Source organism: Streptomyces aureoversilis (assembly GCF_042657885.1).
Taxonomy (GTDB): Bacteria; Actinomycetota; Actinomycetes; order Streptomycetales; family Streptomycetaceae; genus Streptomyces; species Streptomyces aureoversilis.
Window position 1 is genome coordinate 1 of record NZ_JBHSKJ010000015.1, and the last position, 115343, is coordinate 115343.

Sequence of the window (115343 nt, forward strand, 5' to 3'; positions counted from 1 at the left end):
CCATCTCCGACGGCTCCTCCCTGGCCGTGCTGGCGCACCCCGAGTGCGACATCGGCCTCGTCGGCTACGAGATGGCCCTCCTCGTCGACCGCGCGGGCAACGTCCTCACCCCGGACCTCCGCGCCGAACTGCAGGGGAGCCTTCTCAACTAGCAAAGAGGCAGTGCGTTTCGCGCCACCGCGCCATAGGGTGCGGTGGCGCGACCAGCAGCAGACAGGCACGTTGAGGAGGAGACGTGGCAACGCCCCCCGGCGGTTACCCGTACGGCAATGATCAGCAGGCTCAGCCTCCGCTGAACCGCTTCAATTTCCCCTCCGCACCAAGCCAGCGTGCGCAGGGGGAGCCGGCACGGCCCCCGCAAGTACCACAGACGTCGCAGCACCGCAGGGCGTCCTCGTCCCCTTCCGGCGGCAAGCGGAACAACCCGCTGGTCCGCCCCTACGCAATGACCGGCGGCCGGACCCGGCCGCGCTACCAGCTCGCCATCGAGGCGCTGGTGCACACCACGGCCCAGCCGGCCCAGCTCCAAGGGCAGTTGCCGGAACACCAGCGCATCTGCCACCTGTGCCGCGAGATCAAGTCGGTCGCCGAGATCTCGGCACTTCTCACCATTCCCCTCGGCGTCGCCCGAATCCTCGTCGCCGACTTGGCGGAGGCCGGGCTCGTCGCCATCCATCAGCCCGGCGGCGACGAGTCCGCCGGCGGCCAGCCTGACGTGACACTGCTCGAAAGGGTGCTCAGTGGACTTCGGAACCTCTAGCGGCGAGGCAGCCCGCTCCACCACCTCCGCGAAGATCGTGGTGGCGGGCGGTTTCGGCGTGGGCAAGACCACGTTCGTCGGCGCGGTCTCGGAGATCAACCCGCTGCGGACCGAAGCCGTCATGACGTCCGCCTCGGCGGGCATCGACGACCTCACCCACGCGCCGGACAAGACCACGACGACCGTGGCGATGGACTTCGGCCGCATCACCCTGGACCAGGACCTGATCCTGTACCTGTTCGGCACCCCCGGCCAGGACCGCTTCTGGTTCATGTGGGACGACCTGGTCCGCGGCGCCATCGGCGCCGTCGTCCTCGTCGACACCCGCCGCCTCGCCGACTGCTTCCCCGCGGTCGACTACTTCGAGAACAGCGGCCTGCCCTTCGTCATCGCCCTCAACGGCTTCGACGGGCACCAGCCCTACACGCCGGACGAGGTCCGCGAGGCGCTGCAGATCGGCCCCGACGCGCCGATCATCACCACCGACGCCCGCCACCGCAACGAGGCGAAGAGCGCCCTGATCACCCTGGTCGAGCACGCCCTGATGGCGCGCCTTCGGTGAGGCGTCGGTCGCACCGACGCGAAAAGGCCCCCGCGCCACGCTCCTCACGGAGTGTGTGCGGGGGCCTTCTGCGTCGATGAGGCGGCGGGTACTAGCCCTGCCAGCTGTGCGGCGCGCGGAAGCCCGGCGTGCGCTCCAGGCGGCGCCAGACGGCCGTGGAACGGCGCGGGCGGGGCGGCGCCGCGTGGTTCGTGGTGGCGGCGGCGCGGGCGAGGAGGACGGCGGTGACGGCCGCGAGCTCCTCGGCGTCCGCCGTGCCCTTCTCCACGCGTACCAGCGTGTCGTTCATGCGTTTCTCCCTTACTGGGGCGGGTTGCCGTGCTTGCGGGAGGGCAGGTCGGCGTGCTTCGTGGCCAGCATGGCCAGCGAGCGGATCAGCACCTGCCGGGTCTCGACGGGGTCGATCACGTCGTCGATCAGTCCGCGCTCGGCGGCGTAGTACGGGTGCATCAGCTCGGCCTTGTACTCCTTGACCATGCGCGCCCGCATCGCCTCGGGGTCGTCCGCCTCGGCGATCTGCTTGCGGAAGATCACGTTGGCGGCGCCCTCCGCGCCCATCACCGCGATCTCGTTGGTCGGCCAGGCGTAGGTCAGGTCCGCGCCGATGGACTGCGAGTCCATGACGATGTACGCGCCGCCGTAGGCCTTGCGCAGGATGACCGAGATGCGCGGCACCGTGGCGTTGCAGTAGGCGTACAGCAGCTTGGCGCCGTGGCGGATGATTCCACCGTGCTCCTGGTCGACGCCGGGGAGGAAGCCGGGGACGTCCAGAAGAGTGATGATCGGAATATTGAAGGCGTCGCACATCTGGATGAAGCGCGCGGCCTTCTCGCTGGCCTCGATGTCGAGGACGCCGGCCAGCGACTGGGGCTGGTTGGCGACGATGCCGACGACCTGGCCGTCCAGCCGGGCCAGGGCGCAGATGATGTTGGTGGCCCAGCGCTCGTGGACCTCCAGGTACTCGCCCTCGTCGACGATCTCCTCGATGACCTTGCGCATGTCGTACGGGCGGTTGCCGTCGGCGGGCACCAGGTCCAGCAGGGCCTCGCCCAGCCGGTCGGCGGGGTCCTCGCTCGCCACGCGCGGCGGGTTCTCGCGGTTGTTCTGCGGCAGCAGCGAGAGGAGGTAGCGGACCTCCTCCAGGCAGGTCTCCTCGTCGTCGTACGCGAAGTGCGCGACGCCCGAGGTCTCGGCGTGCACGTCCGCGCCGCCGAGGCCGTTCTGTGTGATCTCCTCACCGGTGACGGCGCGGACGACGTCGGGGCCGGTGATGAACATCTGCGAGGTCTCGCGGACCATGAACACGAAGTCGGTCAGGGCCGGCGAGTAGGCCGCGCCGCCCGCGCAGGGGCCGAGCATCACGGAGATCTGCGGGATGACGCCGGAGGCCTTGGTGTTGCGCTGGAAGATGCCGCCGTAGCCGGCCAGGGCGGAGACGCCCTCCTGGATACGGGCACCGGCACCGTCGTTCAGCGACACCAGGGGCGCGCCGGCGGCGATGGCCATGTCCATGATCTTGTGGATCTTGGTGGCGTGGGCCTCGCCCAGCGCGCCGCCGAAGATCCGGAAGTCGTGCGCGTAGACGAACACGGTGCGGCCGTGCACCGTGCCCCAGCCGGTGATCACACCGTCGGTGTAGGGCTTCTTGCTCTCCAGTCCGAACCCCGAGGCGCGGTGCCGGCGCAGCGGCTCCACCTCCGAGAAGGACCCTTCGTCCAGCAGGAGGTCGATACGCTCCCGGGCAGTCAGCTTCCCCTTGGCCTTCTGGGCCTGGGTCGCCCGCTCGCTCGGACCACGCCGAACCTGCTCGCGAATGGCGTGCAGCTCGGCGACGCGCCCACGGACGTCACTCGCCTCTACGGGCGCACCTTCGAGATTGCTCATGCATAGACGGTACGTGGCGATGACGCCCGGGACTCATGTCGTTTCCATACAACGTCATGTGCCTTTTGGTGGGCAGGCGGCACAGAGCCGCGCAGCCGCCGGGTGTAGGGGTCCCCCCTATAGGGGGGTGAGGTTGTAGACGTTCAACAAAACTCTTGCCTCTGACCCGTAGGCTGGCGAACTTGACGCGCCCGGGGCCCCGGACGGTGTCACACCGGGTCATTCCAGGGTCACGGTGCAGCGGTGGGGGGCGCAGGCGGTGCCGGGGGTGACGCGCAGCCGGAGGCTGTCGCCTGTCGACAGGACGCGCACCGTGGCGTCGTGCGCCGTCACGCGGCGCACGGGGCGGTCCCAGGCGACTTCGAAGGGCGTTCCCGTCCGGAGCGGTTCGGCCATATGGAGGGTAGCGGTCCGGCCGCGGTCGCGGAGGAGTACGGCGGAGGGGGCCGTGACGGCGAGGGGGCCGGCGGCGCCGGGGGCCCAGAAGGCGGCGGCGGTGAGGCCGAGCGCGGGCAGGTGCGCGGCCTGGCAGGCGGCGGTGTTGGCGAGGAGGGCGAGCCAGGCGTCGTCCTCGGCGCGGGCGGCCACGGCGCGGGGCCCCGCCCCGGGCATCAGGAGGTAGGCGTAGGCGGCGCCGGCGGGGTCGATGCCGTGCGGGTGCCAGAGGGTGAGGTAGCGCCTGGTGATGGGGTCGGGGGCACCGCCGGCGTTGATGTCGCGCCAGGCACCGGTGCGGGCCTCGCGCAGGGCGTGGAGCGGGGCGCCGCCGGGGAGGACGTAGCCGCCGTGGCCTTCGAGGTGGACCCAGCGGGCGGCTTCGTAGCGGGCGCTCCAGCCGTCGGTGACGGGCTGGGGCGCGCCGTCGACGAGGAGGGCGGGGGCCCCGTGCGCGCCGAGGCCGCGGTGCTCGACCGTGGTGCCGACCGGGGTACCGTCGCGCGCGGTGATGCCCGCGCCGAGGCAGACGACGGCGTCCGCGGCGAAGATCCACGTCTTGCGGGCCTCCAGGGTGGAGGAGAGCCCCTTGAGGTGCTGGCCGGCGACGGCGAACTCGCCGTCCGTCACTCCCCCGACCCAGCGCACGTCGGGCCGGGGCTCGCCCCATGCGCCGCCCTCGTTGCCGGCGAGCCGCTTGGCGGAGGCGGTGGTGCCGGGCATCCGGTAGGGGTCGGCGGTGGGCCAGAAGGCGTCCGTGTACGGGGCCCCGTCGCCCGCGCGCCACCAGTAGAGCATTCCGGCGCCGGTGTGCCAGCCGCGCGGGTGCTCGCCGTTGCCGTTCTCGTAGTGGGCGATGCGGTCGGAGGCCATGGCGAGGTTGGCCGTCCAGCCGGGGCGGCGGTGCACGGCGCGGTCCATGGCCGGGAAGAGGCGGTGCCCCACGGGGGCGGGCGCGGGGGGCACGGGGGCGGCGCAGGCGGCGGCGAGGCGGGCGAGGTCGGCGACGCCGAGGGCGGGGTCGGTGAGCAGCGGGAGGGTGGTGTCGCGGGCGGCCCAGCCCTTGATCATCGCGTGCCAGCGGGTGCGTTCGGCGGGGCTCGCGCTGCCGGCGAGAAGGGCGATGGCGGCGATGAGGGCGTGGCCGCGCTGGTGGTCGCTCTGCTGCCGTCCGGGGTCGGCGCTCTGCAGGCCGCGGCTGACGGCGCGGCCGGAGACGCTGTCCATGACGAGCCCGTCGTGGATGAGAGGTGCGTAGGCCTTCTCGACGCTGTCGTGGACCGTCCGCCGGGCGGGGTCGGTGATCTCCCAGGGGGAGCCGCGGAGCAGGGCGAGGAGCCGGCCGAGTCCGTCGAGCAGCACCTGGCCGTAGGTGCCGGAGTAGGCGACGCGGGTGTGCTGGACGAAGGAGCCGTCGGCGTAGAGGCCGTCGCCGCGGGTCACATAGGGGAAGACGGGCGAGAGGGCGTCGCGGGCGAGGGCGGTCTTGGCGGCGGAGGCGCCGAGGATGCCGCGGAGGGCGACGACGCGGCACAGGTCGACGCGGTTGGCGCCGGTGCTGGTGCCGGTGTAGTCGCCGAGCATCGCGTCGGGGACGAAGTGGTCGACGGCGGCGAGGAAGGCGGTGCGCCGTGCGGCGCCGGCCTCGTCGTACAGGAGGGTGAGGCTGTCGAGGAGGAGCCTGGGGCTGCCGATCTGCCACTCCCACCAGTTGCCGTAGCGGGTGGTGGCGGGGTGGTAGACGCGGGCGTGGACGTGGTCGAGCCCGGCGAGGGTGTCGGCGGCCAGGGCGGGGTCGCCGGTCAGCCCCGTGCCGGGCTGGGCGTGGGCCTGGGCCATGGTGTGCAGGCGGGCGTAGCTGCGGGTGATGCCGGAGGGCGGGTCGAAGGGGGCGTCGGGCCAGAGCGAGCCGGGGCCCGGGGCGAGGCCGGCGCGGTAGGTGCGGGCGAGCTCTCCGGTGCGGCGCAGGGCGGAGGCGTAAGGCTCCGCGGCGGGGTCGAAGCCGGTGCCGAGCATGAGGCCGCGCCAGCGCGCGCGGAGGGCGGCGAAGGCGGCCTCGTCTTCGGCGGTGGCGGCGGTGGCGGTGGCGGTGGCGGTGAGGCCGAGGGTGCCGGCGACGGAGGCGGCGAGGAATCCTCTGCGGGTCCAGGCGGGCGGCAGGGGTGCGGCGGAACCGGACAGCACGGCGGGTCCTCCCCGGGGCGCGTGGTGCGGGACGGTGCGGACGGTGCCGGAGGCACACCGTGGCACGGGGCCGGGGGCCTGGCAATGCCCCCGGGGCGGCGTCGGCCGGAATTCACCCTCGCGGAGATGTTGAATATTCAACCAGAGCGCGCTACGGTTCTTTCACGGTCAAGTTGAACATTCAACGAACTCGGCCGGAGCGAAACGAACTCAGCCAAGGAGCACACCATGGGCCTCTTCAGCCGCAAGCAGAGCGCGACCCCCGCCGTCCCCGCCCCGCGCACCGTCGACCCCGCGCTGGCCGCCCTGACCGGCGACTACACCATCGACCCCGCCCACAGCAGCATCGGCTTCACCGTCCGCCACGCCATGGTCACCAACGTCAAGGGCGCCTTCACCGAGCACGAGGGCACCCTCGGCCTCGACGGCACCGACCCGTCCCGCTCCACGGCCGCCATCGACGTGCGGATCGCGAGCGTCGACACCGGCATGAAGGACCGCGACGCCCACCTGCGCGGCGACGACTTCTTCGACGCCGAGCGCTTCCCGCTGATGAGCTTCCGCTCCACCGCCGCCGAGCAGCTCGGCGGGGACCGCTACCGCATCACCGGCGACCTCACCATCAAGGACGTCACCCGCCCGCTCTCCATCGACCTGGAGTTCAACGGCTCGGCCACCGACGTCTACGGCAACGAGCGCGTCGGCTTCGAGGGCGGCGCCGAGATCCTGCGCTCCGACTGGGGCCTGACCTGGAACGCCGCCCTGGAGACCGGCGGGGTGATGGTCAGCGACAAGGTGAAGCTGACCTTCGACATCTCCGCGGTCAAGGCCGCCCCGCAGGCCTGACCCCGTGCGGTGTCACCGGCCGAGGCGCAGCAGACGGTCGACGACCTCGGCGCCTCGGTCCGCACCCGCGCTCAGCGCGATGTGGTTGTCGGGCCGTACGAGCACGAGCCCGTCGCCCTCCACCCCGTACGCCCTGCGGGCGTGCCCGCCGACGTCGTCCCCGTCCTCGACGAGGTGCGTGCGCAGCAGGCCCGCGCACTTCTCCCCCGCCTCCGCGAGGGCCGCCGCGCTCCCCCGGCCGAAGCCGAGCAGGGTGAAGTGCGGCCCGGCGAAGACGTCGAAGAGCCGGCCGTTCCGGCAGGGCGCGTCGGGCGCCCGCCCGCCGGCCTTCGCACCGCCCCATGCCAGCGAGCTCCAGCCGTAGCCGACGCCCAGTGTGGTGACGTCGTCCGTGATCACCACCTCCGTGCCGACGCCGGCCTCCTTCACGCCCTCGGTCACCGCGCGCAGCCGCTCGTTCGTGAGGTCGAGCGTCCAGGCGGCGACGGGCAGCCGCTCCTCCTCGTACGTGTCCAGCAGCCCCGGCGCGGCGCGGCCGAGCACCACGTGCGCGAGCTTCCAGCCGAGGTTGAAGGCGTCCTGGATGCCGGTGTTCATGCCCAGGCCGCCCGCGATGGAGTGGACGTGGGCCGCGTCCCCGGCGAGGAAGACCCGGCCGACGCGGAAGCGGTCGGCCATCCGGACGTTGATGCGGTAGGCGGAGAACCAGGTGGGGTCGGACAGCCGGATGCCGGCGTCCCGGGAGCAGCGGTCGACGAGCCGCTGGAACGACTCCAGCGTCGGTGCGGCCGGCCGGCCGTCGGCGCCGCGCTCGGGGCTGCCCTGCAGCTGCCAGTGGGCGCTGCCGCGGAAGGGGCAGAGGAGGACCGCCGCGTCCTCGTCGAACCACTGGTGCCAGTAGGCGGGGTCGAGTCCGTCCACGCGGACGTCGCCGACCACCATGCACTCCTCGGCGTCGGTCGCCCCCTCGAAGCCCACGCCCAGGGCCTTGCGCACCGGGCTGTGGCCGCCGTCGCAGCCGACCAGGTAGGCGGCCTCGATGCGCCGCCCGTCGGCGAGCGTCGCGACGACGCCGTCCGCGCTCTGGGTGAATCCGGCCAGCTCGCACCCGAGTTCGGGCGCCACGCCGTACTCCGCCAGCTTGTCGCGCAGGATCTCCTCGGTGCGCCACTGCGGCATGAGCAGCCCGCCGGCGTACGGGATGTCAGGCGTGGGCGTGCGGTCCCCGAAGGGGACGGTGTCGGCGACCGCGACGCCGCCGCGGTACTTGCGCAGGGTGATGTGCTCGACGCCCGAGGCGGTGGCCTCGGCGCCGGCGCCGAGGTCGTCGAAGAGCTCGCGGCTGCGCTGGTTGAGGCCCTTGCCGCGCGAGGCGCGGTGGAACTCCCGGGACTTGTCGATGATCCGTACGGCCGCTCCGGCGCGGGCGAGGGTGCAGGCGAGGGTGAGTCCGGTGGGTCCGGCGCCCACGATCAGGACGTCGGTTGCGTCGGTTACGGCGGTAGCGGTCGTCGCGTCGGCGGCGTTGGTCGTCGTCATGCCCTCATGAAAGACCGCCCGGCCAGAAAACGCAACCGAGTAACAAAAGATTCCGGGTAACGCTCGCCCTGCTAGGGTGGAACCCGTGAACGAGGAGACAGGGCTGCGGGAGCGCAAGAAGCAGCGCACGCGGCAGACGCTGTCCGAGACCGCCATCGCCCTCTTCCTGGAGCGCGGCTTCGACAAGGTGTCGGTGGCCGAGGTGGCGGCGGCCGCGGAGGTGTCGAAGCCGACGCTGTTCCGCTACTTCCCCGCCAAGGAGGACCTGGCCCTCCACCGCATCGCCGACCACCAGGGGGAGGCGGCGCGCGTCGTGCGCGAGCGGGATTCCGGGACGGCGCCGCTGGCCGCCCTGCGCGCCCACTTCCACGCGCGGCTCGACGCCCACGACCCGGTCACGGGCCTGTGCGACGTCCCCGCCGTGCTGGCCTTCCGCGACATGCTCTACTCGACGCCCAGCCTGCAGGCCCGCCTCATGCGCTACGCCGCCGAGGACGAACGGGCGCTGGCCGAAGCCCTGGCGGAGGCGGGGGCGGACGAGGTGACGGCGGGGCTGGCGGCGGCGCAGATCATCGCCGTCCACCACGTCCTGGCCCGGGACAACTGGCGGCGCCTGGCGTCCGGCCGCAGCACCGTCGCCGTGCTGGGCGCGGCCCACGCCGACGCCGAGCGGGCGTACGACCTGCTCGGCGCCGGGCTGGCGGGCCAGGGCCTGTGACGGCCGGGCGCGGGGCTCAGGACCCGTGCCCCGCGCCGTGCTCCGCCCCGCACCCCGCCCCGTGACCGGGACCGCGCCCCGGTCCGCGACCCCGCCCGCGGCTCACTCCAGCGGCTCGACGCCCGCCCGCAGCAGCCCGTACGCGTAGGCGTCGTCGAGCGCCTGCCACGAGGCGGCGATGACGTTCTCGGCGACGCCGACCGTCGACCACTCGCCGCGCTCGTCGCTCGTGGAGACCAGGACGCGGGTGATCGACCCCGTGCCGCGGCCGCCCTCCAGGATGCGCACCTTGTAGTCGGTCAGCTTGAGCGCGGCCAGCTGCGGATAGATGCGCTCCAGGGCGACGCGCAGCGCCCGGTCCAGGGCGTCGACCGGGCCGTTGCCCTCGGCCGTGGCGACGATGCGCTCGCCCTTGGCCCACAGCTTCACGGTGGCCTCGTTGGCGTGGATGCCGTCCGGCCGGTCCTCGGCGATGGCCCGCCAGGACTCCACGCGGTAGTAGCGCCGGGCGCGCCCCTCGGCCTCCTCGCGCAGCAGCAGCTCGAACGAGGCGTCGGCCGCCTCGTAGGTGTAGCCCGCCAGTTCGCGCTCCTTGACCCGCTCCACGACGCGGCCGATCAGCTCCCGGTCGCCGCCGAGGTCGACCCCGAGCTCCTTGCCCTTGAGCTCGATGGAGGCGCGGCCGGCCATGTCGGAGACCAGCATGCGCATGGTGTTGCCGACCCGCTCGGGGTCGATGTGCTGGTACAGGTCCGGGTCGACCTTGATGGCGGAGGCGTGCAGGCCGGCCTTGTGCGCGAACGCCGAGACGCCCACGTAGGGCTGGTGCGTGGACGGCGTGAGGTTGACGACCTCGGCGATGGCGTGCGAGATGCGCGTCATCTCGGCGAGCGACCCCGCGGGCAGCACCCGGCGGCCGTACTTGAGCTCCAGGGCGGCGACGACGGGGAAGAGGTTGGCGTTGCCGACGCGCTCGCCGTAGCCGTTGGCGGTGCACTGCACGTGCGTGGCGCCGGCGTCCACGGCGGCGAGGGTGTTGGCGACCGCGCAGCCGGTGTCGTCCTGCGCGTGGATGCCGAGGCGCGCCCCGGTCGCCTCGATGACCTCCCGCACCGTCGCGCCGACCTGGGCGGGGAGCATGCCGCCGTTGGTGTCGCACAGCACCACGACGTCGGCGCCCGCCTCGTGCGCGGTGCGGACGACCTGCAGGGCGTACTCCGGGTTGGCCCGGTGGCCGTCGAAGAAGTGCTCGCAGTCGACGAAGACGCGGCGGCCGTGCCCGCGCAGGTACGAGACGGTGTCCCGCACCATGGCGAGGTTCTCGTCGAGAGTGGTGCGCAGGGCGAGTTCGACGTGCCGGTCGTGGGACTTGGCCACGAGGGTGATCACCGGGGCGCCGGAGTCGAGCAGCGCGGCGACCTGCCGGTCGTCCTCGGCCCGCACGCCCGCCTTGCGCGTCGCGCCGAAGGCGACGAGCTGCGCGTGGCGGAAGCCGATCTCCTCCCGGGCGCGCTGGAAGAACTCGGTGTCCCGGGGGTTGGCGCCCGGCCAGCCGCCCTCGATGAAGCCGACGCCGAAGTCGTCCAGGTGCCGGGCGATGGTCAGCTTGTCCGCGACGGTGAGGTTGATCCCCTCGCGCTGCGCGCCGTCGCGCAGGGTGGTGTCGAAGACGTGAAAGCGATCGTCGGGGCCGTCGGTTGCGTCCGTCATGCTGCTCTGACTCCTGTGAGGATGTCGGTCTACCGGAATTACCCGTTCCACCGTCCCCATGCTCACCCTCGCCCTGCGTCCTCCGGCGTGGGGTGGTCCGGAAAACGCAAAAACCTCTCGCGGGTGCGAGAGGTCTGCGCGCGGGTCTGGGACGACGGTGTCCGCTCCGTACGGGGTGGTACGGGGCGGTCACTGCGGACCGGCGCGCCTGCTGCCAATAATCATGGCGAACGGGAGCATAGGTGCATCCTGACACACGCCGGGCCCGCGGTGCGGGCGGGTCTCAGGATGCGGGCACCTTGCCCGCGTCCTTGCCCGCGTCCGCCTCCGGAAGGGCCTGGGGAGCGCGCCCCACCCGCTTGAGGTCGATGTCGCGCGTCTCCCGCATCGTCAGGTAGACGATCAGCGACACCGCGGCGCAGCCCGCCACGTACCAGTAGAAGCCCGACTCGATGCCGCCCTTCTTGAACCACAGGGCCACGTACTCGGCCGTGCCGCCGAAGAGCGCGTTGGCGATCGCGTACGGCAGGGCGACGCCCAGCGAGCGGATGCCCGTCGGGAACAGCTCGGCCTTCACGCAGGCGTTGATCGAGGTGTAGCCGGTGATGACGACCAGGGCGAGCAGGGACAGGCCGAGGGCCGGCCAGAACGACCCGGCGTGCTTGAGCAGCGTCATGATCGGCACGGTGAGGAAGGTCGAGCCCACCGCGAAGGTGATCAGCAGGGGGCGGCGCCCGATGCGGTCGGAGAGGGCGCCCGCGAGCGGCTGCAGACAGGCGAAGACGATCAGCGCGCAGAAGCTGACCAGGCTCGCGGTCTGCTTGGGCAGGCCCGCGCTGTTGGACAGGTACTTCGTCAGGTAGGTGGTGTACGTGTAGTACGCGACGGTGCCGCCCATGGTGAGGGCGATGACGAGGAAGGCCTCGCGCTTGTGCCGCATGAGGGCGCGGATGGTGCCGCGCTCCGCCGCCTGCGCGGCGCTCTCCCCGGCGCCTTCCCCCGCGGTCTCCGCCGTGGCCTCCGTGTACGCCTCCGTCTCCAGCATGTTGCGCCGGAGGTAGAAGATGACGGCCGCCCCGAGCGCGCCCACGATGAAGGGGATGCGCCAGCCCCAGCTGTGCAGCTCGCTGCTGGAGAGCGTGTGCTGCAGCACGATCTGCAGCCCCAGGCCGAGGATCTGCCCCGCCGTCATGGAGACGTACTGGAAGCTGGAGGCGAAGCCGCGGCGGCCCGGCGCGGAGGCCTCCGTCAGGTACGTGGCGCTGGCCGCGTACTCCCCTCCCACCGACAGGCCCTGCAGCAGCCGGGCGACGAGGAGGACGGCGACGCCGCCGTAGCCCGCGACCGCGTAGGTCGGGGCGACCGCGATGAGCACGGCGGAGGCGGACATCAGGGTGACGGTCGTCGTGAGCGCCGCCTTGCGGCCCTTGCGGTCGCCGATCCGGCCGAGCAGCCAGCCGCCCACGGGGCGCATGAAGAAGCCGACGGCGAAGATGCCGGCGGTGTTCATCAGCTTCGCGGTGTCGTTGCCCGCGGGGAAGAAGGCGCCCGCGAAGTACGTCGCGAACGACGCGTAGACGAACCAGTCGAACCACTCGACCATGTTGCCGGCCGAACCGACCCAGATCTTCTTCCAGTGCTGTCCCATGGTCGATCACGGTGACGGAACGCACGGGGCCGGACAAGGGTCCGGGCGGCAACGATCATGCGTACTTGCGTGCGTTGCGTTCACGGTGCCGCCGCCGCGACGCGCGCGGCTTTTCGTCCCCGGCCCCGTACGGGCGTGCGTACGGGGCCGGGGGCGGACGGCGGGCGGGCCTCAGCCCAGGGGGTGCATCCAGCCGTGGGTGTCCTCGGCGGCGCCGGTCTGGATGTCGAGGAGCGCCTTGCGGAGCTTCATCGTCACCTCGCCCGGCCGGCCGTCGGCGACCGTCCAGCCGTCACGGGCCGACTTCACGGTGCCGACCGGGGTGATGACGGCGGCGGTGCCGCAGGCGAAGACCTCGGTGAGGGTGCCGTCGGCGCAGCCGTTCTTCCAGTCGTCCACGGAGATGCGGCCCTCGGCGACCTCGTGGCCGAGGTCGGCGGCGATCGTCATCAGCGAGGCGCGGGTGATGCCGGGGAGGAGCGAGCCGGTGAGCTCGGGGGTGACGATCTTGTCCCCGTACACGAAGTACAGGTTCATGCCGCCCATTTCCTCGATCCAGCGGCGCTCGATGGCGTCCAGCCAGACGACCTGGTCGCAGCCGTGCTCCATGGCCTGGGCCTGGGCGACGAGGGAGGCCGCGTAGTTGCCGCCGGCCTTGGCGGCACCGGTGCCGCCGGGGCACGCGCGCACGTACTCCTCGCTCAGCCACACCGAGACCGGCTTCACACCGCCGGGGAAGTAGGCGCCGGCGGGCGAGGCGATGACCACGAACATGTACTCGTTGGCCGGGCGGACGCCCAGGCCCACCTCGGTCGCGAACAGGAACGGGCGCAGGTACAGCGAGGCCTCGCCGGAGCCGGGCACCCAGGCGTTGTCCTGCTTCACCAGGGCGTCGCACGCCTCGATGAAGGTCTCGACGGGCAGTTCGGGCATGGCCAGGCGGCGGGCGGAGGCCTGCAGGCGGCGGGCGTTCTCCTCCGGCCGGAAGATGGCCACGGAGCCGTCGGGCTGGCGGTACGCCTTGGCGCCCTCGAAGATCGTCTGCGCGTAGTGCAGCGTCATGTTCGCCGGGTCGATCGACAGCGGCGCGTACGGAACGAGCTGGCCGTCGTGCCAGCCCCGGCCTTCCGTCCACTTGATCGTGACCATGTGGTCGGTGAAGTGGCGGCCGAAGCCGGGGTTGGCCAGGATCTGCTCCCGCTCCGCGTCCGACAGCGGGTGCGAAGAGGGCTTGAGCTCGATCGTGGGCGTCGTCATGAGTGCGTGTCCTTCACCTTTGTGTGTGGCGGACCGCGAGCTCGCCCCGTCCCTGACGGTGTCAGGGCATCCGAGCTTCCCCTCATGCCGCGGCCCCACGTTCGATTATCGCTCGTGGGGCCGTGGACGGAAAACGTGCGCGCGGCCCGGGTCGATGGTCGCACCCCAGCGCGCGCCGAGTCAGCGGCTGGGGGCTAGCCGGCTACGCGCCGGGCGAGGGCGTCCCCGGTCTCGTCCGTCGAGCGCGGCGCGGCGCCGTCGCGCTCGGCCAGGTCCTCGGCGACCGCCGTCTCGATGCGGGCGGCCTCGGCCTCGTGGCCGAGGTGGCGCAGCAGCAGCGCGACGGAGAGCACCGTGGCCGTCGGGTCGGCCTTGCCGGTGCCCGCGATGTCGGGCGCGGAGCCGTGGACGGGCTCGAACATGGACGGGAACGCGCCGTCGGGGTTGATGTTGCCCGAGGCGGCGAGGCCGATGCCGCCGGTCACGGCCGCGGCGAGGTCGGTGAGGATGTCGCCGAAGAGGTTGTCGGTGACGATCACGTCGAACCGCTCGGGCTGCGTGACCATGAAGATGGTCGCCGCGTCCACGTGCAGGTAGTCGGTGGTGACCTCGGGGTACTCCCGGCCCACCCGGTCGAAGGTGCTCTTCCACAGCTGTCCGGCGTAGACGAGGACGTTGTTCTTGTGGACGAGGGTCAGCTTCTTGCGGGAGCGGGCCTGGGCCCGCTCGTAGGCGTCGCGCACCACGCGCTCCACGCCCAGGGCGGTGTTGACGCTGACCTCGGTGGCGACCTCTGCGGGGGTGCCGGTGCGCAGGGAGCCGCCGTTGCCGGTGTACGGGCCCTCGGTGCCCTCGCGGACGACGACGAAGTCGATGTCGGGGCGGCCGGCCAGCGGGGTGGCCGTGTGCGGGAAGAGCTTCGAGGGCCGCAGGTTGACGTAGTGGTCGAAGGCGAACCGCAGCTTGAGCAGCAGGCCGCGCTCCAGGACGCCGGCGGGCACGGAGGGGTCGCCGATCGCCCCGAGCAGGATCGCGTCGTGGCCCTTGAGGGACTCGAGCGTGGCGTCGGGCAGGACCTCGCCGGTCGCGTGGTAGCGCCGGGCACCGAGGTCGTACTCCTCGGTCTCCAGCTTCACGTCGGAGGGGAGGACCGCCGAGAGCACCTTGAGGCCCTGGGCCACGACTTCCCGGCCGATTCCGTCACCGGGGATCACTGCGAGGCGAATGCTGCGAGACATACCGGGACCGTACTCTCCCGTCCCGCTGTATGACACACACCGTCCACCATGCGGACGGATTGCGCTCCGGTCAGGTCACGTTCACCCAAAGTCCGCAACGAAGTTGCCGCTTCCTGGCACGTTGCCGTCATGGACACACCACGCGTAGGGATCCCCCGCCACCTCGCGGACCGCATGACGATGGCCGAGCAGCACGCCTACCTGCGGGCCCGGCTCTCCCGGCCCCTCACCCGGCGCGGCGTGCTGCGCGCCGGCGCGGCGACGGCCGGGGCCGCGGCGGGCACGGGCGTCCTGGGCGGCGCCGTGCGGGCGTACGCCGGCCCGGCCCCCTCCCCGGCCCTGCTGGACGCCCCCGCCACGTCGCGGGTCGACGGCCGGCACGTCGCGCCCTTCGGCCGGCACCTGGCGTTCGGCGCCGACCCGCGGACGCAGATGCGCGTCTCCTGGCAGGTGCCGTTCGCGGTGAAGCGGCCCTACGTGCGGGTGGGCCTCGCGCCGTGGGACCTCGGCGTCAAGCTGGACGCCGAGGTGCGCACCCTGCACACCCCGCCGCTGTCGAAGAAGCTCCCCGCCGTCGACCAGGTGTACCTGCACGCGGCGCTGGACAACCTCAGGCCCGGCCGGACGTACTACTACGGCGTCGGGCACGACGGCCACGACCCCGCCGACCCGCGCCACTTCGCCCGCATCGGCACCTTCCGCACCGCGCCGGAGCGGCCGGAGAAGGGCGGCAAGGCGGAGCGGTTCACCTTCACCGCCTTCGGCGACCAGGGCGTCGGCTACCAGGCCCTGGCCAACGACCAGCTGATCCTCGGCCAGAACCCCGCCTTCCACCTGCACGCGGGCGACATCTGCTACGCCGACGACAGCGGGGCGGGCAAGCCCACCGACGTCTACGACGCGCGCGTGTGGGACCAGTTCCTCGCCCAGACGGAGTCGGTGGCCGCCTCCGTGCCCTGGATGGTGACCACCGGCAACCACGACATGGAGGCCTGGTACTCGCCCGACGGCTACGGCGGCCAGCTCGCCCGCTGGTCCCTCCCGCGGAACGGCTTCGACCCCGTGGGCGCCCCGGGCGTCTACTCCTTCGTCTACGGAAACGTGGGAATCGTCGCCCTGGACGCCAACGACATCTCCTACGAGATCACCGCCAACACCGGCTACAGCGACGGCCGGCAGACCGCCTGGCTCGACCGCCGGCTGGGCGAACTGCGCCGCACGCGCGGCCTCGACTTCCTCGTCGTCTTCTTCCACCACTGCGCCTTCTCCACGACGAAGGCGCACGCCTCGGACGGGGCGGTGCGGGAGGAGTGGCTGCCGCTCTTCGAGAAGCACGGGGTCGATCTCGTCATCAACGGCCACAACCACATCTACGAGCGCACCGACGCGCTCCGCGGCACGCGCGTGGGGCGGGAGGTGCCCATCGGCGGCACCGCCGACTCCACGCGCGACGGCATCGTCTACGTGACCGCCGGCGGGGCCGGGAAGTCGCTCTACGACTTCCCGGTGCCGGACAGCTACGAGGGTCACGTCAGGGACCTGGAGGGCGTGGAGAGCTACTTCTGGGAGGAGGGGCGGGTGAAGCACCCGGAGACGGTGGAGTGGTCGCGCGTGCGCTACACCGGCTTCTCGTTCCTCGCGGTCGAGGCCGGGCCGGCCGTACGGGGCGGGCGCCCGCGGCTGCGGGTGACCGCACTGGCGGAGAACGGCGCGCGCATCGACCACTTCGACGTCGTCCGCCCCGCGCGGTGGGGCTGACGGCGCACCTGCCCGGTCCTCAGTGGCCGGTCACGCCGCCGTTGTCCCGGCGGTCCAGCGCCCGCTGGAGTGCGGCGGCGGCGTTCATCCGGTCGATGGTGCGGTCGGTGCGGTCGGCCGTACGGGCGATGCGGCGGGTCCTGCGGACGGCGGTTTCGGCCATGGGAGTCACGTCTCCTCTGCTGCGTCTGCGGGAAGGGGCACCGGCTGCAAGGGCCCCTGGAACGGTGGGAAGAGCGCCGGGGAAAGGGCGGGGGCCGGGGTGCCGCAGGGATCGCCTGCGCTCGCGCACGGGGCCGCAACCGCTTGTCGCTCGATGGAGCGCACGTTCGGCTTCCTCCACGCTAGGACAGCTGTACCGCGCTGTCTGCACAATTACTCGGGCTTCCTACTATCTGAGACGGCGGGGTGCCCGGGGCGCCCCGCAGGACCGCCCGGCTCGTACCGGGTCAGGATCACCCGGCTCGTACTGAGTAGCGGCTGAGTAGGGGTTTGAGTACCCCCGCCGATCCACGGCCCCGCCCCCTGCGGCGAAAGTGGGCCCATGAACGGCCTGTACGCACTCAAGCCCTGGTACGCGGCCCGCCTCGGCGGGCTGCGCGCCGCGCTCGCCCGGCGCGGCGTGTCACCGGACACCCTCACCGCCGCCGGCGTGCTCTGCGCGGCCGGTGCGGGGGCGGCGCTCGCGCTGATGCCCGCACCGGCGGCCGCCGCGCCCGTCGCCCTGCTGCTGGCGGCCCGGCTCGCCTTCGCCAACCTCGACGGCGCGCTCGCCCGCGACACGGGGCGCACCACGCGCAGGGGCTCCGTCCTCAACGAACTCGGCGACCGCGCCGCCGATCTGCTCGTCCTCGCCGGCTTCCTGACGCTCGCCCCGCTGTGGCTCGTGGCGACGGCCGCGCTCGCCGCGACGCTGCCCTCGTGGGTGTCCCTCGCGGGCGCGGCGGCGGGGGCCGAGCGGCTCAACGGCGGGCCGGTCGGCAAGACGGAGCGGTGCCTGCTGGCCGTCGTTGCCGCCGCCACGGGCTGGGCCGTGCCCGTGCTGGCCGTCGTGGCGGCGGGCTCGGTGCTGACGGCGGCCTTCCGGCTGGGCCGGCTGTGGCGGGTGCTGGGCAAGGCGGGTGCGGCCCGGTGAGCACGCTGTTCACGAACGACGTCCTGCCCCGTGTCATACCCGTGGTCGCCGGGGTGCTCGGCGCGGGCGGCCTGGCGGTGGCCTGCCTCCCCGCGCGCGTGGCGATGCGCCGCGAGCTGCGGCGCCGCTGGCTGACCTGGGCCGTGGCGGCCCCTCTCTTCCTCGGGGCGATGTTCCTGCACGAGCTGGGGGCGACGGCGCTGGTCTGGCTGCTGGGGCTGATCGCGGTCGGCGAGTACGCCCGGCTGACCCGCCTGGGGCGGGGCGAGCGGGCGGTGCTGCGCGCCGCGGTGATCCTCCTGCCGCTGCCGGCCCTGCTGGAGCGCTGGCACCTCGCGGACGCCCTGGATCTGGAGACCTTCGCCCTGCTCACCGTCGTCGGCGTGCTGCCCGCGGTGCTGTCGGGCGACACCGCACGGGGCGGCGAGCGCGCGGCCCGTACGGTCTTCGGCCTGCTGTGGATTCCCGTCGCGCTGACGGGACTTGTGGTACTGGACGGCACGGCGATCGCCGTCGCCGTGGCGGTCGCGTTCGGCGACGTGGGCGCGTGGTGCGGCGGCATGCTCCTGCGCCCCCTCGGCGGCGCGCTCGCCCGCCCGCTGTCCCCCCACTCCCCCGCCAAGACCTGGGCGGGCGTCCTCGGCGCGGGCATGGCCGTGGCCGCGGGGCTGGAGGTCGCGGGCGCCTTCACCGTCACGCTGTGGGCCGCGGTCCTGGCCGGCAGCGTCCTCGGCGACCTGCTCGAATCCATGCTCAAGCGGGAGGCGGGCGTCAAGGACGCCGGCACCTGGCTGCCGGGCTTCGGCGGCCTCCTCGACCGCATCGACTCCCTGCTCCTCGCCCTGCTCCTGACCATGGTGGTGACGCTGTGACGACGACCTCTCCCTCCGGATCCCTGCGCACGGAGCGGCTGCGCCGCGGCCCGGCCACGCGGGCCGCACGGCGCGCACGAGGCGGGGCGTACGAGCGCCCCGGCACGGGGCGGGGGCACCGGCGCGGCCTCGCCCGCCCGTGGCCGCCCCGCGCGGAAACCGGCAGGGCAACCGGGCCGTCGCTGTCGAACACCGCCGCGGGCCCGCGCGACGGCGGCGCGCGGCACCGGGCAGCCCACGGCGCGCTGCACCGCCGCCCGGTGGGCGACCCGGCCGGGGCGCACGGCAGGCGGCGCTTCCGGGTTCGCGCGTGGGGCGGGCCGAGCGTCCGTTCCGTCTCTGCATCCGGCCCCGCCGGGACGCCCGCGGGGCGGGATCCCCGGGCGCCCCTGGCGCCCCGGACTCCCCGGCGGGCCGTTCTCGCCGCCTGGCTGCGCCGTGCGCTGTGGCTGGTGGCGCTCACGCTCACCGGTGGGGTCTCCCGGCGCGGCCGGCTCCCGCGGGGCGGCTGTGTCGTCGTCGCCAACCACTCCTCGCACGCCGACACCGCGGCGCTGCTCGCCGCGCTCGACGCGCGCCACGCGCCGCTGATCGGGGCCGCGGCCGACTACTGGTTCGCCCGCCCGGGGCGGCGCCGGGTGTGCCGGTGGCTGGCCGCGGGGTTCCCCGTGCGGCGCACCGGCGGCGGGCTCGGGGACCTGCTGGGGACGGCCGGCGAGCTGCGCGCGGGGCGCGCCGTGGTGCTGTTCCCGGAGGGCACGCGGGGGAAGGACGGCGGGCTCGGCGGGTTCCACCGGGGCGCGCTGCTGCTCGCCGAGGAGGCGGGGGTGCCCGTGGTGCCGGTGGGGCTGGCGGGCACGGACCGGCTGCTGCCCAAGCACGGGCGGCTCCGCCCGGCCCTGGTGCGGGTCCGCATCGGCGGGCCGCTGCACGGCCCCGTCTCTCCCGAGCGCGCCCGCGCCGCCGTCGCGGAGCTCGCCGGCGAGGCGTCCGCGCACCCGGAACGGGACTCCGCGCTGCGGCGCCGCACCGCCGCCGTCGTGGCGTCCCGCCGGGGGCTGCCGCTCGCGTTCGCCTGGGCGTTCGCGGAGGCCCTGAGCTGGCCGCTGATGCCGGAGCTGTTCCTGGCTGTCGCCTGTGCGGCGGCGCCCCGTGCGGCGCTGCGGCTGTCGTTCGCCGCGCTCGCGGGGACGCTCGTGGGCGGGCTGCTCGCCCTGCAGGTGGCCGCGTCCGGCGTACGGCTGCCGGCGCCGCTGACGACGCCGCGGATGCACGCGGAGGCCGTCCGGGAGCTCTCCGGGGAGGGGGCCGCGGCCGTGGCGCACCAGCCGTGGAACGGCGTGCCGTTCAAGGTGTACGCGGCTGCCGCGGGGCGGGCGCACGTGGCGCCCGGCGACTTCGCCGTGGAGGCGGGGGCGGCGCGCTCCGTGCGGACGGTGGGCGTGGGGCTCGCCTTCGCGGCGCTGGGTGCCCTGGGGCGGCGCCTGCGGCAGCTGTACGGGCTGTATCTGGTGCTGCTGGGAGGCGGGTTCGCGGCCGGGCTGTCGCTGATCGTGGCGGGGTGGGGCTAAAGCGTCCTCCGCTGGACGGAGCGCCCTCGGGAGAGCTGGACGGAGCGCCCGCCGAACAGCATTCCGCCCCCGTCCGGCCTGCAGGCCGGACGGGGGCGGAATTCAGCTACGGGGCGGGTCAGCCCATGTGCGGGTAGCGGTAGTCGGTCGGCGCGACCAGCGTCTCCTTGATGGAGCGGGTCGAGACCCACCGCGTCAGGTTGGACGCGGCGCCGGCCTTGTCGTTCGTGCCGGAGGCGCGGCCGCCGCCGAAGGGCTGCTGGCCGACCACGGCACCGGTCGACTTGTCGTTGATGTAGAAGTTGCCGGCGGCGAAGCGCAGCTTGGCCATGGCGTCGGCGGCCGCGGCGCGGTCGTTCGCGATGACGGCACCGGTCAGCGCGTACGCCGAGACGGACTCCATCTGGGCGAGCATCGCGTCGAAGTCGGCGTCCTCGTAGACGTGGACGGCCAGGACCGGGCCGAAGTACTCGGTCGTGAAGACCTCGTTCTCCGGGTCGGTGCACTCGATGACGGTCGGGCGGACGAAGTAGCCCACCGAGTCGTCGTAGGTGCCGCCGGCGACGATCGTGCAGGCCGGGTCGGCCTTGGCGCGGTCGATCGCGGCCTTGTTCTTGGCGAACGCGCGGTCGTCGATGACGGCGCCGATGAAGTTCGACAGGTCGGTGACGTCACCCATGGTGATGCCGTCGACCTCGGCCGCGAACTCCTCCTTGAAGCCGTCCTCCCAGATGGAGCGGGGGACGTAGGCGCGGGAGGAGGCCGAGCACTTCTGGCCCTGGAACTCGAAGGAGCCGCGGGTCAGGGCGGTCTTGAGGACCGCGCGGTCGGCGCTCGGGTGGGCGACGACGAAGTCCTTGCCGCCGGTCTCGCCGACCAGGCGCGGGTAGGACTTGTACTTCTCGATGTTGTTGCCGACCGTCTTCCACAGGTGCTGGAAGGTCTTGGTCGAGCCGGTGAAGTGGATGCCGGCCAGCTCGGGGTGGTTGAGGGCCACCTCGGAGACGGCGATGCCGTCGCCGGTCACCAGGTTGATGACGCCCTTGGGCAGGCCCGCCTCCTCCAGGAGCTGCATCAGCAGCACGGCGGAGTGGGTCTGGGTGGGGGACGGCTTCCAGACGACCACGTTGCCCATGAGGGCCGGGGCGGTCGGCAGGTTGCCGGCGATGGCGGTGAAGTTGAAGGGCGTGATCGCGTAGACGAAGCCCTCCAGCGGCCGGTGGTCGCTGCGGTTCCACACGCCGGTGGAGTTGGCGACCGGCTGCTCGGCGAGGATCTGGCGCGCGAAGTGCACGTTGAAGCGCCAGAAGTCGACGAGCTCGCAGGGGGTGTCGATCTCGGCCTGCTGGGCGGTCTTGGACTGGCCCAGCATGGTGGAGGCGGCCAGCGTCTCGCGCCAGGGGCCGGACAGCAGCTCGGCGGCGCGCAGGATGATCGCGGCGCGGTCGTCGAAGGACATCGCGCGCCAGGCCGGGGCGGCGGCGAGGGCGGCGTCGATCGCGTCCTGGGCGTCGGCCTGCGTGGCGTGGTTGAAGGTGCCGAGGACGGCGGCGTGGTTGTGCGGCTGGACGACCTTGAACGGCTCGCCGCCGCCCATGCGCTTCTCGCCGCCGATGGTCATCGGCAGGTCGATCGGGTTGGCCGCCAGTTCCTTGAGCTTGGCCTCGAGGCGGGCGCGCTCGGGGCTGCCGGGGGCGTAGCCGTGGACCGGCTCGTTGACCGGGGCGGGGACCTGGGTCACAGCGTCCATGGGTTCCGTTTCTCCTTCGGGGCTCTGCGGGGGGATGTCGGGGGTCAGCCCTTGGTGAGGATGGACCGGGCGAAGAACAGCAGGTTCGCGGGCTTCTCGGCGAGCCGGCGCATGAAGTAGCCGTACCAGTCGGTGCCGTACGCCGTGTAGACGCGCATCCGGTGGCCCTCGGCGGCCAGGCGGACGTGCTCCTCGCTGCGGATTCCGTACAGCATCTGGAACTCGTACTCGTCCAGCTTGCGGCCCGCCTGCCGGGCCAGCTCCTGTGTGATGGCGATCAGACGCGGGTCGTGCGAGCCGATCATCGGATAGCCCTCGCCCGCCATGAGGATCTTGATGGTCCGGACGAACGCCTTGTCGATCTCTGCCTTGTCCTGGTACGCGACGGAGGCGGGCTCCTTGTACGCCCCCTTCACGATACGCACACGGCTGCCGGCGGCGGCCAGGCGGCGGGCGTCGTCCTCGGTGCGGAAGAGGTACGCCTGGATGACGCAGCCGGTCTGCGGGAAGTCCTTCCGCAGCTCCTCGTGGATGGCGAACATCGAGTCGAGGGTCGTGTGGTCCTCCGCGTCCAGCGTAACCGTGGTGCCGATGGCGGCGGCGGCCTCGACGACGGGGCGGACGTTGGCGAGGGCGAGCTCGTGGCCGCCCTCCAGGGCCTGGCCGAACATGGACAGCTTGACCGACATCTCGGCCCGGGTGCCCAGGCCGAGCTCCTCGAGCCGGCCGATCAGCTGCAGGTAGGCGTCGCGGGCGGCGTGGGACTGCTCGACGGTGGTGATGTCCTCGCCCACCACGTCCAGGGTGACCTCGAGGCCCTTGGCCGCGGCGTCCTTGACGATCGGGATGACCTGGTCGACGGTCTCGCCCGCGATGAAGCGGTCGACGACCTGCTTGGTGCCCGGCGCAGCCGACACGAAACGGCGCATCTTGTCGCTGCGCGACGCAGCGAGGATCACGGGACCCAGCACGGGCACCTCCACGATGACGGCCGTCCCCACCTGGGGGGACGGCATAAGGAACTCATCGTGAAAACTAGAGATCACCCCGATCCTGGACCATCGACAGCTGTCACGCATCCGTGGCCCGGATCTCAGACAGATGTATGACAATGGTGACCTGTACATAGAACCTTGGGTTGATTCCGGGCCGAAATGACCTGCCGACGGCGGCCGGGCAGCCCGCACGAATCGGGGGAAGGAGCGTGGCGGGGCCATGCGCGGCGACTATCAGCACCTCGTCGACGAGATATCGGCGGCGCTCGGCGCCCCCGCGACGCTCGAGGACCGCGACTTCGTACTGATCGCGTTCGGCGCCCACGGCGGCGAGGACGACCTCGACGTGATGATGGACCCGGTGCGGACCCGCTCGATCCTGCAGCGGCGGTCCACCGCGGCCGTACGGGCGTGGTTCGAGGCGTTCGGCATCGCGCGGGCCCAGGCGCCGCTGAGGATCCCGCCGGACCCGGCGGCGGGGGTCTTCAAGGGCCGCATCTGCCTGCCGGTGCGCCACCGCGGCGTGGTGCACGGCTACGTGTGGCTGCTGGACGACGAGCACCTGGCCGGCCTGGACCTGAGCGTCCCGCACGCCGATCCGCGGCTCGCGCAGGCCATGGAGACGGCCGCCCGGATCGGCGAGCTGCTGGCCGCCGAGGCGCGGGCGGGCGCGGAGCTGGGCGAGCTGCTGCGCGAGGTGCTGGCGGGGCGGCCCGCGGGGCGCGACGCGGCGGCCGCTGCGCTGCGGGAGGCGATGGGCCAGGCGGCTGACGGGCCGCTCGGGCTGGTGGCCGTGGCGCCCTGGGCGCTGGGCGAGGGCGAGCACGGCGAGGGCGACCCGTCCGCGCCCGACGGCGTGGGGTCGGCGCTGGCGGGGCAGTCGGGCGTGGCCGCCCTGTGCACCGCGCCGGATCCCCTGCCCGACGGTTCGGCGGCGCTGGCCGCCCTGGTGCGGCTGCGCACCACGACCACGATCGCCCCGGCCCGCACGGCCGCCGAGCGGCTGCTGCGCTCCCCGCGTGCGGGGGCGGGCCCCGCGCGGCGCGGCACGGCCGGTCTCGGCGCCCCGCGCCGCGGCCTCGCGGAGCTGCCGGAGGCCTGGCGCGAGGCGCTGGCGGCGGCCCGGGCCGCGGCCGCGGAGCCGCGCCTGGGGCCGGTGGCGGAGTGGGGGGACATCGGCCCGTACCGCGTGCTGGCCGCCCTGCCGGCCGGGGCCGCCGAGGACACCTCGGTCCGCCCCCTACTGGCCCCCGCCCACGCCGAACTGGCCCGCACCGCCGAGGTGTTCCTCGACTGCGCGGGCCAGGCGGGCCGCACGGCCGCGGCCCTGGGCATCCACCGCCAGACGCTGTACTACCGCCTGGCGCGCGTGGAGCAGCTCACCGGCCTGGACCTGGACGAGGGCGAGGGGCGGCTGCTGCTCCACATGGCCCTGAAGGCCTCCCGCCTGTAGCCGCCCCCGGGCGCCCCGGGCCCGCTAGTCCTCCTCCACGGTGACGGCCTGGACGGGACAGGCACGCGCCGCCTCCTTGATCAGCGGATCGCCACCGCCGTCCTCGCTGCCCGGGCGGACGAGGCCGAAGCCGTCCTCGTCCTGGTCGAAGACGCCCGGTGCGGTCAGGACGCACTGGCCCGCGCCGATGCACACGTCGGAGTCGATGGAGACGCGAAGAGAACTCATGGCGGATTCCGTTTCGACGGGCTCACCAGGCGACCGGGAGAGCGAAGAGTCCTTGCAGGGTGTCGCCGGGCTTGACGGGCACCTCGTCCGGAGCAACGGCGAGGCGCAGGCCCGGGATACGGGTGAAGAGCGCGGACAGGGCGATCTCCATCTCGGCGCGGGCCAGGTTCTGCCCCAGGCACTGGTGGACGCCGTAGCCGAACGCGACGTGGTGACGGGCCGAGCGGCGGACGTCCAGGGCGTCGGGGTCGGCGTAGGCGGCGGTGTCGCGGTTGACGACGGACGTGCCGATCATGATGCCGTCGCCGGTGCGCACGGTGCGCCCGCCGATCTCGATGTCCTCCGTGGCGACCCGTATCAGGCCGTCGGCGATGGAGAGGAAGCGCAGCAGCTCCTCCACGGCGGTGGGCATCAGGCCGGGTTCGGCGCGCAGGGCGGCGAGCTCGTCAGGGTGTTCGAGAAGGGTGTACACGCCGAGCGCGATCATGTTGGACGTGGTCTCGTGGCCGGCGACGAGCAACAGCAGGACCATCATGACCAGTTCGTCGCGGTCGAGCTGACCGTCGGCTAGGCGGTCGGCGATGAGCTCGTCGAGCAGGCCGTCGCCGGGCTCGGCCTTCTTGCGGTCCACGAGCCGGTGGAGGTAGTCGCGCAGGTCGTCGCGGGCGGCGGTGGCCTCCGCGGCGGTCGGCGCCGCGAGCATCCGCCGGGAGCAGGCTTCGAAGAAGTCGTGGTCGTCGTAGGGGACGCCGAGCAGGGTGCAGATGACCATGGACGGCACGGGCAGGGCGTAGGCGGAGACGAGTTCCGCACTGTTGCCCTTGGCGAGCATGGTGTCGATGAGGCCGTCGACGATGTTCTGGATGCGGGGCCGCATGGCGGCGGCCCGCTTGAGACTGAAGCGGGGGATCAGCATGCGGCGCTGGCGGGCGTGTTCGGGGTCGTCCACGCCGAGGAGCGGGATCACCACCGACGCCTGGTTCTCGGCGCGCGGGGCGAGCACGGGAAAGGCCGGATTCTGACGGTCGGACGAGACGCGGGGGTCCGTGAGCAGGGCGCGGGCCTCGGCGTGGCCCGTCACCAGCCACACCCCGCGTCCGTCGTACAGGGTGACGCGCGTCAGCGGGCCACGGGCGGCCAGGTCCTGGTGGCCCGTGGGCGGCTGATAGGGGCAGGTGCGGTCGCTGGGGAAGGAGGGAGCCGATGAGGTGGTGGGCTGGATCCCGGTGTCGGTCATGTGCTTCCTTCCAGGCGTTCGGACTGTTGTCCTCTACATCCGGTTCATCCAGTCCAAGCCTCTTTCGAGGTTCGGGCTACGAGCAATCCGGCCATATCGCGCACAACGCCCGACAAGCTCCCGCATTCGGCCTGTGACCACGCCTTTGCCGCCTTCGGCCCGTTCGGCGCACCCCCCGTTCGGCCCAGCCCGCCCAGCCCGCCCGGCTCCCCCCGAAGACGCTCAGCCCGCCTTGAAGACCTCCATCAGACGGGTGAAGCTGTCGTCCCCGTAGCCACGCTCCACGCCGCGCCGGAAGACCTCCCGGACCGCGGCCGGCAGGGCGGCGTCGACCCCCGAGCCCTCGGCGGTGTGGACGACGTGGTCGATGCTCGCCACCCCCATGGAGAGCTTGTCGACGTCGCCCTCGTGCCGCCCGGCGTCGATGCGCGGTGCGTAGAACGCGAGGAAGCCCGGGATCGAGGCCATCGTGGACTGCGCGTACGGCAGGAACTCCTGCGCCGTGATGCCGTTCGCGGCGGTGATCGTGGTGGCGTGCAGGTAGCTGAGCATCGCGGTCCAGAACATGTCCATCTGGATCTGGTAGAACAGCGCGGCCAGGCCGGGATCGGTGCCGCGGTAGTCGGTTCCGGTGAGCACCTTCAGGGCGGCCTCGTGCGCCTCGAAGACCTCCTTGGGGCCGCTGTAGAAGGTCGACGACTCCGGCTTGCCGATGCCGGAGGGCGGCACCTGCACCCCGCCCGTGAGGTGCTCGGCCCCGTGCCGGGCGGCCCACGCGGCGGCCTCGCGGGCCCGCTCGGGGGTGTCCGAGCTGAGGTTCACCAGGACCCGGCCGGCCAGGGAGCCCGCGGCGGGCTCCAGGAGCGCGTACATCGCGTCGTAGTCGGTCAGGCTCAGCACCACGAGCTCGCTCGCGGCCAGCGCCTCCCCGACGCCGGCCGCGCGGCGCGCGCCCCGTGCGGCCAGGGCGTCGGCCTTGACGGCGGTGCGGTTCCAGACCGTCACCTCGTAGCCGGCGTCCAGGTACGCCCCCGCCATCGCCTGCCCCATGGGGCCGAGGCCGATGACGGTCACTGCTCGCTTGTCCGCGGAAACCATGAATCCACACCCCTCTAGAACGAACGCTCTATTTAGCGATGACATCAACGTAGCACGCCTCTAGAGCGAACGCTCTACCTATATTCTCGGGAGGGTGAAGACGACGCCGGAGCACGACCACGACGCACCCGCCGCGGGACCCGACGCCGGCCTCGGCACGCGCGAGCGGATCGTCCGCGCGACGTCCCGGCTGATGCAGCGCCAGGGCTACGAGGGCACCGGCATCAAGCAGATCTCCCGGGAGGCGAACGCCACGCTCGGGTCGGTCTACCACTTCTTCCCCGGCGGCAAGCAGGAGCTCGCCACCGAGGCGATCCGGCACGGCGACCGGGAGTTCGCCGGCATGCTGCGCACGGCACTGGAGAGCCGGCCGGACCCGGCCGAGGCGGTGACCGCCGTCGCCGGGCTCGTCGCCGGAGAGCTGCGCGCCTCCGACTGGCTGGACGGCTGCCCCGTCACCGCCACGTCCCTGGGGGCCGCCGCGAACGCCCCCGGCATCCGGGCGGCGGCTGCCGAGGCGTTCGAGCGCTGGCGGGGCCTGGTGCACGACAGGCTGCTCGCCGCCGGCTTCGCCGCGCAGGACGCCCGCGAGCTCGCGCACACGGTGATCAACACGCTGGAGGGCGCCGAGCTGACGGCCCAGATCGCCCGCAGCGAGGAGCCCTTGCTGATCGCGGGGCGCCATCTGGCGCGCCTGATCGACTCCTACCGCTGAGCCCGGGCCCGGCCGCGGGCCCGGCGCGGGGCGGCGGGCCCGGCGCGGGGCGGCGGGCCCGGCGCGGGGCGGCGGGCCCGGCAGCGCCCGTCAGCCTTCCGCCCCCTCCGGGGCGTCCGGCTCCCCCGGCTCGTCCAGCACCGTGCCCGCGAGCACCCGCCGGGCGCCCTCGACGATCTCCCTGCCGGTCGGCGCCGCGGCGGGGTCGATCAGCCACTGCATCCACAGGCCGACGAACACGGCGTAGTAGAAGGCACCCGCCGTGCGGGTCGCCTCCGGGCCGACCTCACTGTCGTCGACGCCCTCGAAGAGCGCCACCATGCCCTCGCGCCCCCCGGGCTGCACCGCGGCGAACTTCGACCTGAGCTCGGGGTTCTTCACCAGCTGACCGACCACCTCCAGTTGCGCCGACCAGAACTCGCGGTCCTTCGCGAAGCTCGCGATCACCCCGTCCAGCGTGGCGGCGAGGCGCTCCTCGCGCGGCGCCTGCGGGTCCGCCGCGGAGGCGATGGCGGGCGCCGCCTCGTCGGCCCACTCGGCGGTCAGCTGCAGGAAAGCCTCCATCATCAGCGCTTCCTTCGAGCCGTAGTGGTAGCCGATGGAGGCGAGGTTGGCCCCTGAGGCGGCCACGATGTCGCGCGCCGTGGTGCGCGTCCAGCCCTTCTCGAGCAGACAGCGCTTGGCGCCGTCGAGCAGATCTTCGCGATGTCCCATACCGGCAGCCTAGCCGCGGCCATACGCCTGTCCTAGACGACCGTACGAGACAAGCGTCTTATACAAGCGTCATAGACAAGCGTTTAAGACGTGCGTATATTCGCTGCCCATGACGACCCCACTGGCGACCCCGCCCGTCCGAACCCTCGCGGGCCGCAAGGAGTGGACGGCCTTCGTCGTCCTCCTACTGCCTCTCCTCCTGGTCTCGATGGACGTCTCCGTCCTCTTCTTCGCCATGCCGGCCATCGGCCGGGAGCTGGAGCCGACCGGCACCCAGCAGCTGTGGATCTTCGACAGCTACGCCTTCGCCCTCGCCGGGCTGCTGATCACCATGGGGGCGCTCGGGGACCGCATCGGCCGCCGCAGGCTGCTGCTGGCCGGGGCGTGCGCCTTCGGCGTCGCGTCGGTCTTCGCCGCGTACGCGGAGAGCGCGGAGACGCTGATAGCCGCGCGCGCCGTGCTGGGGCTGGGCGGGGCCACCCTCATGCCCTCGACCATGGCGCTGGTGCGCAACCTGTTCCACGACGACCGGCAGCGCACCAAGGCGATCGGCATCTGGTCGGGCGCCATGGCGGGCGGCATCGCGCTCGGTTCGGTGTTCGGCGGGGTGCTGCTGGAGCACTTCTGGTGGGGCTCGGCGTTCCTCGTCAACGTGCCCGCGATGGTGCTGCTGCTCGTGCTCGCGCCGCTTCTCGTACCGGAGTCCAAGGACCCGCGCCCGGGCCGGTTCGACCTGCTGAGCGTGCCGCTGTCGATCGGCGCCGTGATCCCGGTGATCTACGGGGTCAAGGAGATCGCCGCGGAGGGTTTCGCGGTGGCGCCCGCGGCGTGCGTGGCCGCCGGCCTGCTGATCGGCGCCGCGTTCGTGCGGCGGCAGCGCGGCCGGGGCGACGCGATGATCAGCCGCGAGCTGTTCCGCCACCGCGCCTTCGGGGCGGGCGTCGGGATCAACACGCTGGCCACGTTCGGCATGATGGGCTCGGCCTACTTCACCACGCAGTACCTGCAGTCCGTGCTCGGCAAGGGCCCGCTGGAGGCGGCGCTGTGGGGCGTCATCCCCTCCGTGGCGGTCGGTTGCGTCGCCCCGCTCGCCGCCGCGGCCGGGCAGCGGGCTCCCAAGGCCTACGTCATGGCGGCCGGTTTCGTCGTCGCGGCCGCCGGCTACGGGCTGCTGGCGGGGGTCGGAACGGACTCCCTGGCCCTGACGCTGGCCGGGTCCGCGGTCGTCGCCTCCGGCATCGTCGTGGTCATGGCCCTCGTCAACGACATGGCGCTCGGCAGCGCCCCGCCGGAGAAGGCGGGCAGCGCGGCCTCCCTGCTGGAGACCGGCCAGGAGCTGGGCGGGGCCCTGGGCATGGCGCTCTTCGGCAGCGTGGGCGTGGCCGTCTACCGCCGCGACATGACGGACGGCCTGCCCGCGGACCTGCCGCACGGGGCGCTGGACGCGGCCCGCGAGACCCTCGGCGGGGCGGCGGCCGTCGCCGCGCACCTCCCGGGGCGGGCCGGCGAGGCCGTCCTGGCCGTCTCGCGCGAGGCCTTCACCCACGGCATGAACGTGGCCGCCGTCGGCGGAACGGCCGTCCTGCTCCTGTCCGCCGCGATCACGGTGGCTGCCCTGCGCGGGGCACGGGGCGCCTGACCAGGGGCCGCCCGGGGCGACGCCCGGCCGGGGCGCCTGCCGCAAGGCTCGGCGCCGCCGGGCGGCACGGTTGTGCAGTGGCGCACCGCTGCGGCGGGCAGCGCCCGGCCGGTGCGCCCGCCGACAGCCGCCCGGAGGCTGTGGCCGACACACACCCCGCACGGGGCGCCCGACCGGCACCCCACGCAGCAGCCCCTACGAACAGCCGCGCCGCTGCTCGACGTACACGCTCAGCCCGTCCAGCAGCCGGGCCAGGCCGAACTCGAACATCGCGTCCAGGTCGGCTTCGGTGCCGCCCCGGGGCCGCCGGGCGGCGGCGCCGTCCTGCAGGTTCACGGCCACGCCGCGCACGTACCCGGCGACCGTGGCCCCGATGCGGACCACCGCGCCCGCCTCCAGGCCCGGCCCGGGCCCCGGCGCCGGGGTCATCGCCCGTTCCATGAGGCCGGTGGCGCACGCGGGGAGCTGCGGGCGCGGGACGGACACCATGGCCCTGGCCAGCCACGGATGACGGCGGTAGACGGCCCACTGGTACCGGGCGGCCGCGTGCAGACGGCCGCGCCAGTCGCCGGGTGCACCACCGGGCGGGCCGCACTCGCCGAAGGCGGCATCCGCCATCCGGGCGACGAGGTCGTCCTTGCCCGGCACGTGCCGGTACAACGCCATGGTGGGGACGCCGAGTTCGGCCGCGAGGGCGCGCATGGACAGGGCCGCGGCGCCGTGGGCGTCGGCCAGCGCGATCGCCGTCCGCACGATGCGCTCAGGGGTGAGCTTCCTCAGCGCTCCGCCCGCCGCTCGGGGCGGCCGGCCGTTGCGCTCCGCACAGGCCCCCTCCCCCGGCCCGGCCGCGCCGCACGGGGCGGCCACGACGGTGCCGACCCCGGGCACCGCCCGCACCACGCCCTCCTCGCGCAGCACCGACAGGACCTTGGCGGCGGTCGCCGTCGCGACGCCCCACTCCTGGGCGATGCGCCGCACGGAGGGGACCTTCTCCCCCGGGCCGATCTCCCCGGAGGCGATGCGGGCGCGGAGTTCGGCGGCGATCCGGCGGTACGGGGCGGAGGCCGGAGCCGAGGGCTGTTCCAGTACACCCATGACGGGAAGGCTAGGAGAGCCGCGGGGGGCTGCGGAAGGCGCGTCCCGCCGGCGACGGGCGCGCCGCGGCCGCAGGCCGGACTCCCCTGTCCTGTACGGATCCTGTACGGACGGCGGCACGGCGTCCGTACGGACGGCCGGCCCGGCCGCCCCGAGGGGATGCCGGGCCCGCCGAGGGCGCTTCCGCACCCCGGCCCACCGATCCGCCGGAACCGTCAGTCCGCCAGACCGTCAGTCCAACAGCCCGCCAGTCCGTCAGTCCGTCAGATTCACCGCACGGGCCGACGCCGCGCCGATCTCCTCGGCGATCTCCGACAGCACCGCCGGCGTCACCGACTCGTCGACCGTGAGGGCGACGAGCGCCTCGCCGCCCTCCGTGGCGCGGGAGACCTGCATGCCGGCGATGTTGATGCCGGCCTCGCCGAGGATGCGGCCCAGGGTGCCGACGACGCCGGGGCGGTCGGCGTAGCGGAAGAAGGCCATGTGGTCGGCGAGGGCGAGGTCCACGTCGTGCTCGCCCACGGCGACGATCTTCTGCTGGTTCTTCGGGCCGGCGAGGGTGCCGGAGATGGAGACCTCGTCGCCCCCGGCCAGCGTGCCGCGCACGGTCACCACGTTGCGGTGCTCGGTCGACTCGGAGCTGGTGGTCAGCCGCACCTCGACGCCGCGCTCCTGCGCGAACAGCGGGGCGTTGACGTAGGAGACCGTCTCGTCGACGACGTCCTCGAAGACGCCCTTGAGGGCGGACAGCTCCAGGACCTTGACGTCGTACTGGGTGAGCTCGCCGTAGACCTCGACGTCGAGCCGGACGGCGACCTCGCCGGCCAGGGCCGTGAAGATCCGGCCGAGCTTCTCGGCCAGCGGCAGGGCGGGCTTGACGTCCTCGGCGATGACACCGCCCTGGACGTTGACCGCGTCCGGCACCAGCTCTCCGGCGAGGGCGAGCCGCACCGACCGGGCGACGGCGATGCCGGCCTTCTCCTGGGCCTCGCCGGTGGAGGCGCCGAGGTGCGGGGTGGCCACCACGTTGTCGAACTCGAAGAGGGGGGAGTCGGTGCACGGCTCGGAGGCGTAGACGTCGAGGCCCGCGCCGGCGACGCGGCCCTCCTTGAGTGCCGCGGCGAGCGCCGTCTCGTCCACGATGCCGCCGCGCGCGGCGTTGACGATCCGGACGCTGGGCTTGACCTTGCGCAGGGCCTCGTCGCCGATGAGCCCGAGCGTCTCCGGCGTCTTGGGCAGGTGCACGGTGATGAAGTCCGCGACCTCGAGGAGCTCGTCGAGCGTCAGCAGCTTGACGCCCATCTGGGCGGCGCGGGCGGGCTGCACGTACGGGTCGTAGGCGACGACCTTCATCCCGAAGGCGGACATCCGCTGGGCGACGAGGACGCCGATCCGGCCGAGGCCGACGACGCCGAGGGTCTTCTCGGACAGCTCGACGCCGGTGTACTTGGAGCGCTTCCACTCGCCGTTCTTCAGCGCGGAGTTGGCCTGCGGGATGTTGCGCGCGGTGGCGATGAGCAGGCCGCAGGCGAGCTCGGCGGCGGTGACGATGTTGGAGGTCGGGGCGTTCACGACCATCACGCCGGCCTTGGTGGCGGCGGAGACGTCGACGTTGTCCAGGCCGACGCCGGCGCGGGCGACGACCCGCAGCTTCTTCGCGGCGGCGATGGCCTCCGCGTCGATCTTCGTGGCGCTGCGCACGAGCACGGCGTCGACGTCGGCGACGGCGGGCAGCAGCTCCGCGCGGTCGGCGCCGTTGCAGTGCCGGATCTCGAAGTCGGGGCCGAGCGCGTCGACGGTGGCCGGGGAGAGCTCCTCGGCGATCAGCACGACGGGTTTGCGGGGCGAAACAGTGCTCACGGAGTCCTCAGTCCTCACTGGTCCATGGCGGACGGCCGTCCCGACGGCCGCAGGCGGTGAAGGGGGCAGGCAGCCGCGTGGAAGACGCACGACGCTGTGAGCCTGGTACGCGCTTGTTGGTGTGCAGTGTATCGGCGGTTGCCGCGCCGTCGCGCGAGCTTCGCCCACGGGCGCCGGGCGGGCCGGTTTCCCGGCCCGCCCGGCGCCCGGCGGCGCGGAGTGCGCCTACTCCTTGTCGTCCACCCAGCTCATCAGCTTGCGCAGCTTCTTGCCGGTGGTCTCCAGCAGGTGGTCCTCGTCGGCCTTCTTGTACTCGTTGTACTTGGGCAGGCCGGCCTGGTACTCCTTCATCCAGTTGTTGGCGAAGGTGCCGTCCTGGATCTCGCCGAGGACCTTCTTCATCTCGGCCTTGGTGCCCTCGTTGACGATGCGCGGGCCGGTGACGTAGTCGCCCCACTCGGCGGTCTCGGAGACGGACCAGCGCATCTTCTCCAGGCCGCCCTCGTACATGAGGTCCACGATCAGCTTGAGCTCGTGGAGGCACTCGAAGTACGCGATCTCCGGCTGGTAGCCGGCCTCGACCAGGGTCTCGAAGCCCGCCTTGACGAGCGCCGACGCGCCGCCGCAGAGCACGGCCTGCTCGCCGAAGAGGTCGGTCTCGGTCTCCTCGGTGAAGGTGGTCTTGATGACGCCGGCGCGGGTGCCGCCGATGGCCTTGGCGTAGGAGAGCGCCAGCGCGAAGGCGTTGCCGGAGGCGTCCTGCTCGACGGCCGCGATGCACGGCACGCCGCGGCCCTCCTCGTACTGGCGGCGGACCAGGTGGCCCGGGCCCTTGGGGGCGACCATGCAGACGTCGACGCCGGCCGGGGGCTTGATGAAGCCGAAGCGGATGTTGAAGCCGTGGCCGAAGAAGAGCGCGTCGCCGTCCTTGAGGTGGTCCTTGACGGACTCCTCGTAGACCTTGGCCTGGATCGGGTCCGGGACGAGGATCATGATGACGTCGGCCTCGGCCGCGGCCTCGGCCGGGGTGACGACGCGCAGGCCCTGCTCCTCGGCCTTCTGCTTGGACTTGGAGCCCTCGTGCAGGCCCACGCGGACGTCGACGCCCGAGTCGCGCAGGGACAGCGCGTGGGCGTGGCCCTGGCTGCCGTAGCCGAGGACCGCGACCTTGCGGCCCTGGATGATGGACAGGTCGGCGTCGTTGTCGTAGAAGAGCTCGGCAGCCACGTTGGGGATTCTCCTTGTTTCCGGTTTTCCGGTTGTGCGTCCCACCGTATGACGGGCGGGCGGACGGAAGATTTCGGGTCTCGGTATGCGGATCCGCGCGGGGATCCGGGGGTCCGCAGGGGGGAGCGGGGGTCCGCAGGGGTGCGGGGCGCGGCCTCAGGCCGAGCGGTCGAGCGCGCGCAGGCTGCGGTCCGTGATGGACCGGGCGCCGCGCCCTATGGCGATCGTCCCGGACTGCACCAGCTCCTTGATGCCGAAGGGCTCCAGCATCTTGAGCATGGCGCCGAGCTTGTCGCTGCCGCCGGTCGCCTCGATGGTGACGGCCTCCGGGGAGACGTCGACGGTCTTGGCGCGGAAGAGCTGGACGATCTCGACGATCTGGGAGCGGGTCTCGTTGTCGGCGCGGACCTTCACCAGGACGAGTTCGCGGTGGATGGCCGCGCTGTCCTCCAGCTCGACGATCTTCAGCACGTTGACGAGCTTGTTGAGCTGCTTGGTCACCTGCTCCAGGGGCAGCGACTCGACGTTGACGACGATCGTGATGCGGGAGATGTCCGGGTGTTCGGTGACCCCGACGGCGAGGGAGTCGATGTTGAAGCCGCGGCGGGCGAACAGGGCGGCGATCCGGGTCAGGATGCCGGGGGTGTTCTCCACCAGGACGGAGAGCGTGTGCTTGGTCATCAGGTTCTCTTCCTCGTCAGGCCTCTGTCGCCTCTGTCATCTGTCGTCGGCGGTCCGTCAGTCGTCCTCGGTGTCGCCGAAGTCCGGGCGGACTCCGCGCGCGGCGAGGATCTCGTCGTTGGAGGTCCCGGCGGCGACCATCGGCCAGACCATGGCGTCCTGGTGGACGATGAAGTCGATCACGACGGGCCGGTCGTTGATGGCGTTGGCCTTCTCGATGACGGCGTCGAGCTGGTCCGGGCGCTCGCAGCGGATGCCGACGCAGCCCATGGCCTCGGCGAGCTTGACGAAGTCCGGGACGCGGGTGCCCGCGCAGGGCTCGGTGCCGGCGCCCGTGGCGGTTCCGCCGTTGGAGACGGACGGGCCCGCGTGGAGCACCGTGTTGGAGTAGCGCTGGTTGTAGAACAGGGTCTGCCACTGGCGGACCATGCCGAGGGCGCCGTTGTTGATGATGGCGACCTTGACCGGGATGTCGTTGAGCGCGCAGGTGACCAGTTCCTGATTGGTCATCTGGAAGCAGCCGTCGCCGTCGATGGCCCACACGGTGCGGTCGGGCATGCCGGCCTTGGCGCCCATCGCGGCGGGGACGGCGTAGCCCATCGTCCCGGCGCCGCCGGAGTTGAGCCAGGTGGCGGGCTGCTCGTAGTCGATGAAGTGGGCGGCCCACATCTGGTGCTGGCCGACGCCCGCGGCGTAGATGGTGTCCTTCGGCGCGAGCTGCCCGATGCGCTGGATGACCTGCTGCGGGGAGAGGCTGCCGTCGTCGGGCTGGTCGTAGCCGAGGGGGTAGGTGTCGCGCCAGCGGTTGAGGTCCTGCCACCAGGCCGCGTAGCCCGTCCCGGCGGCCTCGCCCGTGCGGCCCTCGGCGTGCTCGGCCTGGATGGCGACGATCAGGTCGGCGATGACCTCGCGGGCGTCGCCGACGATCGGCACGTCGGCGGCGCGGTTCTTGCCGATCTCGGCGGGGTCGATGTCGGCGTGGACGATCTTGGCGTGCGGAGCGAAGGAGTCCAGCTTGCCCGTGACGCGGTCGTCGAAGCGGGCGCCGAGGGCGATGATCAGGTCGGCCTTCTGCAGGGCGGTGACGGCGGCGACCGAGCCGTGCATGCCGGGCATGCCCAGGTGCTGGGGGTGGCTGTCGGGGAAGGCGCCGAGCGCCATCAGGGTGGTGGTGACGGGGGCGCCGGTCAGCTCGGCGAGCACCTTCAGCTCGGCGGTCGCGCGGGCCTTGAGGACGCCGCCGCCGACGTAGAGCACGGGGCGGGCGGCCTGGCTGATCAGCTTGGCGGCCTCGCGGATCTGCTTGCTGTGCGGCTTGGTGACCGGGCGGTAGCCGGGCAGGTCGGTGTGCGGGGGCCAGCTGAAGGTGGTCTGCGCCTGCAGGGCGTCCTTGGCGATGTCGACGAGCACGGGGCCGGGGCGGCCGGTGGACGCGACGTGGAAGGCCTCGGCGATGGTGCGGGGGATCTCCGCGGGGTCGGTCACCAGCCAGTTGTGCTTGGTGATCGGCATGGTGATGCCGCAGATGTCCGCCTCCTGGAAGGCGTCCGTGCCGATCGCCTTGGAGGCGACCTGGCCGGTGATGGCGACCAGCGGGACGGAGTCCATGTGGGCGTCGGCGATCGGCGTGACGAGGTTGGTGGCACCGGGGCCGGAGGTGGCCATGCAGACGCCGACCTTGCCCGTGGCCTGGGCGTATCCGGTCGCGGCGTGGCCGGCACCCTGCTCGTGGCGGACCAGGACGTGGCGGACCTTCGAGGAGTCCATCATCGGGTCGTACGCGGGGAGGATCGCCCCGCCCGGGATCCCGAACACGATCTCGGCACCGACCTCCTCCAGCGAGCGGATGAGGGACTGCGCGCCCGTGACGTGCTCGACGGTGGCGGGCTGGTGCGCCGCGCCGTTACGGGCCCGCGGCTGCGGATGGTGGGCCCCGGTGGCCTGCTCGGTCATCGACATTCTCTTCTCGAAGGATTCGACGGGTTCGATCAAGGGGTTCGATCGACGGGTTCGACTGGTTGAGCGGAGGTCGGTTTGGGTGGGTCTGTCACGTTCTAGTGCAACAAAAAACCCCTCGTGCCGTGAGGCAAGCGAGGGGAGCGCGCCGGTGTGGTCAGCAGGGCGTGTGAAGGGCCTGCTTCAGCCGACGCGCTTTCCAAGTACGAGAATTCGGGTGCGCATGGAACCGACCCTCCACCCGCCACCTGGGAAGTGTCAAGTGGGTGGGACGGGCGTCTCATTATTTGAGCGCAATGGAGCATGGGCGAGTGATCCGGCGCCCCCCGCGGACCCGGATCGCGTAGCGGACGGTACTGCTCCTGCGGGCAGGGCGCCGCCTCCGACCCACGCTTTTGCGCCATCCACCGGCGCTCCGGGGACGGGGTAGGCCCCGAGGTTCAGCGCGTGGCGCAGGCGGTGCTCGTCGAGCGGCCCGGCGAAGGCGGCGCCCAGGGCGTGGGTGCAGCCCATCGCGCGCAGGGCGAGCGCCTGCTCGGGCACGTCGACGCCGTCGGCGACGGACTGCATGCCCAGGTCGGTGGCGATCCTCAGCAGCCCGGCGGTGATCTTGTGCAGCCGGGCGGACTCCACCACGCCGTCGACCAGCCCCCGGTCGAGCTTGAGGGTGTCGATGGGCAGCCGGCGCAGGGCGCTGATGGCGGCGTAGCCGCTGCCGAAGCCGTCGAGGGCGATCCGCACCCCCATCCGGCGCAGGGCGGCCAGGCGCCGCTCCAGCTCGTCCAGCGGCACCCGGGGGTCGCTTCCGGACAGCTCCAGGACGAGCGCGCCCGAGGGCAGCCCGTGGCGGATCAGCAGCCCCTCCAGGTTCTTGGCGGGCAGCGACTTGTCCATCAGCCGGGCGGCGGACAGCCGGACGTACACGGGCACGGGGTGGCCCGCGCGGCAGCGCTGGGCGGCCTGCTCGACGGCCTTCTCCACCGTCCAGCGGCCCAGCTCGGCGATGCGGGCGGCCTCGTCGCCCCGGTCGTTCTCGGCCACGCGGAGATACTCCGCAGGGGTGAACAGTATTCCCTGGGCGGAGCGCCAGCGGGGCTGGGCGGCGACCGCGGTGACCGCGCCCGTGCCCAGGTCGACGACGGGCTGGTGCAGCAGGGCGAACTCGCCCTCGTGCAGGGCGGTGCGCAGCCGCGTGGCGAGCTCGGCGCGGCGGACCACGTCGGCCTGCATCTGCGGTGCGTAGAGCTCGACGCGGCCCTTGCCGGCCTGCTTGGCGCGGTACATCGCGAGGTCGGCGTTGCGCATCAGCTCGCCCGGGGTGATGCCGGGCTCGGCGAAGGCCACGCCGATGCTGGCGGCGACGCGGACCTCGGTGCCTCCTTCCACGCGGTAGGGCTGGGAGAGGGTGATCCGCAGCCGGTCGGCGATCTCGTGGATGCGGTACTCGCGGGCGGCGGGGTCGCGGGTACCGTCGCCGATGATCAGCGCCGCGAACTCGTCGCCTCCGAAGCGGGCCGTGGAGTCGCCCGCGCGGACGGAGTCCTGGAGGCGACGGGCCGCCTGGACGAGCAGCTCGTCGCCGGCTTGGTGGCCGACGCTGTCGTTCACCGCCTTGAAGCCGTCGAGGTCGATGAAGAGCACGGCGGTGCCCGCGTCGGTCGCTCTGCGGCCGGTGAGGGCCTGCTGGACGCGCTTGGTGAACAGGGCGCGGTTGGGCAGGTCGGTGAGCGGGTCGTGCTCGGCCGTGTGCTGGAGCTGGGCCTGGAGGCGGACGCGCTCGGTGACGTCGCGGCTGTTGAAGATCAGGCCGCCGTGGTGGCGGTTGACGGTGGACTCGACGTTGAGCCACTCGCCGCCGCCGGAGCGGAAGCGGCACTCGATGCGGGTCGTGGGCTCCTCGGCGGGCGGCGCCGCGAGGAAGCGGCGCACCTCGTGGACGACTCTGCCCAGGTCCTCCGGGTGGATCAGCGAGGCCAGCTCGGAGCCGACGAGGTCTTCGGCCTCGCGCCCGTAGACCCCGGCGGCGGCCGGGCTGACGTAGCGCAGTATGCCCGTGGGCGCGGCGATCATGATCACGTCGCTGGAGCCCTGGACGAGGGAGCGGAAGTGGTTCTCCTTCTGGGCCAGTTCCTGGGTGAGGGAGATGTTGTCCAGCAGCATGATGCCCTGGCGGATCACCAGGGCCAGGACGACCGTGCAGCCGGTGAACAGGACGACTTTGTCGACCTGGTGGCCGTCCAGGACGTTGTAGAGGATGCCCAGGGTGCACACGGCGGCGGCCAGGTACGGCGTGAGGGCCGCGAGGGAGCCGGCGATGGGGCGGCTGGGGTGGTGCGGGTGCTGGGCGGAGCGGGCCGGGGCGGCGTCGTCGCCGTCCTCGCGCGCGACCCAGGGGGCGTACGCCATGAGCATGTAGCCCGCGAACCAGCCGGCGTCGAGGATCTGGCCCGAGCGGTAGTGCGAGCGCAGCAGCGGCGAGGTGAACAGGGCGTCGCACAGGACCGTCAGGGCGAGGGCCGCGATGGCGGTGTTGATGGCGGAGCGGTTGGCGGTCGAGCGCCGGAAGTGCAGGGCCAGCACCATGGACACCAGGGCGATGTCCAGCAGCGGATAGGCCAGGGAGAGCGCGGCGTGGGCGACGCTCTCGCCCTCGAAGTGCGCGGTGTGCGCGAGCGCGAGGCTCCAGGAGAGCGTGAGGAGCGAGCCGCCGGTGAGCCAGGCGTCGAGGGCCAGGCACACCCAGCCGGCCCGGGTGACCGGGCGGCGGGCGAGGACCAGCAGGCCGATGATGGCCGGCGGCGCGAAGAGCAGGAAGCAGAAGTCGGCCACGGAGGGCGTCGGGACGCGGGCGTCCAGGACGACCTCGTACCAGCCCCAGACAACGTTGCCGAGACCGGCCATGGCCGAGGACGCGGCGAAGAGGAACCAGGCGAGCCGGAAGCGCGTGCGGTGCGTGCGCCCGTACCAGAAGCAGGAGACGGCGGCGAGGACGGCCGCGCCGCCGAGGCCGAAGTCGCCCATGGCCGAGGCGAGCTCGCTCGATCCCCAGCCGAAGGCCGCGCCCGTGGCGTAGCCGCCGCAGACGAGGGCCAGCAGCAGCTGGGAGACCGGGCCCGAGCCGCAGGACGGGCGGGACAGGGCCGCCCCCGGGGCGCTCACCGCGCCGCCGTCCGCAGCAGCGGGATCCATGGGAGCCACAGGAGCAGCGTCGCCACGCAGTGCGGTCGCGGTGCACAGTGCGGTCGTGGTCGGTGCGTGAGCCGCGTCGGGTTGATCGTCCATTGGCCGTGCATCGCCCGTCGCCCCCCTCGAGTTCCGGTCCTCGCTGCGGCCGTTCCTGTGCACGCCGCAGCCCCCGTCCGGACGATACACCAGACTCGTCACTCAGGGACATAGCTCATATACATAGCGTAATCAGCCACGGGGTTATGGACACTGAGTGCAGTCGAACGGTACCTCTACGTGGTAACTAGCGGGCGATGACTACGACATTTTGCAGTGGCGCGTCCAGAGCGAATCTGGCCAGCTGATCACGCAGCAGCCGCTCGGCGCGCGGCAGAAAGGCCGAAGAGGGGCCACCCACATGGGGGGTGATCAGCACCCCTGGGGCACTCCACAGCGGGTGCCCGGGCGGCAGCGGCTCGGGGTCCGTGACGTCCAGTGCGGCACGCAGCCGACCTGCGTCCAGTTCGGCCAGGAGGGCCTTGGTGTCGACCACGGCACCGCGCGCCACGTTCACCAGCAGCGCCCCGTCCTTCATCCGCGCCAGGAAACCGGCGTTGACGAGCCCCCGGGTCTCCTCGGTGAGCGGCGTCGCGAGAATCACGACGTCGGCGTCCGGCAGCAAGCCGGGCAGGGCGGCGATCGGGTGCACGGGACCGCGCGCACTGTCCCGCGCGGAGCGTGCGACGCGTGTGACCCGCGCGCACTCGAAGGGCACGAGCCGGTCCTCGATGGCGCTGCCGATCGAACCGTAACCCACAATGAGCACCGACTTGTCGGCCAGCGCCGGCCGGAAGCCCTGCCGCCACTCCCCCGCGTCCTGCGCGCGCACGAAGCCGGGGATGTCGCGCAGCGAGGCGAGGGTGAGGGCCAGGGCGAGTTCGGCGGTACTCGCGTCGTGCAGCCCGCGGGCGTTGCACAGCACGGCGCCCTTCGGCAGCCCCTCCACGGCGGGCAGCAGGTGCTCCACGCCCGCGGTGAGCGCCTGCACGACCCGGACGCGCGTCATGCCCGGCAGCGGGCGCAGGCACGGCTCGGGGTCGGTGACGTACGGGACCGCGTAGAAGTCGCAGCGGGCGGGGTCGGTCGGGTACTCCGGCCCGCCGTCCCAGAAGGCGTAGTCGAGGCTCTCCGGGAGCCCTTCGATCCGCTCGGGCGGGAAGGGCAGCCAGACCAGGGGGCGGCCGGAACCGCTGTCATCTGCACTCATGCCTGGAGGCTATGCGATCGGGCCGGTGCGGCAGAGGTTAGTTTGGGGGCGAGGAACGGGAGGGGTACGGCCGGTGGAGCGCAGGAATATCGGTGCGACGGCGCTCGAAGCGGGCGCGATCGGCCTGGGGTGCATGCCCATGCACTGGGGATACACCGCCTCCCAGCGCAGCGGGGAGGGTGCGCTGCGCACGGTGCACGCGGCGCTCGACGCGGGCACGACCCTGCTGGACACGGCGGACATGTACGGGCCGTTCACCAACGAGCTGCTCGTGGGGCGGGCGCTGCGGGAGAGGCGCTCCGAGGCGTTCGTGTCGACCAAGTGCGGGCTGCTGGTGGGCGACAGCCACATCGTCGCCAACGGCCGTCCGGGCTACGTGAAGCGGGCCTGCGACGCCTCGCTGCGCCGGCTGCAGACCGACGTGATCGACGTCTACCAGCTGCACCGGCCCGACCCCGAGGTGCCGGTCGAGGAGACCTGGGGGGCGATGGCGGAGCTGGTCTCCGCGGGCAAGGTGCGGGCGCTGGGCTGGTGCGCGATCGGCGCGCGCCCGCACCGCCGGTCGCGCGCCGGGCGGTACGACGCGACGATCCGGCAGCTGGAACGGGTGCAACAGGTGTTCCCGGTGAGCTGTGTGCAGGTGGAGTTGTCGGTGTGGTCCCAGGAGGCGCTCGATGCGCTGGTGCCCTGGTGCGCCTCCCGGGGCGTCGGCATGCTGGCCGCCATGCCCCTGGGGAATGGTTTCCTCAGTGGCACGCTCACGCCGGGGCAGGGCTTCGAGCCGGAGGACCTCCGGGCGCGCCACCCGCGCTTCACCGCCGAGATGATGGCCGCCAACCAGCCGATCGTCGCGGGGCTGCGCCGGGTCGCGCTGCGCCACGACGCGACGGCCGCCCAGGTCGCCCTGGCCTGGGTGCTGGCCCAGGGCCGGCACGTCATACCCGTACCGGGCACGAAGAAGCCGGTGTGGGCGGTGCAGAACGCCGCGGCGGCACAACTGCGGCTCACTCCCGAGGACTTCGCGGAGATAGCCGCCCTCCCCCGCGCCATGGGGTCCTGGGACTGACGCGGCGCACGTGGCGCACCCGTGCGCTCCTCCCCCGGACGGCGGCTCCCGGTGTGGCACAGTGCCGCGTACACGCAGTGCGCCCCGGCGAGAGGAACGAACCGTGCGACGACGTCCCCGTGTCCGTACCGGCGCCGCCGCGCCGATCGCCTCCCTGCGGACGGCCACATCTCTGCGGCCGTCCGCCTCCCTGCTCCTGGCCGCATCCCTGCTGCTCGGCGTCGCGGCCTGTTCGAGCGAGGACGGCTTCCCGGGCGAGGGTCCGCGGCAGGGCTCGCCGGCCAAGTCGCCCGGCACGGAGGCCTCTTCGGGCACCGCACCGGCCCCGCCGGCGCCCGCCAAGGGCTCGGTCAAGGTCGTCCGGACGCTCACCGCGAAGCTCGGCTCGCCGTGGGGCGTCGCGGTGCTCCCCGGCGGCGACCTGCTGGTCGCCTCCCGCGACACGGGAAAGATCGCCCGGGTGGCGGTCAAGGACGGCGCGCAGAGCGAGGTGGGCGAGGTGCCCGGCGTCGTCAAGGGCGGTGAGGGCGGCCTGCTGGGCCTGGCGGTCTCGCCGGACTTCGCCACCGACCGCCTGGTGTACGCGTACTTCACCACCGATTCGGACAACCGCATCGCGCGCCTGCGCTACGACGAGCGCAAGCCGGCGGGGCAGCGGCTGGGGGCGCCCGACACGATCCTCCGGGGCATCCCCAAGGGGCCGGTCCACGACGGCGGCCGCATCGCCTTCGGCCCCGACCGGATGCTCTACGCCGGGACGGGCGACGGCGGGCAGCGCGATCTCGCCCAGGACAAGGCTTCCCTCGGCGGGAAGATCCTCCGCATGACCCCGGACGGCCGCCCCGCGTACGGCAACCCCGAGGAGAACTCGGTGGTCTACTCCTACGGCCACCGCAACGTGCAGGGTCTGGCCTGGGACGCGGGCAAGCGCCTGTGGGCGTCGGAGTTCGGCCAGAACACGTGGGACGAGGTCAACCTGATCCGGCCGGGCGGCAACTACGGCTGGCCCGTCGCCGAGGGCAAGGCGGGCCGGTCCGGCCACACCGACCCCGTCGAGCAGTGGAAGACCTCCGACGCCTCCCCCAGCGGACTCGCCTTCGCCAAGGGCTCCCTGTGGATGGCGGCTCTGCGCGGCGAGCGCCTGTGGCGGATCCCGCTGGACGGCACGCAGCCGGTGGCCGGTCCCCAGGCGTTCCTGCAGGGCGAGTACGGGCGGCTGCGCACGGCCGTGGCCACGGACGACGGCGGGCTGTGGCTGACGACGAGCAACACCGACGGGCGCGGGAAGCCGGGCGGCGAGGACGACCGGATCCTGCGGCTCGAAGTGAGCTGACGGTCACGGCGCACAACTTTTCCGGGACCGTACACGCGTCCGCCTAGACTGGACGGACAGTGCGGCGACGGGAGTTGAAGATGTTCAACGTGTTCGAGGAAGTGTTCGCACCGGGCCGGAAGCACAGCCACGAGGAGCTAAAGCGCCTCGAACTGACCCGCGACGACGTCGGTGACGGCGACCCCGCGCGCGGCCCGGTCGACCTCGACTCGGGCCGCGTACTCATACGCCCGCCCCGGCAAGGCTCTTCCCGGGACTGACCGGGAGGGGCTCCCGGACCCCGTCCGCCGGCTCCGGCGCGTCCACCGGCTCCGGCGGCTCGATGCTGATCCGGGGCAGGCGGCGCTCCAGCCACGCCGGCAGCCACCAGTTGGCGCCGCCCAGCATGTGCATGAGGGCCGGGACGAGCAGCGTGCGCAGCACGAAGGCGTCGAGGGCGACGGCCGCCGCGAGGCCGATGCCGAACATCGCGATGACGCGGTCCCCGCTGAGGACGAAGGCGAGGAAGACCGAGATCATGATCACCGCCGCGGAGTTGATGACGCGGCTGGTCTCGGCGAGGCCGACGCGCACGGCCCGGGTGTTGTCGCGCGTGGCGAGCCACTCCTCGTACATCCGGCTGACCAGGAAGACCTGGTAGTCCATGGACAGGCCGAAGAGCACGGAGACCATGACGACGGGCAGGAACGGCTCTATCGGCCCGGCGCCGCCGAGGCCGAGGAACCCGGCGCCCCAGCCCCACTGGAAGATCGCGACGACGATGCCGAAGGACGAGGCGACGGCGGCGATGTTCATCAGCGCGGCCTTCAGGGGGATGCCGATGCTGCGGAAGGCCAGCAGGAGCAGCAGGCAGCCCAGGCCGACGACGGTGCCGACGAAGAGCGGCAGCTTGCCGAGGATGATGCCGGCGAAGTCGTCGTAGCTCGCGGTCATGCCGCCGACCTGGACGTCCACGCCGGTGCCGGCGGTCGCCTTGGGCAGTACGGTGCCGCGCAGCCGGTCCACGAGGTCGCTGGTGTCGCGCGACTGCGGGGAGGTGGTGGGGACGACGCTGATGACGCCGGTGTCGCCGCTGGGGTTCACCTGGGCGGGCGAGGCGGAGGCGACGCCCTCGGTGTGCCGCAGGGCGTCCGGGAGCTCGGTGAAGGCGAGCCGGTCGGCGGCGCTGTCGAGGTCGGCCACCAGGGTCAGGGGGCCGTTGACGCCGGGCCCGAAGCCGCTGCCGAGCATGTCGTACGCCTGCCGCGTGGTGGACGAGGCCGGGTTGTTGCCCTGGTCGGAGGTGCCCAGGTGCAGGGAGAAGGTGGGCAGCGCGAGCACGAGCATGACGACGGCGGCCACGGCGCCCAGCAGCTTGGGGTGCCGCTCCACGAACGCCGACCAGCGGGCGGCCAGGCCGGTGGGCAGCTCCGGGCGGGGGCCGCTGTCCGCGAGGCGGCGGCGCTCGCGGCGGCTGAGGGCGCGGTCGCCGATGACCCCGAGGAGCGCGGGCAGCAGCGTGACCGAGGCGGCGACGGTGAGGACGACGGTGAGCGAGGCGGCGAGGGCGACGCCGTTGAGGAAGCTCAGCCGCAGGATGAGCATGCCCAGCAGCGCGACGCACACGGTGCCGCCCGCGAAGACGACGGCGCGCCCGGTGGTGGCGACGGCCCGCTCGGCCGCGACGGCCACGGGCAGCCCCGCCCGCAGCCCCTTGCGGTGCCGGGTGACGATGAACAGGGCGTAGTCGATGCCCACGCCGAGCCCGATGAGGGTGCCGAGCATGGGGGCGAAGTCGGCGACGGTCATGACGTGACCGAGCAGCTGGGTGCCCATGAACGCGGTGCCCACGCTCACGAGGGCCGTGGCGATCGGCAGCAGGCTCGCGGCCAGCGAGCCGAAGACGACGAAGAGCACGACGGCGGCGACGGCGATGCCGATGATCTCGCTGAGGTGGCCGCTCGCGGCCTCACCGGTGGCGATGCCGGTGCCGCCGAGGGCGACCTCCAGATTGCCGTCCGCCGCGGACCGGGCCGTCTCGACGACCTGGTGCACCAGCTCCTTGTCCGGGGCGCCGGGCGAGGCGAAGGTGACGGAGGCGTACGCGGTGTGCCCGTCGGGGCTGATCCTGGCGGCGCCGTCGGGGCCGCTGTACGGGCCGCTGACGGACTCGACGCCGGGCAGGGCCGCGACGTCGCGCAGGGTCTCGGTCATGCGCTGCTCGACGGCGGAGGCGCGCACGGTGCCCTGGCCGGTGTGCCAGACGATGGTGTCGTCGCCGCCCTGGCCGGGGAAGCCCGCCTCCAGGAGCGCGCCCGCGCGGGCGGCCTCGGTGCCGGGGACGGCGTAGTCGTTGGAGTACGCCGGGCCGGCCAGGGTCGCGGCCGCGGCGGTGCCCGCGAGGGCCACGAGCCACAGCACGATCACGGCGAAACGACGGCGCAGGCACCATCGGGCGAGTGAGGTCATTCGGGCTGCTTCCCGTTCGGCGCGTCGATCCCGCCGGGAGAACTGCCCCGTGCATTTCCGAGCGCATGAGCTGCTGGGCCTGGGGCCCCGCAGCGCGAGAGGCGCGGTGGGGGCCCCTTGCCGAACCACTGTGACAGCGGAAAAAGATCATTTGTCCGCTTTGTGGTTCACCCCACACCGGGGCCCCGGGGGGGGCCGCCCGGCGCGGGGAGCGCGGGCTCGGAGCAGCGTCTACCAGGTGTGGGCGACGTCCACGACGATGCGGTTGCGCTCCTGGAAGACCCGGAAGGGCAGCCGTGCGCGGACGCCGAGGCCGATCAGGGTGTCGCCCTCGAAGCTGCTGGCGAAGCGGGTGTCCTGGAAGGTGCGGAAGCCGGTGAGGTCGACTCCGGGCAGCGGCTGTCCGGCGTGGCCGGGGTAGCGGGGCTCGCCGGTGCTCGTGTCGTAGCTCGGAGCGGCCACGCGGACCGCCAGGATCGCGTGGCCGCCGACCGGGATCTCGTCGCCCGAGCCGTCCTGCCGCAGCCGGTCCACGTACTCCACGCGGTAGCCGATCGGGCGGTCGCCGATGCCCTGGACGTCGAAGACCAGGCGGTCGTAGCACTCGTGCCGCCCGGCCCGGACGTCCAGCAGCGAGCGGTAGGCGGTGTCCGTGCTGACCTTGGGCAGGCTCCCCCAGCCCGCCTCGCACTTCACCGTGGCCGCCGCCGTCGTGGCCGCGCCGGCCGGGACCGTCGTCACCAGCAGGCCGGCGCCCGCCAGCGTGAGTGCAGCCAGCGTCGTGCTCAACCGTCTCATGTGCCAACCCCCAGATTCCGGATGCGGGCACACGGTGGGCCCGCAGTCGGGATCATGCCGGACGGGGGACACGAAGGCCATAGAGCAAAGGAAACCAGCCATTCCCGGACCATTCCCGGACAGACAATGGCCGCCCCTTCGAAAAGGGGCGGCCATGAGGTGTCGCAGAACGCTGCCGATGAGCAGCTGATCGGCCCGGGGCCGACCACTCATCGGCCGGTCAGCCCTCGACGCCGAGGCGCTCCAGGATGAGCTCGCGGACACGGGCCGCGTCGGCCTGGCCGCGCGTGGCCTTCATGACCGCGCCGACCAGCGCACCCGCCGCCGCGACCTTGCCGCCGCGGATCTTGTCCGCGATGGCGGCGTTGGCCGCGATGGCCTCGTCCACGGCGGCACCCAGGGCGCTGTCGTCGGAGACGACCTTCAGGCCGCGCTTCTCGACGACCGCGTCCGGGTCGCCCTCGCCCGCGAGCACGCCCTCGATGACCTGGCGGGCCAGCTTGTCGTTGAGCGAGCCCTCGGCGACGAGCGCCGCCACCCGGGCGACCTGCGCCGGGGTGATCGGCAGCGCCGCGAGGTCCGTACCGGACTCGTTGGCGCTGCGGGCCAGCTCGCCCATCCACCACTTGCGGGCGGCGGCGGAGTCGGCACCGGCCTCGACGGTGGCGACGATCAGGTCGACCGCGCCCGCGTTGAGGATCGACTGCATGTCGTGCTCGGTGACGCCCCAGTCCTCACGGAGGCGGTTGCGGCGCACGCGCGGCAGCTCGGGCAGGGTCGCCCGCAGCTCCTCGACCCACTCGCGGGAGGGGGCCACCGGCACCAGGTCCGGCTCGGGGAAGTAGCGGTAGTCCTCGGCCTCTTCCTTGATGCGGCCGGACGTGGTCGACCCGTCCTCCTCGTGGAAGTGGCGGGTCTCCTGCACGATCGTGCCGCCGGCCGAGAGGACGGAGGCGTGCCGCTGGACCTCGAAGCGCACCGCGCGCTCGACGGAGCGCAGCGAGTTGACGTTCTTGGTCTCGGAGCGGGTGCCGAACTTCTCCCGGCCGTGCGGGCGCAGCGACAGGTTGACGTCGCAGCGCATCTGGCCCATCTCCATCCGGGCCTCGGAGACGCCCAGCGCCTTGATGAGCTCGCGCAGCTCGGCCACGTAGGCCTTGGCGACCTCCGGGGCCCGCTCGCCCGCGCCCTCGATCGGCTTGGTGACGATCTCGATCAGCGGGATGCCGGCGCGGTTGTAGTCCAGCAGGGAGTGCTGGGCGCCGTGGATGCGGCCGGTGGCACCGCCCACGTGGGTGGACTTGCCGGTGTCCTCCTCCATGTGGGCGCGCTCGATCTCCACGCGGAAGACCTCGCCGTCCTCCAGCTGCACGTCGAGGTAGCCGTTGAAGGCGATCGGCTCGTCGTACTGGGAGGTCTGGAAGTTCTTCGGCATGTCCGGATAGAAGTAGTTCTTCCGGGCGAAGCGGCACCACTCGGCGATCTCGCAGTGCAGCGCGAGGCCGATCTTGATGGCGGACTCGACGCCGGTGGCGTTGACCACCGGCAGGGCGCCGGGCATGCCGAGGCAGACCGGGCAGGTCTGGGTGTTGGGGTCCGCGCCCAGCTCCGTGGAGCAGCCGCAGAACATCTTCGTCTTGGTGCCGAGCTCGACATGGACCTCCAGGCCCATGACGGGGTCGTAGGAAGCCAGCGCGTCCTCGTACGACACCAGTTCAGTGACGGTCACGGAAAACTAACCTCTCAGGTCCTGGCTCAGTCCGCGAGGACGTCGTCGCTGTTCATCCGGCGCAGCTCGCGCACCAGCAGCGCGACACCGGTGGCGATGGCTGCTGCGGAGACGATCGCGTCGACCAGCTGGAGCGTGTCCTGCTCGCCGCGCGCCTTCTTCGCCTGCTTGATCACGCTGACCGCGCCGAACAGCGTGGTGCCGATCGACAGGTACGTGCCGGGCTTGGACTTCTTGAAGCCCTTGGCCTTCTTCAGAGCGCTCGCCTTGCTCACTTCGGTGCTCACGCTGCCTCCTCGTTCGCTTCTCCGCCCACGCGGCGCAGAGGTGCGGCTTTCACGGTCGTCTGCGGCACGGTGGCCGCGTGCGCGACGCTCACAGCGACGGTGCCTCCTCGAGCAGGTGGTGACCCCAGCGGGCGGTGAACGCGGCCTCGACCGCGGCACCGACCTTGTAGAGCCGGTCGTCCTTCAGGGCGGGAGCGATGATCTGCAGACCGACCGGCAGGTTGTCCTCGGGCGCCAGGCCGCAGGGCAGCGACATGGCCGCGTTGCCGGCCAGGTTGGTCGGGATGGTGCACAGGTCCGCGAGGTACATCGCCATCGGGTCGTCGGCGCGCTCGCCGATCGCGAAGGCGGTGGTCGGGGTGGTCGGCGAGACGATCACGTCGACCTGCTCGAAGGCCTTCTCGAAGTCGCGCGTGATGAGCGTGCGGACCTTCTGCGCCGAGCCGTAGTAGGCGTCGTAGTAGCCCGAGCTCAGGGCGTACGTGCCGAGCATGACGCGGCGCTTGACCTCGGGGCCGAAGCCGGCCTCGCGGGTGAGGGCGGTGACGTCCTCGGCGGAGCGGGTGCCGTCGTCGCCGGCGCGCAGGCCGTAGCGCAGGCCGTCGAAGCGGGCCAGGTTCGAGGAGCACTCGGACGGCGCGATCAGGTAGTACGCGGCCAGGGCCAGGTCGAAGGACGGGCAGTCCAGCTCGACGATCTCGGCGCCCAGCTCCTTGAGCAGCTCGACGGACTCGTCGAAGCGCTGCACGACGCCGGCCTGGTAGCCCTCGCCGCGGAACTGCTTGACGACGCCGACGCGCATGCCCTGCACGCTGCCGTTGCGCGCGGCCTCGACGACCGGCGGGACCGGGGCGTCGATGGACGTGGAGTCCATCGGGTCGTGGCCGGCGATCACCTCGTGCAGCAGGGCCGCGTCCAGGACCGTACGGGCGCAGGGGCCGCCCTGGTCGAGGGAGGAGGAGAAGGCCACCATGCCGTAGCGCGAGACCGAGCCGTAGGTCGGCTTGACGCCGACGGTGCCGGTCACGGCGGCGGGCTGGCGGATCGAGCCGCCGGTGTCCGTGCCGATGGCCAGGGGGGCCTGGTACGCGGCGAGCGCCGCGCTGGAGCCGCCGCCGGAGCCGCCGGGGATCCTGGTCAGGTCCCAGGGGTTGCCGGTCGGGCCGTAGGCGCTGTTCTCCGTGGAGGAGCCCATCGCGAACTCGTCCATGTTGGTCTTGCCGAGGATGACGACGTCCGCGTCCTTCAGGCGCTTGGTGAGCGTCGCGTCGTACGGCGGGATCCAGCCCTCGAGGATCTTCGAGCCGACCGTGGTCGGGATCCCCTTGGTGGTGAAGATGTCCTTCAGCGCCAGCGGGACGCCGGCCAGCGGGCCGAGCTTCTCGCCGCGCTCGCGCTTGGCGTCGACCTCGCGGGCCTGGGCGAGGGCGCCCTCGCGGTCCACGTGGAGGAAGGCGTGCACCTTCTCGTCCACGGCGTCGATCCGGGCCAGGTGGGCCTCGGTGACCTGGACGGCGGTGAGCTCGCCGGAGGCGATCTTCTCCGCGATCTCGGCGGCGGTGAGCTTGATGATGTCCGTCATAGCGGTTTAGTCCTCCCCCAGGATCTGCGGCACCTTGAAACGCTGCTGCTCCTGGGCGGGGGCGCCGGAGAGCGCCTCCTGCGGGGTCAGCGACGGACGGACCTCGTCCGGGCGCATGACGTTGGTCAGCGGCAGCGGGTGGGACGTCGGGGGGACGTCCTGCTCGGCGACCTCGGAGACGCGGGCGACCGCGCCGATGATGTCGTCGAGCTGGCCGGCGAAGTGCTCGAGCTCTTCGTCCTTGAGCTCCAGACGTGCCAGCCGTGCGAGGTGGGCTACCTCCTCGCGCGTGATGCCAGGCATGCGGCGATCCTCAGGGGTTGTGACGGATTCTGGGCGGGTTGTGCGCCCAATCCTATGGCTCCGGGAGCCGTGCCTGCTAAACGCTTTCAGCGTGGCTGCGACCCGGGGCGCTCCGGCACCGCCGGGCCCCCGGACGGGGGCTCGTCGCCGTGGCGGCGGAGCGGGCACCCGGGGCGTCCGGGCGGCCCACGGGCGGAGTGGTCCGGCACCACCGGGATCGCCGTCGCGGCAGGACGTGCCCGGCGCTGTCGGCTGCCCTACGGGCGGGGCCGTTCGGCACCGCCGGATTCCCCGGTGGGGGTTGATCGCCGTCGCGGCGGGAAGAAGTGCCCGCCGCCGCGTCGCGCAAGCCCCGCCGGGGTGACCGGCGGTGCCGAGCCGGGCGCAACCCAACCCCTACGTGACCGCGTCTTCCTCCGCGGCGGACGACGCAGTCGCTGCGACGCGGTCGACCTCCCGGTGCCAGCCGGACTCGTTGCGCAGGCGCAGCCAGGCCGTGGTCTCGTCCGGCGGCATGGCCGCGGCGACGAGCCAGCCCTGGACCGCGTCGCAGCCCAGGTCGCGCAGGCGCTCCCAGGTCTCGTCGTCCTCGACGCCCTCGGCGACGACGAGCAGGCCGAGGGAGTGGGCGAGGTCGAGCGTGCAGCGGACGATCTCGGCGTCCTCGTTGTCGATGGCGAGGCGGGCGACGAACGACCGGTCGATCTTCAGCTCGCTCACCGGGAGCCGGCGGAGGTGGACCAGCGACGAATAGCCCGTGCCGAAGTCGTCCAGCGACATCTTCACCCCGTGCCCCGTCAGCCCCGCCAGGGTGTCCGCGGCCCGCTGCGGGTCCTCCAGCAGGACGTGTTCGGTTATCTCCAGCTGCAGCGCCCCCGCGGGGACCCCGTGCCGGGCCAGCCGCGCCGCGACCGATCCCGCGAACCCGGGGGTGTGAACGTCGCGCGGGGAGACGTTGACGGCGACCGGCACCTCCAGGCCCATGGCCCGCCACTTCGCCACCTGCCCGAGGGCCGTCTCCAGGACGTACTCGGTGAGCCTCGGCATGAGGCCGGAGGATTCGGCGATCGCGATGAACTCGTCCGGGGAGACCCGGCCCCGCTCCGGGTGGACCCAGCGCACCAGCGCCTCCAGGCCCTCGACGTGCCCGTCGAAGCCGACCTTGGGCTGGTAGTGCAGCTCGACGTCGCCCGCGTCGAGCGCGCGCCGCAGGTCGCCGAGGAGGCCGAGCCGGTCGGGGGTGTTGCCGTCGCGGCGGGCCTCGTAGACCTCGACGCCGCTGCGGTCGCGCTTGGCCTGGTACATGGCGACGTCGGCCCGGCGCAGCAGCCCCTCGGCGTCGAGGGCGTGATCGGGGTAGACGGCGACGCCGGCGCTGGCCTCCAGCACGAGGGTGAGCCCGTCGAGGTCGAGCGGCGAGCCCAGCGCGGCCACCAGGGAGCGGGCCACGCGCTGGGCGCTGGTGAGGGAGTCGGCGGTGGGCAGGAGCACGGCGAACTCGTCGCCGCCGAGCCGCGCCGCTTCCGCGTCGCGCGGCAGGGCGAGGCGCAGCCGCTCCGCTATCTGCAGCAGCAGCCGGTCCCCGGCGAGGTGGCCGAGGGTGTCGTTGACGGAGCGGAAGCGGTCGAGGTCGATGAGGACGAGGGCGGAGCGGGTGCCGGCGCGCTCGGCCTCGTCGAGCGCGCTCCAGGTGCGCTCCAGCAGCCACTGGCGGTTGGGCAGTCCGGTGAGGGGGTCGCGCAGCTGTTCCTCGGCGCGGGCGCGGGCGATCCACAGCGTGGAGTCGAGGGCGATGAGGGGGACGGCGAACAGCGGCAGCAGCAGCGGCGCGTGGTCGGCGACGACGGCGATGAGCGGGGCGATGCCGAGGAGGGCGCCGCCGACGAGGGCCTGCCGGACGAGGGCGGTGCGGGCGATGGTGCTGAGGCCGGCCCGGGGGGCCATGGAGTACCAGAGCAGGGCGCGGGTGACGGCCAGGTACATGAAGGCGGCGAGGGCCACCTTGGGGATGGCGGTCAGCGGCCACTCGTCGGGCAGCCAGGGGCGCTCGACGGAGGAGACGACGCCGCACACGGCGAGGGCGAGCCCTGCGGCGCCGATGCCGAGGATGTCGACGGCACCGTGGAGTAAGGCCTGGCGCCAGCGGTGGCGGCGCGCCGTGGCGACGAGCACGACGACGGCGATGCTGATCAGGACGGCGGGCAGCCAGCCGTAGAGGAGGAGGACGGCGAGAGTGAGGGCGGCTCCGGAGCCCGTGCCGCCCCACCAGCGGTCGCGCCCGAGGGCGACGAGGTGGGCGACGATGAGGCCGGTGAGGACGGCCAGCGACCAGCCGACGGTGTGTCCGGGGAAGACGGAGTGGCCCGCGGTGAGCACCCGGCAGATCCCCGCGGCCAGTGCGAGCACCGCCACGGCGACGCAGACCGTCGGCAGCGCGGGCGGAGGAACCCGGCGCAGCCGGGATGCCGGTTCGGCGCTGTCGGTGGGTTTCATGCCCGTCCCTCTCACAGCCGGCGGTGCCCGCGCCACGGCAGGCGCACATCTCAACAGTAGGCCGCAGAAGGCTACGGCGGGCAGCGATCGGCAGCGGTTGCCCGATTGGGATCCGGCCTCTTGTAGCCATCTGGTATGCGCTGTAGGGGTAATGCCCACTGACTATGCGGGCATTACTCCGCTGGGGTGGCGACCGGTGTGCGAACCTGCCTTCCGCCGGCGGCGCCGCTCCGCGTGGGGCGGGTGACGGCGCGGGTGGTGGGGGGTGCGGAGGGGCTACCCGCACCCCCTGCCCGCTACGCCTTGTCGTGGGTGCTCTCGTCCTCGCCCGCGCCCCCGCCCGCTCCCGCGCCCTCTTGCGGGACGGCCGCTTCCCGCGCCGCGTCGGGGCCTTCGGCGAGGAGCACGGCGAAGCCGTCCTCCTCCAGGACGGGGACCTTCAGCTGCATGGCCTTGTCGTACTTGGACCCGGGGTTGTCGCCGACGACGACGAAGTCCGTCTTCTTCGACACCGAGCCGGTGACCTTGGCGCCCCGGCTCTGCAGCGCCTCCTTGGCGCCGTCGCGGGTGTACGAGGCGAGCGTGCCGGTGACGACGACCGTCAGGCCGGCGAGGGGGCGCGGGCCTTCGTCCTCCGCGGCCTCCTCCTCCATCCGGACGCCGGCGGCGCGCCACTTCTCGATGATCTCGCGGTGCCAGTCCTCGGCGAACCATTCCTTGACGGCGGCGGCGACGATCGGGCCGACGCCTTCGACGGCGGCCAGCTCCTCCTCGCTCGCCTCGGCGATGCGGTCGACGGAGCGGAACTCGCGGGCGAGGACGGCGGCCGAGACCGGGCCGACGTGACGGATGGACAGGCCGTTGATGATGCGGGCGAGGGGGCGCTGCCTGGCCACCTGGATGTTCTCCAGCATGGCCAGGGCGTTCTTCTTCGGCTCGCCCTTCTGGTTGGCGAAGAAGGTGACGACCTTCTCCTCCCCCGTCTTCGGGTCGCGCTTGGGCAGGCCGGAGTCCGGGTCCACGACGTAGGACTTGATGGGCAGCAGCTGTTCGATGGTCATGCCGAACAGGTCGCCCTCGTCCCGCAGGGGCGGCTCGGCGGGCTCCAGCGGCTGGGTGAGCGCCGTGGAGGCCACGTATCCGAGGTTCTCGATGTCGAGGCACTGGCGGCCGGCGAGGTAGAAGAGGCGCTCGCGGATCTGGGCGGGGCAGGCGCGGGCGTTGGGGCAGCGGAGGTCGATGTCGCCCTCCTTCATGGGCCGCAGGCCCTCGCCGCACTCGGGGCACTCCGCGGGCATCACGAACTCCCGCTCCGTGCCGTCCCGCAGGTCGGCCACCGGGCCGAGGATCTCGGGGATCACGTCGCCCGCCTTGCGCAGCACGACGGTGTCGCCGATGAGGACGCCCTTGGCCTTGACGACGTCCTGGTTGTGCAGGGTGGCGAACTCGACCTCGGAGCCCGCGACCGTGACCGGCTCGACCACGGCGTACGGCGTGACGCGGCCCGTGCGGCCGACGCCCACGCGGATGTCCACCAGCTTGGTGTTGACCTCCTCCGGGGCGTACTTCCACGCGATGGCCCAGCGGGGGGCGCGGGAGGTGGAGCCGAGGCGCCCCTGCAGGGGGATCTCGTCCAGCTTGACCACGACGCCGTCGATCTCGTGCTCCATCGAGTGGCGCACGTCGGGGTCGCCGTAGTGGGCGATGAACTTCCGTACGTCCGCCATGTCACCCACGACCTGGGCGTGCGCCGCCGTGGGCAGCCCCCACTCGCGCAGCAGCCCGTAGGCCTGCGACTGGCGGTCGATGTCGAAGCCCTCGCGGGCGCCGATGCCGTGGACGACCATGTGCAGCGGGCGGGTGGCGGTGACGCGCGGGTCCTTCTGGCGCAGCGAGCCGGCCGCGGCGTTCCTCGGGTTGGCGAAGGGGGGCTTGCCGGCCTCCACCAGGGCGGCGTTGAGCTCCTCGAACTTCTCCATCGGGAAGTAGACCTCGCCGCGGACCTCGACGAGGGCCGGGATGCGGTCGCCCTTGAGGCGGTCGGGGATCTCGGAGATGGTGCGGACGTTGGGCGTGATGTCCTCGCCGGTGCGGCCGTCGCCGCGGGTGGCGGCGCGGGTGAGGCGGCCGTGCTCGTAGGTGAGGTTGACGGCGAGGCCGTCGACCTTGAGCTCGCACAGGAAGTGGTACGGCGTGCCGCCGCCGATCTCCTTGGCGATGCGCTCGGACCAGGCGGCCAGCTCCTCGTCGTCGAAGGCGTTGTCGAGGGAGAGCATGCGCTCGCGGTGCGCGACGGCCGTGAACTCCGTTTCGTACGCCCCGGCGACCTTCTGGGTGGGCGAGTCCGGGGTGCGCAGCTCCGGGTGCTCCTCCTCCAGGGCCTCCAGCGAGCGCAGCAGCTTGTCGAACTCGGCGTCGCTGACGACGGGGGCGTCCTTGACGTAGTACCGGAAGCGGTGCTCCTCGACCTGCTCGGCCAGCAGTGCGTGCTTCTCCCGCGCCTCCGCGGGCACGGCGGAGCTCGCCGCGAGCTCTTCGCCTTGCTGTTCGACAGCCACCGTCTCGTCCTCCCGTTGATCCATGAGCGCCGTCACTCAGGGTTGTCTGCGAGTGATTTCGCCGCCCGGGCGCAGTGGGCGAGGGCCGCGCGGGCATATGCGGGCGAAGCGCCCGCGAGCCCGCACGAGGGCGTGACGACCACGGACTCCGCGAGAGTCCCCGGTGCCAGCCCCAGCCTGCGCCACAGCGTCCTGACACCCATGACGCTACCGGCAGGGTCTGACAATGAGCCGTCCGTGCCCGGCACCACGCCCACGAACAGCGCGGTACCCGCCTCCACCGCCTCTCCCACCGCTTCTTCCTCACGCTCGGTGAAGAGCGAGAAATCGAACGAGATGCCTTGGAAGCCGGCCCGGCGCAGCAGCGCGAAGGGCACGCCGGGGGCGCACGAATGGACGACGGGCGCCTCGCCGGTGGCCTCGCGGGCGACCGCCACCAGATCGCGCAGGGCGCCTTCGACCACGGCCCGGTCGACGGCCCGGTAGGTGCGGTAGCCGCTGGCGGTGCGCACGTGCCCGGTGAGGACGGCGGTCAGCGACGGCTCGTCCAGCTGCAGCACGACGCGGGCGCCCGGCACCCGCCGCCGCACGTCGGCGAGGTGGCCCCGCAGGCCCTCGGCCAGCGAGGCCGTCAGGTCGCGGCAGGCACCGGCGTCGCCGAGGGCGGCCTCGCCGCCGCGCAGTTCGAGGGCGGCGGCGAGGGTCCACGGGCCGACGGCGGAGACCTTGAGCGCGCCCTCGTAGCCCTGCGTGTACTCCTCCAGCGCGTCCAGGTCCTCGCCCAGCCAGGAGCGGGCGCGCTTGGTGTCGCGGCCCGGCCGGTCGCTGACGCGCCATCCGCTGGGCTCCACGTGCGCGTAGACGTCCACCAGCAGTCCGGTGGTGCGCCCGATCATGTCGGCGCCGGGGCCGCGGGAGGGCAGCTCCGGCAGGTACGGCAGGGCCTCCAGGGACCCCGTGACGGTCTTCGCGGCCTCGCGGGCGTCGCCGCCGGGCATCGACCCGACGCCGGTGGCCGCACCGGCGCCCCAGATCTTCCCCGCTCCCGGCGGACGGCCACCGGACCCCTGGTCGTTGTTGCTCTTGTCGCTCACGCAGGAAGACTACGGGGCGCGCGGCGGCCGGTGCGCAGGCCGAGCCAGGCGACGAGCCCGGCCGCCGCGTAGGCGCCCGCGGTCAGACCGAAGGACGCCGCCGCGCCCGCGTACCAGCCGTCCGCCGCGGTGAGCACGGCGCTGACGGCGGCGACGCCGACAAGGGAGCCGATCTGGCGGTTGGCGTTGAGCGCGGCGCCCGCGATGCCGGAGTGCTCGGTGCCGGAGGACTCCATGGTGGCGCCGGTCATCGCCGGGGAGGCCATGCCGATGCCGACGTTGAGCGCGGCGAGGACGGTCGCGAGCACCCAGTACGGCATGCCGGGCGAGACGGTGAGGGCCAGGACGAGGGTGCCGGCGGCGGAGACGGCGAGGGTGACCGCGAGGATCACGCGGTTGCCGATGCGGGGGCCGGTCTTCGCGTAGAGGACGTTGCCGAGGAGCCAGACGGCCTGGACGGGCAGCATCTCCAGGCCGGCCTGCACGGGGCTCGCGCCGCGCGCGTTCTGCAGGAAGAGGCCGAGCATGAACAGCCCGCCGAAGAGGCCGAAGTTGAAGAGGAAGCCGATGGCGTTGGCGGCCGGGAAGCGGACGTCGGAGAAGAGCGCGCGGGGCAGGACGCGGACCGCCGCGCGGCGCTCGCGGGCGACGAAGGCGGCGCCGGCGAGGACGGCGACGGCGAGCGGGACCAGCACGCGCGGCGCGGCCCAGCCCAGGTCCGGTCCCTCGATGAGCCCGTAGCTGAGGGCGGCCAGGGCGAGCAGGCCGAGCGCGTGGCCGGCCGCGGCGAGCGGGGCGGGCCGGCCCGGCAGGGGGGCGATGACGCGGCGGGCGAGCACGAGGCCGAGCAGGCCCAGCGGCAGGTTGATCAGGAAGACGGAGCGCCAGCCGAACGCGCCGACGAGGAGGCCGCCGACGGCCGGGCCGAGCCCGGCGGCCACGGAGACGATCGCGGACCACAGGCCGAGGACGCGCGCCCGCTCCCGGGCGCCGGGGAAGGCGGCCAGGAGCAGCGTCAGCGAGCTGGGCATGAACAGCGCCGCGCCGGCGCCCTGCAGGACCCGTCCCGCGATGAGCACGCCCGCCCCGGGCGCGACCGCGGCCAGCAGCGAGGCCGCGGTGAAGAGCGCGAGCCCGGCGAGGTAGGTGCGGCGCGCGCCGTAGCGCCCGGCGAGGGAGCCGGCCAGGAGCAGGAGGGCGGCGAAGGCGAGGACGTAGCCGCTGACGACCCAGGTCAGGCCGGACAGCGAGAGCCCCAGGCCCGCGCGGAGGGAGGGGCCGGCGACGTTGATGATCGTGACGTCGAGCGAGGCCAGCACGAAGCCGAGGGCGAGGGTGAAGATGCCGGGCCCCGGCCGGACGGGGGCGGCCGGCGGGGCCGGTGCGGCGGAGGAGGCCGCGGAGGAGCGGGTCTGAGCGATCATGAGAATAGTTAAAGCTGTATCGATTACTCGGACAATCATTACAGCTATAACTTTACGAGAGCTATACGAAAGCCCCCGGGCATCCGTCCCGGGGGCTTCCTCGTGCCCGCACCTCGCGGCCTACGCGCCTTCCAGCGCCCTCGCCAGCTGGTCCCGCAGCACCGCCCGCTCCTCGTGCGACATGTGGTCCAGCGGCGAGTCGCACCCGATGCGCCGCAGCAGCGCCAGGCGCAACTCCCGCCCCGCATCGGTCAGGACGAGCCGCTTGGCCCGCCTGTCCTGCGGGTGCGGCTCGCGCACGACCAGGCCGCGCTTCTCCAGCTTGTCCACCACATAGGTGACGTTCGGCGGCTCACAGCTCAGGATCGCCGCCAGCTCGCGCGCCGTCCTCGGCCGCCCGAGCTCCTCCAGGGCCTTCGCCTGGGTCGGCGTGAGGTCGAACTCGGCGCTGCGGCCGCGCTGGTGCGCGTCCATGCGCTTGTTGAGCTCGACAACCAGGGACCGTATCTCCTTGACCGAGCACCCGACGGCCGCCGTGTCCTGCACTGCGCTGCTGCTCATGCCGCCAGCGTACGCCGCCGCGTCAGCGACCGGGCCGGACGGACAGGTCGTTGATCTCCGCGTCGCGCGGGAGGTCGATCGCGAGCAGGATCGTCGACGCGACCGACTCGGGGTCGATCCACTGCGACGGGTCGTACTCCTTGCCCTCCTGCTGGTGCACCTTCGCCTGCATGGGGGTCGCGGTGCGGCCCGGGTAGACGCTGGTGACGCGCACGCCGGCCGCGTGCTCCTCGGCCCGCAGCGAGTCCGCGAGCGCCTTCAGGCCGTGCTTGCTCGCGGCGTACGCGCTCCAGCCGGCGTGGGCGTGCAGCCCGGCGCCCGAGTTGACGAAGACGACGTGCCCCTTCGTCACGCGCAGCTGCGGCAGGAAGAGCCGCGTCAGCTCGGCCGGGGAGACCAGGTTGGCGGCGAGCGTGGCGTTCCACGTCCTCGGCGTCAGCTCGCCGACGTCGCCGAGGTCGACGACGCCCGCCACGTGCAGCAGCGTGTCGACCCGGTCGGGCAGCGACTGCTTGTCGAGGGCCCAGGAGAGCCGGTCCGGGCTGGACAGGTCGGCCACGAGCGTGTGGGCGCCGGGGAACGCGGCGGCCAGCTCCCTGGCCCGGCCGGCGTCCCGCGCGAAGAGGTGGACCTCGTCGCCCCGGTCGAGGAGACGGCGCGCGACCGCCTGCCCGATGCCGGAGCCGGCCCCGGTGATCAGATGTGTTGCCATGGGAGCCAGCTTGCCCTACCGCGGGGGCTACTGCAGACCCGCCGACTCCTCCAGGTACGCCATCGCCCCGAGCCCGTCCTCCGCGAAGAACACCAGCTCGGACAGGGGGAGCGGCAGGAAGCCCTCGTCCTCCATCCGCTGGAACTGCGCCTTGAGGCCGTCGTAGAAGCCGGCGGCGTTGAGCAGGACGACGGGCTTGTCGTGGATCCCGTGCTTCTTCAGCTCCAGGATCTCCGTCGCCTCGTCGAGCGTGCCGGTGCCGCCCACCATGATGACGACGGCGTCGGCCCGCGCGAGCAACTGCGCCTTGCGCGCGGCGAGATCGCGGGTGACGACCATCTCGTCGGCATTGCTCCGGGCGCACGCGGCGAGGAACTCCACCGTCACGCCCACCAGCCGGCCGCCGCTCTCCTGCACCCCGTCGGCCATGACCTTCATCAGGCCGGATTCGGAGCCTCCCCACACCAGCGTGTGGCCGCCCCTGCCGATGAGCCCGGCGAACTCGCGGGCGGGGGCGGTGTAGCGGGCGTCGAGGTCGGCGGCGGAACAGAAGACGGCGATGTTCATGGACGCCACCGTACGCGGCCGCGGGGGTCCGGCCGCTCTGGGCGGTTTTCGGACCGTTCCTGTCCTTGTGCTGTCCCTGTTACGGCCCCGTTCGGTTGCGGGTTCGTCACAGGGAGCGGCTTGGTTTGGCGGCTTGTAAGAGCGCTGTTAGCGTGACGTGCACTCGTCAGCCGGGCGTCAACAGGCGCTGTTTCCAGCCAATTATCGGGGGAAGTTACCAGTGAAGCTTCGTCATGTCCGCGCGGCCGCGGTCTTCGCAATTGCCGTCGTCGCCCTGACCGGAGCCCGTGGCAGCCACGGCGGCAGCTGCGGAGGCGGCGGCTCCAGCCACCACAGCAGCAGCTCGACTTCGGGCGGCACGACCACGACGGGCGGTACGACCGGCGACTCCAGCACCGGCGGCACGACCGGCGGCGGTACGAGCACCGACGGCGGCCTCACCACGGGCGGCACCTCCGGCCTCACCACCGGCGGTTCCACCAGCAGCGGGACGTCGACGAGCGGGATCACCACGGGCGGCAGCAGCACCGGCGGCAGCGCCTCGCGCGACCTCAAGATCGTCAGCTGTGACTACAGCGACGCCCGCGGCATCACCGCGAAGATCTCCGTCACCAACCCCAGCCTGACGGACAACTACACCTACACGTTCTCGGTGAAGTTCACCGACTCCAACGGCACCCTCATCGGCACCCGCAACCGCACCATCCCCTACGTCGGCCCCGGCAAGACCGAGACGCAGGACGTCTCCCAGGTGTACGTGCCGAAGGCGGGCACCAGCGTCAGCGGCAAGTGCGCGGTCAACAACGTGATGCGCACCAAGTCGTAACGCACGTCCCCCGCGCGCCTCGCCGGGCGCGCGGGCCGGGCCGCGGGTCAGGCGCTGTGCGCCGCCCGCGCCGCCGCGCGCTCGGTGGTCGCGATCGTGGCCGAGCCGACCACGCGCGTGCCGTCGTAGAGCACGATCGCCTGGCCCGGGGCCACGCCGCGGACCGGCTCGGCGAAGGCCACCCGCAGCTCGCCGCCGATCAGCTCGGCCGTCACCTCGGTCTCCCCGCCGTGGGCGCGCAGCTGCGCGGTGTACGTGCCCGAGCCCTCGGGGGCCACGCCGCACCAGCGGGGGCGGATGGCCGTCAGCGCGGTGACGTCGAGCGCCTCCACCGGGCCCACCGTCACCGTGTTGTTCACCGGCGAGATGTCCAGGACGTAGCGCGGCTTGCCGTCCGGGGCCGGGTGGCCGATGCGCAGGCCCTTGCGCTGGCCGATCGTGAAGCCGTACGCGCCCTCGTGAGTGCCCACCTTCGCGCCCGTCTCGTCGACGATGTCGCCCTCGGCCCTGCCGAGGCGCTTCGCCAGGAAGCCGCGGGTGTCGCCGTCGGCGATGAAGCAGATGTCGTGGCTGTCGGGCTTCTTCGCCACGGCCAGGCCGCGGCGCTCCGCCTCCGCGCGGATCTCGTCCTTCGTGGTGACGGTGTCGCCCAGCGGGAACATGGCGTGGGCCAGCTGCCGGTCGTCCAGCACGCCGAGGACGTAGGACTGGTCCTTCGCCATGTCGCTCGCGCGGTGCAGCTCGCGGGTGCCGTCCTCGTTGAGGACGACCGTCGCGTAGTGGCCGGTGCACACCGCGTCGAAGCCGAGCGCGAGCGCCTTGTCCAGCAGCGCCGCGAACTTGATCTTCTCGTTGCAGCGCAGGCAGGGGTTGGGCGTGCGCCCGGCCTCGTACTCGGCGACGAAGTCCTCGACGACGTCCTCGCGGAAGCGCTCCGCCAGGTCCCAGCAGTAGAAGGGGATGCCGATGACGTCCGCGGCGCGGCGGGCGTCGCGGGAGTCCTCGATGGTGCAGCAGCCGCGCGCGCCCGTACGGAAGGACTGCGGGTTCGCGGACAGCGCGAGGTGCACGCCGGTCACGTCGTGCCCGGCCTCGGCGGCGCGGGCCGCGGCGACGGCGGAGTCGACACCGCCGGACATGGCGGCGAGCACGCGGAGCCCCTTGCGGGGGGCGCGGAGGTCGGGGGCACCGGGAAAGTCAGTCATAGCCCTACCAGGGTACGGGGGCGGCTGGTGCCGTGGCTCCCGGGTTTGTACGGGGCCCGTACGGCGCGGCGGACGGCGCCGTGCGGCACCGCCGGTCCGCGCCGTCCCGGTTGCCCGCCGTCGCGGCCGGAGATCCTGCCGGACCCGGCGCTTTTCTTCCGCCGCGGCGGCGAACCGCCACGACGGCGCAGTCCGGCGGTGCCCGCCCGGCACGAGGCCGCTCGGCACCGCCGGACCACGCCGCCCCCAATTGCTCGCCGTCGCGGCGGGAGATCTTGCCGACGCTCCGAGGCGACGGCTCCCACGGCGGCGCCCACCCGTGGTGCCCGGCCGGCACGAGGCCGCTCGGCACCGCCGGACCGCGCCGTCCCGGTTGCCCGCCGTCGCGGCGGAAGGGACATGCCGGGGCGCCGAGCCCTCCTTTCGCTGCAGTGCGGTCCGGCGGTGTCCCGGCGGCCCCGGGGCGGTCCGGTCGTGGAACGGTGGCGGTGTCGTGTGCGTTTCGGGCACGTAGGGGACGCGCACGTCAGGGGGTACGGGGTGGAAGCGGAGCACATGGGGCGGCGGCGGGTGCTGATCGGGGGCGCTGCCGCCCTCGTGGGGGCCGGCGCCGCCGGGTATGCCGGGTGGGACGGGATCGAGCGCTGGTGGTGGCGGGTCTCCGGCAGGGAGAGGCCGCGTACCGACGGGGCCCTCGATCATCCCGGCGCCGAGTGGGTCGCCGCGTCGTCGGCGAACTGGCGCCGCGCCGAGCGGCCGGACGACTACGCCGTGGACCGCATCGTCGTCCACGTCGTCCAGGGCAGCTACGGCGACGCCCTCCGCGTCTTCCGCGACCCCCTGCACGAGGCCGCCGCGCACTACGTCGTGCGCAAGGACGGGCACGTCGCCCAGACCGTCCGCGAGCTGGACGTGGCCTTCCACGCCGGGAACCGCCGGTTCAACGAGCGCAGCATCGGCATCGAGCACGAGGGCTACGTGGACCGGCCCCGCGGCTTCACGGACGCCATGTACGCCTCGTCCGCCCGCCTCGCGGCCGGGATCTGCGCCCGCTACCGGATCCCCGTGGACCGCGCGCACATCGTCGCCCACTCCGAGGTCCCGGGGACCGACCACACCGATCCCGGGCCCCACTGGGACTGGGACCGGTACCTGCGGCTCGTGCGGGAAGCGGCGCCCGCTAGCTGAGGCCCGCCGAGCGCGCCCGCTCGACCACGGGGCCGATGGCGTCCGCCACGGCCGCGACGTCCGCCTCCGTGGAGGTGTGGCCCAGCGAGAAGCGCAGGGTGCCGCGGGCCAGGTCCGCGTCCGTGCCCGTGGCGAGGACGACGTGGCTCGGCTGGGCCACGCCCGCCGTGCACGCGGAGCCCGTGGAGCACTCGATGCCCTGCGCGTCCAGGAGCAGCAGCAGGGAGTCGCCCTCGCAGCCGGGGAAGGAGAAGTGGGCGTTGGCGGGGAGCCGGCCGGCGGGGTCGGGGTCGCCGCCGAGCACGGCGTCCGGGACGGCCTTGCGCACGGCCGCGATCAGGCTGTCGCGCAGCGCGCCGACCTCGCGCGCGAAGTCCGCGCGCCGTGCGGCGGCGAGCTCGCCCGCGACGGCGAAGGCGGCGACGGCGGGCACGTCGAGCGTCCCGGAGCGCACCTGGCGCTCCTGGCCGCCGCCGTGGAGCAGCGGCACGGGCGCGTACCGGCGGCCCAGGAGGAGCGCGCCGATGCCGTACGGGCCGCCGATCTTGTGCCCGCTGACGGTCATCGCGGCCAGCCCGGACGCGGCGAAGTCGACGTCGAGCTGGCCGACGGCCTGCACGGCGTCCGCGTGCAGAGGGACGTCGAACTCGGCCGCGGCGGCGGCGAGTTCGTGCACCGGCATGACGGTGCCGATCTCGTTGTTGGCCCACATGACGGTGGCCAGGGCCACGTCGCCGGGGTTGCGGGCGATGGCCTCGCGCAGGGCGTCGGCGTGCACCCGGCCGTAGGAGTCGACGGGCAGGTACTCGACGGTGGCGCCCTCGTGCTCGCCGAGCCAGTGCACGGCGTCGAGGACGGCGTGGTGCTCGACGGGGCTGGCGAGGATGCGCGTGCGGGCGGGGTCGGCGGCCCGGCGGGCCCAGTACAGGCCCTTGACGGCGAGGTTGTCGGCTTCCGTGCCGCCCGCGGTGAACACCATTTCGCTGGGGCGCGCGCCGAGCGCCGCGGCGAGGGACTCGCGGGCCTCCTCGACGGTGCGGCGCGCCCGCCGCCCGGCGGCGTGCAGCGAGGAGGCGTTTCCGGTGAGGGCGAGCTGGGCGGTCATCGCCTGCACCGCCTCCGGGAGCATCGGGGTGGTGGCGGCGTGGTCGAGGTAGGCCATGGTGGGGACGATTCTACGAGGCGCGGCCGGGCGCCGTACCGGGCGTTCCGGCCCCCGGGCCGCCGCCTGCCCGTGGGGCGCCGTCAGGGCGCCGCGGCCCGGCCCCCGTACAGCTCGGCCGTCGCCGCCGCGACCCGCGCGAGGTCCGCCCGGACCTCCTCCGGGGAGAGGACTTCGACGTCGGCGCCGAAGGAGAGCAGCGAGCGGGCGGCGCGGAGTTCGGGCAGGCGGAGTTCGACGACGGCGGGGTCGTCCCCGGAGGGCGGGGCGGCCAGGAGGGGGCCGAGGATGCGCAGGAACAGGTCGAGCCGCGAGCGCCGCACCGTGGCGGTCACCCGGAGGTCCGCCGGGCGCTCCTCGACCTCGCGCCGCAGCACCTCCCACGCGTCGGCGAGCTCCACGCCCGCGCGGCGGCGCACCGCGTCCGCGGTGACGGTCACGGCGGCCATGCGGTCGGCGCGGAAGAGCCGGGGGCGGGCCCGCCGGTCGGCGACGAGGTACCAGACGCCGGCCTTGGCGACGAGGCCGTAGGGGTCGACGGTGTACGTGCGGAGCTGTTCCTGTCCTCCGTGGCGGTAGCGCAGGCGCAGCCGCCGGTCGGTGAAGACGGCGGCCTGCAGCTCGCCGACGTCGGCACCCTCGTGGCCTCCCCCGGGGCCGCTCAGCCAGCGGACGGGGTCGACGAGGATGCGGCGGCTGGTGGCCTCGGCGGCGGGGCGGTGCGGGGCGGGCAGGGCGGCCATGACCTTGTGCAGGGCGGAGCCGAGGGCGCCGTCGAGGCCGAGGTCGGCGTGCGTGCTCCCGGTCGCGAGGACGAACAGGGCGCGGGCCTCGTCGGCGGTGAGGCCCGTGACGTCCGTCCGGTAGCCGGGGAGCAGCGCGATGCCGCCGTGGCGGCCGCGCTCGGCGTAGACGGGCACCCCTGCGGCCGACAGGGACTCGACATCGCGGTAGACGGTGCGGACGGACACCTCCAGGCGGTCGGCCAGTTCGCGGGCGGGCACGCGGCCGCGGGTCTGGAGGAACAGCAGGATCGACAGCAGGCGGTCGGATTTCACGGGACCAAGGATGCCCCGGGGCCCGCGAGAAAACCTGACGACGGTTGTCAGGTTATGGCGGGATGCTCTGCGTGTTCCCGAACCGACGGATCTCCTGGAGTCGCACATGACCGGCACGGCCGCCCTCACCGACCCCCGCCCCCTGATGGACCGCGCCGTCGCACAGGTGGCGGCCCTCGTCGCCGCCGTGCCCGCGGAACGGCTCGGCGACCCGACCCCGTGCGCGGAGTTCGACGTACGGGCCCTGCTGGGCCACCTCGTGGCCGGCGTGCACGACGGCGCGCAGCTGGGCGAGAAGGGCACGGTGGAGTGGAGCAAGCCGCCCACGGGCATCGCGGACGACGCCTGGGGCCGGGCCTACGACGAGGGGCGGGCGCGGCTGGCGGCGGCCTGGGCGGACGACGCCAAGCTGGCGCGGCAGGTGAGCGTGGAGTGGGGGACGTTCCCCGGGGCCGTGTACCTGACGTCCGGCATGGTGCTGGAGAGCGTCACGCACGCCTGGGACCTGTCGCAGGCGCTGGGGCACCCGCTCCCGCTGGACCAGGAGCTGGCCGAACTGGCGCTGGGCTGGGCGCAGCAATTCCTGCCGGCGGACCGGCGGGGCGAGGAGGTCCCGTTCGGTCCGGTGCGGCCCGCGCCCGGGGGCGCGGACGCGTACGCGCGCCTGGCGGCGTGGCTGGGGCGGGAGGTGGCGTAGCTCCGTGCCCGCGGCACGGGGCGGCTCCGGCCGTCAGTGCCGCGGGGCCACCGCCAGCTGCCGGGACTGGGCGACGAGGCGGTCCTCGCTGTCCCAGACCTCCGCGTCCTCCTCCAGGTAGCCGCCCGCGAGGTTGCGCGTGGTGACGGCGATGCGGACGGGGCCGGGGGCGGGCCGGCAGCGGATGTGGGCGGTCAGCTCGACGGTGGGCACCCAGCCGGTCATGCCCAGCTCGAAGGTGGTCGGCGGCAGGGCGTCGACCGCGAGCAGCAGGGCCGGCGGGTCGAGGGGGCGGCCGTCCGCCAGGCCGAACCAGGCGCGCATCTCGCCGCGCCCGCCTGGCCGCCCGACCGCCCAGCCCGCGGTCTCGGGGTCGAGGCGGATGTCGAGGCGGGCGGCGATCTCGGCGAGGGGGTGGGAGGCGTCGTTGTGCTCGCTGCCGAGGCAGTGCTCGTACGGGGGCATGGCGGGCGGCTTGGCCGTGGTGCGGACGTCGTCGCTGAGGGCGCCGAGGTCGCCGTAGGTGGCGAGGACGCGGATGCGCTCGGTCTCGCTGCCGTCGGCGGCGGTCTGCACGAGGGAGGCCTGGCCGGTGGAGAGCGCGCGGCCGGTGCGCACGGTCTCGGTGCGGATGACCGCGGGGCCGGGCCGGGTGACGGACAGGTAGTGCGCGGTGACGGTGAACGGGTCGGGGTGAGGCAGGTGCGCGCCGAGGCTCCGGCCGAGGAGGGCGAGGAGGTAGCCGCCGTTGACGGCGCCGCCGATGCTCCACCCGGTGGGGAGTTCCACGTCGTGGACGCCGGGGGCGCGGAGGGTCAGTGCGCTGTCGCGGTCGAATTCGCTGTCACCGATGGTTGCCTGTGCCATGCCGGCCACGCTACACCCGGAAGTTACTCGTCGGTAAGTCCTAGGTGAAGGATCAACGACCCGGGTGACGCCGCGCCGTCACACCTCTTCCGAGGCCGCGCTCCGGCGGTGCCACGCGCGCGGCGCCCGCCAGTGGAAGTGCATCGCGAACAGCCGCAGCACGAACGCCGTCACCACGGGCAGCGCGTACGTCGCGCCGTCGAGCGCCTCGAAGCGGAGCAGCAGCGCGGCCAGCGCGGCCCCGACCATCGCCGGCACCGCGTACAGGTCGCGGTCCCAGCGCAGCAGCGACGGCACCTCGTGCGCGAGTATGTCGCGCAGCACGCCGCCGCCGACCGCCGTGGCCAGCCCGAGCGTGGCGGCGAAGACCAGGCCCAGCCCGTGCCCGTACGCCTTGACCGTGCCCGTGACGCAGAACAGCCCGAGCCCCGCGGCGTCGAAGACCCCCACCGCCTTGGTGATCCGCTCGACCTCGGGGTGCAGGAAGAACACGATCACCGTGGCGATCAGCGGCGTGAGGAAGTAGCCGAGGTCGGTGAAGGCCGCGGGCGGCACGGCACCGATGATCACGTCCCGGATCAGCCCGCCGCCCAGCGCCGTGACCTCCGCCAGGACCGCCATGCCGAAGACGTCGAAGTTCTTCCGGACGGCGAGCAGGGCGCCGGAGATCGCGAAGACGAAGATCCCGGCGATGTCCAGCGAATGCTGGACGGAGGGGCTGAACAGGTCGGTGAGCACCAGACATTCTTACTCAGCCGGAAGCCCCTTCCGGACGCTCAGCCCGCCGGGGCCTCCTCCGGCGCGTTCTCCGGGTGGTGGCAGGCCACCTGGTGCCCCGGCTCCAGCGCCACCAGCGGCGGCTCCTGCGCCGCGCAGACCTCCGTCGCCTTCCAGCACCGGGTGTGGAAGCGGCACCCGGACGGCGGCGAGATCGGCGAGGGCACGTCGCCCTTGAGCAGGATGCGCTCGCGCTTGGTGCGCCGCTTGGGGTCGGGCACGGGCACGGCGGACAGCAGCGCCTTGGTGTACGGGTGCATCGGCTTGGCGTAGAGCGACGTGCGGTCGGTGAGCTCCACGAGCTTGCCGAGGTACATCACGGCGATGCGGTCCGAGACGTGGCGGATGACCGACAGGTCGTGCGCGATGATCACGTACGTCAGGCCGAGCTCGTCCTGGAGGTCGTCGAGCAGGTTGACCACCTGGGCCTGGATCGACACGTCCAGCGCGGAGACCGGCTCGTCCGCGACGACGAGCTTGGGCTTGAGCGCGAGGGCGCGCGCGATGCCGATGCGCTGCCGCTGGCCGCCGGAGAACTCGTGCGGGTAGCGGTTGTAGTGCTCCGGGTTGAGCCCCACCAGCTCCAGCAGCCGCTGCACCTCCTTCTTCACCCCGCCCTCGGGGGCGATGCCCTGCAGCTTGAAGGGCGCTCCGACGATGGTGCCGACGGTGTGCCGGGGGTTCAGCGAGGAGTACGGGTCCTGGAAGATCATCTGGATGTCGCGGCGCAGCGGGCGCATCCCCGCCACGCCCAGGTGGCTGATGTCCTTGCCCTGGAAGGCGACCCGGCCGCCCGTCGGCTCCAGCAGCCGGGTGATCAGCCGCCCCATGGTGGACTTGCCGCAGCCGGACTCCCCCACCACGCCCAGGGTCTCCCCCGTGCGGACGTCGAAGGTGAGGCCGTCCACGGCCTGCACCGCGCCGACCTGGCGGCGCAGCAGCCCCTTGGTGATCGGGAAGTGCTTGACCAGGTCCTCGACCGTGAGGAGGGCCGCGGGCCCGTCGTCCGCCTGCTGCGCGGGAATGGTCATCTCGTGGTCCTTCACAGCTTCGGCGCGATCTCTTCGGTCCAGATGCGGGTCCGTTCCTCCGCGGGCAGGTGACAGGCGGACCAGTGCCCGCCGCTCCCCGGGGCGCCGCCGCCGGAGACCGGGCGCAGCTCGGGCCGCTCCGTGCGGGTGACCCCGCCGGCGGGCAGGTCGGCGTACGGGCAGCGCGGGTGGAAGGCGCAGCCGGACGGCACGTTGATCAGGCTGGGCGGGGAGCCCTTGACCGGGATCAGCCGCTCGGTCTGCTCGCGGTCGATGCGGGGCATGGAGCCGAGCAGGCCCCAGGTGTAGGGGTGCTGGGGCTCGTGGAAGACCTTCTCGGCGGGCCCGCGCTCCACGCAGCGGCCGCCGTACATCACGAGGATGTCGTCGGCCAGCTCGGCGACGACGCCGAGGTCGTGGGTGATGACGACGACCGCCGAGCCGAACTCCTTCTGCAGGTCGCGGATGAGGTCGAGGATCTGCGCCTGCACGGTCACGTCCAGGGCGGTGGTCGGCTCGTCCGCGATGAGCAGCTCGGGGTTGTTGACGAGCGCCATGGCGATCATGGCGCGCTGGCGCATGCCGCCGGAGAACTGGTGGGGGTAGTCGTCCACCCTGCGGTCCGGCTGCGGGATGCCGACCCGGTCCAGGAGCTCGACGGCGCGCTTGCGGGCGGCCTTCTTGTCCGCGCCGCTGTTGTGCACCAGGTACGCCTCGGTGATCTGGTGGCCGATCGTGAAGTACGGGTGCATGGCCGACAGCGGGTCCTGGAAGATCATCGCCATCTCGCGGCCGCGCAGCCGCCGCACCTCGTCGGGGTCGGCGGTCATCAGCTCCTTGCCGTCGAGCCAGATCTCGCCGGAGATGCGGGCCTTGCGGCGGCCGTACTGGCCGACGGTGTGCAGGCCCATGATGCCGAGCGAGGTGACCGACTTGCCCGACCCGGACTCCCCGACGATGCCGAGCGTCCTGCCCTTCTCCAGCTGGAAGGAGAGCCCGTCGACGGACTTGACCAGCCCGTCGTCGGTGGGGAAGTGGATGCGCAGGTCGCGCACGTCGAGGAAGGCGGTGGGCGGCTGCCCCGGGTGCGGGGCGGGTTCGGTGGTCACGAGAGCCTCACTCGGGGGTCGATCACGGCGTACAGGAGGTCCACGACCAGGTTGGCGAAGACGACGGCGGAGGCGGTGATCAGCGTGACGCCGAGGATCATCGGCAGGTCGCGCTCGTTGATCGCCGCGACCGCGGCCTGGCCCAGGCCGGGCAGGCTGAAGGCCGTCTCGGTGAGGATGGCGCCGCCGACCAGCGCCCCGAGGTCCATGCCGAGCACGGTGAGGATCGGGGTCATGGTGGAGCGCATCGCGTGCTTGCCGATGACGACGGGTTCGGCGAGGCCCTTGGCGCGGGCCGTGCGGATGTAGTCCTCGCCGAGGACCTCCAGCATGGTGGCCCGGGTCAGCCGGGCGTACATGGCCGCGTAGAGGAAGGCGAGGGTCACCCAGGGCAGGATCAGACCGCCGAACCAGCCGCCGGGGTCGTCCGCGAACGAGGTGTACTCGCCCCCGACCCAGCCGAGCTTGTACTTGAAGACCGCGAGCGAGAGCAGGGCCGTGAAGTAGATCGGCAGGGAGACGCCGCTCAGGGCCACGGTCATGGCGGTGCGGTCCCAGACGGTGCCGCGCTTGAGGGCGGAGACGACGCCGGTCAGGACGCCGCCGGTGACCCACAGCAGGCAGGCGCCGCCGGCGAGCGAGAGGGTGACGGGCAGCCGGCTGGTCAGCTCGGGCCAGATGGGGCTCTCGTGGCGGAACGAGTAGCCGAAGCAGGGTGCCGGGCAGTGGATGGAGTCGCCCGTGCTGACGTAGTCCCGGCCGGCGAAGAGCCCGGTGACGAAGTTCCAGAACTGTTCGAGGATCGGCTTCCCGAGCCCCAGCTTCTGCCGGATCCCCTCGATGGCCGCCGGGTCCGCCTGTTTGCCGACGTACATCAGCGCGGGGTCGGATCCGGTGAACTTCGGGATCGCGAAGAAGATGCCGAAGGTCACCAGGATGACCACGAGCAGCATCACGATGACGGCGAAGAGCCGCCTGACGATATAAGCGAACACTGCGGTCGGCCCGGCGGCGGCCCGGAGGCGCCCCCCTGGGGAAGAGGGGGGCGTCCCCGGTCGTCGCGCTCGGCCCTCACCTGCCCTTCGTGCCTAGCGGCGGGTGCGCCGGCGGAGCGGACGGACTGTCACTTGACGACGCCCAGCGAGGCGTAGTCGTAGCGGCCGTTGTAGGCGTCGGCCGTGTAGACGTTGGTCAGCCGGGAGCTGCGCCAGATGATGTTCTTCTCGTAGGTGAAGGGCAGGTACCAGGCGCCTTCCATGACCTTCTTGTTGGCCTCCTGGTAGACCTTCCCGGCCTTCTCGGGGTCGGTCTCGGCGATGCCGTCGTCCAGCAGCTTGTTGACCGCCGGGTCGTCGAGCTCGGGGTAGTTCTGGTTGCCGCTCTGCTGGATGAAGCGGCCGTCCACGATCGGCTGCAGGAAGCCCTGGCCGCTGGGGAAGTCGGAGCCCCAGCCCATGATGATGATGCCGTAGCCCTTGGCCTTGACGTTCTTGGGCGAACCGATGATGCCGGTGCTCTGCGCGCCGTCGTACTTGTCGATCTGCGCGTCGATGCCGATGGCCTTCAGGGAGGCCTGCAGCGACTCCGCGGAGGCGACCTCCTGCATCTTGTTGTTGCGCACCGCGATGGTCGTCTTGAAGCCGTCCGGCTTGCCGCAGGCCTTCAGCTCCTCCTTGGCCTTGGCCACGTCGGGCTTGCCCTGCTTCATGTTGTACGGGTCGTAGCCGGGGTCGTGGCCCTTGACGGCCGGCGGCAGCATGCTGATGCCGATGTCGCCGCCCGCCTGCGGGCCGCCGCGCGCGGTCTGCAGCGAGGTGTGGTCGGCGCCGTAGATGACGGCCTTGCGGCAGTGCTCGTTGTCGAACGGGGCGACGGTCTTGGGGAACGCCGCGTAGCGGATGAAGCCGGTCTGCGGGTTGTCGACGTTGCCCTTGCGCTCCTTGAGGGCCTTCTGCCGGCCCGCCGAGCCCATGCCGGTGGCGTTGATGTCGAGGTCGTAGTCGCCCTTGATCAGCCGGTTGTCCATGTCGTCGGCGTTGGTGATCAGCGTGACGGAGATCTTGTCCGGCAGGGCCTTGCGGACCGGGTCGGAGTCCTTGCTCCACTTGTCGTTGCGGACCAGCTCCAGCCCCTTGTTCGGGCTGTACGAGACGAACTTGTACGGCCCGCTGGAGAACGGCTTCTGGCCGTAGCGCTCGGCGGTGTCCTTGTCGGGGCGGACCGGGGCCGCGGCGGGCAGCGCGAGCATCTGCAGGAAGTCGCCGTTGGGCTTGGGCAGCTTGAAGACGATCGTCTTCTCGTCCGGCGTCTCGATCGCCTTCAGGCCCAGCTTGTCCTTGCTCTCGTCCTTGTACGGGCCCTTGTAGGTCTTGTCCGGGTCCAGGACCTGCATCAGCCAGGTGGGGCCACCGGAGATCTTGTCGGTGGCCCAGGTGCGCTCGATGCCGTACTTGATGTGCTGGGCGGTGACCGGCTGGCCGTCCTCCCAGGTCACGCCCGGCCTGAGGGTGAAGCTGTAGGTCTTCTTGTCGGCCGAGAGCTTGCCGGTGTCGGTGGCCATGTCCGGCACGACCTCGGAGCTCTGGGCACCGGGCGCGGGCTTCGAGGTGACCAGGGTCCGCGTGTAGTAGCGGGCGAAGTCCCACATGAATCCGTAGTAACCGCGCTGCGGGTCCCAGGAGTCGGCGTCCTGCGTGCCGATGAACTTGAGCTCGCCGCCCTTCTTGTCCGAGGCCGTGGCGAGCTTGCCGACGCCGGCGTTGAAGCCCGCGCCCTTGCCGTCCCCGCTGCTGCTCTTGCTCCCGCCGCCGCCGCAGGCGGCGGTGGTGACCAGGGCCGCGACCACGAGGGCCGCCCCGGCGGCCGGCCTCCGCCTCGAAGTTCTCTGTGTTCTCAAGGTGTCGCGACCTCCGTGTTCGTCGCCGTCCGGGCAAGCGGGCGGCGGGTTTGCGGACGGAGCCTCCTGACGGACCGACAGGGGCGGTGGGACACGTGCGAGCCGGCGGAGCGGAGCCGCCGCGGGGCGGGGCGCTAGCGCGAACCCTTGGGATCCAGCGCGTCCCGTACACCGTCACCGAAGAGGTTGAAGGCGAGGACGGTGACGAAGATGGCGAGCCCCGGGATGATCATGAAGATCGGGTCCGCCTCGTAGTGGTCGACAGCTCTGGCGAGCATTTCGCCCCACGATGCCGTGGGGGGCTTGACTCCGGTACCGAGGAAGCTGAGGGCGGCCTCGGTGAGGACATTGGTGGGGATCATCAGCGTGGTGTACACGGTGATCGGCGCCACCAGGTTGGGCAGGAGCTCGCGGAAGAGGATGTAGCCGCGGCCCGCGCCGAGGCTGCGCGCCGCCTCGACGTACTCCCGTTCCCTCAGCGAGAGGGTCTGGCCGCGCACGATCCGCCCGATGTAGGGCCAGCCGAAGAAGCCGATCACCGCGATCAGCACGCCCATGCGCACGCCGGAACCGGTCAGCCCCCAGAGGGAGTCGGGGACCACCGACACCAGCGCGATGATGAAGAGCAGCTGCGGGAAGGCCAGCAGCAGGTCCATCACCCGGCTGATCACCGCGTCGACCCAGCCGCCGAAGAAGCCGGCGACGATGCCGAACACCGTGCCGATGACGACGGCGACGACGGCCGAGAGGAAGGCCACGAGCAGCGAGACCCGGGCCCCGTAGACGATGCGGCTGAAGACGTCGCGCCCGTTCGTCGGTTCGACGCCCAGCAGGAAGTCCGAACTGATGCCGCCCCAGTCGCCCTTGGGGGTGCTGAACAGCGGGTCGATCTGGTCCTCGTGGAATTCGTTGGGCGGATGGCCCAGCAGGCTCACGATCACCGGCGCGAGGATCGCCACCAGGACGAGCAGCAGGACGACGACACCGCCGGCCAGCGCGAACCTGTCCCGCTTGAGCCTGATCCAGGCGATCCGCCAGGGGGAACGGCCCTCGATGGCCTTGGCCGGGACGCCGGCGGCGACGTCGACGGCTGCGGTCTCCGCCGCGCCCGTGTCGTGCAGTGGTGCCGTCATCGTCTGAGGGACCCCTCTCGGCCGGTGCCGACCGGCCCAACGCCCGCCGCGCGTGCGGCTGGTTCACATCACTGGTGCGAAAGGTGCGATCGTGCGGGAAGTTCACGCAGAGCAGGCCGTGCACAGGACGTACGCGGGACCGTACGCAGGACCGGGAGTCCTTGTGGCGGGAGTCTTCAACGCCCCCGCGATCACCCGCCAGACCCGGTCGGCAAAGGATGCGCAACCGTGATGTGTGGAGAGGAGTTCCGTTATACGGACAACTGCGGCCCGTCGGCGGTCAGTAGACGCCGGCCTGAGGGGGCTGCGGAGGGTATCCGTAGCCCGTCGGCGCGGCCTGCGAGCCGCCCGCCGCCGCGCCCCCGTAGGCGTCGCGGTCGTAGAACGGGCGGGCGTTGGCCCGCATCCACATGGCGACCGGATCGTGCTCGTCCGACATCGCCACCGTGGAGACCGGCAGCCCCTCCGGGACCGCGCCGACCGACTGCTGCATCATCAGCCGCACGGACTCCACGGACCCCTGCGAGCTGTCGTAGAGGTCCAGGCCGATGGCCAGGTACGCGGTGCCGAGCGCGGGCTGCACCCAGGCGCGGCGCAGCGAGCGCACCGCGGGGGTGCGGTGGGCGTTCTGCCCGAGGAGGGCGTAGAACTGCGGGATGTCCACGCCGGGCTCGCTCACCCGCAGCGGGCCGGCCGGCAGCCGGTCCAGGCCGCCGGCGATGCGGCGCAGGTCGAGCCAGGGGATGCCGACGCCGCCGCCGGGCGCGTGCGGATTGAGCCACAGGCCCCAGCGGCCGGGGTAGAGGGCTTCCGCCACGTCCCGGCCGGAGATCACCTCGTGGGCCCGGTTCCAGCCGCTGGCCGCGAGCTCCTGCGCGGAGGTCACGCACGGGGCGTAGCCGAGCCCTTCGACCTCCATGTTGCCGTACTGGGCGTCGGGCGAGCCCGCCTGGCCGTGCCAGAGCAGCATCCAGACCCTGCCCTCGGCCAGCGAACGCAGCAGCTCCTCGTACGCGTCGTACCGGCCGGGCGCCACCTGGCGCAGCATCTGCTCCACGCCGCTCTCCGCGCCCGCGCTCACCTGGGTCCGCCTCTTCTCTCGGCCTTGACTGCTGCGACCCGGGAGCGCCGTCGCGCGCCCGTGGTCGTCCGACCAGCTTACGAGCCCGCCGGGGCGGACAGGGGAGGAGTCACAGGTCGCGGTCGTAGAACGGACGGATCCGGTCCCGCATCCAGTCGCCGACCGGGTCCCGCGCCACGTCCAGGAAGACCAGCTGGACGGGCCAGGGAACGGGCGCGGAGCCGAGGGCGCGGCCGACGGCGGACAGCGCCGCGGACCGGCTGCCGGGGTCCGGCAGGTCGAGCTCGATGCCGATGAACAGCGCCGGATCGGCTCCCTCGACGCTCGCGAGGGCGCGCCGCGCCGTGCGGACGACCCCGGCGGCGGCGAACTCCGGCCCGGCGGCCGCCAGGAAGGCCGTGGGCTCGTCCTGCCAGTCGGGCTCGAAGAGCCGCACGCGGCCGCCGGTGGCATCCCCGTCCAGGGCGGTGCGGCCGGCCCGGCACAGCCCGGCGACGGCGGGCGGCGGCAGCGGGGCGCCCACGGAGCCCTCGGGGTTGACGACGATGCCCACCTGCGGGGGCAGGCCCCGGGCGAACTCGACGGCCGGGGCGACGGCGTACGGCATCCGCTCGCCGGCGACCCTCAGGAACTCCCCCTCGGAGCTGAAGACGGGCACGAAGGCCTGGCCGCCGAGCTCCAGCGTGGGCAGGTCGAGGTCGGCGCTGTCCGGACCGCCGCCGGACGGGAGCGGGACCCACACGTGGCTGCGGCCGAGCGCCTCCACGATGCGGGGGCCCGCGCCGGGCACGCCCACGGAGGCGGCGAGCACCTCTTCGAGTTCATTGGCGGGCCAGCCGGGCGGGGCGGCCGCGGGCGCGCCGCCGCCGGGGGCCGGACTCCAGCCGTACTGCCCGGGGATGCTCATCTCGTCCAACTCGTCCAATGCCGCCCAACCACTCTCGACGAAGCCGCACATGCACCCTAACGGCTGTACCCCCGCCGGCTCCTGCCGGCTCCCGAAATCGCCGGTGATGTCCCAGGTCAGGGCGGGCCGTACGGAAGTCCGTCCGCTCCGGTCACGGCACTTACCGCAGTCACCGGGTTGCACAGGGACACCGCAGGTCACACGGTGATCGGGCAGCTGCCCTGCAGCGCCTCCGGCCGCCGCCGGCCCCGCCGGCCCGCCGGGTCCTCGCACCGAAGGGAACCCCCAGCATGCGTGTCAACAAGTTCGCCGCCTCGGCGATAGCCGTCGCCGCCTGCGGCTCCGTGGCCGTCGGCGTCGCGGGCCCCTCCCTGGCCGCCGTGAACGCACCGGACCCCGACATGTCCGTCGTGCTCCCGGCCACCGAACCGAAGTCCGCGGCCGCCGTCCACCAGCAGCTCGACGCGGTGGGACAGCTGGGGGAGGCGCTCACGCTGGTCTCCCGGATCGGCAAGGAGGCGCAGTCCAGGACGCCGGACACCGGCGCGCTCAAGGAGATGCAGCAGCGGCTGCGGTCGTCGGCGGACCGGCTCACGGACTCCCTGCGGCAGCAGTCCCCGCCCTCCTCGGGGCGCCCGGCGGTGGCCCCGCCGGACGACGTCCGCGACCTGCTGAAGAAGCTGCACAAGGCGATCGGGAAGCTGATCGACGCGGCGGCGAAGAGGGACTCGGCGGGCGTCCGGTCGGCGATCACGGAGGCCCTCGCCGTCGTGAAGGACCTCCTGGCCAAACTCCCCCTGGCGGAAGACGGCTCGACGCTGCCGGCACCGCTGCCGCTGTAGGCGGCGCCGGGGCCACCTCTGCGGCTCATGACCGCGCAGCGGCCCGGGCGGTGCCGGGCGCACCTACTCGAAGGTGATCCTCCGCAGTGCGTCCACCGCCCCGCGGTCCAGGAGGACCACCGAAGCGACCCCCGCCGGCAGGCGCCCGGGGCGCCCCGGGCGGTCCGGGATCAGCGGGTCCGGGATCAGCGGGTCCGACACCGTCGCGAGCAGCCGGGCCATCGCCCGCCGGTGCCGGCGGAAGGCGTACGGCGAGACGCCGCGGCCCCGCGCCGCCTGCCCGGCCAGCGCGGTCCCCGGCGGCACGTCGAGGAGGAGCAGGTGGGCCGCGCCGCCCCGGCGCCGTGCGTCACGGGCGACCCAGCGGCGGACCCAGCCGCGCTGCCCGCAATCGTGCACGACGGCACTCGCGGTGGAGCGCAGGGCGCGCCGCAGCGCCGCGTAGTGCGCGAGCCGGGCGAAGGGCCGGTAGGCCGCGTACGGCAGCCAGCGGGGTGCGTGCCGCTCCAGCCGCTCCCGGGTGTCCTGGGAGTCGACGCACCAGACGACGCCGTCCTGCGCGTCCAGCACGGACACGGCCCGCCGGATGAGCGTGGACTTCCCGCTCCCGGGCAGCCCGGAGACGATCAGCACGTCCCCCGCGGGGAAGCGGAGCTCCCCGCGGCCCGCTCCGGAGCGCAGGTCGAGCACCCCCGCCCGGGGCCGCGCCGCGCCGCTCTCCGCCGCGGCCGCGCCATGCGCCCGCGCGGGCCCGGCCGTCCCTGCCGTCGGTGCTGTTCCCATCCGTTCCGCCCCTCCCCCGGCCCCGGTCACTGCCCGTCACTGCCCCCTACCCACAGAACGTAAAGGAAAGGTAATCGAATTCGGGGGCCGCCAGGCAGTCCGTAACGCGCCCGTACGTGCAATGATGTGCGCGCCAACTGCGTATCCAACTGCATACCGGCCGCTCGAATCCGCGCGGGAGAGTCCCAGGCTGCACGCCACGCCGTGTGCGCTGGGCGCCGAAGGAGCAAGTTCCTCCCTTGAATCTCTCAGGCCCCGTACCGCGCGGACGAGGCAGATCTGAAAAGCGGGCCGCACCGTGCGCGGCTCCACCCAAGGTGCAAGCCGGGCCCCGCGTGTCGCGACGGCTCCCGGTGAACCTCTCAGGTTCCGATGACAGATGGGGAGGACGTCCTCACTGCCATGTCCGGGAGCCCACACCATGACCGACACCCCTCGCCGCACAGCCCTCGACGCCCTGCACCGCGAGCTCGGCGCGACCATGACCGACTTCGCGGGCTGGGACATGCCGCTGCGCTACGGCAGCGAGCGCGACGAGCACGTCGCGGTCCGCACCCGCGCCGGTCTGTTCGACCTCTCGCACATGGGTGAGATCACCGTGACCGGCCCGCAGGCCGCCGCCCTGCTGGACTTCGCCCTCGTGGGCAACATAGGGAGCGTCGCCGTCGGCCGCGCCCGCTACACGATGATCTGCCGCGAGGACGGCGGCATCCTCGACGACCTGATCGTCTACCGCCTCGCCGACGCGGAGTACATGGTCGTCGCCAACGCCTCCAACGCGCAGACCGTGCTGGACGCCCTGACCGAGCGCGCCGCCGGCTTCGACGCGGCCGTCCGCGACGACCGCGACGCCTACGCCCTCCTCGCCGTCCAGGGCCCGGCCTCGCCCGCCATCCTGAAGTCCCTGACGGACGCCGACCTGGACGGCCTGAAGTACTACGCGGGCCTGCCGGGCACCGTCGCGGGCGTCCCGGCCCTGATCGCCCGCACCGGCTACACCGGCGAGGACGGCTTCGAGCTGTTCGTCGCGCCGGGCGACGCCGTGAAGCTGTGGCAGGCCCTCACCGAGGCGGGCGCGGAGGCCGGCCTCGTGCCGTGCGGGCTCTCCTGCCGCGACACGCTGCGCCTGGAGGCGGGCATGCCGCTGTACGGGCACGAGCTGACGACCGCGACCACCCCGTTCGACGCGGGCCTGGGCCGGGTCGTGAAGTTCGAGAAGGAGGGCGACTTCGTGGGCCGCGCCGCGCTGCAGGCGGCCGCGGAGCGCGCCGGGGCGCAGCCGCCGCGCAAGCTGGTCGGCCTGATCGCCGAGGGCCGCCGCGTGCCGCGCGCCGGCTTCGCGGTGGTGGCCGGCGGCGAGGTCGTCGGCGAGGTCACCTCCGGCGCCCCCTCCCCCACGCTCGGCAAGCCGATCGCCATCGCCTACGTGGACGCGGCGCACGCCGCCCCCGGCACGCAGGGCGTGGGCGTGGACATCCGCGGCAGCCACGAGCCGTACGAGGTCGTGGCCCTGCCCTTCTACAAGCGGCAGCGTTGATCTTCCCCGTGGCTCGCCCGGGGGCTTCCCTGCCCTCTCTCGTCTCCCTCCGTCAAGACCCGTTGCACAAGCACTCACGCGCATCCAGGAGAATCTAGCCATGAGCAACCCCCAGCAGCTGCGCTACAGCAAGGAGCACGAGTGGCTGTCGGCCGTCGAGGACGGCGTGGCCACGGTCGGCATCACCGAGTTCGCCGCCAACTCCCTCGGTGACGTCGTCTACGCCCAGCTCCCGGCCGTCGGCGACACCGTCACCGCCGGCGAGAGCTGCGGCGAGCTGGAGTCGACCAAGTCGGTCAGCGACCTGTACTCCCCGGTGACCGGTGAGGTCACCGAGGCCAACCAGGACGTCGTGGACGACCCCGCGCTGGTGAACTCCGCCCCCTTCGAGGGCGGCTGGCTGTTCAAGGTGAAGATCACGGACGAGCCGGCGGACCTCCTCTCCGCCGCCGAGTACGACGCCTTCACCGCAGGCTGACCCCACCCCTCGCCCTCCCTCGCCCAGGAAGTCCAGGAAGAACTCATGTCTCTGCTGAACAGCTCCCTCCATGAGCTCGACCCCGACGTCGCCGCCGCTGTCGACGCCGAACTCCACCGCCAGCAGTCCACCCTCGAGATGATCGCCTCGGAGAACTTCGCTCCGGTCGCGGTCATGGAGGCCCAGGGCTCGGTCCTCACCAACAAGTACGCCGAGGGCTACCCCGGCCGCCGCTACTACGGTGGCTGCGAGCACGTCGATGTCGTCGAGCAGATCGCCATCGACCGGATCAAGGCGCTCTTCGGTGCCGAGCACGCGAACGTCCAGCCGCACTCCGGTGCGCAGGCGAACGCCGCCGCGATGTTCGCGCTGCTCAAGCCGGGCGACACCATCCTGGGTCTGAACCTCGCCCACGGCGGGCACCTGACCCACGGCATGAAGATCAACTTCTCCGGCAAGCTCTACAACGTGGTCGCCTACCACGTCGACGAGCAGACCAACCTGGTCGACATGGAGGAGGTCGAGCGCCTCGCCAAGGAGCACCGCCCGAAGCTGATCGTCGCCGGCTGGTCCGCGTACCCGCGTCAGCTGGACTTCGCCGCCTTCCGCCGGATCGCCGACGAGGTCGGCGCGTACCTGATGGTCGACATGGCCCACTTCGCGGGCCTCGTCGCCGCCGGGCTGCACCCCTCCCCGGTGCCGCACGCGCACGTCGTGACGACCACCACGCACAAGACCCTCGGCGGTCCCCGCGGCGGTGTGATCCTCTCCACTGCCGAGCTGGCCAAGAAGATCAACTCTGCCGTCTTCCCCGGTCAGCAGGGTGGCCCGCTGGAGCACGTGATCGCTGCGAAGGCCGTCTCCTTCAAGGTCGCGGCCAGCGAGGAGTTCAAGGAGCGCCAGCAGCGTACGCTGGAGGGCGCGAAGATCCTGGCCGAGCGCCTGGTGCAGCCGGACGTCGCCGAGGCGGGCGTGTCCGTCCTCTCCGGCGGTACGGACGTGCACCTGGTGCTGGTGGACCTTCGTAACTCCGAGCTGGACGGCCAGCAGGCCGAGGACCGCCTCCACGAGGTCGGGATCACGGTCAACCGGAACGCCATCCCGAACGACCCGCGGCCGCCGATGGTCACCTCGGGTCTGCGGATCGGCACCCCGGCGCTGGCCACCCGCGGCTTCCAGGCGGAGGACTTCCGTGAGGTCGCCGACATCATCGCCGAGGCGCTGAAGCCGGTCTACGACGCGGAGGCCCTGCGCGGCCGCGTCACGGCCCTGGCGGACAAGCACCCGCTGTACCCCGGCCTGAAGTAACACATCGGCATCCGATTTACGCATCGGTACGGGGCACCGGGCACACTGAAGAGTGAGCGCCCGGTGCCCCGCACCACGCGCCGCCCCCGTACCACCGTGGGCGCCCCCCGGCACGACCCGTACCACCCCCAAGCAGACAGGGAGCAGCCACCGTGGCCATCTCCGTTTTCGATCTCTTCTCGATCGGCATAGGCCCGTCCAGCTCCCACACGGTGGGTCCCATGCGGGCCGCGCTGATGTTCACGCGACGGCTGAAGAACGAGGGCCTCCTGGCCCACACCACCTCCGTCCGGGCCGAGCTCTTCGGCTCGCTCGGCGCCACCGGCCACGGCCACGGCACCCCCAAGGCCGTCCTGCTCGGCCTGGAGGGCTACTCCCCGCGCACCGTCGACGTCGAGCTCGCCGACGCCGAGGTCGAGCGCATCCGCGAGTCGAAGCGGCTGCGGCTGCTCGGCGCGGAGATCGGCAACACCCACGAGATCGACTTCGACGAGTCGGTCCAGCTGATCCTGCACCGCCGCCGCTCCCTGCCGTACCACGCCAACGGCATGACCCTCTTCGCCTACGACGAGGCCGGCGCCCCCCTGCTGGAGAAGACCTACTACTCCGTCGGCGGCGGTTTCGTCGTGGACGAGGACGCGGTCGGCGAGGACCGCATCAAGCTGGACGACACCGTCCTGAAGTACCCCTTCCGCACCGGTGACGAGCTGCTGCGGATGTCCCGCGAGTCGGGCCTGTCGATCTCCGCGATGATGATGGAGAACGAGAAGGCCTGGCGCACCGAGCAGGAGATCCGCGAGGGCCTGCTGGAGATCTGGGGCGTGATGCAGGCGTGCGTCGCGCGCGGCATGTCCCGCGAGGGCATCCTGCCGGGCGGCCTGAAGGTCCGCCGCCGCGCCGCGAACACCGCCCGCCAGCTGCGCGCCGAGGGCGACCCGCAGGCCCGCGCCATGGAGTGGATCACGATCTACGCCATGGCCGTCAACGAGGAGAACGCCGCGGGCGGCCGCGTCGTGACCGCGCCGACCAACGGCGCCGCCGGCATCATCCCGGCCGTCCTGCACTACTACATGAACTTCGTGCCCGGCGCGGACGAGGACGGCATCGTCCGCTTCCTGCTCGCCGCGGGCGCCATCGGCATGCTCTTCAAGGAGAACGCCTCGATCTCCGGCGCCGAGGTCGGCTGCCAGGGCGAGGTCGGCTCCGCCTGCTCCATGGCCTCCGGCGGTCTCGCCGAGGTCCTGGGCGGCTCCGCCGAGCAGGTCGAGAACGCCGCCGAGATCGGCATGGAGCACAACCTCGGCCTGACCTGCGACCCGGTCGGCGGCCTGGTCCAGATCCCGTGCATCGAGCGCAACGGCATGGCCGCCGCCAAGGCGGTCACCGCGGCCCGCATGGCCCTGCGCGGCGACGGCCGCCACCACGTCTCCCTCGACAAGGTCATCAAGACCATGAAGGAGACGGGCGCGGACATGAGCGTGAAGTACAAGGAGACGGCGCGCGGCGGTCTGGCCGTGAACATCATCGAGTGCTGACGCGCCGCTGAGCCACACGAGAGGCGCCCCCGTCTCCGGCTGATGCCGGGCGGGGGCGCCTCTCGTGTGCGGGAAGCTACTTCTGCTTCTTCATCTCGGCCTCGAAGACCTCCTTCTCGGTCGCCGTCTCGGCGGCCGGAGGGGGCTTGATTCCCAGGTCCGCGCCCCAGTCGCGGTACTCGTCGGTCCGGCGGAACTCGCCCTTGGAGCCCTTGCCCGACTCCTCGGTCCTCGCGACCACGCCGTCCGCGTCCACCCAGACGACGAGCTCGACCTGCTGGACGCCGTCGCCCTTGTAGCCGTTCACGACGAAGTCGCGGTCCTTGTCCGTGATCGCGTCGCCCTTGTAGGCGGCGAGCTCGGACACGACGACCGTGCCCTGGAAGCGGGCCGCGCGGCGGCCGCCGACGGTCTCGACGCCCGTGTTCTTCACGTCCTTGGACGTGGCGAGCGCCGACGTCATCCGGACGAAGAGCTCCGACGACGGGTCCTTGCTCTTGTCGGCGCCCTCGACGCTGAACGTCCACCACTTCTTGCCGGCGATCTTCTCGCCGTTGAAGTACATCTTGTCGTTCACGGTGATGACGTGGTTGACGCCGTCCGGGTACTCGGCCGACTTCGGGCCCACGTCCTTCATCACGGACGCGTGGGGCTTCGCCTGGAAGGCGCCCTCGGTGACGAACTCCCCGTCCTTGTCCTTGCGCGTCCCCTTGGTGCGGTAGGTGTTCTCCCGCGCCCCCTTGGCCGCGGCCGCCTTGAGCGTGCCGGCCGGCTCCGCCGCCTTGAGTGCCTTGTCGGCGCCGCTGTCACCCTTCCCGCCGCCGGAGCCCGCGGGCTCGTCCTTGCCGCCGCCGGAGCCGCCGCACGCCGCCAGGCTCAGAGCGAGAGCGACCCCCGTGGCGGCCACGACGCTCTTACGTATCGCCTTCAAGTGCCTTACTGTCCTTTGTCCGTACTTCATAAAGTTTCGGTGAGGATATCCCGGCTGATCACGGCGTGCGAGTGGAAATGACCATGACCGGAAACAGCGTGTCAGCGCATCACTGCCGTCAGTAATGTCAACGCCCTCGTTCCCTTACCACCCCTTGATCGAGGAGCTCTCGCCATGCGCCATTCCCTCCGCGCCACCGCAGCGATCCTCGGCGCCGTCGCCGCCCTCGGCGTCACGGCCCCCCTGGCCGGCGCCGACGCCGGGACCACGCCCGCGGCGCCCGCCGGCGCCGTGCGCATCCACAACGGCGTGCACGGCGGCTGCCTGACCGCCGAAGGTTCGGGCTACCGCGACCCGCGCGGCACGCTGCGCCCCTGGCTCGTGGCGCTGCAGCCGTGCCGGGAGTCCGGGCGGGCCGCCCAGACCTGGGTCTACAGCCCGGCCACGCACCAGTTCTCGTCGCAGGCGCAGCCCTACCGCTGCATCGGCAGACAGGGCGCGCTGCTCGTCACCGCGCCGTGCGACGCGGACGCGGCCGGGCAGCGCTTCCGCACCGAACCGATCGGCCCGGGCGGGCGGCAGAAGGTCGCCGCGGAGGCGGACGGCCGCATCTGGGAGCAGGCCACGCACCGCACCGGCTCGTCGCGCGATGCGACGGGCGAGGGGGTGCGGACGGTCCGCGACACGGGCTCGGCGGGCGCGGAGCGGAGCTGGACCCTCAGCCGCGGCTGAGGCGCGTCTCCGTCCGGAGCCAGGCGAGGTACGCGTCGCTGCCCGCGGTGACGGGGGTGGCGACGATCTCCGGGGTCTCGTAGGTGTGCGCGCCCTTGATGTGGGCCTCCAGCTCGCCGTAGCGGTCCGCCGCGGTCTTGTAGAGGACGCGCCACTCGGTGTCGCTGTGCACCTCGTCCTGCCACCGGTAGACGCTGGTGACGGGGCCGTCGATCTGGGCGCAGGCGGCGAGCCGCGCCTCGACGGCGGTGGTGGCGAGGTGCCTGGCGCGCTCCTCGCTGTCGGTCGTCGTCATCACGGCGATGTACTGGGCCTCCGGCATGGCGCGACCGTACCGCAGGGGCCGTGCGCGACGGGCGGTGGGACGGGGTTGTCAGTGGCGGCCGTTACGCTCACGGACATGAGTTACGCAGACCTGCGCGAACTCCAGAGCGCGCTCACCACCGCCTCGGACATCGCCTTCTCCCTCGACGCCGCCGCACCCGCGCCCCATGAGGCCGAGCAGCTGGTGGACGCCCTGCGCAGGGCGCTGACCGCGGCGAGCGCCCTGGGCGGCGGCCTCACGGCCACGGGCTGCTCGGAGCACCCGAAGGGCCCCGTGGACCCGCTGTACGGGGACAAGACCGATCCCCTGCCTCCGGGCTGGGGCCGGTGCCTGCTGTGCAACGACCGGCGGCGCCGGGCCGGGGCGCAGCGGCGCGGCTGGCGCTGACCCGGGCCGCGACGGCGCGGCCCGGGCCGGCCTTCCCCGGGGGTCGGCCGTTCCGTGCGGGTCAGCCCTTGTTGACGGAGTTCCAGAACTCCTCGAAGGACAGCAGGCGGTCGCCGTTGCCGTCCTTGGAGTCGATGATCGACTGGGCGACGGTCTCGGTGACGAAGTGGTCGCCGAGCTGCGCCATGGCCTTCTTGTACTCGGCGGCCGTGATGAAACCGTCCCCGTCGATGTCGAACTTGGCGAACGTCTCGCGTGCGCTCTCCATGTCAGCCATGTGAGCCTCCCCTTTGGTGTGCTGGTATGACCGGCACAGATTAGCCGCCCTTTCGATCAGGTTGATCACGGCCAGAGCTCACTCTGTGTAATTTCGCATAAAAATAAGCGCTTCCGCTGATCCATTCGAAGAATTCAAGGCACGTGGTCGACCTCACCTTTGATTACAGAGAGAAATAGGTGACCTTGCCCGAATTGAACAAATAGCCGTTTTGGCTGGAACGCACCCCGTCTGCCATAGTCGGAAGCCACGACCCTCATTGACCCGAGCCAGGTCGTCATCCGCCGCGGAACACACCCCAATCTCCGCGGCGCCCGAAGAGGCCCCCGGCCCGTCGCATGCCGACGGATGGGGGCCTCTTCGTTGTGTCCCGGCGGTGCCGTATCCCGGCGGTTGTATCCCGGCGGTGTCGCGTCTCAGCGGTCGGCGACCCGCATCTCGAACCAGGTGGTCTTGCCGCGTGCCAGCAGGTCCACCCCCCAGCGGTCCGAGAGCTTGTCGACGAGGAAGAGCCCCCGGCCCGTGACGTCGAGCTCGTGCACGGGCATCAGGCAGGGCAGCCCCCGGGAGGGGTCGCGGACCTCTATGCGGAGCCAGCCCCGCCGGCGCAGCATCCGCAGGCCGAAGTAGCGCGCGCCGGTGTGGCGGACGGCGTTGCCGACGAGCTCGGAGACCAGCAGGACGGCGTGCTCGGTGAGTTGGCCCGAGAGGCCCCACTGGCGCAGGACCACGGACTGGGTCAGCCGGCGGGCCGCGACGGCCGACTCGGGGCGCGAGGGCAGGCGCACCTCGCCCTGTGTGGGATTGCCGAACAGATCGAGCGCCTTGAGCGCCAGCTCATCCTCCACGGTCGGCGACCAGCGCACAGCGGCCGTGCCGACCCGCTGCCGTGGCTGCTCCGTTCCCTCCAGGCCCGCCATGCCCCCATCATGGCCGCCGCAAGCACGCCCGGGGCTGGAACGAAGGGATTCACCTGACCGGAGCGACCCCCTCCAAGCCCGTGCGACGACATATGCCAAGGGCAGGGAAGCGACCCGGAAACCCATACTGACCTGCGGCGACCACAGAGGCCGGAGAGAGCGCCCGAATCGGCCGGAACGGCGGTTCCCCGCGGTCGCGTACTGCGCGTAATTCCCCCACAAGAGGCACCCCGGGGTGGACACCGGCACGACCGTGCGTCAACGCCGGGGGCGGCTGCGGCGGCCCGCTCCGGGGCCGCCGCCAACCGGCCGCGCGTCAGACGAACTTGGCCTTGCCCGGCCCGTCCTCGACGAAGCTGCGCATGCCGATCTCCCGGTCCTCGGTCGCGAACAGGCCCGCAAACCAGTTCCGTTCGATGGCGAGGCCCGTGTCGATGTCGGTCTCCAGACCGGCGTCCACGGACTCCTTCGCGGCGCGCAGCGCGAGCGCGGGGCCGGCGGCGAGCCGGGCGGCCCACGCGTGCGCCTGCTCGTACACCTCGGCGGCGGGCACGACGCGGTCGACCAGGCCGAGCGCGAGCGCCTCGTCGGCCTTGACCATACGGCCGGTGAAGATGAGGTCCTTGGCCTTGGACGGGCCGATCAGCCGCGCCAGGCGCTGGGTGCCGCCCGCGCCGGGGATCAGGCCGAGCAGGATCTCGGGCTGGCCGAGCTTGGCGTTGTCGGCGGCGATCCGGAAGTCGGCGCAGAGCGCCAGCTCGCAGCCGCCGCCGAGGGCGTAGCCGGTGACGGCGGCGACGACGGGCTTGGGGATGCGGGCGACGGCGGTGAAGGAGTCCTGCAGGCCGCGGGAGCGCGCCACCATCGCGGCGTGGTCCATCTTCTGCATCTCCTTGATGTCCGCCCCGGCGGCGAACACCTTCTCCCCGCCCCACAGCACGACGGCCCGCACGTCATCGCGGCGGGTCGCCTCCTCGGCGAGCTCGCGGATCCGGTCCTGGGCGGCGATGTCGAGCGCGTTCATCGGCGGACGGTCCAGGCGGATGGTTCCGACGCCCTCGGCAACCTCAAGATGCACAGTCATGGCACCAGATTAGTGACACGGGGGTTCGACGGCTCCCCCCGATCGGGCCCGGAACGCCGGACGGCCCGGAACACTCGGTCACGAGTGCTCCGGGCCGCGGGCCGCGTGCGAAGGGCCGTCAGCCGGCCTGAGGGGTGCTCTTGCCCCACTCCGACCACGGCATGTTCCAGCCGTTGAGGCCGTTGTCCGGCTTGATCGTCTTGTCGTCGGAGTTCTTGACGACCACGACGTCGCCGATGAGGGAGTTCTTGTAGAACCAGGCCGCCGGCGTGTTCGGGTCGCCGCCGCCGCGCTGGTCCTCCAGGCCCACGCAGCCGTGGCTCGCGTTCTCCGAGCCGAAGGTCGAGGAGCCGGACCAGTAGTTGCCGTGCAGGAAGGTGCCGGAGGTGGACAGGCGCATCGCGTGCGGCACGTCGGGGATGTCGTACTCGCCCTTGCCGTCGCCCTTGGTGAAGCCGACGGTGGCGCCGTTCATGCGCGTCACCTCGTGCTTCTCGCTGATGACCATCTGGCCGTTGTACGTGGGGTTGGCGGGGGCGCCGGCGGATATCGGGATGGTCCTGACGACCTTGCCGTCCCGCTCGACCGTCATCTGGTGGGACTTGGCGTCGACCGTGCTGACCTGGCTGCGGCCGACCGTGAACTTCACGGTCTTCGACTGCGAGCCGTACACGCCCTTGCGGCCCTGGACGCCGTCGAGGTTCAGGTCGACCGTCACCTTGGTGCCGGCCTTCCAGTACTGCTCGGGCCGGAAGTCGATGCGGTCGTTGCCGAACCAGTGGCCCCTGACCTCGACGGCCGGCTCGGTCTTCACCTTGATGGCGCGCTCGACGGCCTTGGGGTCGGTGATGCCGCGGCTGAAAGTGACCGATACGGGCATGCCCACGCCGACCGTGCTGCCGTCCTCCGGCGTGAAGTAGCCGACGAAGGTGTTCTGCGGGGTGAGCGTCGTGAACGACGCGTGCTTGGCCGACGGGCGGCCGTCGTCGTCCTTGGCCAGGGCATCGACCGTGTACTTGCTGGAGGCGCCGAGGTGAGCGGTGGGCTCCCAGGCCGAGCCGTCGTCGGTGATCCTGCCCTCGACCGTACGGCCCTTGGCGTCGGCGACCTTGACGGAGGTCAGCTTGCCCTTCTGGGCGGTGACCTTGAGCGCACCGGACGTCGCGACGTCCTTCGTGCCGTCCTCCGGCGCGATGGAGACGACGGCCTCCGACGGGCCGTCCGGAACCTTCTTGGCGCCGCTCTTCTTCCCGGCGTCGTCACCGCCGCCACAGGCCGTGACCAGCAGCATCAGCGCGCCGAGAAGCAGCGCGAACAGACCTCTGCGCCGGGCTGCGCGCCCTCTCGGTATCAGCTGCACGTTCAAAATCGGTTGTCTCCCCTCGCACGGCCCGCGGCCACGCGGCGCCCCCGAAAGCGCGGCTCACGCGCTGGCGATAGATAACCACAGGGCTCCTGCGCCGCCGTCCCATGGAATGTCACCGTTCGGTCCCAAATGGGAACGGTGGTACGAGACATGCGGCGAGGGTGATCCCCGTGGCTGAAGGTGAGCATCATAATCCGGCCACCTGTGTGCTCCGGGCCGGGGGCGGCCCGCTGCCCGCAGGCGGGCAGACGGCCCGCGCCGCCCGGCACGGCGCCCGATCACCCGTGTGAGCGCACGCGTGGTTCTGGGCAGAACTGGGGGCAAGGACGGAACCGCCGCCGCCCGGCACGGGACGCCGGGCGCCCGGCGCGCTGCCCGCGAGCCGCCGGAGGCGAAGACGTGTCGAGCGCACCCGAGCAAGAGGCGGAGCGGGGGGACGAGTTCGGCGGCCGCCGGACCCGGCACCCCGGGGACGACCGCACGGCCGGACGGCCCGCGAGGGCCCCGGGCGCCGCCGTCAACGGACGCCCCCGCCCGGACCCGGCCCTGCGGCCGCTGCCCGGCGCCACGGTGTGGCCCGGCAGCCCCGAGCCGCTCGGCGCCCGCTTCAGGACCGCCGCCGACGGCACGGCGGGGACGAACTTCGCCCTGTGGGCCGGCGGGGCGGAGGCCGTCGAGCTGTGCCTGTTCGACGGCGGAGGGGACGGCGGCCCGGACGGCCCCCCGCAGGGCGAGACGCGGCTGCCCCTCACCGAGCTGACGCACGAGATATGGCACGGCTTCGTGCCCGGGGTGCTGCCCGGCCGCCGCTACGGCTACCGCGTCCACGGCCGCTGGGACCCCTGGACGGGCGCCCGCTGGAACCCCGCCAAGCTCCTGCTGGATCCCTACGCCCGCGCCGTGGACGGCGACTTCTCCCTGCCCCCCGAGGTGTACGGGCACGTGCGGGACTGGCCCCAGCAGCACGTGGCCGACACCGTCCGCGACGAGCGCGACTCGGCCCCGTACGTCCCCAAGGGCGTGGTCGTCGCGGACGGCGACGACTGGGCGGACGACCACCGGCCCAAGACGCCCTGGCCCGACTCCGTCATCTACGAGCTGCACGTGCGCGGCTTCACCAAGCGCCACCCGGGCGTCCCCGAGGAGCTGCGCGGCACGTACGCCGGGCTCGCGCACCCCGCGGCCGTCGAGCACCTGGTGCGGCTCGGGGTGACGGCCGTGGAGCTGCTGCCGGTGCACCAGTTCGCGCACGAGGACCACCTGCTGCGGCGGGGGCTGCGCAACTACTGGGGCTACAACTCCATCGGCTACTTCGCCCCGCACGCCGCCTACGCGGCGTCCGGGACCGACGGCCGGCAGGTGGGCGAGTTCAAGCGCATGGTGCGCGCCCTGCACGCGGCGGGCCTGGAGGTCATCCTCGACGTGGTCTACAACCACACCGCCGAGGGCGGCGAGCTGGGCCCCACGCTGTCCCTGAAGGGCATCGACAACCGCCGCTACTACCGGCTCCAGGACGACCGGCGCCGCTACGCCGACTACACCGGCTGCGGCAACACCCTGCACGTCGTCCAGCCGAACGTCCTGCGGCTGATCACCGACTCCCTGCGCTACTGGGTGACGGAGATGGGCGTCGACGGCTTCCGCTTCGACCTGGCGGCGGCGCTGGCCCGCTCCATGCACGACGTCGACATGCTCTCGCCGTTCCTCGCCGTCATCGCCCAGGACCCCGTGCTGCGCCGCGTCAAGCTCATAGCCGAGCCGTGGGACGTGGGCTCGGGCGGCTACCAGGTCGGCTCCTTCCCGCCGCTGTGGACGGAGTGGAACGACCGCTACCGCGACGCCGTCCGGGACTTCTGGCGCGGCGCCCTGCCCGACGTGCGCGACCTCGGCTACCGGCTCTCGGGCTCCAGCGACCTCTACGCCTGGGGCGGCCGCCGCCCCTACGCCTCCGTCAACTTCGTCACGGCCCACGACGGCTTCACCCTGCGCGACCTGGTCAGCTACGAGCACAAGCACAACGAGGCCAACGGCGAGGGCAACCGCGACGGCACCGACGGAAACCGGTCGTGGAACTGCGGCGCGGAGGGCCCCACGGACGACCCCGCGGTGCGGGCCCTGCGGCGGCGCCAGCTGCGCAACCTGCTGACCACCCTGCTGCTGTCGACGGGCGTGCCGATGCTCGTCGCGGGCGACGAGATGGGCCGCACCCAAGGCGGCAACAACAACGCCTACTGCCAGGACAACGAGACCAGCTGGACCGACTGGTCGCTGCTGGAGGAGCCGGGCTGGCGCGCCCTCGCGGACCTGTGCTGCCGGCTCCTCGCGCTGCGCCGCGCCCACCCCGTCCTGCGCAGCCGCTCCTTCTTCTCGGGCCGCCCGCAGAGCGCGGACGGGCTGCGGGATCTGGCCTGGTTCACGGCCGGGGGCACGGAGATGACGCAGGCCGACTGGTACGCGCCGACGGCCACGCTCGGCATGTACCTCTCGGGCCGGGACATCCCCCAGCGCGGGCAGCAGGGCGAGCCGGTCACGGACGACAGCTTCCTGGCCGTGCTGCACGCGGGCCCGGCCGAGGCGGGGTTCACCCTGCCGGGCCCGCCGTGGGCGGACGGCTACGAACTGCTCGTGGACACCGCGCGGGAGGAGCAGGGGGCGCCGCCGGGCGAGCGCCGGGCGGCGGGTGCGCGCATCACCGTGGGAGCGCGCTCGGTGCTCCTGTGGCGGGTGACGAGGGAGCAGGCGGAAGCAGGACCGGAGGCTCCAATTCCGCTGCCCCGTAAGGTCCTGGGCGAAAAAACCGAGTGAGCGGTGTCAGTGGTGAACCGTAGTCTCGGTCGTGATGACCGATACCTCTGAAGCCCCGAGCCCGCCCGGGAGACGGTCCGCCGTCCGGTCGCTGCTGCGCCTGTGGCCCTACGTGCGGCCCGTGCGCAACACGATGATCGCCGGCGCCGCCGTGACCGTCGTCGCGTCCTGCGCCAGCCTCGTCATTCCGCTCGCGCTCAAGTGGATCGTGGACGGCCCGGTCGCCGGCAAGGACCCCTCGGGGGTGTGGCTGGGCGGCGCGCTGGTGCTCGTGCTCGGCGTGGTGGAGGCCTCGCTCTTCGCGCTGCGCCGCTTCCTCGTGGCGCGCCCGCTGGCGAAGGTCGAGGCCGACATGCGGGCGGACCTCTACGGGCACCTGCAGCGGCTGCCGGTCTCCTTCCACGACCGCTGGCCCTCGGGGCAGCTGCTCTCGCGGGGCACGACGGACCTGATGCTGCTGCGCATCTTCCTGGCCTTCCCGCTGACGTTCCTTCTGGTCAACGGCGTGACGATCCTGGTGGGCTTCATCGTCCTGCTGGTGCAGCAGTGGACGCTGGGGCTGGTGCTGCTCGCCCCGGTGGCGCCGCTGGTGATCCTCTGCGCGTATTTCGAGGAGCGCTACTCCCGGGCCGCGCGCACCGCGCAGGATCAGTCCGGCGACCTCGCGACGGTCGTCGAGGAGAGCGTCCTCGGCATCCGCATCATCAAGGGCTTCGGCCGGCACCGCGGCCAGGAGAAGGCCTTCGACGCCCTCTCCGGCCGGCTGCGCGCCACCGAGCTGGGCAAGGCGCACCTGCTGGGGATGCTCTGGGCGGTCATCATGAGCCTGCCGGAGCTGGCGATCGGGGCGGCGCTCGTCCTCGGCGTGCTGCAGGTCGCCGACGGCGACCTCTCGGCCGGCACGCTGGTGGCGTTCCTTTCGACGGCGCTGGCGCTGCGCTGGCCGGTGGAGTCCTTCGGCTTCCTGATCGCGATCGCCAACGAGTCGGCCACGGCCGCCGACCGCTACTTCGAGGTCATGGACGTGCCTGCCCCCGCCGACCGGACCACCTCCTCCGCCGCCGTCGCGTCCGTCGCCGCCGCCGCAGGCAAGAGCGGCGCCGTCCCCTCCCCGCGCGCGGAAGGCGAGCGCGGAGGGCTGCGCCTGGAGGGCGTCGGATTCCGCTACCCCGATGCCCCCGCGGACGCCCCGCCCGTCCTGCACGGCGTCGACCTGCACATCCGTCCCGGCGAGACGATGGCCCTCGTCGGCACCACGGGCAGCGGCAAGACCACGCTGACCGCCCTCATACCGCGTCTCCACGAGGCGACGTCCGGCCGGATCACCCTGGACGGCGAGGACATCGCCGCCATGCCGCGCGAGCGCCTGCGCGAGCTGGTCTCCGTGGCCTTCGAGGACCCGACGCTGTTCTCCGCGAGCGTCGGGGAGAACGTCCTGATGGGCGCCGGCGCCGGCCGGGAGGCCGATCTGGCCCGCGCCCTGGAGGTCGCCCAGGCCGGCTTCGTGCACTCCCTCCCCGAGGGCACCCGCACCCAGGTCGGCGAGCAGGGCCTGAGCCTGTCCGGCGGGCAGCGCCAGCGGCTCGCGCTGGCCCGCGCCGTCGTCGGCGACCCGCGCTTCCTCATCCTGGACGACCCGCTCTCCGCGCTCGACGTGCACACCGAGGCCCTGGTCGAGGCGGCCCTGCGCGAGGTGCTGGCCACCACGACCGCCCTCGTCGTCGCCCACCGCCCCTCCACGGTCCTGCTGGCCGACCGCGTGGCCCTGCTCTCCGAGGGACGCATCACCGCCGTCGGCACCCACCACGAACTGCTGCGCACCAGCCGGGAGTACGCCTCGCTCATGGCGGGCGGCGAGGACCGCAGTGCCGCGGCGGACCGGACGCACGCACGGCACGAGGGAGGCCGGCGATGACCACCACCGCACCCGACCGCACCGCGGCCGACGACGAGCGGGCCGGCCCCGCGGCGGGCGCCGCGGAGGACGGCGACGCCTTCGACAAGGACGTCCTGCCCGCGCCCAAGGGCGCCTCGCGCGCCCTGCTGCGCTCGCTGCTCGCCCCGGCGCGCGGCCGCGTCCGGCTCACCGCCCTCGTCATGCTGCTCCAGCAGGCGGCCGTCCAGGCGGGGCCGCTCCTCGTGGCCTTCGCCATCGACCGGGCCGTGCCGGCCGCCCGCCGCGACGACTACGGCCCGCTGATCGCCGTCGGCACCGCGTACGTGGTGTGCGCCCTGGCCGCGGGCCTGCTGCAGTACGTCTTCGTCCGGCTGTCGGCACGCATCGGCCAGAACGTGCTCCTCGACCTGCGCGGCCGGATCTTCCGCCACGCCCAGTCGCTCAGCGTCGACTTCCACGAGCGCTACACCTCCGGGCGCCTGATCTCCCGCGCGACCACCGACGTCGAGTCGATCCGCGAGCTGATCAACGAAGGGCTGCAGGAGCTCATAGGGGTCTGCCTGGCGGTCGTGTACATCTCGGCCACCCTGCTCTACCTGGACTGGGGCATCGGCGCCGTCGCCGTCCTCTCCTTCGTCCCGCTGCAGCTGCTGATGCGCTCCTACCGGCGGCGCGCGCACACGGTCTACCACGAGCGCTCCACGGCCATCGCCTCGGTGATCGTGAAGTTCACCGAGACCATGAACGGCATCCGCCCGGTCCAGGCCTTCCGCCGGGAGCGCGCCAACGCCGCGCACTTCGCCGAGCTCAACGACCGGCACCGGCACTTCAACACCCGGGCGCTGCTGGAGATGGCCCGCTACGTCTTCCTCTCCCGCCTCGTGGCCAACGTGGTGCTGGCCGCCGTCGTCCTCTGGGGCGCCTACCGGGTGGCGGGCGACGGGCTGGAGCTGGGCGTGCTCGCGGCGTCGGTGCTCTACCTGCGGCGGCTGTACGACCCGATCGACCAGCTGGCGATGTTCCTCAACTCCTACCAGTCGGCCGCCGCCTCGCTGGAGAAGATCGCGGGCCTGCTCGCCCAGCGGCCCGGCGTGCCCGAGCCCGCCGAGCCGCGCACGCTGCCGGAGCGGCGGGCGGGGCTGCCCGGCCGCGAGGTCGTCTTCGAGGGGGTGCGCTTCGCCTACCGCACGGGCGGCGAGGTGCTGCCCCGCTTCGACCTGACGCTGCAGGCCGGGCAGACGGTCGCGGTGGTCGGCTCGACGGGGGCCGGCAAGTCCACCCTCGCCAAGCTCCTGGCCCGCTTCTACGACCCCACCGAGGGCCGGGTGCTCCTCGACGGGGTGCCGCTGGACGCGCTCGCCGTGCCGGAGCTGCGGCGCGGGGTGGTGATGGTGACGCAGGAGGCCTTCCTGTTCTCCGGCACCGTCGCGGAGAACATCGCCATCGGCCGCCCCGGGGCCGGCCGCGAGGAGATCGAGCAGGCGGCGAAGGCGATCGGCGCCCACGACTTCATCACGGCCCTGCCGGAGGGCTACGACACCGACGTGCGCAAGCGCGGCGGCCGGATCTCGGCGGGGCAGCGCCAGCTGGTGGCCTTCGCGCGGGCCCTGCTCGCCGACCCGGCGGTGCTCATCCTGGACGAGGCCACGTCGTCGCTGGACATTCCGGGTGAGCAGGCGGTGCAGCGGGCGATGGCCACGGTGCTGCGCGGCCGTACGGCGGTGGTCATCGCGCACCGGCTGTCGACGGTCGAGATCGCGGACCGCGTCCTGGTGATGGCCGACGGCCGCGTCGTGGAGGACGGCTCACCGGCCGAACTGATCGGAGGCACGGGCCGCTTCGCGGACCTGCACCGGGCCTGGCGGGACAGCCTGGCCTGACGGCCCGGGTGCGCGGCGGCCGCGGCAGGCGCCGCCGCGCACCGGTATGCGGACCTCGTTCTTTCGTCAACGGACGGATTCCGGCCAACTTGCCTCCGGGCTCCTGACACGTACATGCCTGCGGTGGCACTCTTCCCTCCACTGACGCGCGGCTCCCCCACGGCACGGCCGCCGGGCGTCGGGCTCGCTCCACCGGCACGTTGCATCGCCTGCTGTCCCCCTGAGGCCCCACGCCTCCCACCCCCCCGTCCCGCGGCACCGACCGGCAGCACCCGGCGGCCACCGCACACGGGGAAGCGCAGCGCTCCACGACGTTTCACCGCACTCGCCGGATTCATCGGACCGGACCCATCGGACGGGATCCATCGGCCCCAGCTCCACCTGTTCTGTTCTGCCTGATCTGCCCCTCGCAGAAGGAGTCAGCGTGAGACCCACCCCCCAGAAGAGAGCCGTCGCCGCCGGCGCGCTGGTCGCCGTCTCGGCGATGCTCGCCGTCGGCACCCAGACCGGGACCGCGGCCGCCCGCACCGACGACGGAGCGGGCAGCGCTCCGCGCAAGGTCGTCGCCAAGGCCGACCCGGGCGCCATGCCCCTGAAGCTCACTCCCTCGCAGCGCGCCGAGCTGATCCGCCAGGCCGACGCGACCAAGGCGGAGACCGCGCGGACCCTGGGCCTCGGCGCCAAGGAGAAGCTGGTCGTCAAGGACGTCGTCAAGGACGTCAACGGCACGACCCACACCCGCTACGAGCGGACGTACGAAGGCCTGCCGGTGCTCGGCGGCGACCTCGTCGTGGACGCGACCAAGGGCGGTGGCGTCAAGAGCGTCGCCAAGGCGACCAAGGCCCGGATGACGATCACGACGACCACCCCCTCCTTCTCGGCGGCGGCCGCCGAGAAGGAGGCCGTGAAGGCCGCGGCCGCGCAGGGCTCGAAGGCCGGCAAGGCGGACCGGGCGCCCCGCAAGGTGATCTGGGCCGCGAGCGGCAAGCCGGTCCTCGCCTACGAGACCGTCGTCGGCGGCCTCCAGGAGGACGGCACGCCCAACGAGCTGCACGTCATCACCGACGCGCGCACGGGCAAGAAGCTCTTCGAGTTCCAGGGCGTCAAGCAGGGCACCGGCAACAGCAAGTACAGCGGCCAGGTGACCATCGGCACCTCGCAGTCGGGCGGCTCCTACCAGCTCAACGACGCCTCGCGCGGCGGCCACAAGACCTACAACCTCAACCGCGGCTCCTCCGGCACCGGCACCCTCTTCACCGACGCGGACGACGTCTGGGGCAACGGCACCACGAGCGACGCGGCCACCGCCGGCGTGGACGCGCACTACGGCGCCCAGCTGACGTGGGACTACTACAAGAACGTGCACGGGCGCAGCGGCATCCGCGGTGACGGCGTGGGCGCGTACAGCCGGGTGCACTACGGCAACAACTACGTCAACGCCTTCTGGTCGGACGACTGCTTCTGCATGACCTACGGCGACGGCTCCGGCAACGCCAAGCCGCTGACCTCGATCGACGTCGCCGCGCACGAGATGACGCACGGCGTCACCTCGGCCACCGCCAACCTGAACTACGTGGGCGAGTCCGGCGGCCTCAACGAGGCCACGTCCGACATCTTCGCCGCCGCCGTGGAGTTCTGGGCGGGCAACCCCAACGACGTGGGCGACTACCTCGTCGGCGAGAAGATCGACATCAACGGCAACGGCTCCCCGCTGCGCTACATGGACAAGCCCAGCAAGGACAGCCGCTCCAAGGACGCCTGGTACTCGGGCATCGGCAGCATCGACGTGCACTATTCGTCGGGCCCCGCCAACCACTGGTTCTACCTCGCCTCCGAGGGCAGCGGCGCGAAGGTGATCAACGGCGTCTCCTACGACTCGCCGACCTCCGACAACCTGCCCGTGACCGGCATCGGCCGGGACAACGCCGCGAAGATCTGGTTCAAGGCGCTGACCGGGCGCATGCAGTCCACCACCAACTACGCCGGTGCGCGCGACGCGACGCTGTGGGCCGCCGGCGAGCTCTTCGGCGTGGGCAGCGAGACGTACAACAACGTGGCCAACGCCTGGGCGGCGGTCAACGTCGGCAGCCGGGCGACCCCCGGGACCGGGGTCAGCATCACCGCACCCGGTGACCAGACGAGCATCGTGAACACCGCCGTCTCCCTGCAGATCAAGGCCACCAGCAGCAACTCCGGTGCCCTGAGCTACTCGGCCACCGGCCTGCCCGCGGGCCTGTCGATCAACGCCTCCACCGGTCTGATCTCCGGCACGCCGACCACCACGGGCACCAGCAACGTCACCGTCACGGTCAAGGACTCGGCCGGCAAGTCCTCGAGCGCGTCCTTCAAGTGGACCGTGAACACCACGGGCGGCGGCAGCGTCTTCGAGAACAACACCCCCGTCGCGATCCCGGACGCGGGCGACGCCGTGACCTCGCCGGTCGTCGTGACCCGCAGCGGCAACGGCTCCTCCGCCCTCAAGGTGGACGTGAACATCACCCACACCTACCGCGGCGACCTGCGGATCGACCTGGTCGCGCCGGACGGCAAGACGTGGCGGCTGAAGGACTCGGACGCCTGGGACTCCGCGGCGGACGTGAAGGCCAGCTACACGGTCGACGCGTCGGGCGTCTCCGCCACCGGCACGTGGAAGTTGCAGGTGCAGGACGTGTACTCGGCGGACAGCGGCACGGTCAACAGCTGGAAGCTCAGCTTCTGATCGTTCTCCGCGGACCGTACGTGGCCGGTCGCGCAGTTCCCCGCGCCCCTGAGGGGCGCACCTGAACCGGGCGCCGTCCGGGGTGAGCACGACTCCCCCGGACGGCGCCCTACGCACGCACACACGGGGCGACCGCGCGTCAGCGCAACAGCACCCCCGCCGCCTCGCCCGTCGCCTCCGACGGCAGCGTCACCAGGCCCATCTCCGCGCCGCTGGACAGCAGCCGGTGCGAGGGCAGGATGCGGACGGTGTAGCCGAAGGGGCCCGTCCGGTCGAGGGTGAGCGGCCCCTCGTACAGCCGGCGGCCGTCCAGGGCGGGGCCGCCGGCCGGCTTGAGGGGGAACGTGGCGGTCTGGCTCAGCCGGTCGGTGGGGTCGACCCGCCCGGCCACGGCCTGCACCTCCACGTCCGCCGGGTCCAGCGGGCCGAGCGTGACGCTCACCCGCAGGCAGACCGTGGAGCCCAGGGTCGCGGTGCCGTTGAGGGCGGTGTCGGCGACGGCCTCCACGTGGTCGACGGCCACGCCCGGCCACCCCGCCCGCACCCGGGCCTTCCAGGCGGCCAGCTCGCTCGCCGCGGCGGGGGTGAGGGCCCGCTGGGCCTCGGCGGCGGGGGCGTAGAGCCGCTCCACGTACTCGCGCACCATGCGCCCGGCGAGGACCTTCGGGCCGAGCGTGGTCAGCGTGCGGCGCACCATCTCGATCCAGCGGCCGGGGAGCCCGCCCTGCGTCCGGTCGTAGAAGCGCGGGGCCACCCGCCGCTCCAGCAGGTCGTAGAGGGCGGCCGCCTCCAGGTCGTCGCGGCGGTTGTCGTCCATGGCCGCGCCGTCGGCGGTGGGGATCGCCCAGCCGAAGTCGGGCTCGTACCACTCGTCCCACCAGCCGTCGAGCACCGAGAGGTTGAGACAGCCGTTGAGGGCGGCCTTCATCCCCGAGGTGCCGCAGGCCTCCAGCGGGCGCAGCGGGTTGTTGAGCCAGACGTCGCAGCCGGGGTAGAGCCGCTGGGCCATGGCCATGCCGTAGTCGGGCAGGAAGACCAGGCGCCGGCGCACGCGCGGGTCGTCGGCGAAGCGCACGAGCTCCTGCACGAGGCGCTTGCCGCTGTCGTCGGCGGGGTGGGCCTTGCCGGCAACGACGATCTGCACGGGCCGCTCGGGATGCAGGAGGAGGTCCATGAGGCGGTCGCGGTCGCGGAGCATGAGGGTGAGGCGCTTGTACGAGGGCACGCGGCGGGCGAAGCCGATGGTGAGGACGCCGGGGTCGAGCACGCCGTCGATCCAGCCGAGCTCGGCGGTGCCGGCGCCGCGCTCGCGCCAGGCGGCGCGCAGCCGCTCGCGCACCTCCTCGACCAGCTGCTCGCGCAGGGTGCGGCGCAGCTCCCAGATGTCGGCGTCGGGGATGTCGGCGACGGCGTCCCAGCGCTGGGAGCCGCCGACGGCCAGGGCGTCCTCGGTGCGGCCGGCGCCGACCCGGCGGGCGCCCAGGCGCATCACCTCGGGGGCGACCCAGGTGGGTGCGTGGACGCCGTTGGTGACGGAGTCGATGGGCACTTCCTCGGCGTCGAAGCCCGGCCACAGGCCGGCGAACATCTGCCGGCTGACCTGCCCGTGGAGGGTGGAGACGCCGTTGGCGCGCTGGGCGAGCCGCAGGCCCATGACGGCCATGTTGAAGAGGTTGGGCTCGCCGCCGGGGTAGGTCTCCAGGCCCAGTTCGAGGACGCGTTCGACGTCGATGCCGGGCAGTTCGCCGGCGGGGCCGAAGTGGCGGGCGACCAGCTCGCGGTCGAAGCGGTCGATGCCGGCGGGCACGGGGGTGTGGGTGGTGAAGACGGCTCCGGCGCGGGCGCACTCCAGGGCGGCGTCGAAGTCCAGTCCGCCGTCCACCAGTTCGCGGATGCGCTCCAGGCCCAGGAAGCCGGCGTGGCCCTCGTTGGTGTGGAAGACCTCGGGTGCGGGGTGGCCGGTCAGGCGGCAGTAGGTGCGCACGGCGCGGACGCCGCCGATGCCCAGGAGCATCTCCTGCAGCAGTCGGTGCTCGCCGCCTCCGCCGTAGAGCCGGTCGGTGACCTCGCGCTCGCCGGGGCCGTTCTCCTCGACGTCGGAGTCGAGGAGCAGCAGCGGCACCCGGCCGACCCGGGCCTGCCAGATGTAGGCGCGCAGGGAGCGGCCGCCGGGGAGGGCGAGGGAGATGCGGCTGGGGTTGCCGTCGGGCTCGCGCAGCATGGTGAGCGGGAGCTCGTTGGGGTCGAGCAGGGGGTAGTGCTCCTGCTGCCAGCCCTCGCGGGAGAGGGACTGGCGGAAGTAGCCGTGCCGGTAGAGCAGTCCGACGCCGATGAGGGGGACGCCGAGGTCGCTGGCGGACTTCAGGTGGTCGCCGGCGAGGATGCCGAGCCCGCCGCTGTACTGCGGGAGGGCGGCGGTGATGCCGAATTCGGGCGAGAAGTAGGCGATGGCGGCGGGCAGTCCCTCGGGCTGTTCCTGGTACCAGCGCCGGCCGGTGAGGTAGTCCTGCAGGTCGTCGGCCGCGGCGGCGAGCCGGCGGCGGAAGCGGCGGTCGTCGGCGAGGGCCGCGAGCCGCGCCGCGGGGACCGAGCCCAGCAGCCGCAGCGGGTCGCCGGCGGCGGCCCGCCAGCCCTCGGGGTCGACGGCCTGGAAGAGCTCACGGGTCTCGGGGTGCCAGGACCAGCGCAGATTGCGCGCCAGCTCACTGAGCGGTCGTAGGGGCTCCGGCAGAACGGGGCGCACACTGAATCGACGAATGGCCTTCACCCCCACGACGGTAGCGGGGACGCCCGGGGGCTTCGTGGCGCTTCGCGGCAACTGCCTGCTCCTGGCAGGTGCAGGCGGGAAGTGCGCCCCCTGGGGCGGCTTCCGGAGCCCCGGCCGCCGCCCGGTGCGCCCGCTACGACCGGCGGACGGGAGCATGGCCGGGAACGGCGTCCGTATGGTGGACGGTACGGAGAAGCGGACCGCATGCGTCGGCACCGCGGCTGATGCACCCGTACGAGGCGTAAATACGCCGCGCGTACAGCGGGAACGGCGGCGGCCGGTTACCGCTACGGCCTTCGACGGCCGGAACGGAGGGCCATTCCCCCGTCTGGCCGCCGGTTACCCGGTTTTCGCGCATTGCACACGATCGGCCCAACGGGGAGACTTCGTACGGGTGACGGCGTGCCGACCATCCTCCCCACCGGGTGCCACGGGAACTACGCACCGGTAGGTCCCACGGTGCGGGCATGCCCGGCCGGGACCGGTGGGAAAGCTCAAGCGGTATGCAGGGAGTCGCAGTCCGCCGCCGCCTCGTGTACGCGTCCCATGCCCCTCCGCACGTCTTCCGCACCCACCCGAGTGAACGCGGTCAGGAGCAGTCATGCCCGCACCCGGCCGGCCGCCGGCGGAGCAGATAGAAAGAGCAGAACTCGCCAGACCCACCGCTTCGTCCCACCCGCACCGCCCCTCCGATCCCGTCGAATCCCCAGGTGATCCCATGATCGGTCGTATTCCCGTCCTGGACCTCGGGCCGCTCGTGGACTGCGGCCGCCGGCCGGTCAAGGCGGTCGTCGGCGAGACCTTCCAGGTCACCGCCACCGTCTTCCGCGAGGGCCACGACGCGCTCGGCGCCAACGTGGTGCTGCGCGACCCGGCGGGCCGCAGCGGCCCCTGGACCCCCATGCGCGAACTCGCGCCCGGCACCGACCGCTGGGGCGCGGACGTCACGCCCGGCTCGGAGGGCCGCTGGACGTACGCGGTGGAGGCCTGGGGCGATCCGGTGGCGACCTGGCGGCACCGGGCCTCGGTGAAGATCCCGGCCGGGATGGACGTCCAACTCGTCCTGGAGGAAGGGGCGCTGCTCTACGAGCGCGCCGCCGCCGGGGTGCCGAAGAAGGAGGGCCGCGAGGCCGTGCTGGCCGCGGTCGACGCGCTGCGCGACCCGGGCCGCCCGCCCACCGCGCGGCTCGCCGCCGCCCTCGCGCCCCCGGTCACGGCGGCGCTGGCCGAGCACCCGCTGCGCGAGCTGGTCTCCGCGAGCCGGCCGGTGCCGGTGCTGGTGGAGCGCGAACGGGCCCTGTTCGGCTCCTGGTACGAGATGTTCCCGCGCTCGGAGGGGGCGACGCCCGCAGATGGGCGCCGGCCGGCCCGCAGCGGTACGCTGCGCACCGCCGCCCGGCGGCTGCCGGCCGTAGCCGCGATGGGCTTCGACGTCGTCTACCTGCCGCCGGTGCACCCCATCGGCACCGCCTACCGCAAGGGCCCCAACAACGCGCTCACCGCGGGCCCGTACGACGTCGGCAGCCCCTGGGCGATCGGCTCGGCCGACGGCGGGCACGACGCCCTCCACCCCGACCTCGGCACCTTCGAGGACTTCGACCACTTCGTCGCGCGCGCCCGCGAGCTGCGCATGGAGGTCGCCCTCGACTTCGCCCTGCAGTGCTCCCCGGACCACCCCTGGGTCGCCAAGCACCCCGAGTGGTTCCACCACCGCGCCGACGGCACCATCGCCTACGCCGAGAACCCGCCCAAGAAGTACCAGGACATCTACCCCCTGGCCTTCGACGAGGACTTCGACGGGCTGGTCCGCGAGAGCCTGCGGGTGCTGCGGTTCTGGATGGAGCACGGCGTGCGGATCTTCCGCGTCGACAATCCGCACACCAAGCCGGTGGTGTTCTGGGAGAAGGTGATCGCCGAGATCGGCCGCACCGACCCGGACGTGGTCTTCCTCGCCGAGGCCTTCACCAGGCCCGCGATGATGCGCACGCTCGGCGCGATCGGCTTCCAGCAGTCCTACACCTATTTCACCTGGCGCAACACCAAGCAGGAGCTCACGGACTACCTCACCGAGCTCTCCGGGGAGGCGGCCGCGTGCATGCGGCCCAACCTCTTCGTGAACACCCCCGACATCCTGCACGCCTATCTGCAGAACGGCGGCCGGGCCGCCTTCGAGGCGCGCGCCGTGCTCGCCGCGACGCTCTCGCCGGCCTGGGGCATGTACGCCGGATACGAGCTGTGCGAGAACGCTCCGGTGCACCCCGGGAGCGAGGAATACCTGGACTCGGAGAAATACCAGCTGCGCCCGCGCGACTGGGACGCGGCCGAACGCGAGGGCCGCAGCCTGGCCCCGCTGATCACGCTGCTGAACCGGCTGCGCCGGCGCCATCCCGCCCTGCAGCGACTGCGCAACTTGCGTTTCCATTACGCCGACAACGACGCCGTCATCGCCTATTCCAAGCGGGCGGGCAGCTCGTGCGTACTCACGGTCGTCAACCTCGACCCCCACCACACCCAGGAGGCCACGGTCTCGTTGGACATGCCGGAACTCGGCCTCGCGTGGCACGAGTCCGTCCCGGTGCGCGACGAGCTCACCGGAGAGACCTATCACTGGGGCAGGGACAACTATGTGCGCCTCGAGCCGGGCCGTTCCATCGCGCCCGCGCACGTGTTCTCGCTGCGACCGTCCTCACCGATCGGAGGGTCACCCACACCATGATCGTCAATGAGCCCGTCCCCGACACGTTCGAGGACACTCCCGCCAAGGACCTGGACCCCGACTGGTTCAAGCGCGCCGTCTTCTACGAGGTGCTCGTCCGGTCCTTCCAGGACAGCGACGGCGACGGCATCGGCGACCTCAAGGGTCTGACCGCCAAGCTGGACTACCTGCAGTGGCTGGGCGTCGACTGCTTGTGGCTGCCGCCGTTCTTCCAGTCGCCGCTGCGCGACGGCGGCTACGACGTCTCCGACTACACCTCGGTGCTCCCGGAGTTCGGCGACCTGGCCGACTTCGTGGAGTTCGTGGACGCGGCGCACCAGCGCGGCATGCGCGTCATCATCGATTTTGTCATGAACCATACGAGCGATCAGCACGAATGGTTCCAGCAGTCGCGCAGCGACCCCGAAGGTCCCTACGGCGATTACTACGTCTGGGCCGACGACGACAAGCGGTATCCGGACGCGCGCATCATCTTCGTCGACACGGAGACGTCGAACTGGACCTTCGACCCGGTCCGCAAGCAGTACTACTGGCACCGCTTCTTCTCCCACCAGCCGGACCTCAACTACGAGAACCCGGCCGTGCAGGAGGAGATCCTGGCCGCGCTGCGGTTCTGGCTGGACCTCGGCATCGACGGCTTCCGGCTGGACGCGGTGCCGTACCTCTTCGCGGAGGAGGGCACCAACTGCGAGAACCTGCCGCAGTCGCACGCCTTCCTCAAGCGCGTCCGGGCCGAGATCGACGCCCATTACCCGGACACCGTGCTGCTGGCCGAGGCCAATCAGTGGCCCGAGGACGTCGTCGACTACTTCGGGGACTACGAGACCGGCGGCAACGAATGCCACATGGCCTTCCACTTCCCCGTGATGCCGCGCATCTTCATGGCCGTGCGGCGGGAATCCCGCTACCCGGTCTCGGAAATCCTGGCCAAGACCCCGGCCATCCCGTCGCGCTGCCAGTGGGGCATCTTCCTGCGCAACCACGACGAGCTGACGCTGGAGATGGTCACCGACGAAGAGCGCGACTACATGTACGCGGAGTACGCCAAGGACCCGCGGATGCGCGCCAACATCGGCATCCGCCGCCGACTGGCCCCGCTGCTCGACAACGACCGCAATCAGATCGAGCTGTTCACCGCGCTGCTGTTCTCCCTGCCCGGCTCGCCGATCCTCTACTACGGCGACGAGATCGGCATGGGCGACAACATCTGGCTCGGCGACCGCGACGGCGTGCGCACCCCGATGCAGTGGACGCCCGACCGCAACGCCGGCTTCTCCTCGTGCGATCCGGGCCGGCTGTACCTGCCGACCATCATGGACCCGGTCTACGGCTACCAGGTCACCAACGTCGAGGCCGCCATGAGCAGCCCCTCGTCGCTGCTGCACTGGACCCGCCGGATGATCGAGATCCGCAAGCAGAACCCGGCCTTCGGGCTCGGCTCGTACACCGAGCTCACCTCCAGCAACCCCGCCGTGCTCGCGTTCCTGCGCGAAGTGCGGCTGCCGGGGCAGCGGGAGGACGACCTCGTGCTCTGCGTGAACAACTTCTCCCGCTTCGCACAGCCGACCGAGCTCGACCTGCGGGCGTTCAGCGGCCGGCATCCCGTCGAGCTGATCGGTGGGGTGCGCTTCCCCGCCATCGGCGAACTGCCCTATCTGCTGACCCTGGCCGGTCACGGCTTCTACTGGTTCCGGCTCCGCCGTGGCGCGCCGCCGCCGGCCGGCCACTGAGGGCGCTCCCGTGCGCGCCGGCGCCCGCCGGCCCGTCGCGCACGGGCGGTTTTCCCCCGCGAAGCCTGGGCACCCTCACTACTACGCACGGGCCGGGCCGAACGGATCGCTTCCGCTTCGGGACCGCCGCGGGGCCGCTGCCCGGCCGCCGCACGCCCGCACCAGGGGCCGCAGGCGCCGACCGAACGGACGATCCTCGCCCGACACCCCCCGCCTCCGGCGGGGGACCCCAGCACCGCGCACCGGTCAATGCCGCAATCCGGGACCGCGATCCGGGACACTTTGCCCCATATGCCGTGCCCCGGGGAAAGGACGCGACGCCATGTCGGACGCTGCACCGTCCCGCCGGGGCACCGGACGCCGGGACACCGGACGGAAGGGGGGCGCCCCCGGTCCGCTGCTGTCCTCGGTCCGCGCCGCTCCCGCGGCCCACGCACCCGGCCAGGAGGCCGCCGACGCGGGGCTGCTGGGCTCGCTGGTGCCGCTGCTCTCCGAGTGGCTGCCGCGTCAGCGGTGGTTCGCGGGCAAGGGCCGTCCCATCACGGGCTTCACGCTCGTCGCCGCCACCGAGCTGCTGCCCCACCACACCGGCGCCACCGTCCCCGGCCTGCTCCACCTGCTCGTCCGCGCCCAGCAGCCCGGCGCCCCCGCCGGCGGCCGGCCCGCGGACGCCCCGGCGTCCGCCGCCCCCGTCGTCCACGCCGGCACCGACGACTGCTACCAGCTCCTGCTCGGCGTCCACGACGTCCTGCCGCCGCACCTGGCGCCCGCGCTCATCGGCCGCCCCGTCGGGGGCCCGCTGCACGGCCGCGCCGTCTACGAGGGCCTGGCCGACCCCCGGCTCGCCAGCCTGCTGCTGGAGCGGCTGCGGCTGCCCGGCCGGCTCGGGCCGCTGCGCTTCAGCCGCGAGGAGGGCGTCGTGATCGGCGCCGGGCTCGCCCCCCGCCTCATCGGCGCCGAACAGTCCAACTCCTCGGTCGTCTACGGCGAAACGTATATCCTCAAGCTCTTCCGCCGCGTCTGCCCCGGCACCAACCCCGACCTCGAACTCCCCCGCGCCCTCGCCGGCACCGGCTGCGCCCGGGTGCCCGCCCCGGCCGCCTGGTTCGAGGCCGTCGTGCCCGGCGCGGGCACCGAACCCATGACGCTCGGCGTGCTCCAGCCCTACCTGCCCGGCTCCGCCGACGGCTGGCAGCTGGCCCTCAGCGCCCTCGCCGTCCGCGCCGACTTCACCGCCTCCGCCCGCGCCCTCGGCCACGCCACCGCCGAAGTGCACGGCGCGCTCGCCGAGGCGCTGCCCACGGTGGTGCTGCGCCGCCCCCAGCTCGAACACCTCGCCGCCGCGATGACCCGGCGCCTGGACGCCGCCGCCGACGCCGTCCCGGCGCTGCGCCCGTTCCGGGCCGCGCTGCGGGCCGCCTACGACGACCTGGCCGCGCTCGGCCGCGCCGGGCGCACGTGGCGCGCCCAGCGCATCCACGGCGACCTCCACCTCGGACAGGCGCTGCGCACCGCCGAGGACGGCCGCTGGGCCCTGATCGACTTCGAGGGCGAGCCGGCCCGGCCCCTGGCCGAACGCTCCCGGCCGCAGCCGACCGCCCGCGACGTCGCCGGCATGCTGCGCTCCTTCGACTACGCGGCGGCGGTCGGCCGGGCGAGCGGCACCAGCTGGTCGGAGCGCGCCCGCGCCGCGTTCTGCGAGGGCTACGGCTCGGTGCACGGCGATCCGCGCGAGGACCCGCAGCTGCTGCGCGCCCACGAGACGGACAAGGCCGTCTACGAAGTCCTCTACGAGGCCCGGCACCGCCCGGACTGGCTCCCGGTCCCGATGGCCGCCATCCGCCGGCTGGCGGAGCCGGCGGGGGGCGCGGACGGCCCGCAGGCCGACCGCCCGGCCCGCCCGCAGAGGGAGCAGACCCCGTGACACCGGAGACCCGAGGGACACCAGCCCGAGGGGCACCAGCCCGACACGAGGCGGTCCGGCACCGGGCCGCCCGGCGTCGGGCTGTCCGGCATCAGGCCGCTTGGCCTCAGGCCGCCCGGCATCGGGCAGTCCGGCACCGCCGGGACGCGGCGTCGTGGCCGGTCGCCGTTGCGGCGGGGAGCTCCCGCCAGCGGCAAGAAAACCAGCCCGGGCACCCGCCCACCCCCATCCGCCGCAACGGCCCGCAACCACCGCACCGGAGCCCGGCGACGCCCGCCCGGCACCGGGCCGTCCGGCATCAGGCCGCCCGGCCCCACCGGGACGCAACCATCACCGATTCCGCTCCCGGCGCCGCCGGCCGGGAGGCTCCGAGGAGGACCGCACCGTGACCGCTCGACCGCCGTCCCGTCGTTCGCCCCACGAGCCCGAACCCGGAGGAGTTCCGGGTGGTGCGCGGGGGGTCCCGGCCACGTTCCTGCCGGGGCGGGGTGCCAAGGCGGAGCGGGAGCCCGGACCGCAGCCCGAATCGGTGCCCGCACCACAGGACGCACCGGAGGTCGCGCCGCGCGAGCCCTCGGCGGCACGGGGCGCGAAGCGTACGCCCGCCGCGCGGCGCGGGGTGCGGCCCGCCGAGCCGCTGGGCGCGGAGGACCGCGAGCGGCTGCTGAACGGCGCGCACCACGACCCGCACGGCCTGCTGGGAGCGCACCCGGTGCCCGGCGGAGTGGCGTTCCGCACCCTGCGCCCCTTCGCACGCTCCGTGGCGGTCAGCGCGAAGGGCCTGCGGGTGGAGCTGTACGACGAGGGGGACGGCCTCTTCGCGGCGGTGCTGCCCCTCAGCGAGCTCCCCGACTACCGCCTGCTGGTGAGCTACGAGGGCACGGAGCTGGAGGTCCGCGACCCGTACCGCTTCCTGCCCGCCCTCGGCGACCTCGACCTGCACCTGATCCACGAGGGCCGTCACGAGCAGCTGTGGCAGGCGCTGGGCGCGATGCCGATGGTGCACGAGGAGGTGGCGGGCACCCGGTTCACGGTGTGGGCGCCGAACGCCCTGGGCGTACGGGTCGTCGGCGACTTCAACTACTGGGACGGCGCCGGCCACCCCATGCGGTCGCTGGGCGCGTCCGGGGTGTGGGAGCTGTTCCTGCCGGACATCGGCGAGGGGGCACTGTACAAGTTCGAGATCACGCGCCCGGACGGCTCGCACACGATGCGCGCGGACCCCATGGCGCACCGTACGGAGGCCCCGCCGGCGAACGCGTCGGTCGTGCACGCCTCGCACCACACCTGGCAGGACGCGGAGTGGATGGCGGCCCGCACGCAGAAGCCCGTCCACGAGCATCCCTTCTCCGTCTACGAGGTGCACCTGCCCTCCTGGCGCCCCGGCCTGACCTATCGGCAGCTGGCCGCGCAACTGCCCGCCTACGTCAAGGACCTCGGGTTCACGCACGTGGAGCTGATGCCGATCGCCGAGCACCCCTTCGGCGGCTCCTGGGGCTACCAGATCACCGGCTTCTACGCCCCGACCGCCCGCCTGGGCACCCCGGACGACTTCAAGTACCTGGTGGACGCGCTGCACGCGGCCGGCATCGGGGTGCTCATGGACTGGGTGCCCGCGCACTTCCCGCGCGACGACTGGGCGCTGGCCGAGTTCGACGGGCGGCCGCTGTACGAGCCCGCGGACCCGCTGCGCGCCGCGCACCCCGACTGGGGCACGCTGGAGTTCGACTACGGCCGCACGGAGGTGCGCAACTTCCTCGTGGCCAACGCCGTCTACTGGTGCGAGGAGTTCCACATCGACGGCCTCCGGGTGGACGCCGTCGCCTCCATGCTCTACCTCGACTACTCCCGCGAAGCCGGCCAGTGGACGCCGAACGTCCACGGCGGCCGGGAGAACCTGGACGCGGTCGCGTTCCTGCAGGAGATGAACGCGACCGTCTACCGCCGCTGCCCCGGCGTCGTCACGGTCGCCGAGGAGTCCACGGCCTGGGACGGCGTCACCCGCGCCACGCACCACATCGGGGCGGGCGGCTTCGGCGGCCTCGGCTTCGGCCTGAAGTGGAACATGGGCTGGATGCACGACTCCCTCGTCTACGTCTCGAAGGAGCCGGTGCACCGCAAGTACCACCACGGCGAGATGACGTTCTCGATGATCTACGCGTACAGCGAGAACTACGTGCTGCCGATCTCGCACGACGAGGTCGTCCACGGCAAGCGCGCCCTGGTGTCGAAGATGCCGGGCGACTGGTGGCAGCAGCGCGCCAACCACCGCGCCTACCTCGGCTTCATGTGGGCGCACCCGGGCAAGCAGCTGCTCTTCATGGGACAGGAGTTCGCGCAGGGCGCCGAGTGGTCCGAGGCCCACGGCCCCGACTGGTGGCTGCTCGACCCGTCCTACTCCGCCGAGGCGGACCACCGGGGCGTACGGGACCTGGTCCGCGACCTGAACTCCGCCTACCTGGCCACGCCCGCCCTGTGGCAGCGGGACACCGTCCCCGAGGGCTTCGAGTGGGTGGTGGGCGACGCGGCGGAGGACAACGTCTTCGCCTTCCTGCGGTTCGACGCCCAGGGCGCGCCCCTGCTGGCGGTCAGCAACTTCTCCCCCGTGGTGCGGCACGGCTACGCCCTGGGCGTGCCCGGCCGGTTCACGGCGTGGCAGGAGATCCTCAACACGGACGCCGCCCGCTACGGCGGCAGCGGCGTCACCACCCCCGACCCGGTCAAGACGGAGGCCACCCGCCACCACGGCCGCCCGGCGAGCATCACGGTGACGCTGCCGCCGCTGGCGACGGTGTGGTGGCGGGCGGTGTGAGGCCGGCTCCGGCGGCATGACGAAGCCCCGGACACCCACCAAGGGGGTCCGGGGCCTGGGCTTCGTACGGAGGCCGGGGCACCGCCCGGCGGTGCCTGCCGGCCTCAGACCGTGGCCGTCTCCTTCTCGGCCTCGGCCGCCGCGGCGGCCTCCGGCTCGCTCTTCCCACGGCCCGGCAGCAGGAAGGCGACCAGCACCGTACCCACGCCGAGAATGATCGCGCCGACGACGCTGGTGTGGGCGACCGCGTCCGCGAACGACTTGTGCACGGCTTCGGCCACGGTCTGCGCCTGCTGCGCCCCGAGGGCGGCGGCCTTCTCCGGGCCGACCTTCGGCGCCGCGCCGGCCGCGACCTGCCTGCCGACCTCCTTGGCCACGGCCAGGCCCGCGCCCACCGAGTCCTGCGCGACGGTGAGCGCCTTCTCCGGCAGCTTCGGGCCGCCGGCCTCGGCCGCCTTCGCGGCGGCGTCACCGAGGTTGGAGGAGTAGGTCTTGGCGAGCACGGTGCCGAGGATGGCGATGCCCAGGGAGCCGCCCATCTCGATCGAGGTGCTGTTGACGGCGCCGCCGACGCCCAGCTGGTCCTCCGGGAAGGAGCCCATGATGGCGTTGGTGCACGGCGACAGGGACAGGCCGATGGCCAGACCCAGGATGATCAGCGGCAGGACGAAGTCGTCGTACGTGGAGGACTCGTCGACGCGGGCGAGCAGCGCGATGGCGACCGTGCCGACGGTCATGCCGCACGCCACGGTGACCTTCATGCCCACCTTGGGGGTGAGGACCGCGGTCAGCGCACCGCCCACGAACACCGCGCCGGCCAGCGGCAGCATCCGCACGCCGGTGTCCAGCGGCGAGTAGCCGAGGACGAACTGCAGGTGCTGGGTGAGGTAGTAGAACGCGCCGAAGACGGCGAGGAAGAACAGCGCGACCGCCATGGTCGAGCCGGCGAACGCGCGCTTGGTGAAGCGGCGGACGTCCAGGACCGGGTGCGGGTGGCGCAGCTCCCAGAGGACGAAGAGGACCAGGCCGACGCCCGCGATGACCGCGGCGGCGATCGCCTTGGCGCCCCAACCGAAGTGCGGGCCCTCGATGATCATGTAGATGAGCGAGCCGACCCAGACGACGGACAGCAGGCCGCCGATGTAGTCGATCTTGGCTGCTTCCTTGCCGGGACCCGTCGCCTTGGACGGCGGGACGAGTGCCAGCGCGCCGATGATGCCGAGGAAGGCGATCGGCACGTTGATGAGGAAGGTGGAGGCCCACCCGTGGTCCTCCAGCAGCGCACCGGCCACGAGCGGGCCGACGGCGATGGCGAGACCGGCGGTGGCCGTCCAGATGGTGATGGCCTTGGCCCGCTCCTCGCGCGGGAAGGTCGCGGCGAGCAGCGACAGCGTGGCCGGCATGATCATGGCTGCGCCGACGCCCATGACGGCGCGCGACGCGATGACCCCGGCCGAGCTGTCGACCATCGAGCCGGCGACGGAGGCCGCGCCGAAGACGAGAAGGCCGAGAACGAGCGCTCCGCGGCGGCTGTACTTGTCGCCGACGGCGCCGAGGATCAGCATCAGCGCGGCGTACGGGACGGTGTAGCCGTCGATGACCCACTGCAGGTCGGAGCTGCCCAGGCCGAGGTCCTGGACCATGTCGGGGGCGGCGACCGTCAGGGACGTGTTGGCCATGACGATGATCAGCAGGCTGATGCAGAGCACGCCCAGCGCTGCCCATCGCCTCTTGTACGGACCGTCCATCTCGTCGACCGGTGTCGACATCGCGAGGCCCATCGGTCACCCCTTCCTATCCTGCACAGATCTTGCACACGGTTGTGCAATTACACATCACTGTGCAAATTACGGGACGGCATCGCCCGGTGCAAAATGAGGTGCAGGATGTCGGCCACGGAGGCTGCGCCCGAAGCCCCTCCTCGGCAGAGATTCGACGCAGAGACTCGATGCAGAGACTCCACGGACAGAGAAGAGACCAATGGCCGGCAGAGCGGACGCCAATCGCCGCCGCATCATGGACATCGCGCTCGCGGAGCTGCTGCGCGACCCGGACGCGAGCATGGACCAGATCGCACGGGCGGCAGGAGTCGTCCGGCGCACGGTCTACGGCCACTTCCCCAGCCGCGAGGCGCTGATGAGCGCCCTCGTCGACGACGCCGCGAACGCGGTGGAACTCGCCCAGGCCGAGGCCCTGCGCGAGGTCGACGACCCCGCCAAGGCCCTGGCCCGCTCCATGCTCGCCGCCTGGGAGATCGCCGACGGCTACCGCCTGCTGATCTCCCTGGCCCAGCGCAGCGTCACCGTCGAAGGCATCCACCGCCGCCTGGAGCCGGTGCGCCGCGAGTGCGCCGCGATGCTCCAACGCGGCCTGGACGAGGGCCGCTTCGCCTCACCGCTGCCCGCGATCGCCCTCGCATACGTACGGGAGCAGGTTCTCTTCGGCCTCATGCAGGCCGTCAACGACGGCGTCCTCGCCCCGGCGGACGCCGGCCGCTCGGCCGCCGTGACCGCGCTCACCGCGGCGGGAGTCCCCGCGGTGGAGGCTGAGGAGCTGGTGGCCGGCCTGACAGCAGCGCCATAGAGCCGGGCCATGCCGTGTGCGGCTCCGGCGGCTTCCCGCCACCGCGGTCGACGCCGCCGCGCTCGCCGTCGCCGTCGCGGCCGGAACCAGGGCTGCTGCTCCGGCCGGGGTGGCGGATGATGGGGCCCTTGCTACGGCTCGGGCTGGTGCTGATGCTGGGACTCCTGCTGACGCTGGGACTCCTGCTGACGCTCGGGCTCCTGCTGACGCTCGGGCTCTTGCTGACGCTCGGGCTCTTGCTGACGCTCGGGCTCTTGCTGCCACCGGGGATGATCACGACGCTGCGGCTGGGGCTGGAACCGGGCTGAGAGCTCGTCACCCTGCTGGGGCTGGAGGTGGCAATGGGGTCGTTGCTGCTGCGGCCGGGACCGGGGCTGAAACTCACCCGAGGGCCACTCGTCCCGACCGAAGGGCCGTCGGGTGACGGGCTACCGCCCGGCACGGGCCCCGAGGAACCCGGCTGCGGCCCCGGCTGCGGCCCTGGGGACGGATCGTCGCCGCCGGCGCCGGCGACTGCCGCCCACACCACGACGACGCCCACCACCCCGGCGAGGACGAGCAGCCCGCGCCGGAGCAGGTTCGGCCGGGCCGGGTCTGGGCCCTCTCCCCGGCCCGGGCCGGAGGCCTCCACGTAGGCGAGGTTCGCCCTGGTCAGCTCCGCCCCGGCGGTGTCGCCCAGGGCCACGCGTATCCGCAGCGCGTGCCGCAGCCGGGCGGCGGCCTCCTCGGGCCGGTCCTCGGCGTAGGCCACGGTGCCCAGTTGGTGGGAGAACAGCGCCTCCGAGGCCCGGTCGCCGATCCGCCGGGCCGCGTCCTCGCCCTGCTCCAGCACCTCCTTCCACTGCTGCCAGCGGCGTCCGGCGAACAAGGCGGCTTCGGCGATCTTCGTCAGCCGGATCACGGCCCGCCATTCCGCCCGCTCGGCGGCGAACCCGAGCAGCCCGACGATGCCCTCCACGCCTTCGAGCGCGTCCGTGAGCCCGTGCACTCCCCCGTCGAGGGCGTTGTCCAGCCAGTCGGCGAGCCCGTTGACGGCCGCGCTCAACGAGACCGCGTCGAGCAGCAGGTCCCGGACGCTGTCCTCCAGGCAGACCGGCAGCCCGAAGCGGTCCTCCTCCGGGCGCTCGACGAGCCCCCTCTCGTGCAGGGACAGCAGGGTCTGCGCCGCGTAGGCGATGTCGCCGACGGCCGACACCCACTTCCCCGGCACCAAGGCGCCGGCCACGATCGCCAGGACCGCGAGGGCCTTGCGCTCCCGCCCCGACAGCCGTCCCGCACTCATCCGGTCCAGCTCGCGCACGCCCCGTGCGGCGCGCTCCGCCACCGCCTCGACCGGGTATCCGGCCCGCACCAGCGCCGCGGCCTGCCGGACCGACAGCGGCCGGCCCCGTACGGCCTCCAGCAGCCGCCGCACGACGGGCAGTTCGGCGTCCCGCACGGTGCGGCCCAGCGACCCGGCGAAGAGGTCGAACGCCGCGTCCTGCGGCAGCCCCGGCAGCAGCCGCGACGCCGCCGCGCCGCCGCCCAGCACCGGCTGCTCCCCGCCCACGAGCAGGACGCAGCCGGGCAGGGCGTCCGCCAGCTGCCGCGGGACGGGCGAACCCGGCGGCACCTCATCGAGCACGATCAGCGGCCGTGCGTGCCGTATGAGCTGCCGGCAGACCGCCCCGGAGTACTTCACCGGCTCGGGCCCCGCGGACACGTACAACTCGTCCACGAGCAGTTGAAGGACGTCCTCCAGCGGAGTCCGGCCCACGCGCACGAACGCGCTGCGCCTCCCGCCCGAGGCGATGTTCCGGAGCAGACTGCTCTTCCCGAACCCGCAGGGCCCGTGGAACTCCACCGTCCGCCCGTCCAGGATCTCCTGCCAGGCGGTGGCCAGCACCTCCTCCCGGCCCAGCAGCACGGGCGCCGGAGCGGTCCACCGGTGCCGCAGCCCGGGATCGCGGAGAAGCAGCTCCGAACGCTGGAGCCGGGTACCGCTGCGGGAAGTGAGAGTGATACGGGAACTGCCGTAGAGAACGCTGTACACATATCCCCCTGGCAAGGCGAAGGGCGCGCCGTCGAACGGCAGCGTCTGCCTCGCACACCCCCGCGTCCAGCACCGGCACGCCTCATGCACCCGCGCGCCCCCTTGGATGCACTGTGCGCCCTCACGGAGCGCGGACTCGTGCACCCGGCGTACCGCGCGATGGCCGAATCCGGGCGCTGAGGGGGAACGCTGTCCGGCGGGGGCGTCAGCAGTGCGGCGTAGGCAGTACGGCGCTCAGTACCGCAGGCCCGGCAGCGCCCAAGGCGGCCGTATCGCTCACGCCACGCAGAATTCGTTGCCCTCCGGGTCCTGGAGGACGACGCCGTAGTAGTCCATCTGCGGCTCGTCCATCACGCGGATCACCGTCGCACCCGCCGCCGTCAGCCGGTTCACCGTGGCAGTGATGCGTTCCGTGCGGGTCGCCAGCGGGACCGTGCGTCCCCCGCCCACCTTCAGATCCAGGTGCACCCGGTTCTTCACGGTCTTCGGTTCCGGGACCCGCTGGAACCACACGCGTGGCCCGCGGCCCGCCGGGTCGGCGATGGACTCCGGGGTTTCCCCGGCACCACCGGTCAGTTCCTCCTCCGGGACGCCCATGTCCGTCCAGTAGTCCCGCCACGTGGCGTGGCCTTCCGGCGGGGGCTCGGGGACGTACCCCAGCGCCTCCGTCCAGAAGGCCACCATCCGTTGCGGGTCGGCACAGTCGATCGTCAGTTGCAGGTGGGGCAGTTGCGGCGGCTGCGGCGACCGCGGCAGCCGCGGAGTCGTTTCCATGCCCCGCAGCCTGGCAGAAGGATCTGACAGCCGGCGTCAGGCCGGCACCCCCGCCGGCTCCTTCGGCTCCGGCAGCGCTCCCCCGCCCTCATGGCCGTCCTCGCCGCCGT

At 72.8% G+C, this 115343-nt stretch carries 92 protein-coding genes, 1 pseudogene and 1 riboswitch (1 of these 94 running past the window's edge); of the genes and pseudogenes, 34 read left to right on the forward strand and 59 right to left on the reverse strand.

Annotation, left to right across the window (positions count from 1 at the left end; translation table 11 throughout):
• The 3 genes and pseudogenes from ACFPP6_RS24545 to ACFPP6_RS24555 all read left to right on the forward strand — a co-directional run.
• A pseudogene (locus ACFPP6_RS24545) lies at positions 1 to 152 on the forward strand (roadblock/LC7 domain-containing protein); the annotation flags it as partial.
• An 83-nt stretch (positions 153 to 235) separates the two neighbouring features.
• Positions 236 to 760, forward strand: coding sequence for a DUF742 domain-containing protein (locus tag ACFPP6_RS24550; RefSeq protein WP_382046226.1), 525 nt, complete (start codon positions 236 to 238; stop codon positions 758 to 760).
• Positions 741 to 1322: a GTP-binding protein gene (locus ACFPP6_RS24555; RefSeq protein ID WP_049717346.1), complete on the forward strand. Its 582-nt coding sequence runs from the start codon at positions 741 to 743 to the stop codon at positions 1320 to 1322. Before ACFPP6_RS24550 ends, ACFPP6_RS24555 begins: the two co-directional genes overlap by 20 nt.
• Positions 1323 to 1413: 91 nt before the next feature.
• Here the strand turns inward: ACFPP6_RS24555 and ACFPP6_RS24560 are convergent, their stop codons facing one another.
• The 3 genes from ACFPP6_RS24560 to ACFPP6_RS24570 form a co-directional block, all read right to left on the reverse strand.
• Positions 1414 to 1611 carry an acyl-CoA carboxylase subunit epsilon gene (locus ACFPP6_RS24560; RefSeq protein ID WP_058046428.1) on the reverse strand — a complete coding sequence of 66 codons (198 nt, stop codon included), beginning with the start codon at positions 1609 to 1611 and terminating at the stop codon, positions 1414 to 1416.
• Between the two features lie 11 nt (positions 1612 to 1622).
• Entirely contained in the window at positions 1623 to 3206 is a 1584-nt protein-coding gene (locus ACFPP6_RS24565) for an acyl-CoA carboxylase subunit beta (RefSeq protein ID WP_382046230.1), read from the reverse strand.
• Positions 3207 to 3425: 219 nt separating this feature from the next.
• A complete protein-coding gene (locus tag ACFPP6_RS24570; RefSeq protein ID WP_382046233.1) occupies positions 3426 to 5825 on the reverse strand; it encodes a polysaccharide lyase 8 family protein in 2400 nt (799 codons plus the stop codon).
• Between the two features lie 228 nt (positions 5826 to 6053).
• Here ACFPP6_RS24570 and ACFPP6_RS24575 point away from each other — a divergent pair, with 228 nt between their 5' ends.
• Complete coding sequence (locus ACFPP6_RS24575; RefSeq protein ID WP_382046236.1) at positions 6054 to 6671, forward strand: YceI family protein; 618 nt, start codon at positions 6054 to 6056, stop codon at positions 6669 to 6671.
• Between the two features lie 12 nt (positions 6672 to 6683).
• Here the strand turns inward: ACFPP6_RS24575 and ACFPP6_RS24580 are convergent, their stop codons facing one another.
• Complete coding sequence (locus ACFPP6_RS24580) at positions 6684 to 8210, reverse strand: FAD-dependent monooxygenase (protein ID WP_382046239.1); 1527 nt, start codon at positions 8208 to 8210, stop codon at positions 6684 to 6686.
• Positions 8211 to 8295: 85 nt separating this feature from the next.
• Here ACFPP6_RS24580 and ACFPP6_RS24585 point away from each other — a divergent pair, with 85 nt between their 5' ends.
• Positions 8296 to 8928 (forward strand): TetR/AcrR family transcriptional regulator, encoded by a 633-nt coding sequence (locus ACFPP6_RS24585; RefSeq protein WP_382046242.1) that lies wholly within the window; start codon positions 8296 to 8298, stop codon positions 8926 to 8928.
• A 102-nt stretch (positions 8929 to 9030) separates the two neighbouring features.
• Here the strand turns inward: ACFPP6_RS24585 and cimA are convergent, their stop codons facing one another.
• From cimA to ACFPP6_RS24605, 4 genes are all read right to left on the reverse strand, one after another.
• The gene (gene cimA, locus ACFPP6_RS24590; protein WP_382046245.1) at positions 9031 to 10638 is read right to left on the reverse strand and encodes a citramalate synthase; all 1608 of its coding nucleotides are present in this window, start codon (positions 10636 to 10638) and stop codon (positions 9031 to 9033) included.
• A 283-nt stretch (positions 10639 to 10921) separates the two neighbouring features.
• Positions 10922 to 12286, reverse strand: coding sequence for an MFS transporter (locus ACFPP6_RS24595; protein WP_382046248.1), 1365 nt, complete (start codon positions 12284 to 12286; stop codon positions 10922 to 10924).
• 171 nt (positions 12287 to 12457) lie between these two features.
• Positions 12458 to 13543 carry a branched-chain amino acid aminotransferase gene (locus ACFPP6_RS24600; RefSeq protein WP_382046251.1) on the reverse strand — a complete coding sequence of 362 codons (1086 nt, stop codon included), beginning with the start codon at positions 13541 to 13543 and terminating at the stop codon, positions 12458 to 12460.
• A gap of 194 nt (positions 13544 to 13737) precedes the next feature.
• Entirely contained in the window at positions 13738 to 14781 is a 1044-nt protein-coding gene (locus tag ACFPP6_RS24605) for a 3-isopropylmalate dehydrogenase (RefSeq protein ID WP_058046421.1), read from the reverse strand.
• Between the two features lie 129 nt (positions 14782 to 14910).
• On the opposite strand from ACFPP6_RS24605, the gene ACFPP6_RS24610 reads away from it, so the two are divergent.
• Entirely contained in the window at positions 14911 to 16539 is a 1629-nt protein-coding gene (locus tag ACFPP6_RS24610; RefSeq protein WP_382046254.1) for a purple acid phosphatase family protein, read from the forward strand.
• Between the two features lie 19 nt (positions 16540 to 16558).
• On the opposite strand, the gene ACFPP6_RS24615 is transcribed toward ACFPP6_RS24610, so the two are convergent.
• Positions 16559 to 16702, reverse strand: a complete 144-nt coding sequence (locus ACFPP6_RS24615) for a hypothetical protein (RefSeq protein WP_168095098.1) — start codon at positions 16700 to 16702, stop codon at positions 16559 to 16561.
• A gap of 381 nt (positions 16703 to 17083) precedes the next feature.
• Between ACFPP6_RS24615 and ACFPP6_RS24620 the strand changes: the two genes are divergently transcribed.
• Genes ACFPP6_RS24620 through ACFPP6_RS24630 form a run of 3 tightly spaced genes read left to right on the forward strand, consistent with a single transcriptional unit; the run spans position 17084 to position 20117 of the window.
• Positions 17084 to 17674: a CDP-alcohol phosphatidyltransferase family protein gene (locus ACFPP6_RS24620; protein WP_382046257.1), complete on the forward strand. Its 591-nt coding sequence runs from the start codon at positions 17084 to 17086 to the stop codon at positions 17672 to 17674.
• Positions 17671 to 18546 carry a phosphatidate cytidylyltransferase gene (locus ACFPP6_RS24625; protein WP_382046260.1) on the forward strand — a complete coding sequence of 292 codons (876 nt, stop codon included), beginning with the start codon at positions 17671 to 17673 and terminating at the stop codon, positions 18544 to 18546. Before ACFPP6_RS24620 ends, ACFPP6_RS24625 begins: the two co-directional genes overlap by 4 nt.
• Positions 18543 to 20117 carry a lysophospholipid acyltransferase family protein gene (locus ACFPP6_RS24630; protein WP_382046263.1) on the forward strand — a complete coding sequence of 525 codons (1575 nt, stop codon included), beginning with the start codon at positions 18543 to 18545 and terminating at the stop codon, positions 20115 to 20117. The genes ACFPP6_RS24625 and ACFPP6_RS24630 overlap by 4 nt, the downstream gene beginning before the upstream one ends.
• 118 nt (positions 20118 to 20235) lie before the next feature.
• Here the strand turns inward: ACFPP6_RS24630 and pruA are convergent, their stop codons facing one another.
• Both pruA and ACFPP6_RS24640 read right to left on the reverse strand, forming a co-directional pair.
• Positions 20236 to 21867, reverse strand: a complete 1632-nt coding sequence (gene pruA, locus ACFPP6_RS24635; protein ID WP_382046266.1) for an L-glutamate gamma-semialdehyde dehydrogenase — start codon at positions 21865 to 21867, stop codon at positions 20236 to 20238.
• A gap of 44 nt (positions 21868 to 21911) precedes the next feature.
• Positions 21912 to 22838: a proline dehydrogenase family protein gene (locus ACFPP6_RS24640; protein ID WP_382046708.1), complete on the reverse strand. Its 927-nt coding sequence runs from the start codon at positions 22836 to 22838 to the stop codon at positions 21912 to 21914.
• 244 nt (positions 22839 to 23082) lie between these two features.
• Between ACFPP6_RS24640 and ACFPP6_RS24645 the strand changes: the two genes are divergently transcribed.
• Entirely contained in the window at positions 23083 to 24315 is a 1233-nt protein-coding gene (locus tag ACFPP6_RS24645) for a PucR family transcriptional regulator (protein ID WP_382046269.1), read from the forward strand.
• A gap of 24 nt (positions 24316 to 24339) precedes the next feature.
• Here ACFPP6_RS24645 and ACFPP6_RS24650 read toward each other — a convergent pair whose 3' ends face one another.
• The 3 genes from ACFPP6_RS24650 to ACFPP6_RS24660 all read right to left on the reverse strand — a co-directional run bounded on the left by ACFPP6_RS24650 (position 24340) and on the right by ACFPP6_RS24660 (position 26878).
• Positions 24340 to 24543, reverse strand: a complete 204-nt coding sequence (locus tag ACFPP6_RS24650) for a ferredoxin (protein WP_382046272.1) — start codon at positions 24541 to 24543, stop codon at positions 24340 to 24342.
• Between the two features lie 22 nt (positions 24544 to 24565).
• Complete coding sequence (locus ACFPP6_RS24655; RefSeq protein WP_382046276.1) at positions 24566 to 25780, reverse strand: cytochrome P450; 1215 nt, start codon at positions 25778 to 25780, stop codon at positions 24566 to 24568.
• 222 nt (positions 25781 to 26002) lie between these two features.
• Positions 26003 to 26878 (reverse strand): NAD(P)-dependent oxidoreductase, encoded by an 876-nt coding sequence (locus tag ACFPP6_RS24660; RefSeq protein WP_382046279.1) that lies wholly within the window; start codon positions 26876 to 26878, stop codon positions 26003 to 26005.
• Positions 26879 to 26972: 94 nt separating this feature from the next.
• Here ACFPP6_RS24660 and ACFPP6_RS24665 point away from each other — a divergent pair, with 94 nt between their 5' ends.
• The gene (locus ACFPP6_RS24665; protein WP_382046282.1) at positions 26973 to 27593 is read left to right on the forward strand and encodes a TetR/AcrR family transcriptional regulator; all 621 of its coding nucleotides are present in this window, start codon (positions 26973 to 26975) and stop codon (positions 27591 to 27593) included.
• A 90-nt stretch (positions 27594 to 27683) separates the two neighbouring features.
• Here ACFPP6_RS24665 and ACFPP6_RS24670 read toward each other — a convergent pair whose 3' ends face one another.
• Positions 27684 to 28307 carry a TetR/AcrR family transcriptional regulator gene (locus tag ACFPP6_RS24670; RefSeq protein ID WP_382046285.1) on the reverse strand — a complete coding sequence of 208 codons (624 nt, stop codon included), beginning with the start codon at positions 28305 to 28307 and terminating at the stop codon, positions 27684 to 27686.
• 109 nt (positions 28308 to 28416) lie between these two features.
• Here ACFPP6_RS24670 and ACFPP6_RS24675 point away from each other — a divergent pair, with 109 nt between their 5' ends.
• A complete protein-coding gene (locus ACFPP6_RS24675; RefSeq protein ID WP_382046288.1) occupies positions 28417 to 29946 on the forward strand; it encodes an MFS transporter in 1530 nt (509 codons plus the stop codon).
• Between the two features lie 195 nt (positions 29947 to 30141).
• Here ACFPP6_RS24675 and ACFPP6_RS24680 read toward each other — a convergent pair whose 3' ends face one another.
• The 7 genes from ACFPP6_RS24680 to ACFPP6_RS24710 form a co-directional block, all read right to left on the reverse strand.
• A complete protein-coding gene (locus tag ACFPP6_RS24680; protein ID WP_382046291.1) occupies positions 30142 to 31041 on the reverse strand; it encodes a GntR family transcriptional regulator in 900 nt (299 codons plus the stop codon).
• Positions 31042 to 31296: 255 nt separating this feature from the next.
• Complete coding sequence (gene serA, locus ACFPP6_RS24685) at positions 31297 to 32901, reverse strand: phosphoglycerate dehydrogenase (RefSeq protein ID WP_382046294.1); 1605 nt, start codon at positions 32899 to 32901, stop codon at positions 31297 to 31299.
• A gap of 225 nt (positions 32902 to 33126) precedes the next feature.
• Complete coding sequence (ilvC, locus tag ACFPP6_RS24690; RefSeq protein WP_382046297.1) at positions 33127 to 34128, reverse strand: ketol-acid reductoisomerase; 1002 nt, start codon at positions 34126 to 34128, stop codon at positions 33127 to 33129.
• Between the two features lie 156 nt (positions 34129 to 34284).
• A complete protein-coding gene (gene ilvN, locus ACFPP6_RS24695; protein ID WP_058046407.1) occupies positions 34285 to 34809 on the reverse strand; it encodes an acetolactate synthase small subunit in 525 nt (174 codons plus the stop codon).
• Positions 34810 to 34866: 57 nt separating this feature from the next.
• Entirely contained in the window at positions 34867 to 36762 is a 1896-nt protein-coding gene (locus ACFPP6_RS24700; RefSeq protein ID WP_382046301.1) for an acetolactate synthase large subunit, read from the reverse strand.
• 261 nt (positions 36763 to 37023) lie between these two features.
• The gene (locus tag ACFPP6_RS24705) at positions 37024 to 39954 is read right to left on the reverse strand and encodes a putative bifunctional diguanylate cyclase/phosphodiesterase (RefSeq protein WP_382046304.1); all 2931 of its coding nucleotides are present in this window, start codon (positions 39952 to 39954) and stop codon (positions 37024 to 37026) included.
• A 280-nt stretch (positions 39955 to 40234) separates the two neighbouring features.
• Positions 40235 to 41197 (reverse strand): 2-hydroxyacid dehydrogenase, encoded by a 963-nt coding sequence (locus ACFPP6_RS24710; RefSeq protein WP_382046307.1) that lies wholly within the window; start codon positions 41195 to 41197, stop codon positions 40235 to 40237.
• Between the two features lie 73 nt (positions 41198 to 41270).
• Here ACFPP6_RS24710 and ACFPP6_RS24715 point away from each other — a divergent pair, with 73 nt between their 5' ends.
• From ACFPP6_RS24715 to ACFPP6_RS24725, 3 genes are all read left to right on the forward strand, one after another.
• Positions 41271 to 42263 (forward strand): aldo/keto reductase, encoded by a 993-nt coding sequence (locus tag ACFPP6_RS24715; RefSeq protein WP_382046310.1) that lies wholly within the window; start codon positions 41271 to 41273, stop codon positions 42261 to 42263.
• Between the two features lie 154 nt (positions 42264 to 42417).
• Positions 42418 to 43596, forward strand: coding sequence for a PQQ-dependent sugar dehydrogenase (locus ACFPP6_RS24720; RefSeq protein ID WP_382046711.1), 1179 nt, complete (start codon positions 42418 to 42420; stop codon positions 43594 to 43596).
• A gap of 80 nt (positions 43597 to 43676) precedes the next feature.
• A complete protein-coding gene (locus ACFPP6_RS24725) occupies positions 43677 to 43856 on the forward strand; it encodes a DUF6191 domain-containing protein (RefSeq protein WP_382046312.1) in 180 nt (59 codons plus the stop codon).
• Here the strand turns inward: ACFPP6_RS24725 and ACFPP6_RS24730 are convergent.
• The 13 genes from ACFPP6_RS24730 to ACFPP6_RS24790 all read right to left on the reverse strand — a co-directional run bounded on the left by ACFPP6_RS24730 (position 43819) and on the right by ACFPP6_RS24790 (position 60152).
• Positions 43819 to 46044, reverse strand: a complete 2226-nt coding sequence (locus ACFPP6_RS24730) for an MMPL family transporter (RefSeq protein ID WP_382046315.1) — start codon at positions 46042 to 46044, stop codon at positions 43819 to 43821. The genes ACFPP6_RS24725 and ACFPP6_RS24730 overlap by 38 nt on opposite strands.
• A gap of 231 nt (positions 46045 to 46275) precedes the next feature.
• A complete protein-coding gene (locus ACFPP6_RS24735) occupies positions 46276 to 46842 on the reverse strand; it encodes an AMIN-like domain-containing (lipo)protein (protein ID WP_382046317.1) in 567 nt (188 codons plus the stop codon).
• A 220-nt stretch (positions 46843 to 47062) separates the two neighbouring features.
• Complete coding sequence (gene gatB / locus ACFPP6_RS24740) at positions 47063 to 48571, reverse strand: Asp-tRNA(Asn)/Glu-tRNA(Gln) amidotransferase subunit GatB (protein WP_256789594.1); 1509 nt, start codon at positions 48569 to 48571, stop codon at positions 47063 to 47065.
• A 26-nt stretch (positions 48572 to 48597) separates the two neighbouring features.
• Positions 48598 to 48858, reverse strand: a complete 261-nt coding sequence (locus tag ACFPP6_RS24745; protein ID WP_256789595.1) for a hypothetical protein — start codon at positions 48856 to 48858, stop codon at positions 48598 to 48600.
• An 88-nt stretch (positions 48859 to 48946) separates the two neighbouring features.
• Positions 48947 to 50440 (reverse strand): Asp-tRNA(Asn)/Glu-tRNA(Gln) amidotransferase subunit GatA, encoded by a 1494-nt coding sequence (gatA, locus tag ACFPP6_RS24750; RefSeq protein WP_382046321.1) that lies wholly within the window; start codon positions 50438 to 50440, stop codon positions 48947 to 48949.
• A 6-nt stretch (positions 50441 to 50446) separates the two neighbouring features.
• Positions 50447 to 50743, reverse strand: coding sequence for an Asp-tRNA(Asn)/Glu-tRNA(Gln) amidotransferase subunit GatC (gene gatC / locus ACFPP6_RS24755; protein WP_030368121.1), 297 nt, complete (start codon positions 50741 to 50743; stop codon positions 50447 to 50449).
• A gap of 396 nt (positions 50744 to 51139) precedes the next feature.
• Entirely contained in the window at positions 51140 to 53236 is a 2097-nt protein-coding gene (locus ACFPP6_RS24760) for a putative bifunctional diguanylate cyclase/phosphodiesterase (protein WP_382046323.1), read from the reverse strand.
• 296 nt (positions 53237 to 53532) lie between these two features.
• Positions 53533 to 55818, reverse strand: coding sequence for an NAD-dependent DNA ligase LigA (gene ligA / locus ACFPP6_RS24765; RefSeq protein ID WP_382046325.1), 2286 nt, complete (start codon positions 55816 to 55818; stop codon positions 53533 to 53535).
• Between the two features lie 8 nt (positions 55819 to 55826).
• Positions 55827 to 56828, reverse strand: a complete 1002-nt coding sequence (locus ACFPP6_RS24770; RefSeq protein WP_382046714.1) for a methionine synthase — start codon at positions 56826 to 56828, stop codon at positions 55827 to 55829.
• A gap of 56 nt (positions 56829 to 56884) precedes the next feature.
• Positions 56885 to 58312: an MFS transporter gene (locus ACFPP6_RS24775; RefSeq protein WP_382046328.1), complete on the reverse strand. Its 1428-nt coding sequence runs from the start codon at positions 58310 to 58312 to the stop codon at positions 56885 to 56887.
• 120 nt (positions 58313 to 58432) lie between these two features.
• Positions 58433 to 58873 carry a MarR family winged helix-turn-helix transcriptional regulator gene (locus ACFPP6_RS24780; protein ID WP_382046330.1) on the reverse strand — a complete coding sequence of 147 codons (441 nt, stop codon included), beginning with the start codon at positions 58871 to 58873 and terminating at the stop codon, positions 58433 to 58435.
• Between the two features lie 22 nt (positions 58874 to 58895).
• Positions 58896 to 59594: an SDR family oxidoreductase gene (locus ACFPP6_RS24785; protein WP_382046717.1), complete on the reverse strand. Its 699-nt coding sequence runs from the start codon at positions 59592 to 59594 to the stop codon at positions 58896 to 58898.
• A gap of 18 nt (positions 59595 to 59612) precedes the next feature.
• On the reverse strand, positions 59613 to 60152 hold the full coding sequence (locus tag ACFPP6_RS24790) for an LOG family protein (protein ID WP_382046333.1): 540 nt from the start codon (positions 60150 to 60152) through the stop codon (positions 59613 to 59615).
• Positions 60153 to 60372: 220 nt separating this feature from the next.
• On the opposite strand from ACFPP6_RS24790, the gene ACFPP6_RS24795 reads away from it, so the two are divergent.
• Positions 60373 to 60978: a hypothetical protein gene (locus ACFPP6_RS24795; protein WP_382046336.1), complete on the forward strand. Its 606-nt coding sequence runs from the start codon at positions 60373 to 60375 to the stop codon at positions 60976 to 60978.
• 47 nt (positions 60979 to 61025) lie between these two features.
• Here the strand turns inward: ACFPP6_RS24795 and mnmA are convergent, their stop codons facing one another.
• Positions 61026 to 62183, reverse strand: coding sequence for a tRNA 2-thiouridine(34) synthase MnmA (gene mnmA / locus ACFPP6_RS24800; RefSeq protein ID WP_382046339.1), 1158 nt, complete (start codon positions 62181 to 62183; stop codon positions 61026 to 61028).
• Positions 62184 to 62738: 555 nt separating this feature from the next.
• Between mnmA and ACFPP6_RS24805 the strand changes: the two genes are divergently transcribed.
• A complete protein-coding gene (locus tag ACFPP6_RS24805; protein ID WP_382046719.1) occupies positions 62739 to 63371 on the forward strand; it encodes an N-acetylmuramoyl-L-alanine amidase in 633 nt (210 codons plus the stop codon).
• On the opposite strand, the gene ACFPP6_RS24810 is transcribed toward ACFPP6_RS24805, so the two are convergent.
• Positions 63364 to 64533 carry a cysteine desulfurase family protein gene (locus tag ACFPP6_RS24810; protein WP_382046342.1) on the reverse strand — a complete coding sequence of 390 codons (1170 nt, stop codon included), beginning with the start codon at positions 64531 to 64533 and terminating at the stop codon, positions 63364 to 63366. The two genes, ACFPP6_RS24805 and ACFPP6_RS24810, sit on opposite strands and share 8 nt — an antisense overlap.
• A gap of 83 nt (positions 64534 to 64616) precedes the next feature.
• Complete coding sequence (locus tag ACFPP6_RS24815; RefSeq protein ID WP_382046345.1) at positions 64617 to 65591, reverse strand: helix-turn-helix transcriptional regulator; 975 nt, start codon at positions 65589 to 65591, stop codon at positions 64617 to 64619.
• A gap of 106 nt (positions 65592 to 65697) precedes the next feature.
• On the opposite strand from ACFPP6_RS24815, the gene ACFPP6_RS24820 reads away from it, so the two are divergent.
• The gene (locus tag ACFPP6_RS24820; RefSeq protein WP_382046348.1) at positions 65698 to 66288 is read left to right on the forward strand and encodes a TIGR03086 family metal-binding protein; all 591 of its coding nucleotides are present in this window, start codon (positions 65698 to 65700) and stop codon (positions 66286 to 66288) included.
• Positions 66289 to 66321: 33 nt separating this feature from the next.
• Here ACFPP6_RS24820 and ACFPP6_RS24825 read toward each other — a convergent pair whose 3' ends face one another.
• The 9 genes from ACFPP6_RS24825 to ACFPP6_RS24865 form a co-directional block, all read right to left on the reverse strand.
• Positions 66322 to 67155 (reverse strand): thioesterase family protein, encoded by an 834-nt coding sequence (locus ACFPP6_RS24825; protein WP_382046351.1) that lies wholly within the window; start codon positions 67153 to 67155, stop codon positions 66322 to 66324.
• Positions 67156 to 67233: 78 nt separating this feature from the next.
• On the reverse strand, positions 67234 to 67893 hold the full coding sequence (locus ACFPP6_RS24830; RefSeq protein ID WP_058046386.1) for a trimeric intracellular cation channel family protein: 660 nt from the start codon (positions 67891 to 67893) through the stop codon (positions 67234 to 67236).
• Between the two features lie 38 nt (positions 67894 to 67931).
• Positions 67932 to 68963: an ABC transporter ATP-binding protein gene (locus ACFPP6_RS24835; protein ID WP_382046353.1), complete on the reverse strand. Its 1032-nt coding sequence runs from the start codon at positions 68961 to 68963 to the stop codon at positions 67932 to 67934.
• An 11-nt stretch (positions 68964 to 68974) separates the two neighbouring features.
• Positions 68975 to 70072 (reverse strand): ABC transporter ATP-binding protein, encoded by a 1098-nt coding sequence (locus ACFPP6_RS24840; RefSeq protein WP_382046356.1) that lies wholly within the window; start codon positions 70070 to 70072, stop codon positions 68975 to 68977.
• Complete coding sequence (locus tag ACFPP6_RS24845) at positions 70069 to 71067, reverse strand: ABC transporter permease subunit (RefSeq protein ID WP_168092087.1); 999 nt, start codon at positions 71065 to 71067, stop codon at positions 70069 to 70071. Before ACFPP6_RS24845 ends, ACFPP6_RS24840 begins: the two co-directional genes overlap by 4 nt.
• Positions 71068 to 71195: 128 nt before the next feature.
• On the reverse strand, positions 71196 to 72968 hold the full coding sequence (locus ACFPP6_RS24850) for an ABC transporter substrate-binding protein (RefSeq protein ID WP_382046360.1): 1773 nt from the start codon (positions 72966 to 72968) through the stop codon (positions 71196 to 71198).
• A 134-nt stretch (positions 72969 to 73102) separates the two neighbouring features.
• On the reverse strand, positions 73103 to 74101 hold the full coding sequence (locus tag ACFPP6_RS24855) for an ABC transporter permease (RefSeq protein ID WP_382046363.1): 999 nt from the start codon (positions 74099 to 74101) through the stop codon (positions 73103 to 73105).
• Between the two features lie 280 nt (positions 74102 to 74381).
• A complete protein-coding gene (locus tag ACFPP6_RS24860) occupies positions 74382 to 75149 on the reverse strand; it encodes an enhanced serine sensitivity protein SseB C-terminal domain-containing protein (protein WP_336009266.1) in 768 nt (255 codons plus the stop codon).
• Between the two features lie 142 nt (positions 75150 to 75291).
• On the reverse strand, positions 75292 to 76089 hold the full coding sequence (locus ACFPP6_RS24865; RefSeq protein WP_382046723.1) for an enhanced serine sensitivity protein SseB: 798 nt from the start codon (positions 76087 to 76089) through the stop codon (positions 75292 to 75294).
• A 290-nt stretch (positions 76090 to 76379) separates the two neighbouring features.
• On the opposite strand from ACFPP6_RS24865, the gene ACFPP6_RS24870 reads away from it, so the two are divergent.
• Positions 76380 to 76931, forward strand: coding sequence for a hypothetical protein (locus ACFPP6_RS24870; RefSeq protein ID WP_382046366.1), 552 nt, complete (start codon positions 76380 to 76382; stop codon positions 76929 to 76931).
• A gap of 63 nt (positions 76932 to 76994) precedes the next feature.
• Here ACFPP6_RS24870 and ACFPP6_RS24875 read toward each other — a convergent pair whose 3' ends face one another.
• The gene (locus ACFPP6_RS24875) at positions 76995 to 77714 is read right to left on the reverse strand and encodes an AAA family ATPase (RefSeq protein ID WP_382046369.1); all 720 of its coding nucleotides are present in this window, start codon (positions 77712 to 77714) and stop codon (positions 76995 to 76997) included.
• Positions 77715 to 77879: 165 nt separating this feature from the next.
• A riboswitch (glycine riboswitch) is annotated at positions 77880 to 77987 on the forward strand.
• 148 nt (positions 77988 to 78135) lie between these two features.
• Here ACFPP6_RS24875 and gcvT point away from each other — a divergent pair.
• The 4 genes from gcvT to ACFPP6_RS24895 all read left to right on the forward strand — a co-directional run bounded on the left by gcvT (position 78136) and on the right by ACFPP6_RS24895 (position 82572).
• A complete protein-coding gene (gene gcvT, locus ACFPP6_RS24880) occupies positions 78136 to 79251 on the forward strand; it encodes a glycine cleavage system aminomethyltransferase GcvT (protein ID WP_382046372.1) in 1116 nt (371 codons plus the stop codon).
• A 100-nt stretch (positions 79252 to 79351) separates the two neighbouring features.
• A complete protein-coding gene (gene gcvH / locus ACFPP6_RS24885) occupies positions 79352 to 79729 on the forward strand; it encodes a glycine cleavage system protein GcvH (RefSeq protein ID WP_336009333.1) in 378 nt (125 codons plus the stop codon).
• A 45-nt stretch (positions 79730 to 79774) separates the two neighbouring features.
• Positions 79775 to 81037 (forward strand): serine hydroxymethyltransferase, encoded by a 1263-nt coding sequence (glyA, locus tag ACFPP6_RS24890; RefSeq protein WP_382046376.1) that lies wholly within the window; start codon positions 79775 to 79777, stop codon positions 81035 to 81037.
• A 152-nt stretch (positions 81038 to 81189) separates the two neighbouring features.
• A complete protein-coding gene (locus ACFPP6_RS24895; protein ID WP_382046379.1) occupies positions 81190 to 82572 on the forward strand; it encodes an L-serine ammonia-lyase in 1383 nt (460 codons plus the stop codon).
• Positions 82573 to 82648: 76 nt separating this feature from the next.
• On the opposite strand, the gene ACFPP6_RS24900 is transcribed toward ACFPP6_RS24895, so the two are convergent.
• On the reverse strand, positions 82649 to 83503 hold the full coding sequence (locus ACFPP6_RS24900) for an SCO4651 family lipoprotein (RefSeq protein ID WP_382046382.1): 855 nt from the start codon (positions 83501 to 83503) through the stop codon (positions 82649 to 82651).
• A 174-nt stretch (positions 83504 to 83677) separates the two neighbouring features.
• Here ACFPP6_RS24900 and ACFPP6_RS24905 point away from each other — a divergent pair, with 174 nt between their 5' ends.
• Positions 83678 to 84235, forward strand: a complete 558-nt coding sequence (locus ACFPP6_RS24905) for a hypothetical protein (RefSeq protein WP_382046385.1) — start codon at positions 83678 to 83680, stop codon at positions 84233 to 84235.
• Here the strand turns inward: ACFPP6_RS24905 and cutA are convergent.
• Positions 84222 to 84557, reverse strand: coding sequence for a divalent-cation tolerance protein CutA (gene cutA, locus ACFPP6_RS24910; RefSeq protein WP_382046387.1), 336 nt, complete (start codon positions 84555 to 84557; stop codon positions 84222 to 84224). The genes ACFPP6_RS24905 and cutA overlap by 14 nt on opposite strands.
• A 78-nt stretch (positions 84558 to 84635) precedes the next feature.
• Between cutA and ACFPP6_RS24915 the strand changes: the two genes are divergently transcribed.
• The gene (locus ACFPP6_RS24915) at positions 84636 to 84947 is read left to right on the forward strand and encodes a hypothetical protein (protein WP_382046389.1); all 312 of its coding nucleotides are present in this window, start codon (positions 84636 to 84638) and stop codon (positions 84945 to 84947) included.
• A gap of 61 nt (positions 84948 to 85008) precedes the next feature.
• On the opposite strand, the gene ACFPP6_RS24920 is transcribed toward ACFPP6_RS24915, so the two are convergent.
• From ACFPP6_RS24920 to ACFPP6_RS24935, 4 genes are all read right to left on the reverse strand, one after another.
• On the reverse strand, positions 85009 to 85224 hold the full coding sequence (locus tag ACFPP6_RS24920) for an EF-hand domain-containing protein (protein WP_058046371.1): 216 nt from the start codon (positions 85222 to 85224) through the stop codon (positions 85009 to 85011).
• Between the two features lie 416 nt (positions 85225 to 85640).
• Positions 85641 to 86270: an ATP-binding protein gene (locus ACFPP6_RS24925; protein WP_382046392.1), complete on the reverse strand. Its 630-nt coding sequence runs from the start codon at positions 86268 to 86270 to the stop codon at positions 85641 to 85643.
• 190 nt (positions 86271 to 86460) lie between these two features.
• Positions 86461 to 87228 carry an enoyl-CoA hydratase/isomerase family protein gene (locus ACFPP6_RS24930; RefSeq protein ID WP_382046395.1) on the reverse strand — a complete coding sequence of 256 codons (768 nt, stop codon included), beginning with the start codon at positions 87226 to 87228 and terminating at the stop codon, positions 86461 to 86463.
• Between the two features lie 118 nt (positions 87229 to 87346).
• A complete protein-coding gene (locus tag ACFPP6_RS24935; RefSeq protein WP_382046727.1) occupies positions 87347 to 88519 on the reverse strand; it encodes a L,D-transpeptidase in 1173 nt (390 codons plus the stop codon).
• A gap of 474 nt (positions 88520 to 88993) precedes the next feature.
• Between ACFPP6_RS24935 and glgX the strand changes: the two genes are divergently transcribed.
• The 4 genes from glgX to ACFPP6_RS24955 all read left to right on the forward strand — a co-directional run bounded on the left by glgX (position 88994) and on the right by ACFPP6_RS24955 (position 97895).
• Entirely contained in the window at positions 88994 to 91399 is a 2406-nt protein-coding gene (gene glgX / locus ACFPP6_RS24940) for a glycogen debranching protein GlgX (RefSeq protein WP_382046398.1), read from the forward strand.
• 34 nt (positions 91400 to 91433) lie between these two features.
• A complete protein-coding gene (locus ACFPP6_RS24945; protein WP_382046401.1) occupies positions 91434 to 93314 on the forward strand; it encodes an ABC transporter ATP-binding protein in 1881 nt (626 codons plus the stop codon).
• On the forward strand, positions 93311 to 95176 hold the full coding sequence (locus tag ACFPP6_RS24950; protein WP_382046405.1) for an ABC transporter ATP-binding protein: 1866 nt from the start codon (positions 93311 to 93313) through the stop codon (positions 95174 to 95176). The genes ACFPP6_RS24945 and ACFPP6_RS24950 overlap by 4 nt, the downstream gene beginning before the upstream one ends.
• A 424-nt stretch (positions 95177 to 95600) precedes the next feature.
• Positions 95601 to 97895 carry a M4 family metallopeptidase gene (locus ACFPP6_RS24955; protein ID WP_382046408.1) on the forward strand — a complete coding sequence of 765 codons (2295 nt, stop codon included), beginning with the start codon at positions 95601 to 95603 and terminating at the stop codon, positions 97893 to 97895.
• A gap of 139 nt (positions 97896 to 98034) precedes the next feature.
• On the opposite strand, the gene glgP is transcribed toward ACFPP6_RS24955, so the two are convergent.
• Positions 98035 to 100662 (reverse strand): alpha-glucan family phosphorylase, encoded by a 2628-nt coding sequence (gene glgP, locus ACFPP6_RS24960; protein ID WP_382046411.1) that lies wholly within the window; start codon positions 100660 to 100662, stop codon positions 98035 to 98037.
• Between the two features lie 718 nt (positions 100663 to 101380).
• On the opposite strand from glgP, the gene ACFPP6_RS24965 reads away from it, so the two are divergent.
• From ACFPP6_RS24965 to glgB, 4 genes are all read left to right on the forward strand, one after another.
• Complete coding sequence (locus tag ACFPP6_RS24965; protein ID WP_382046414.1) at positions 101381 to 103378, forward strand: alpha-1,4-glucan--maltose-1-phosphate maltosyltransferase; 1998 nt, start codon at positions 101381 to 101383, stop codon at positions 103376 to 103378.
• Positions 103375 to 105108 (forward strand): maltose alpha-D-glucosyltransferase, encoded by a 1734-nt coding sequence (gene treS / locus ACFPP6_RS24970; RefSeq protein ID WP_382046417.1) that lies wholly within the window; start codon positions 103375 to 103377, stop codon positions 105106 to 105108. Before ACFPP6_RS24965 ends, treS begins: the two co-directional genes overlap by 4 nt.
• Positions 105109 to 105430: 322 nt before the next feature.
• Positions 105431 to 107032, forward strand: a complete 1602-nt coding sequence (locus ACFPP6_RS24975; protein WP_382046420.1) for a maltokinase N-terminal cap-like domain-containing protein — start codon at positions 105431 to 105433, stop codon at positions 107030 to 107032.
• A 619-nt stretch (positions 107033 to 107651) separates the two neighbouring features.
• On the forward strand, positions 107652 to 109844 hold the full coding sequence (gene glgB / locus ACFPP6_RS24980; RefSeq protein ID WP_382046729.1) for a 1,4-alpha-glucan branching enzyme: 2193 nt from the start codon (positions 107652 to 107654) through the stop codon (positions 109842 to 109844).
• A 104-nt stretch (positions 109845 to 109948) separates the two neighbouring features.
• On the opposite strand, the gene ACFPP6_RS24985 is transcribed toward glgB, so the two are convergent.
• A complete protein-coding gene (locus ACFPP6_RS24985; RefSeq protein WP_382046423.1) occupies positions 109949 to 111625 on the reverse strand; it encodes an MFS transporter in 1677 nt (558 codons plus the stop codon).
• A gap of 199 nt (positions 111626 to 111824) precedes the next feature.
• Between ACFPP6_RS24985 and ACFPP6_RS24990 the strand changes: the two genes are divergently transcribed.
• Entirely contained in the window at positions 111825 to 112427 is a 603-nt protein-coding gene (locus ACFPP6_RS24990) for a TetR/AcrR family transcriptional regulator (protein WP_382046425.1), read from the forward strand.
• Here the strand turns inward: ACFPP6_RS24990 and ACFPP6_RS24995 are convergent.
• The 3 genes from ACFPP6_RS24995 to ACFPP6_RS25005 all read right to left on the reverse strand — a co-directional run.
• Positions 112360 to 114459 (reverse strand): hypothetical protein, encoded by a 2100-nt coding sequence (locus tag ACFPP6_RS24995; protein WP_382046427.1) that lies wholly within the window; start codon positions 114457 to 114459, stop codon positions 112360 to 112362. The two genes, ACFPP6_RS24990 and ACFPP6_RS24995, sit on opposite strands and share 68 nt — an antisense overlap.
• Before the next feature lie 276 nt (positions 114460 to 114735).
• Positions 114736 to 115233 carry a VOC family protein gene (locus tag ACFPP6_RS25000; protein WP_382046430.1) on the reverse strand — a complete coding sequence of 166 codons (498 nt, stop codon included), beginning with the start codon at positions 115231 to 115233 and terminating at the stop codon, positions 114736 to 114738.
• Positions 115234 to 115269: 36 nt separating this feature from the next.
• Positions 115270 to 115343, reverse strand: the 3' portion of a protein-coding gene (locus ACFPP6_RS25005) for a cation:dicarboxylate symporter family transporter (RefSeq protein WP_382046433.1). Its footprint extends 1333 nt past the window's final position; only the last 74 of its 1407 coding nucleotides appear in the window; its start codon lies off the right edge, out of view; it ends in the stop codon at positions 115270 to 115272.

Bases quoted from the DNA above. Each gene is read 5' to 3' on its own strand.
- ACFPP6_RS24560 (WP_058046428.1), bottom strand. From the start codon at position 1,611: ATGAACGACACGCTGGTACGCGTGGAGAAGGGCACGGCGGACGCCGAG.
- ACFPP6_RS24565 (WP_382046230.1), bottom strand. From the start codon at position 3,206: ATGAGCAATCTCGAAGGTGCGCCCGTAGAGGCGAGTGACGTCCGTGGG.
- ACFPP6_RS24575 (WP_382046236.1), top strand. From the start codon at position 6,054: ATGGGCCTCTTCAGCCGCAAGCAGAGCGCGACCCCCGCCGTCCCCGCC.
- ACFPP6_RS24580 (WP_382046239.1), bottom strand. From the start codon at position 8,210: ATGACGACGACCAACGCCGCCGACGCGACGACCGCTACCGCCGTAACC.
- cimA (WP_382046245.1), bottom strand. From the start codon at position 10,638: ATGACGGACGCAACCGACGGCCCCGACGATCGCTTTCACGTCTTCGAC.
- ACFPP6_RS24595 (WP_382046248.1), bottom strand. From the start codon at position 12,286: ATGGGACAGCACTGGAAGAAGATCTGGGTCGGTTCGGCCGGCAACATG.
- ACFPP6_RS24600 (WP_382046251.1), bottom strand. From the start codon at position 13,543: ATGACGACGCCCACGATCGAGCTCAAGCCCTCTTCGCACCCGCTGTCG.
- ACFPP6_RS24605 (WP_058046421.1), bottom strand. From the start codon at position 14,781: ATGTCTCGCAGCATTCGCCTCGCAGTGATCCCCGGTGACGGAATCGGC.
- ACFPP6_RS24610 (WP_382046254.1), top strand. From the start codon at position 14,911: ATGGACACACCACGCGTAGGGATCCCCCGCCACCTCGCGGACCGCATG.
- ACFPP6_RS24615 (WP_168095098.1), bottom strand. From the start codon at position 16,702: ATGGCCGAAACCGCCGTCCGCAGGACCCGCCGCATCGCCCGTACGGCC.
- ACFPP6_RS24620 (WP_382046257.1), top strand. From the start codon at position 17,084: ATGAACGGCCTGTACGCACTCAAGCCCTGGTACGCGGCCCGCCTCGGC.
- pruA (WP_382046266.1), bottom strand. From the start codon at position 21,867: ATGGACGCTGTGACCCAGGTCCCCGCCCCGGTCAACGAGCCGGTCCAC.
- ACFPP6_RS24645 (WP_382046269.1), top strand. From the start codon at position 23,083: ATGCGCGGCGACTATCAGCACCTCGTCGACGAGATATCGGCGGCGCTC.
- ACFPP6_RS24650 (WP_382046272.1), bottom strand. From the start codon at position 24,543: ATGAGTTCTCTTCGCGTCTCCATCGACTCCGACGTGTGCATCGGCGCG.
- ACFPP6_RS24655 (WP_382046276.1), bottom strand. From the start codon at position 25,780: ATGACCGACACCGGGATCCAGCCCACCACCTCATCGGCTCCCTCCTTC.
- ACFPP6_RS24660 (WP_382046279.1), bottom strand. From the start codon at position 26,878: ATGGTTTCCGCGGACAAGCGAGCAGTGACCGTCATCGGCCTCGGCCCC.
- ACFPP6_RS24670 (WP_382046285.1), bottom strand. From the start codon at position 28,307: ATGGGACATCGCGAAGATCTGCTCGACGGCGCCAAGCGCTGTCTGCTC.
- ACFPP6_RS24675 (WP_382046288.1), top strand. From the start codon at position 28,417: ATGACGACCCCACTGGCGACCCCGCCCGTCCGAACCCTCGCGGGCCGC.
- ACFPP6_RS24680 (WP_382046291.1), bottom strand. From the start codon at position 31,041: ATGGGTGTACTGGAACAGCCCTCGGCTCCGGCCTCCGCCCCGTACCGC.
- ilvN (WP_058046407.1), bottom strand. From the start codon at position 34,809: ATGACCAAGCACACGCTCTCCGTCCTGGTGGAGAACACCCCCGGCATC.
- ACFPP6_RS24700 (WP_382046301.1), bottom strand. From the start codon at position 36,762: ATGACCGAGCAGGCCACCGGGGCCCACCATCCGCAGCCGCGGGCCCGT.
- ACFPP6_RS24705 (WP_382046304.1), bottom strand. From the start codon at position 39,954: ATGGATCCCGCTGCTGCGGACGGCGGCGCGGTGAGCGCCCCGGGGGCG.
- ACFPP6_RS24710 (WP_382046307.1), bottom strand. From the start codon at position 41,197: ATGAGTGCAGATGACAGCGGTTCCGGCCGCCCCCTGGTCTGGCTGCCC.
- ACFPP6_RS24725 (WP_382046312.1), top strand. From the start codon at position 43,677: ATGTTCAACGTGTTCGAGGAAGTGTTCGCACCGGGCCGGAAGCACAGC.
- ACFPP6_RS24730 (WP_382046315.1), bottom strand. From the start codon at position 46,044: ATGACCTCACTCGCCCGATGGTGCCTGCGCCGTCGTTTCGCCGTGATC.
- ACFPP6_RS24735 (WP_382046317.1), bottom strand. From the start codon at position 46,842: ATGAGACGGTTGAGCACGACGCTGGCTGCACTCACGCTGGCGGGCGCC.
- gatA (WP_382046321.1), bottom strand. From the start codon at position 50,440: ATGACGGACATCATCAAGCTCACCGCCGCCGAGATCGCGGAGAAGATC.
- gatC (WP_030368121.1), bottom strand. From the start codon at position 50,743: ATGCCTGGCATCACGCGCGAGGAGGTAGCCCACCTCGCACGGCTGGCA.
- ACFPP6_RS24760 (WP_382046323.1), bottom strand. From the start codon at position 53,236: ATGAAACCCACCGACAGCGCCGAACCGGCATCCCGGCTGCGCCGGGTT.
- ligA (WP_382046325.1), bottom strand. From the start codon at position 55,818: ATGGATCAACGGGAGGACGAGACGGTGGCTGTCGAACAGCAAGGCGAA.
- ACFPP6_RS24775 (WP_382046328.1), bottom strand. From the start codon at position 58,312: ATGATCGCTCAGACCCGCTCCTCCGCGGCCTCCTCCGCCGCACCGGCC.
- ACFPP6_RS24780 (WP_382046330.1), bottom strand. From the start codon at position 58,873: ATGAGCAGCAGCGCAGTGCAGGACACGGCGGCCGTCGGGTGCTCGGTC.
- ACFPP6_RS24790 (WP_382046333.1), bottom strand. From the start codon at position 60,152: ATGAACATCGCCGTCTTCTGTTCCGCCGCCGACCTCGACGCCCGCTAC.
- mnmA (WP_382046339.1), bottom strand. From the start codon at position 62,183: ATGACTGACTTTCCCGGTGCCCCCGACCTCCGCGCCCCCCGCAAGGGG.
- ACFPP6_RS24805 (WP_382046719.1), top strand. From the start codon at position 62,739: ATGGGGCGGCGGCGGGTGCTGATCGGGGGCGCTGCCGCCCTCGTGGGG.
- ACFPP6_RS24810 (WP_382046342.1), bottom strand. From the start codon at position 64,533: ATGGCCTACCTCGACCACGCCGCCACCACCCCGATGCTCCCGGAGGCG.
- ACFPP6_RS24820 (WP_382046348.1), top strand. From the start codon at position 65,698: ATGACCGGCACGGCCGCCCTCACCGACCCCCGCCCCCTGATGGACCGC.
- ACFPP6_RS24825 (WP_382046351.1), bottom strand. From the start codon at position 67,155: ATGGCACAGGCAACCATCGGTGACAGCGAATTCGACCGCGACAGCGCA.
- ACFPP6_RS24835 (WP_382046353.1), bottom strand. From the start codon at position 68,963: ATGACCATTCCCGCGCAGCAGGCGGACGACGGGCCCGCGGCCCTCCTC.
- ACFPP6_RS24855 (WP_382046363.1), bottom strand. From the start codon at position 74,101: ATGACGGCACCACTGCACGACACGGGCGCGGCGGAGACCGCAGCCGTC.
- ACFPP6_RS24860 (WP_336009266.1), bottom strand. From the start codon at position 75,149: ATGCTGCGCCAGGTGGCGCCCGGCCGGTACGACGCGTACGAGGAGCTG.
- ACFPP6_RS24865 (WP_382046723.1), bottom strand. From the start codon at position 76,089: ATGAGCATCCCCGGGCAGTACGGCTGGAGTCCGGCCCCCGGCGGCGGC.
- ACFPP6_RS24870 (WP_382046366.1), top strand. From the start codon at position 76,380: ATGCGTGTCAACAAGTTCGCCGCCTCGGCGATAGCCGTCGCCGCCTGC.
- ACFPP6_RS24875 (WP_382046369.1), bottom strand. From the start codon at position 77,714: ATGGGAACAGCACCGACGGCAGGGACGGCCGGGCCCGCGCGGGCGCAT.
- gcvT (WP_382046372.1), top strand. From the start codon at position 78,136: ATGACCGACACCCCTCGCCGCACAGCCCTCGACGCCCTGCACCGCGAG.
- gcvH (WP_336009333.1), top strand. From the start codon at position 79,352: ATGAGCAACCCCCAGCAGCTGCGCTACAGCAAGGAGCACGAGTGGCTG.
- glyA (WP_382046376.1), top strand. From the start codon at position 79,775: ATGTCTCTGCTGAACAGCTCCCTCCATGAGCTCGACCCCGACGTCGCC.
- ACFPP6_RS24905 (WP_382046385.1), top strand. From the start codon at position 83,678: ATGCGCCATTCCCTCCGCGCCACCGCAGCGATCCTCGGCGCCGTCGCC.
- cutA (WP_382046387.1), bottom strand. From the start codon at position 84,557: ATGCCGGAGGCCCAGTACATCGCCGTGATGACGACGACCGACAGCGAG.
- ACFPP6_RS24915 (WP_382046389.1), top strand. From the start codon at position 84,636: ATGAGTTACGCAGACCTGCGCGAACTCCAGAGCGCGCTCACCACCGCC.
- ACFPP6_RS24920 (WP_058046371.1), bottom strand. From the start codon at position 85,224: ATGGCTGACATGGAGAGCGCACGCGAGACGTTCGCCAAGTTCGACATC.
- ACFPP6_RS24925 (WP_382046392.1), bottom strand. From the start codon at position 86,270: ATGGGTTTCCGGGTCGCTTCCCTGCCCTTGGCATATGTCGTCGCACGG.
- ACFPP6_RS24930 (WP_382046395.1), bottom strand. From the start codon at position 87,228: ATGACTGTGCATCTTGAGGTTGCCGAGGGCGTCGGAACCATCCGCCTG.
- ACFPP6_RS24935 (WP_382046727.1), bottom strand. From the start codon at position 88,519: ATGCTGCTGGTCACGGCCTGTGGCGGCGGTGACGACGCCGGGAAGAAG.
- ACFPP6_RS24945 (WP_382046401.1), top strand. From the start codon at position 91,434: ATGACCGATACCTCTGAAGCCCCGAGCCCGCCCGGGAGACGGTCCGCC.
- ACFPP6_RS24950 (WP_382046405.1), top strand. From the start codon at position 93,311: ATGACCACCACCGCACCCGACCGCACCGCGGCCGACGACGAGCGGGCC.
- ACFPP6_RS24965 (WP_382046414.1), top strand. From the start codon at position 101,381: ATGATCGGTCGTATTCCCGTCCTGGACCTCGGGCCGCTCGTGGACTGC.
- treS (WP_382046417.1), top strand. From the start codon at position 103,375: ATGATCGTCAATGAGCCCGTCCCCGACACGTTCGAGGACACTCCCGCC.
- ACFPP6_RS24975 (WP_382046420.1), top strand. From the start codon at position 105,431: ATGTCGGACGCTGCACCGTCCCGCCGGGGCACCGGACGCCGGGACACC.
- ACFPP6_RS24985 (WP_382046423.1), bottom strand. From the start codon at position 111,625: ATGGGCCTCGCGATGTCGACACCGGTCGACGAGATGGACGGTCCGTAC.
- ACFPP6_RS24990 (WP_382046425.1), top strand. From the start codon at position 111,825: ATGGCCGGCAGAGCGGACGCCAATCGCCGCCGCATCATGGACATCGCG.
- ACFPP6_RS25000 (WP_382046430.1), bottom strand. From the start codon at position 115,233: ATGGAAACGACTCCGCGGCTGCCGCGGTCGCCGCAGCCGCCGCAACTG.